Origin of the sequence: Pseudomonas nitroreducens NBRC 12694 (assembly GCF_002091755.1) — a bacterium.
Lineage (GTDB): Bacteria > Pseudomonadota > Gammaproteobacteria > Pseudomonadales > Pseudomonadaceae > Pseudomonas > Pseudomonas nitroreducens.
The window spans coordinates 55,987-170,800 of sequence record NZ_BDAI01000009.1 but is presented as its reverse complement, the minus strand read 5'-3'; the positions used below and the strand labels follow the sequence as shown (position 1 = coordinate 170,800).

Below are 114,814 nucleotides of genomic sequence, written 5' to 3'. Positions count from 1 at the left end.
GCGAACGGTCCATCGGCGAGCTTGGGCAACTGCCGGTAGTAGCTAGGCGGCAGGTCGTCGCGGACCTCACGGATCTGTTCTTCGACGATGTGGTAATTGTCCAGCAGCCACTCGGCAGCCGGTACCAAACCATTGCCCCTTTCCAACTCGACAGCGCTGGCTCGGTAGGCAGCCAGCAGGACAAGGGCGTTGTCATCCAGGCGCACATGCAACGGCAGTACACGCCTTGGCGTATCCGTCACTTGTTGTGCCAGGGCCAGGCTCTGCGCGTGCTGTTCGAGCCGTTCGATGCCGAAGAGTTCTTCGCGAACCGGTACCAGACTGTCCCAGGGAGGCTTCGATCGGCCGCGGCGCAAGGCCCGGAAATGGAGCGACATCATGGCAATGCTCCGGAAGTGCGTCGGAAACCTGGCAGGTCGACACGAGCGCCAGGGTGGCACGTACAGAGAAAGCCCCCTCTGTCGGTACCCGGAGGCTCCTGAAGTGGGGCATGCCTGAGTCCAACCTTCGCAGACCAGGACTACGACGTCGGTGCGGTTGCGCACTTAAGGGCCGCCTGAGGCTCGGCTCGGTGCCTGCCAGGCGCATTGATCATTCTTATCGCACTATTCCAATGAAAGGCAGGTCGTCTAATCAATGGCCTGTGTCATTGCCTCCCCCACAGGAAACGCTGGTTCCGTTCCATGCATCGAATGCACGTCCAGCCCCCGAGCGCCGATACGTCTCAGGGCAATTCCCTAGCCCGCTGAAGAGGTGACTGTCATGGAATCGAACGACATCAATGCACGGTTCTACGAGGACTTGCGCCATCTGATCGCGCAATCGGCGTTCACGCCGGACAGTCCGCAGGATGTGATCGCCCGCTACATCCTCGCCCATGGCTTTGCGGCGCTCTCCGAGACCCAGTTGCAGCAGTTCTGCACCGAGTTGCTACCCATGCTGGAGGAACTGGGAGTGGAGGCGCCGCATCAGATAGAGGCCACGTTGCCGAAGGAAACCGCGGCCACATCAGCCCGTGCGGAAGACCAGGCGCCGAGCTTGCCCGGGGATACTGGAGGCAAGCCATGATGGGCGCCCGCACACCAGCAGAGGATCACATAGCCGAGCGCTCCCTGTCCCACGGGAGCTTTCAAGCATTGGCAACCTGGACTGGATGACAACGACATGGGCAGTATTTCACCGCACATCCTCCTGCTGGAGGACGAGCTGACCGTCCGCATTCTGATGACGCAGATCCTGGCCAATCTTCTCGACGCGCAGGTCACCGCCTTCTCCAGCGCCGAAGATGGAATCGAGCACCTGAAGCAGCCGGACACGCGGGTGGATCTGATCATCACCGACATTCAGATGGTCGGGCTGCTCGACGGCTACGACGTTGCCAGACTCTCTCTGCAGCACTGTCCCTCGACGCCCGTCGTGATCACCTCGGGACTCAATGGACCGGAGCGCAGAAAGCCGCTCGAGAACTCGACGTTCCTGGCCAAGCCATGGGACCTCGCAACGCTCGAGGGCACTCTTCGTGCGCTCCCGGAACGAAGGACGCCTGGTGGTGAGGAGGAGCCCTGATTGCAATCGACGGCTACTGACACTCGAAGTCCAGGCTCTCATCCTCGGTAACTCTGCGTGCCGGAACCTGTGCTTCCTCTGCAGGCGGGGTGAAGACGAGGGCCAGCTCTCCCTGCAACCATTGACTGAGCGTTCTCAGCGCTTGCGCGCCTTGCAGGCAATGCTGGCCGATGCCCACGAACGTAATCCCCTCCCTCTGCAGGAAGGACATGAGCTGAAGGCTGATGGAGCCCATGGCGGACCGAGAGAGTGCGCATGAGTAACCCGGAAGCCAGGTGTCGAGCATTTTCCCGGCAGCGATCAGTGACAATCTGTTCATCGGCTCTGGTGACCTCCATCGTAACCGGCAGCTGCACGATCAACGACGCGGCCTGCGCCGAACCGCCGGCGTTTCTTTCACCCTGATCTGGCGATTGGCCTGCGGCACAGGGTGTGTCGTCATGGACAGCTGACGCCATGCCCTCCTGCAGAGAATCACCGCATGCCGCCATTGGCGCCGCAGACCCGCCGCCACACTGCGTTTTCTGTAGTCATCCATCGATGGCGCATCACTGGTCATGAACATCTCCGGCGCGGCCGGGCTTCGTGCCCTTCTCCGGTCGATAGGTCGGATTTCCAGCAGAATCGACCTCCAGCGATTGCTGGAGTACCGCTTCCGCTCTGGTCTTCGGATTGGAGTAGTTATCTGAGCCCGGCAAACGCGGCGCTTCGTTGCGTCTGCCTTGCGGATGAGTCTTCCCCTTGGGTTCAGCGGCCCCGCCATGGGGGCCTTGCTTGCCTGTCTGGTTCATGGTCGCCTCGCCGCGCTTCCCACTCCTGCACCTTGCAGAGTGTGGAGGGAGCGACAATGACAACCTTTCACCAGGTTGTCGGTGCGGTAGCCCACTTGCGCTGGTCACCCAATAACGGGCACCGGTACGTGCGTTAACAGACGGACCGACGCCTTGGCTTCGCGGATGCTGGAAACTGGTTCGAAAGGTCGCGCTGCAGGAGAGCAACCATGACCCACTACTGCCATCAGGTCTCAGGTGTGTTCACCCGACGATCACAGGCCGATTGCGCGAAACAGGACCTGTTGGGGTTAGGCATTCGTCTGGATCGAGTGCGCATATTCGACAACCAGGAACTGGTGCCCTCCGGGCGCCTGCGCGCGAAGCGGCGCCCCTTCAGGCAGGTCATCAAGGGCGTTGCCGTCGGGGCGCTGTTCGGCCTGCTGGTCAGTGCGCTGCTCGCAATCGCCATGACGAACGCCGGAGCAGGCCTCTTCGGCGGCTCGCCGCTGCTCGAATTGCTGGGCTGGGGTGCTGTCGTGGGAGGGCTGGCGGGCGCGGCAATCGGCGCTTCGGCGAACTTCAGCCAGGACGACCATCCCTTCGGGTACACCCTCCTGCCAGGAAATGTCGTTCTGCTTGCCGAGACCCACTCGGCGCGCGAAACCCTGCGCGCCTTCGAAGTCATCGAAAGAGCGCCCGGAGTCGGTGCGCACATGGACATCAGCCTGGTCTGAGTTGGCACATGACGACGCAGCGGCCGACTTCGGGCAGCCGACGGACAACAGCGTCAGGATGGCCCTCCGTGCGCCATCGCACGCTCGGCGGGAACTACTCCTCCGAGGGATCGCCCGGAGACTTGTGCGGAGCCTGTGATGGGTCTTCAGCCGGATCAACCGATGGCGGCAGCGTCGGCTGTTTCTTGTCGCGATCTCGAAATGAATATCGCTCGGCGGGAGAGCCATATTCACCGCCCGGCAGTGTGGGCCTGACACCCCCACCGGCTGGCGACGGGCTGTCAGGAACTGTTCCCGGTTGTTTTTTCATGGCGACCTCTGGTGAGCCGATCACTGCTGATCGCCAGGACGTACCGAAACGCCAGGCCAGCTCGGTGTTGACGGAATGCAACCATGGCAGGTCGCAACTCCTGGCGTCGGTACGCAAGCGCGCTTAGCCCCTCACAAATACCGGCAGTGCTCGCGGGCCCCTTCCCAGCGGATTGCTCCAGTGGTCTAGCGCACAGACAGACGAACGCCTCAGGCGCAATCTTCAAATGAGCGTTGCGCTTGAATGCAGGAGGACACCATGAACCCCATCACCCTCTTCATCGTCACGGTTCTGACGGCCATCGGTGCCGTCCTCATCTACCTTGGCCACTCGGTTGTGGGCATCGTTGTGCTGGTGTGCGCACTGGTCGTCTCGCTGTCCCTCAAGATGGCCAATACCTGGCAGAAATTCGTCGTGTTGCGCGCAGGTAACCTGCAAGGCGTGCGCGGGCCCGGACTGTTCATGATCATTCCGGTCCTGGACAGCGTCGTCGCTGTGATCGACGAGCGAATCCAGACCACGGCGTTCAATGCCGAGCAGGCACTGACTCGCGATACAGTGCCGGTGAACGTCGACGCCATCATCTTCTGGCACGTGCACGACGCCCGCAAAGCGGCACTGGCTATCACCGACTACCGGCAGGCCATCGACCGGGTAGCACAGACCTCTCTGCGGGAAATGATCGGTTCGTCGATGCTGGCCGCGCTGCTATCCGATCGAAGCAGCTCCGATCAGCAGTTGTGCCGCGAGATTGGTGAAAAGACCCAGAAATGGGGTGTCACCGTCGGCTCGGTGGAGATCCGCGACGTGGCCATCCCGGTGGCATTGCAGGACGCCATGTCACGCCAGGCGCAGGCTGAACGCGAGAAGCAGGCGCGAATCATCCTGGGCTCAGCAGAAGCGGAAATCGCCGGACGGTTTGTGGAAGCAGCCACGATCTATGCCGGTCAGCCTACGGCCCTGCAGTTGCGCGCAATGAACATCATCTACGAGACCACCAAGGAGCGCGGAACCACCATCCTCATTCCCAGCTCCATGGTCGACAGCATGAATCCGACTGTCGCCGTCGCAGCTGCGGTGGCCACCCAGGCCGGTACGATCCATGCCAGCGACGAACCTTCGCATGAGAGTCCGCGAGTCAATGTGCAGGCGAACATCGACAGACCGTCAACAATGGGGCGCAGCCAGGATGAACGCAGCACAGCGGGCGTGCACGCCGAACGGGTTGATGCAGCCGTTCCTTAGACAGGATTTGTCCGCTTCCGGCCAATAGCGGACTATCGGCATCGCTATCATCAGTTCTCTAGATCGAGCCTGCCACCAGGCCGGTGCTCATCAGTACAACGAGGAATTGCTTCGACGGCGTGGGATGTTCTTCCAGGGCAAGGAGGAGATCGCAGAATTTGTGACCATAATACATTTTAGTCACTAATTGTCTATCACCATGCCGCTCTGTAGGCTATCACCCATGAACAAGACCCCCTCCCCCAAAGTTGCAGCACGTGGCCCAATGGATCACGAGGTGCGTGATCAGATCGTAGCAGCGGCGACCGAGCACTTCCGCCTGTATGGCTACGAGAAGACCACGGTTTCCGACCTGGCCAAGGCCATCGGTTTTTCCAAGGCCTATATCTACAAGTTCTTCGAGTCCAAGCAGGCCATCGGCGAAATGATCTGCTCGAACTGCCTGCAGCAGATACAGACCGAGGTAAGGGCCGCCATCGATGAGGTGGACAGCCCGCCCGAGAAGCTACGGCGCATGCTTAAGGCGCTAGTGGAAGCCTGCCTGCAGCTGTTCTTCCAGGATCGCAAACTCTACGAGATAGCTGCCTCCGCCGCCTACGGGCGCTGGCCGGCAACCTTGCTCTACGAAGGCTTCATCGAGCAGACCCTTCGCGAGATCCTGCAGCAGGGCCGGCAGAGCGGCGACTTCGAGCGCAAGACGCCCCTGGACGAAACCACCCGCGCGATCCACTTGATCATGCGCCCCTATTTTAACCCGCTGCTGCTCCAGTACGGGCTCGAAACCACCGCTGAAGCTCCGACCCTGCTGTCCAGCCTAGTGTTGCGGAGTCTGTCACCCTGATTAGTGACTATTGACTAAATTGGTCACTAGAATCAAAGTGAGGCTTCCTACGACTTCGCAACGGGTTCCTCATGCGCCGGCGCAACCTCCTTTTGTCCACTCTGGTCGGCGTGATGCCGTTCGTGCTAGTCGCCTGCAGCGACCAGACGCCCCCCGATCCCCGCACTGACGCGCCACTGGTTCGCGCCACCATCATCCAGTCGGCAACCGTTACATCACGTTCCTTCACCGGCATCGTCGCGGCCAGAGTGCAGAGCGACCTGGGTTTCCGCGTGTCCGGCAAGGTGTTGCAGCGCCTGGTCGATACCGGCCAGACCGTCAAGCGTGGCCAGGTGCTTTTGCGTCTGGATCCTATCGACCTGCAACTCGCCGCTCATGCACAGCGCGAGGCGGTGGCCGCCGCGCGAGCAAGGGCTCGGCAGGCCAGCGATGACGAAGCTCGTTACCGCGCCCTACGCGGCACTGGCGCGGTGTCGGCATCCGCCTACGACCAATACAAGGCAGCGGCGGATGCGGCTCGCGCGCAACTCAGTGCAGCCGAGGCACAAGCCAAGGTTGCCGATAACGCCACCCGCTACGCCGAGTTGCTCGCCGATGCCGATGGCATCGTCATGGAAACACTGGCCGAGCCAGGCCAGGTGGTCAGCGCCGGCCAGGCCGTCGTACGGCTCGCACATGCCGGCCCACGCGAAGCGCTGGTGCAACTGCCGGAAACCCTACGCCCGGCAGTCGGCTCCACTGCTGAGGCCAGACTCTTCGGCAGGCAAGACATCAGCGTCGCCACCCGGCTGCGCCAGTTGTCGGATGTCGCCGACCGCCAGACCCGCACCTTCGAGGCGCGCTACGTGCTCGATGACGAGCTGGCTAACGCGCCGCTGGGCACCACCATCACCGTGCAAATCAGCGAGCAGCAGACCGCCCTAACGAGCGCAGTGCAGGTGCCCATTGCCGCTCTGTACGACGGAGGTAACGGGCCTGGCATCTGGGTGATTCGCGGAGAACCGGCGCACGTGGAGTGGACGCCCGTCAGCGTTCAGTCGCTGGATGATGAGAGCGCCCGCATCAGCGGCGCGATCAAGCCGGGCGACCAGATCGTCGCTCTCGGTGCGCACCTACTGCGCGACGGCCAAGCCGTTCGCCTGGCCGAGCCGGTCACCGTGGCGGCAACCGAGGAAGGCCAGCCATGAGCGAAGGTCGTTTCAACCTTTCCGCACTCGCCGTGCGCGAGCGCTCCGTCACCCTGTTCCTGGTCTGCCTGATTTCCCTGGCGGGTCTGGTCGCCTTCTTCAAGCTCGGGCGGGCAGAAGACCCGGCCTTCACCATCAAGGTAATGACCATTGTCACCGCCTGGCCGGGGGCCACCGCCCAGGAAATGCAGGATCAGGTCGCCGAGAAAATCGAGAAACGCCTGCAGGAACTGCGCTGGTACGACCGCAGCGAGACCTATACACGCCCGGGGCTGGCGTTCACCACCCTGTCGCTGCTCGACACCACCCCACCCTCAGAGGTGCCCGAGGAGTTTTACCAGGCGCGCAAGAAGATCAGCGACGAGGCCAAGACGCTGCCTGCCGGGGTTATCGGCCCGATGGTCAACGATGAGTATTCGGACGTCACCTTCGCCCTGTTCGCGCTCAAAGCCAGGGGCGAGCCGCAGCGCCACCTGGTGCGCGACGCCGAGACCCTGCGTCAGCGTCTGCTGCATGTACCCGGCGTGAAAAAGGTCAACATCATCGGCGAGCAAGCCGAGCGCATCTTTGTCGAGTTCTCCCACGAGCGCCTGGCCACCCTAGGCATCGGCCCACAGGACGTGTTCGCCGCGCTCAATGGGCAGAACGCCCTGACCCCGGCCGGCTCCGTGGAAACCCTCGGCCCAGACGTGTTCCTGCGCCTGGATGGTGCTTTCGATGAACTAGAGAAGATTCGTGACACCCCGATCATCGCTCAAGGTCGCACCTTGAAGCTTTCCGATGTCGCCACGGTCAAGCGCGGCTACGAAGATCCAGCCACCTTCCTGATTCGCAACGGCGGCGAACCGGCCCTGTTGCTCGGCATCATCATGCGTGAAGGCTGGAACGGGCTCGATCTGGGCAAGGCCTTGAACGATGAGGCGCAGCAGATCAACGCTGAACTACCGCTGGGCATGAGCCTGAGCAAGGTCACAGACCAGGCCGTCAACATCAGCGCGTCCGTCGACGAGTTCATGATCAAATTCTTCGTCGCGCTGCTGGTGGTCATGCTGGTGTGCTTCGTCAGCATGGGCTGGCGCGTCGGCGTTGTGGTCGCAGTGGCGGTGCCGCTGACCCTGGCGATGGTCTTCGTGGTGATGGCCGCCAGCGGCAAGAACTTCGATCGCATCACCCTGGGCTCGCTGATCCTCGCCCTAGGTCTGCTGGTGGACGATGCGATCATCGCCATCGAGATGATGGTGGTGAAGATGGAGGAAGGCTACGACCGCGTGCGAGCCTCTGCTTACGCCTGGAGCCACACAGCGGCGCCGATGCTCTCCGGCACCCTGGTCACTGCCGTCGGCTTCATGCCCAACGGTTTCGCCCGCTCCACGGCCGGAGAATACACCAGCAACATGTTCTGGATCGTTGGTATCGCATTGATCGCCTCCTGGCTGGTCGCGGTGATCTTCACGCCGTACTTCGGCGTCAAGCTGCTGCCGGCGATCAAGAAGGTCGAGGGCGGTCACGACGCAATCTACAACACCCCGCGTTACAACCGCTTTCGTCGGATTTTGGGTAAGGTCATCGCCCATAAGTGGCTGGTCGCAGGCTCAGTGGTCGGGCTGTTCGTGACGACCGTGCTCGGCATGGCGCTGGTCAAGAAGCAGTTCTTCCCCATATCCGACCGCCCCGAAGTGATGGTCGAGGTACAGATGCCTTATGGCACCTCGATTCTCCAGACCAGCGCCGCTGCGGAAAAAGTCGAGACCTGGCTGGCCCAACAGGCAGAGGCGAAGATCGTCACGGCCTACGTCGGCCAGGGCGCGCCACGCTTCTTCATGGCCATGAGCCCAGAGTTGCCAGATCCGTCGTTCGCCAAGATCGTCGTACGCACCGACAACCCGGAAGAGCGCGAGGCGCTCAAGCACAGGCTGCGCAAGGCGATTGCCGAGGGGCTGGCCAGCGAGGCGCAGGTACGTGTCAGTCAATTGGTGTTCGGCCCATACTCGCCGTATCCGGTGGCCTACCGGATCACCGGCCCGGATCCGCAGCGCCTGCGTGAGATCGCCACCGAGGTGCGCCAAGTGATGGAGGCCAGCCCGCTGATGCGCACAGTCAATACCGATTGGGGCACCCGAGTTCCCACGCTGCACTTCAATCTGCAGCAGGATCGCTTGCAAGCGGTGGGGCTGACCTCCAGTGCCGTCGCGCAGCAACTGCAGTTTTTGCTCAGCGGCGTGCCCGTTACCGCCGTGCGCGAAGACATCCGCACGGTACAGGTGATGGCCCGTGCCGCCGGTGATATTCGCTTCGACCCGGCGCGGATGATGGATTTCACCCTGGCCGGTGCCAATGGTCAGCGCATCCCGCTGTCGCAGGTGGGCGAAGTGGAAGTGCGCATGGAAGAGCCGATCATGCGCTGGCGGGATCGCATGCCGACCCTCACCGTGCGCGGCGATATCGCTGAAGGCCTACAGCCGCCAGACGTGTCGACCGCCATCAGCCAGCAGTTGCAACCCATCATCGAACGGCTGCAAAGCGGCTATCGCATCGAGCAAGCGGGCTCCATCGAGGAATCGGGCAAAGCCAGCAAGGCCATGCTGCCGCTATTCCCGATCATGCTGGCCGTCACGCTGATCATTATCATCCTGCAGGTGCGCTCGATCGCCGCGATGATCATGGTCTTTCTCACCAGCCCGCTGGGGCTGATCGGTGTAGTGCCGACACTGATCCTGTTCCAGCAACCGTTCGGCATTAACGCGCTGGTGGGGCTGATCGCGCTGTCTGGCATCCTCATGCGCAACACGCTGATATTGATCGGGCAGATCCGCCAGAACGAGGCGGCAGGTCTCGATCCGTTCCGCGCCGTGGTCGAGGCCACCGTGCAGCGTGCCCGACCGGTGATTCTTACCGCGTTGGCTGCGATCCTGGCGTTCATCCCTCTCACCCATTCGGTGTTCTGGGGCACGCTCGCTTACACCCTGATCGGCGGTACCTTCGCCGGCACCGTGCTGACCCTGGTGTTCCTGCCGGCCATGTACGCGATCTGGTTCGGCATCCGCCCGATCTACCACAGTCCAATTACGCAGGCACGGCCTGCATGAACCACCCAGTGGTTGTTATAACCGGTGTGTCATCAGCTACGGCCGGTTTCGGCCTTTCCCGAACGGCAGCTTTGGGTCGATTGCGGCCTTTCACCAATGTCAGCAAACGGCCGCTATCCGCCGTCAAACGCCTTGGGCTGGGACGTGGAAGTCCGGACGACCAGCTTGGTCGGGTAGATCTTTACCTTCGGCGGCAGCATTCTGGACTCAGGCGAATGCAGCAGATCGGTAAGGAACCTCGCCGCGCACTCGCCCTTTTCCAATAGCGATTGGCGGATGGTGGTCAGCCCCTTCTCGGCCGCTTCCGGGATGTCGTCGAAACCGACCACAGAGACATCGCCCGGCACGGCGACGTCCAGCGACTGGGCCGCTGCCAGGCAAGACAACGCCATGACGTCCGAGCAGGCGACCACCGCCGTCACTTCTTGCTTGCGCAGCAGGGTCTCGGCGGCGGCCTTGCCCACCACGGTATCGAAGCCGCCGGCTTCGATCACGTGCAGGTCCTCGAAGCGCAGGCCAACCGTGGCGGCCTCTTCCAGGTAGCCAGTCAGGCGCTCGCGAACGATCATTTCGGTGGAGCGGTTGTAGCGTCTCTCGTCGACCATGCCGCGATAGCCGTCAGGCTTGAGGCGCTCCAGCAGAATGCCTATCCGCCGATGGCCCAGGCCAAGCACGTGGCGCATCTGTTCGCGCGCGGCACCACGGTCATCGATCCCCACGTAGGGCACGCCCTCGATGCGTGGCGAGTCGACCACGACGAAGGGGATCTTGCGCTTGATGAGGTACTGGATGGTCGGATGATCGTCCGGCAGGGTCGAGATGATCAGCCCGTCCACCAGGCCGCGCACCGCCATGTGTACGTCGCCGCCCTGGCCATCTTCTTCCAGACGCCGGCTGTTCATGGGGAACAGCGTCAGGGCGACGTTGGACAGTTCGTTGATATTGCTGATGCCGCGCAGCAGTGCGGTGGCCCAGGGGTCGTCGATGGCGTAGGACAGCTGGTCCATGACGATCAGCCCGATGGCGCCGATACGCCCCGAGCGCAGGCTGCGCGCGCGCAGGTTGGGTCCCGGATAGCCCAGCTCCTCGGCGACCGCGAAGATGTGCTCACGCTGCGCCGCCGATACCTTTGGCGAGCCGCTGTAGGCGTAGGAGACCGCTGGCTGTGAAACGCCCGCGGCAAGCGCTACGTCCTTCATGGATATCATCGCAAGCACCTCTGGATATGACGCGGGCTACCGCGTTGACGACAGAAAAAAGGGCTCCCGGACCGGCTGCCGACAACCTATGCCAGACCGTGAGCCCCGTCCCGGGCCCTGCTCGGGCACCGAGGCGCAACAGTTGAAATCAGTTGGCAAGCGGCTCAGCCACCGGCCAGGCTCGCGAGGATCTGCTCATGAAGCCTCCGGTCCCCGCTTACCACGACAGCACCGCCGTGCTGCGCGTCGCCACCCTCCCAGGTGCTGACGACGCCGCCCGCCCCCTCGATGATCGGGATCAGCGCCTGGATGTCGTACGGCTTGAGGGCAGGCTCGATGACCGCATCCAGTTGCCCCAGGGCGACCATGCAGAAGGCGTAGCAGTCACCGCCATAGCGGGTCATGCGCACCCTCCCGGCGACCCTCTGGAAGGACTGCTGGTGCCCGGCAGTGGCGAAGTTCTCCGGGCTGGTGCTCATGATGCTTGCCTGCTCCAGGCGATCGCAGGGACGGCAGCCAATCACGCGGCCATTGAGCCAGGCCCGCGCGCCATTTCCGCAGAAGCGCTCGCGGGTGAAGGGCTGGTCGACCACGCCCACGAGCGGACGGTTGCCGTCGTTGAACGCCACCAGCACACCCCACAGGGGAAGCCCGGTGATGAATGCCCGAGTGCCATCGATGGGGTCCAGCACCCAGTGACGTCCCGAACGGCCGACTACCCTGCCCTCCTCTTCACCCAGGATGCCGTCGTCCGGATAGCGTTGCGCAATCAGCTCGCGCATCAATCTTTCAGCAGCACGATCCGCTGTAGTCACTGGGTCGAAGTGCCCCGCGTCCTTGTTCTCCAGCTCATAGGTGGAGCGAAAGTACGGCAGCACTTGCGCAGCGGCAGCATCGGCAAGCTCCTGGGCGAAGCTCAGGTGGCAGGCAAGTTCGGATTCGGAAAGCGACATCACTTGAGTCCTCGGTCTGCTTGGGTAACGGTGCCGGCCATCCCTGGCGGGCCCTGTGTTGCTTACTGGGTTAATGGATGCGCTTCTCGCTGTCGCGGTCGAACAGCACCACCTTCTCCATGTTCACGCTCAGGCAGGCACTACGGCCGGACTGCACGCTGCGCGGCTCCAGGCGGGCGATCACCTCGGTGCCGCCGAGGGTGAAGAAGGCCAGGGTGTCCGGTCCGGTCGGCTCGATCACCTCGACATCCACGTCGAAGGCGCCGGGCTGCCCGGCCGTCACGCTGCGGAAGGTTTCCGGGCGGATGCCCACCAGCACATCGCGGCCGGAATACTGCCGTGCGGTCTCGTCCGAAATGTGCACGTCACCCAGGCTCACCGTGCTGCCGTCCGGCTTGCGGAACAGCAACTGCGGGCCGCGGTCGGTCAGGCGGAAACTGGCCGGGATGATGTTCATCGCCGGCGAGCCGACGAAGCGCGCCACGTACACAGAGGCCGGCGTGTCGTAGATGGTTTCCGGGTCGGCCAGTTGCTGCACGTAGCCGTCCTTCATCACCGCGACCTTGGTGGCCATGGTCATGGCTTCGATCTGGTCGTGGGTCACGTAGACGATGGTGGTGCCCAGGCGCTGGTGCAGCTTCTTGATCTCGGTGCGCATGTCGACCCGCAGCTTCGCGTCGAGGTTGGACAGTGGCTCGTCGAACAGGAACAACTTGGGGTTGCGCACCAAGGCACGGCCCATGGCTACGCGCTGGCGCTGACCGCCGGAGAGCTGCGAAGGCTTGCGCTCCAGCAGCGGCTCGATCTGCAGCAGCGCGGCGACCCGCTTGACTGCCTCGGCGCGCTCGGCCGCCGGGACCTTGCGGATCTTCATGCCGAACTCGATGTTCTCGCGCACGCTCATGGTCGGGTACAGCGCATAGGACTGGAACACCATGGCGATGTCGCGATCCCTGGGCGACAGCTCGTTCACCCGCTGGCCGGCGATGCGGATCTCCCCGGCGCTGATGTCGTCGAGCCCGGCGATCAGGTTGAGCAGTGTGGACTTGCCGCAGCCCGAGGGGCCGAGCAGCACCAGGAAATCGCCCGGATCGATGGAAATATCCACCCGCTTGAGAATATCGAGGTCGCCGTAGCTCTTGCTCACGCCGTCGATCTGAAGAGTTGCCATAGTTCTTTACCCCTTGACTGCGCCAGCGGTCAGGCCACGCACGAAGTAGCGACCCGCCAGGATGTAGACGACCAGAGTTGGAATGCCGGCGACCATGGCGGCAGCCATGTCGACGTTGTACTGCTTGCGGCCGGCGGTGACGTTGACGATGTTGTTCAGCGCGACCGTGATCGGTGTGTTGGAGCCGGAGGTGAAGGAGACGCCGAAGAGGAAGTCGTTCCAGATCTGGGTGAACTGCCAGATGCAGGAGACCACGATGATCGGGATCGAGGCCGGCAGCATGATGCTCCAGAAGATGCGGAAGAACCCTGCCCCATCCACCAGCGCGGCGCGCGTCAGATCACCCGGCAGGCCGATGAAGTAGTTGCGGAAGAACAGCGTGGTGAAGCTGATGCCGTAGACCGTGTGGACCAAGATCAGACCCTTGATCGATCCGGCCAGCCCCAGATAGCCCAGCGACTGGGCGATCGGCAGCAGCACCGCCTGGAACGGCAGGAAGCAGCCGAACAGCAGCAGGCCGAAGAGCACATTGGCGCCCTTGAATTCCCACTTCGTCAGGGTGTAGCCGTTCAGCGCTCCGATTAGTGTCGACAGCGCCACCGCCGGCACCACCATGAGGATCGAGTTGAGGAAGTAGCCGCGCAGCCCGACGCACTCGGTGCCGATACACGCGCTGGACCAGGCCTTGTCCCAGGCCTCGAAGGTGATGTGCTGCGGCAAGCCGATGAAGGAGCCGTTGTAGATCTCATCGAGGTCCTTCACCGAGGTGACGAGCATCACCCACAGCGGCATCAGGTAGACCAGCGCCACCAGCACCAGCGCCAGGTAGATGAACAGGCGCCCGCCCAGGTAACGGGAGAAGCCTTGCAGGTCAGTGCTCATCGCGGCGGCCTCGCAGTTCCGAGTAGAGGTAAGGCACGATGATCGCGGCGACGGTCATCAGCATCATCATTGCGCTCGCCGCGCCCACGCCCAGCTGGTTGCGGCGGAAACTGGCGGCGAACATGAAGGTCGACGGCAATTCGGTAGAGCCGCCGGGGCCGGCGTTGGTCAGCGCCAGGACCAGGTCGAAGCTCTTGATCGCGATGTGGCTGAGCAGCACCACGACGCTGAGGAAGGCCGGACGCAGCATCGGCACGATGATCCGCCAGTAGATCTGCGGCAGGCTCGCGCCCTCGATCTGCGCGGCCTTGATGATCGAGTTGTCGATGCCGCGCAACCCCGCCAGGAACACCGCCATGGCGAACCCCGAGGACTGCCAGATACCGGCAATCACCACCGTGTAGATGGCGTAGCGGGGGTCGACGATCCAGTTGAAGACGAAGCTGTCCCAACCCAGGTCGTTGACCACCTTCTGGATGCCCAGCCCCGGATTGAGAATCCATTTCCAGGCGGTGCCGGTGACGATGAAGGACAGCGCCATCGGGTACAGATAGATCGCCCGCAATGCGCCCTCCGCCCTCACCCGCTGGTCCAGCAGAATCGCCAGCAGCAGGCCGATCAGCACTGCGCCGATCAGGAACAGGCTGCTGAAGACGAACAAGTTGACCACCGCGGTGTGCCAGCGCTCAGTTGCCCAGAGGCGCACGTACTGTTCCAGGCCGACGAAGTCGTAAATGGGCACCACCTTGGACGAGGACAGGGAAATCCACGCCGTCCAGGCGATGAAGACGTAGACCGCGATCAGCACCACGAAGGTACTGGGGGCCAGGACCAGCTTCGGCAGGTGCCGGGCCAGCCAGCGCCGTGCGCCGGAAGGTGGCGTGGAGCGGCCGACTTCGGCCACTCCCGCTTCCACTTCGACCAGGGCGCGAGGCGACTTCAGGGAAGTATCTTGCATGACGATCACCGCGCGTTATCGATGCCCTGGACCAGCATGTTCACCGCATCCTGCGAACTCATGTCGGTCACGAAGAACTTGCTCGCCACATCCTGGAACACGTTGGCGAATTCGGCCTGGCTGGCGAAACCATGGGTCATGGCGCCGACCAGTGCGCCGGACTTGAGCGCCGTGGCGCGGTCCTCGGCAGCCTTGATGCCGCAGCTGTCGTAGTCGGAGATATCGACATCGGTACGCGCCGGGATCGAGCCCTTGATCAGGCTGAAGTCATGCTGGGTCTTCTTGTCCATGGTCACGTCGGCCAGCAGCACCTGGGCCTTCTGCACCGCCGGGTCCTTGACCTTGAACATGCCGAAGGTGTCCATCACGAACTGGAAGGAAATCTCCTTGCCGGGGGTCTCCAGGCAGAGGAAGTCGCTACCCGGCTTCATGCCCTTGGCGAGGAACTCGCCCTTGGCCCAGTCGCCCATGAACTGCATGGCCGCCTTGCCGTTGATCACCATGCCGGTGGCCACCGCCCAGTCGCGGCCGGGGAAGTTGTTGTCGGCCAGGCCACGCACCTGGCGCAGGGTGTCGAACACCTTGACCATCTGCGGGCTGCCGAGGGCGTCCTTGTCCAGGTCGATGGCGGTCTTCTTGTAGAAGTCGGCGCCGTAGAGGTCGATCAGGATCGCGTCGAAGACAATGCCGATCTGCCAGGGCTCATCGCTGATCGCCAGCGGTACGTAGCCGGCCGCACGCAGCTTGTCGCCCATGCCGATCAGCTCGTCCCAGGTGTGCGGCGGCTTCACCCCGGCCTTCTCGAAGGCTTTGGCGTTGGCCCACAGCCAGTTCTGCCGGTGAGTGTTGACCGGCACCGCCTTCCACTCGCCGCCCTGCTTGAGGAACGGCTTGAGGGGATCGGGTACCGCGGCGTCCCACTGGTTGGCCTTGGCCTCCTGATCAAGGCTGGCGAGCATGCCCTGTTCGGCCCAGATCATCCCTTCGTGCCCGAGGAACTGCATGGCAGCCGGCGGATCACCTGCGGTCACCCGCGCCCGCAGCGCCTGCTGGGCATTGCTGCCGCTCATGCCGCCGACGGCCGAATCGACCCAGGTCACGCCCTTGGCAGCAAGGTTCTGCTTAATCACGGTGACCGCCTTCACCTCGCTGTCGGAGACCCAGGAGTGCAGTACCTCCAGACGCTGTTCGGCCATCGCGGCAGAAGCGCCCAGCGCCGCGCCGAGCAAGGCGATGCAGGCGCAGAACCTGCCTGGATTGACGGGGCCATGCCCCTTCGCTGGCTTGTGTGTTTTCACCTGTGTTGCTCCTGTCTTGTAGGTTTTGGATGAAGCGATGAAACGACCAGGTACGGGCTCGCCGGGGCCCTGGATGGCCCGGTCGAGCGTCGATTCGGCCGGCTGACCGGCAGTGTTGGAATGCGAAGAAAGTGGGCTAGAGCCGCAGCCGCAGGACGTGGCTGGACACGGCCGGCGCAACGCCGCCGGCCCGCACGGTGGCGAGGTCGGCCCGCAGGCCGCTGGACGCCACTCCCTCGATGATCGAGCCCGCCAGCGCGCCGGAATTCGTGTTCATGGGTGGGTACCTCGCTCGTGTCTTGTTATCGAGTTATTCGTATAACTCGTTTCTTTCGAAGCTATCACCACCGCCTGGCTTGTCAATGGGCTTGTTTAGCAGAGTCGTTTTTAGGAAACCGGCGCAGTGACCAAATGGTCAGAATTCCCGTAGAGCATCGGCACCGCCTCTCAGATTTCGCCTACAAGCCGCATTATCGGCGGATCTGGCGACATATCCAAAAGCGACAAAATGCGTTTCGAGCGAGTCGAAGGCTCATCTTTCAGCCACCGAATACAGCCTGGAAGCCGCGCCCCAGGCTTGGCATCGCCTTGGTCGACGCCTGGTATTGACAAGACTTCTGCTGGTGGTAATGTGAAATTAAGGTTATACGTATAACCCCTAGCCGATTACGCCACGCCAAAAACAAGATCGAGGTGAAACCATGGCCAGCTCCCTTCATGACCCGTGCGGCTCCACCCCGCATGCCGGCCAGTCCAGCTCGCAACCCGCGGCCTCCCGGCACGCCCTTGCGGGTCACTTCTTCGTCTTCCTGCCCGATGCCGCTGCGCTCTCCGATTACCCGGAGGTGATCGCACCGGCGCAGAACGCCGCGCTCTGCGCAGCCAAGGCGCAGGAGAGCACCTCGATCCCAGGCCGCGGCAGCCACCGCGCCGCCTGAATCCACTCAAGAAAACCAACGAGAACAACCAACCAGCGCAATGCCGCCTGCGCTCCGGGCACTCCCCTGCCCGGAGCTCGCCGCCGGCTCTCGCAAAACAGCAACACCGGAGGTAACCAACCGTGACCCGTGTCCTTTACCTGTATGGCGGCTGGCCCGGCCATTTCCCCTACGAAATCGCCGCCTGGGCCCGCGAGCTGTTCGCCGAGCTCGACTTCCAGGTCGAGGAATCGACCGACATCTTCACCCTCGACCGCGACCTCACCGGCTATGACCTGATCGTCATCGGCTGGAACAACGCGGTGACCACCGAGACCCTCACCGCCGCCCAGGAAAACCGCCTGCTCGAAGCCATCGAGAGCGGCACCGGCCTGGCCGCCTGGCACGGCGCCGGGGCGGCCTTCCGCGCCAGCCTGAAGTACCACTTCGTGCTCGGTGGCTCGTTCCTCGAACACCCCGCCGGCGAGGGCTACCCACATCCGTACATGGTCAATTTCATCGACCGCGAGCACGAGGTGACCCAGGGCGTGGAGGACTTCGAGGTGCGTTCCGAGCAGTACTACATGCAGGTCGACCCGAACCTCCACGTGCTGGCGGAAACCACCTTCGACGGCAACCCGATGCCCTGGCTCAAGGGCCACCGCAGCCCGGTCGCCTGGGTCCGCAACTGGGGCGAGGGGCGCGTCTTCTACCACTCCATCGGCCATGACACGAGCAACCTCGCCGACCCGAACATCCGCCGCCTGACCAAGCAGGGCCTGAGCTGGGCCGCACGCAAGCCCGCCTGAGCCATCACCGACCACCTGAAGGAGCATCGACATGCCCAAACTGACCGGCAGCCAAGTGGTTGCCCAAACCCTGAAGAACTACGGCGTCGAGTACGTCGCCGGGATTCCCGGCCACGGCATCTGGACCCTCACCGACGCCTTCCTCGAAGAAGAGTCGAAGCTGAAGTTCATCCAGGTCTTCCACGAACAGAGCGCCGTTCATCTGGCCGACGGTTACTACCGCGTCAGCGGCAAGCCCATGGCCGCAGTGACCTCCATCGGCGCCGGCGCCAGCAACACCGTGATCGGCATGGCCACCGCGTTCACCGACTCCACCAGCCTGATGCTGATCACCGGCGGCCCGCCCACCCACATGCGCGGCCATGGTCTGCTGCAGGAACTGGAGCGCTACACCGACAACGACTTCCCGAAGATCGCCGAGGCTGTCTCCAAGCGCCACTGGGTCGCCACCCGCGTTGAAGAGATGCCCTTCATCATGCACCGCGCCTGGAGTTCGATGATGACCGGCCGCCCCGGCCCGGTGCACATCGAGATCCCGATGGACGTGCAGGCCGAAGCCGCCGAGGTGAACCTGCACGCCATCGAGGAGCGCACCCCGGTCGGCAAGGTCTTCCCCGACCCGGCTGCGGTGGCCAAGGCTGCCGACGTGCTGCGCGAGGCCAAACGCCCGGTCATGGTGATCGGCGGCGGCGTGATCACCGGCGAGGCCTGGAACGAAGTCCTGGCCCTGGCCGAGCTGTGGCAGATCCCGGTGGTGACCACCTGGAACGGCAAGAGCGGCTTCCCCGAGGACCACCCGTTGTTCGCCGGCAGCGTCGGCCAGACCGGCACCCTGTGCGGCAACGCGATGGCCTCCAGCGCCGACGTGATCCTCGCCGTGGGCTGCCGTTTCACCGACTGGTCGTCCTCCAGCTACGCCAAGGGCGTCACCTTCTCGATCCCACCGGGCCGGTTGATCCACATCGACATCGACCCGCACGAGATCGGCAAGAACTACCCGGTGACCGTGGGCATCGTCTCCGACGCCAAGTACGCGCTGGCGCACCTGGCCGACGCCCTCAAGGGCCAGAGCGTGGACCGCAGCGATTACATGAAGGACCTGCTAGCCCGCCAGACCGAGTGGGAAGAGAAGCTGGCCACCCGCCGCGACTCCGACCGCTTCCCGTTCACCTCGCAACGCCCGCTGGGTGCCCTGCGCAAGGTGTTCCCGCGCGACACCATCGTGGTGGTCGGCTCGGGCAACACCCAGGGCGCGGTCAAGCAGACCTTCCCGGTCTACCAGCCGCGCACCCACCTGACCTCGGGCGGTTTCTCGTCCATGGGCTGGGCAGTGCCGGCGGCCATCGGCGCCAAGCTCGCGGCGCCGGACCAACCGGTGGTGTGCATCCTCGGCGACGGCGACTTCCTGATGACCAACCAGGAAATCGCCATCTGCAAGACCAACGGCATCCCCGTGGTGTTCATCATCCAGAACAACGCCGGATACATGTCGATCCGCGGTGGCCAGCGCAAGCAGACCAGCCGCCACATCGGCACCGAGTTCAACACCCCGGACGGCGAGCCCTACTCCCCGGACTACAAGGCCATGGGCGAATCCTTCGGCCTGCGCTCCTGGCGCGTGGAACGCCCCGAGGACCTGGAACCTATCCTCAAGCAGGCGCTGGAGTGCAACGAGCCGGTGCTGATCGAAGTACCCACCGACCGCGACGCGGCCGGGCCCTGGGTACCGGGCTGGTGGGACTTCCCGATCCCCGAGTACATCACTGACGAGCGTCAGGATGAGTACTGGGAACTGCGCAACTCCGAACAACACCTGTAAGAGGTGAGGAAGGCTCTGATGAGCGATCTGCTGTTTTCGACTCATTCAGCGCAGCGACCGGAACAGGGGGCGCCGGCCAGCCGGCGCACCCTGTCGCTGGTCGAGCCTGATGAAAGCGGGCTGGTGACGTGCGATGTGGCGATCATCGGTTCGGGCATGGGCGGTTCCACCTTCGCCTATGCGCTGCGCAACCAGGGACTCTCGGTGGTGGTGATCGAGCGTGGCGACTTCCTGCCGCGCGAGATCCACAACTGGAGCGCCCAGGCGGTGTTCGGCGAAGGTCGCTACCGCAATGCCGAGCAATGGCTGGATGCCGACAACAAACCCTTTGCCCCCGGCGTCTTTTATTACGTCGGCGGCAATACCAAATTCTACGGCGCCATGCTGCCGCGCTTCCGCGAGGCCGACTTCGGCGAAATCCGCCATGCCGAAGGCGTGTCGCCAGCCTGGCCGGTGAGCTATGCGGAAATGGAGCCGTACTACTGCGAAGCCGAGGCCCTATACAAGGTGCACGGCAACGCCGGCGCCGACCCGACCGAGCCCTGGCGCTCGCAACCCTACCCGTGGCCGGCGCTGCAGCACGACCCGGCGCTGAGCGCGCTGGAAACCGCCATGCGCCGCGAGGGCCTGCAGCCTTTCGCAATGCCGGCGGCGGTCGACTTCGGCGAGGACCGCCCCTGCGTGCTCTGCTCCACCTGCGACGGCTACCCGTGCCTGGTGGACGCCAAGGGCGACGCCGAACTTTCCGCCCTGCGCCCTGCTCTGCAGCGCGGCAACATGCGTCTGCTCAACCGGACCAAGGTCGAGCGGCTGCTGACCAGCGAGGATGGCAGCCAGGTCACCGAGGCCGCGGCCACCCGCGACGGCAAGCCGGTACGCATTCAGGCCGGGCGCTTCGTGCTTGCCTGCGGCGCGGTGAACACCGCGGCCCTGCTGCTGCGCTCCGCCAGCGAGCAACACCCTGCCGGGCTGGGCAACAGCTCGGGGCAGCTCGGGCGCAACTACATGGTGCACAACAGCACCTTTCTGGTGGCAGTCGATCCGCGCCGGCGCAACGAGGTGATGTTCCAGAAGACCCTGGCGTTGAATGACTGGTACCTGCCGACCCGCCACAACATGTTCCCCCTGGGCAACGTGCAGATGCTCGGCAAGATCCGCGAGCCGATGATCTCCGGCATGCGTCCCTGGGTGCCGAAGACAGTGTCGCGCTACCTCACCGACCACAGCGTTGACCTCTACCTGACATCGGAAGACCTGCCCACGACGCAGAACCGCGTCGAGTACGACACCGTGCGCGATGCGATCAAGGTGTTCTGGACGCCCAACAACCTCCAGGCCCACGAACAGCTGGTGGAAAAGACCACCGCGCTGATGCGCTCGGCGGGCTACCCGCTGGTGCTCACCGAGCGCATGGGCATCGGCACCAACTCCCACCAGTGCGGCACTGCGGTGATGGGCGAAGATAGCAGTCGCAGCGTGCTGAACCGCGATTGCCGCATGCACGACCTGGGCAATGTGTGGATCGTCGACAGCTCCTCGTTCCCCTCCTCCGCTGCGGTCAATCCCGCGCTCACCATCGCGGCCAACGCGCTACGCGTGGCGCACGGCTTCCTGCACCCGGTAACCAGCGACGATCAGTGATCGTCCTTCAAGAGAACAAGAGGAATCACGATGAACATTTCCGGGCAAACGATGGCGCTGCACTCGACTGTTTCGCGCCACGGCACCCTGGCCACCGATGTCGACATCACCCGCCGTCTCGGCCTGCAGGCGCTGGAGGCATCGGGCCTGAAGATCGCCAGCTACCTGGACGCCGGCTTCACCCACGGCGAGCTGAAGCACCTGCTGGGCGATCTGGATATTCCCGGCGTCGGCTACCTGGCGAACATCGAACGCCAGGGCGCCGAGGAGCACGCGCTGTTCGCCGAGGCCGAGGCGCTGTTCACCCTGGCCCAGGCGGCGGGCGCCAAGGGCGTGCAGGTGCTCACCGGGCCGATCAACGTCGAGGCGGTACGCGACTTCGAGCGCCAGGGCCATTCGCAGCTTTATGCCGGCCTGCTGGGCACCGATCTGCGCGAACAGAAGCTGCTGACGGCCAACAACCTGCGGCGCCTGGCCGATCTGGCGCAGGGCTTCGGCCTGACCCTGTATCTGGAAGCGTTGTCCTGGACCCCTCTGCGCGGCATCGACCACCAGGTGGAACTGCTCGATCGCAGCGAGCGCGACAACCTGAAGATGGTCATCGACTTCTGGCACTGCCACACCTCCGGCGACACCCCGGATGACGTGGCGAAGATGGACAAGCGCCACCTCTACGGCGTGCACGTCTGCGACTCGCTGGCCTTCGCCGGCGGCATTCCCGACGAAGTGGTGCTGCGCGACGTCCCCACCGGCCAGGGCACGCTCGACCTGCAGGCCTGGACCGACGCCGTGCTCTCCACCGGCTACCAGGGCTGGTGGAGCTGCGAGCTGTTCTGCCGCAGGCAACAGCAGCAGGACAGCTACGCGGTGGCCAGCGAGCTCAAGGCGCTGCTCGAACGCCTGCTGAGCCGATGATCCCCACCCCATTCCGCCACCAGGCTGAGAGAACTTTCATGGTTGACTACATCGTTATCGGCGGCGGCTCCACCGGCTGCACCGTCGCTTCGCGGCTGAGCGAGGACCCTTCCGCCTCCGTCGTGCTGTTCGAGGAAGGCCCGCGCGACCGCAGCCCCTACATCCACATCCCCGGCGCCTACTACAAGACCGCCCAGGGCCCGCTGCTCAAGCGCTACGAGTGGGAACCCCGTGACGACCAGGCGCGCACGGAAAAACCGACCATGGTCCAGGCCAGCGTGCTCGGTGGCGGCAGCTCGGTGAACGCGATGATCTACATCCGCGGCGTGCCCCAGGACTATGACGGCTGGGCTGCCCAGGGCGCCGCGGGCTGGGGCTATCAGGACGTGCTGCCGTACTTCCGCAAGGCCGAGGACAACGAGCGCTTCAGCAATCAGGTGCACGGCACCGGCGGCCCGCTGGGGGTCTCCGACGTGCCCTACATCCACCCGCTGACCAAGGTCTGGCTCAAGGCCTGCCAGGAGTTCGGCCTGCCCTACAACGCCGATTTCAACAGCGGCGATCCGGCTGGCTGCGGCCTCTACCAGATCACCGCGAAGAACGGCTTGCGCAGCAGCGCCGCCAGCGCCTACCTGGCCCCGGCGAAACGTCGCGCCAACCTGTCGGTCCGCACCGGCTGCCGCGTCGAGCGCATCCTCATGCAGGGCAACCGCGCCAAAGGCGTCGAGTTCATCGAGAACGGCCACCGCCAGCAGATCTTCGCCAACAAGGAAATCATCCTCAGCGCCGGCGCCATCAGCTCGCCGCGCCTGCTCATGCTCTCCGGCATCGGCCCGGCCGAGCACCTGCGCGAGCACGGCATCGAGGTCGTCAGCGACCTGCCCGGCGTCGGCCAGAACCTGCAGGACCACATCGAGATCTCGCTGGTCTACGAACTCACCGGCCCGCACAGCTACGACAAGTACAAGAAGCCGTTCTGGAAGGCCATGGCCGGCCTGCAGTACGCCCTGTTCCGCAACGGCCCGGCGGCCTCCAACCTGATCGAGGGCGGCGCCTTCTGGTGGGGCGACAACACCCAGGAAACCCCGGACGTGCAGTACTTCATGGTGGTCGGCGCGGGCATCGAGGAAGGCGTCGACTCGGTGCCCGGCGGCAACGGCTGCACCCTCAACCTGGGGCAGATTCGCCCGCGCTCGCGTGGCTACGTCGAACTGCGCGGGGCCGACACCAGCCTGCCGCCGCGCATCGTGCCGAACTATTTCTCCGACCCGTACGACATCGAGGCGCTCACCGATGGCTGTATGGTCGGCGAGCAGATCATGCGCCAGGCGGCGTTCAAACCCTTCATTGCCCGACGCCACGTGCCGGGCAACGAGGTGCGCAACCGCGAGGAGATGCGCAAGTTCTGCCTGGAGCAGGCCCATGCCGCGCTGCACCCGGCGGGTACCTGCCGCATGGGTACCGATCCGGGTTCGGTCGTGGGGCCTGACCTGCGGGTTCACGGGGTCGAGGGCCTGCGGGTCGCCGATGCCTCGATCATGCCGACGCTGGTGTCGGGCAACCCGAACGCGGTGTGCATCATGATTGGCGAGAAAGCCGCCGACATGATCCAGAAAGGCCTGGCGCACAAGACTGACACCTGCGCCCTGCACCAGACCCTGCCTGCCGAATCGGCCTGACCGAGCATCCTTTCTGCGTTGCACTGCCACAGCCACCGGCAGTGCAACGCAGCTTTTTCAGCCTCTGGCCGATGCCAGTTGCGCTGCCAGCGCCCTTACCCGCCGCGCCGCATCCAGCAGGCGTGCCTCGGTCATCTCGCCCTTCTCCACTGCCTCGACCAGCGCCCGAGCGACCGAGTCCAGACCCGCCTCGCTGGAAAGCAGCAGCAGGTCGGCACCGGCACTGATCGACGCCACGGCGGTCGCCTCGATGGAGCGGCCACGGTGAATGCCCGGTGCGTCCAGGTCATCGGAGACGATCAGCCCGGTGAAGCCCATTTCATCCCGCAGCAGCCCGACAGTGGTCGCCGATGTGCTGGAAGGTTCCCGTGCATCCAGTGCCGGCACCAGCGCCGGGCCGACCATGATGGCCTGCACTCCGCCCGCGATCAGGTCGGCGAACACGCCCAAGGTGGGCTGCAGCTCTTCCCTCGAACACTCGACGATCGCCTCTTCCACCGCCGGGTCCAGCGGCGTCACCGGGTGCCCCGGAAAGTGCTTGGCGACGGCGGCGACACCGGCCTGCTGCACGCCGTTGACGTAGGCACCGCTCACACGGCTGACATCCTCTGCGCGGGTTCCCAGGGTGCGATTCTGCAACCAAGGATTCTCGCCGGTGACGACATCGACGATGGGGGCCAGGAACAGATTGACGCCCATGGCTCGGGCCGACTCGGCGACCGACGCCGCCTGCCGCGCCAGCTCCTGCGTGCTCAGCGTGCGGGCCTCAGCAGCGCTGGGCAGCGCGGGAACCAGCCGGTGCAGGCGCAGGATGCCGCCCAATTCCTGATCCACGGCGATCAGCAGGTCCTGCCCGGCCAGTTCGCGGGCCTGGGCGACCAGTTGGCTGAACTGCTCGCGGCTCTCGCTGCCCTGGCGCTGGGCCGACATCGACCGCGCCAGGTATTCCGCGCGGGTCTCGCCCAGCAGCAGCGAACAGCCGCCGCTGGTGAGGAAGTCGAGGACGGCGCCATCCAGCTCCAGCCCGGCAAAGGCCGGCAGCAGGGTCGCGTAGGCGCTTTCCAGTAGTGTGCTCACGGTTTCACTCCTTTTCTCAGGTGACGACTTGGGTGACAGATTCGGCAGGCCGGCGCCGCTTTGCGGCCGATACCCGGCCCTCAGGTGCGTTATGATCGCGCAGGGACTTCGCGGCCCGGGCAAGGCACAAGCCGCCAGGGCCGAACAGGAATGAGCGCCACGGAAGTGGCTGAAGAGTGTGACGATGGTTTCGATGAAGGACGTGGCATTGGCCGCCGGGGTTTCCCAGCCGGCTGTTTCCTATGCCTACAACAAGCCCGGCAAGCTGTCGGCGGCGCAGCGCGAGCACATCCTCGCGGTGGCGGAGCAGCTCGGCTATCCGGGACCCAACATCATGGGGCGCAGTCTGCGCTCGGGTAAGGTCGGCGCCATCGGCCTGATGGTGATGGACAAGTTGTCCTACGCCTTCGCTGATCCCTCGATGATCGCCCTGCTGCGCGGCATCGGCGAGATCGGCGAACTGTCCAACGTCGCCCTGACGCTGTTCCCGCTGAACAACCAGCGCATCCGCAAGGAAGACGGCAAGCCCGGCAACACCAGCCTGGCGGTGCGTGGCCTGGTGGATGGCCTGATCATCCCGACCATGCCCGACGACCACCCGATGGTGCGGGCGGTGATCCAGCAGCGCATTCCCTACGTGGTGGTGGACTCGCCGATGATCGACGGCGCCCATTACGTCGGCATCGACGACCGCGGCGCCGCCCGGCAGCAGATGCGCCACTTGCTGGAGCTGGGACACCGGCGGATCGGCGTCATCGTCGATCGCCTCAACCCCGACAACCACCGTGGCGAGGTGGACTTCAAGCGCTTCAAGTCGTCCACCGAGATGATCGTGCGCGAGCGGCTCACCGGCTATATCGAGGAAGCCGAGGAAGCGGGCCTGGCGTTCAGCGATCTTCATGTCTTCGAGGCCGGCGGCTTCGACTCGACGGTGGGCCAGGCGGCCGCCACCAGCCTGCTCAACCAGTACGCTCCCACCGCCATCGTGGCCTGCTCGGATGTCATGGCGCTCGCCTCTATCAGTGCCGCGCAGACCTTGCAGATGAAGGTGCCGGACGATCTGTCGGTGATCGGCTTCGACGATATCGCCGAGGCCGGCAATGCCGGCCTGACCACCATCCGCCAGCCGTTGGTGGAAAAAGGTGTCTACGCCGCGCGCTTCCTGGTGGACATTCTCAACACACCGCCCGCCGAGGGCGACGAGCCCAAGCGCAAGATCTTCCAGACCCAGCTGGTGGTACGCACTTCCACCCGCAAGCTCGACTAGCCACCGCTAGTGCGCAGGCAGTGAGGTTGACGCCCCGCTGCCTGCCGGCGATGACACGTGGGCGCGCATCAGGAGCGGGCTGAAGATCGCCAGCAGGCCGAGCAGGATCAGCGGTGCATAGAGCAGGTAGCTCAGCCCGAAATAGTTGACCACCGCAGCGATGCCCGCCGGCCCCACCAGCATCCCCGAGTAGCCGATGCCGTTGACGATGCCGATGTTGCGACCGGCATGAGCCGGGTCCTTGCGCCCCGCGCTGGAGAGCATCAGCGGGGCGATGCAGGCCAGCCCCAGGCCATAGAGGCCGAAACCGACCAACCCCGCCAGCGGCGTGCCGCCGATGATGGTCACGAGCAGACCGGCCACCGCCACCAGGCCGCTGCAGAAAACCATCTGCGCCGCGCCGATACGCTCGGCGATGCGGTCGCCGACGACCCGGCTGAAGCACTGCGCACCGATGAACACCGTGATCGCCAGGCCGGCCTCGGAGGCGCTTGTGCCGAGCTGGCGGCGTACGTATTCCTGGCCCCAGTCCGAGACCGCGCCTTCGCCGATGATGCTGCCCAGCAGCAGGATGCCGAAGCCGACCATGATCAGGATGATCTGCCAGTTCCGTACGGAGCTGGCCGGGCCCGCCGCATCACTGGCGGCAACGGCCATGTCCTGGGCCGGCACCTCGCCCTTGTCGAGCAGGAAGTGCCCGGTGACCAGGCCGATCAGCAGCATCGCCAGGCCAAGCACGGTGAACGGCACCGCGGCGCTGCTGGTGTAGTGACTGGCGAAGTAGCTGCCGACTATGCCGATCAGGAAGCCACCGAAGGAATAGAAGGCGTGGAAGGCCGACATGATCGGCCGCTGGTAGAAGCGCTCGACCTGCACCCCGTGTGAGTTCAGCGCGGTATCGATGGCACCGCGGAACAACCCGAGCACGCCACCAAAGGTGACAGCGAACCAGAAGTGGCTGATGTAGCCCATGGGGATGATCGACAGCGGATAGGCAATGGCGGTGGCGTAGATGACCTTGCGCGCGCCGAACGCATCGACGAAGCGCCCCACGGCGATGCAGCCGATGGCGGCGCCGACGCCGATGCTCAGCGCGATCATTCCGAAGTCCACATCGCCGAGGCTGCCCGACAGGCCCATCTGTTCGCGGAAGGCCGTCACGCCGGTGGACCAGATGTACATCATGGCGCCGATCATCATGAAACCCGCGAAGGTGGCGATGCGCGCCCGGCGAATGCGTGGAGTGACCAGGTTGTTGTTTCTCTTGTTCATCTTGTTTTCAACAATTCCGTAGCACAGCTGAAGACTAGTTGGCCCGCAGGCCACAAGCCGTTGGTTGGTAGCTGCGGACTCGCTCCTCGGTCCTGCAGGCACTCATCTTTCTAAAAAACTGACCTTCCCTTCACTCCGATTCGGCGCTGGGCAGCTCCACCCACGAGCGCTCCCGGCTCGATTGCAGGCAGGCATGGCAGAACTGCACGCCTCTCACTCCCTCGACAAGCCCCGGAAGCAGTGCACTTCCGATGCCAGGTTGCTGATCGTCCGTCGCCATGGCATCGGCGAAATCCGCGTAGAGCACCGCCAGCGCTTCCAGATAGCCCTCGCTGCAGCCGGCAGGAAGGCTGCTGCTGGCGCGGGCATGGGGGAAATTATCCGCCTGGCCGCGCCGGTAGATCCGTTCGGCCTCGTCCACCGGACTGACATGCAGCGTCTCCGGCGCTTCCTGGCGCCACTCCAGCGACGCCTTGCTGCCGACCACCTTCAGGCTCAGCCCGTTGCGGTGGCCGGGCGCGGCGAAGCTCAGCCACATCAGGCCGTCGGCGCCGCCGTCGAACTCAAGCTGGGCGACGCATTGGTCGTCCATCGGCCAGCCCGGGACCTTCGTCGAAAGATTCGCGTTGAGCCTGCGGCAGCGCTGGTCAGTGACGAATTCCATAAGACTCAGGGCATGGGTACCGACGTCGCCGACCACACTGGTCGCCCCCGCCTTGGCCATGTCGCCGCGCCAGGCCAGGCTGTCGCTCAGCCCCTCGGTGCCCTGGCAAAGCCACTCCAGCAGGTACTCGGCCTGCACGAAACGGATATCTCCCAGCTCCCCGGCACGGATGCGGCTGCGCGCCTCACGGACCATGGGATAGCCCAGGTAGGTGAAGGTGACGCCGAAGAAGGTCGGTTGCCGGCGAACCAGTTCCAGTAGTTGGTCAGCCTCGTCCAGGCGGTTGACCAGGGGCTTGTCGCAGATCACCGGGATACCTGCGGCGAGAAACGCCTGGCAGGCCTCGAAGTGCAGGTGATTGGGCGTCACCACCACGACCACGTCAATCGCATCCCGACGGCCGCGCTCGGCATCCGCCATGGCCTGTACCGAGGGGTATATGCGCTCGACGTCGATGCCCAGCGCCCTGCCCGCTTCCTGCGATTTCGCCGGCGACGAGGAGAACACACCGGCTACCAGATCGAAGCGGTTGCACAGGCGCATGGCGGCCCGGTGGTAGCTGGCGAAATAGGCGCCTTCGCCACCGCCGATCATGCCGGCGCGCAAACGCGGCTTCGCCGGTATGTCGGTTGTCAGGCTGGGCATGGCTGGATCTCCAGGCTGGGTGGTGGAATGCTGCGCAAAACCGCGGAGCGCCGAAGCGCCCCGCGGGTAGCGTGAGCCGGCGCAGGCCCCAGCCCCGGAACACCCCGGCTCACACGTACTCTTCGCACGTTCACTTGCAGCGTTATTGTGGCGGCAGGGCTCAGAGCGCCGGCTCGCCGAAGGGCACATCCTTGTGGCCGTAGCGGCGCACGCGCAGGTTGGCCTGTTCGGCGTGGCCGACGAAGCCTTCCATCAGGCACAGGCGCGAGCAGTATTCGCCGATCAGCGCCGAGGCCTCGTCGGTCAGCACGCGCTGGTAGGTACAGGTCTTGATGTACTTGCCGACCCAAAGCCCGCCGGTGTAGCGCGCGGCCTTGTTGGTCGGCAGCGTGTGGTTAGTGCCGATCACCTTGTCGCCATAGGAGACGTTGGTGCGCGGACCGACGAACAGCGCGCCATAGTTGCTCAGGTTCTTCACGAAGAAGTCGTCGTCGCGGGTCATGATCTGTACGTGCTCCGAGGCGTATTCATCGGAGTAGCGCACCATCTCCTCGAAGGATTCGCAGAGGATGATCTCGCCGAAGTTTTCCCAGGCTTCGCCGGCGATGGCCGCGGTGGGCAGCAGCTCCAGCAGGCGGGCGATTTCCTTCAGCGTGTCCTCGGCCAGCGCGCGCGAGGTGGTCAGCATCACCGCTGGGGAATCCTTGCCGTGCTCGGCCTGGCCCAGCAGGTCGGTGGCGCAGAGTTCGCCGTCGACGCTATCGTCGGTGATCAGCAGGGTTTCGGTGGGGCCAGCGAACAGGTCGATGCCGACGCGGCCGAACAGCTGGCGCTTGGCTTCGGCAACATAGGCGTTACCGGGACCGACGATGATATCCACCGGGTCGATGCTGTCGGTGCCGATCGCCATAGCTGCCACCGCCTGGATGCCGCCCAGGCAGTAGATAGCGTCCGCGCCAGCCAGGTGCTGGGCAGCGACGATGTAGGGCGCAGGCTGGCTCTGGAACGGTGGCGCCGCGGTGACGATGTTGCGCACGCCGGCGGACTTGGCGGTGACGATGGACATGTGCGCCGAGGCCAGCAACGGGTACTTGCCGCCGGGCACGTAGCAGCCGGCAGCGTTGACCGGGATATGCTTGTGGCCGAGCACCACGCCCGGAATGGTCTCGATCTCGCAGTCGAGCATCGATGCGCGCTGGGCGTCGGCGAAGCGGCGCACCTGGGCCTGGGCGAAGAGGATGTCGTCGCGCTCGCGGTCGGTCAGCCTGGCCATGCACTGTTCGATCTCGTGCTCGCTCAGGCGGTAGTCGCTGCGGTCCCAGCCATCGAACTTCACCGACAGCTCACGCACCGCCGCATCGCCGCGCTTCTCGATGTCCAGCAGGATGTTCGATACGTCTGCCTTCAGCTTGTCGTTGGCGGCGGCCTGTTGCCCGGTCGGCTTCGCCTTCTTGATCCACTCAGCCATCACATTCACCTTTTCTTGTTGGCGCAGCCTGGCCCTGGCGCGAAGCCAGAAAGCACCATCTGCGATCTGCCTGATCGAGGAGGCTGCAGCCTGGCTGGCGGCAGCCACTGGATGCGCACGCTCAGCCGTCCTGCCGGGCGCCCGGCCCTGCTGGCGTGGTGCGGGGCGAAAGGCGTCGGTTGAGGCAACGGTCGGGCTGCGTCATCGGCAGGGCGAGAATCCCGCCCTGTGGGAGAAAAGTACGATGAGGGCGTGCGTCTCTCAATTTCTCAAATGTGCTTAACTTGACGCACTTTGACGCACTCTGTGAAATACATGCGAATGGCTAGCCGAGGTCACGCCGAATCGATGGAGGTGTTCCCGGAGTTCAGGTAGATCAGCACCTCGCGGGGGATCGAGGGATCGCTGGGCGCCAGCACGGTGGCGCGCTGCATGTGCTCCTTCCTGATCAGCCCCTTGGCGACGAAGCACATGGCGACCTTCGCTGCCACCGGCTGGCGCATCATGGTCGCGGCGATGCCGCTGGTGACGCCGAAGATGTACTTGCGCGAACTGCGACTCACCGCGGCCAGGTTGCTGAAGGTCATCTCGTTCTTCTGGATGGTCTCGAAATCCACCGAGAAGATTCGCCCCGCCAGCAGGAAGCTCAGGCCATGGTACTTGAAGCGGTAATCCACCTTGCCGGTGCCATCCAGGCTGGGGAAGCGCTCCACGTAGTAGTGCATGAGCACGCCGTCGCGCTCGTAGAGGCAGTAGATTGAACGCAGGATCTGCCCCGGATAGATCGACGAATAGTGGTAGCGCTCGTAGATGCCGGCGAACTCTACGCCGCCACCCGCGCGCAGCATCTCGCCGATGAACAGCTGCATGGCGGGGGACTGCACCAGGCTGCGGAACAGGTGGAAATGCCCGCCATCCATCATCGAGCGGAAATCGTTCGGCGCGCTGAACAGCACCTCCTCGTTGAGCCCGAAGAAGCTGGCGATGGCTCGCAGGTTGGCCCTGGAAGGTGCGTGGGTGCCGGCCAGGTACTTGTTGAACTGCTGGCGGTTGATGCCGATCCGCCGACACATGTCGGTGACCGTGCCTGCCCTCTCGCTGAGGATGCGGAGGTTCTCTGGGAGGAATTCCTGCTTGTCCATTGGCGGCGCCTATCGCGGCGCCGTCCGACAGTGGCCGGCGCAGTATGTCTCAGTCTAGTGCGTCATCTTGAGCGATGGAACCGCCGGCCTCAGACTGCGCGCTTGCGGGTCATCCAGGGCGCGCAGGCGACCACGATCAGCAGCAACCCGGCGCTGCCTGCCAGCGCCAGGCTCAGGCTCGCCAAGTGGGCAACGCCGCCGATCAGCGCCGGCCCCAGCAGAATCCCCAGATAGCCAATGCCGGTCATAGCAGCGATCGCCATGCCCACCGACATGCGCCGCTGGCGGCCGGCCAGGGTGCAGAACACCGGCACCATGTTGGAAATCCCCGCCCCCACCAGCACGAAGCCCAACAGGGCGAAGTACCAGTGTGGCAACACTACCGCGAGGGCCATTCCGGTGATGGCCAGCAGGCTGCCGGCGACCAGCACGGCGCGTTCCCCCAGGCGATTGACAATGCGATCCCCGCACAGCCGCCCCGCCGCCATGGTCAGCGAGAAAAAGGCGTAGCCCAGGCCGGCCTGGGCCTTGTCGACGTCCCTGGCGGTGGCGAGGAACACCGCGCTCCAGTCCAGCAGCGCGCCCTCCACCAGGAAGGCGATGAAGCACAGCCCACCGAGCAGCAGGACCTCTGCGGAAGGCCGGATGAACGGCGAACTCGCGCCGCCCTCGCCGTAGGGCAGCAACGCATTGCCATAGATCACCAGTACCAGCGCGCCGGCCACCAGCAGCCCGCAAACAGCCTGCAGCGGCGAGGCGCCCAGCCACAGCAGCGCGCTGAGGCTGGCGGCGCTGAGAATGCAGCCCAGGCTGAACAGCCCGTGGAAGCCGGACATCATCGAACGCCCGCAGGCTCGTTCGACTATCACGCCCTGGATGTTCATGGTGACGTCGGCGGTCCCGACCGCAGCGCCGAACAGCAGCAGGAACGCCACCAGCGCCGGGAAGGACGAGGCCGAGGCGAGAAACGCCAGGCTCAGCGCCACCGCGCTGGCGGCCAGGAAGATCGTGCGCCGGCAGCCGATTCGCGACACCACCCAACCGGCCAGCGGCATCATCACCATCGAGCCGCAGCCCAGGCAGAGCAGCAGCAGGCCGAGCTGGGCATCCTCGATACCGGCGCGCTCGCGGGCATAGGGCACCAGCGGCGCCCAGGCCCCCATGGCGGCACCGGAAAGCAGGAAGGTCAGGCGGCAGGCCGCGAGGTTGCGGGCGGAGATGGTGGAGGAATCGAAGCTGGACATGGAGAACTCTGGCAGGCGGTGCGAAGGGCCGTCAGAACGACCTGGAGCGAAGTGAGCGGCAGCTGGCCGCGAGCTCCCGCCAAGTTAATTGACGCAGGCCCTGCGCTCAATTTCGCAACGCCTGCTCCACCGACGCAGACAGACGCACAGGGCCGGCGCCTGGCAGCGCCGGCCCTGCCGACTCAGGCAGGCGACCTCAGTTCAGTCGCGCTCCCGGCCTGGCTGCGGTCGCGATACTGCAACCAGCAGCCGACTACGATCAGCCCTCCGGTGAGGATCGAGGAAACCAGCAGCTCCATCTGGTGCCCCGGCACCACTGCCATTAGCCCGAGGAAGACGACGATCAGAGCAATGGTCAGGTACGACAGCGCCGGAAACAGCGGGAACTTCACCCGCAGCTGCTCGCCTCGGGTAATGGCGCGCTTGCGCAGCACCACCTGGCTGACGGCGATCACCAGGTACATCACCAGGGCGATGGTGCCGATAGTGGCGATCAGCGGCACCAGCACGCTCTGTGGCAAGGTGTAGTTGGCCACCAGCAGCACCAGAGCCCCGGCGCTGGCGAACAGCACCGAAACCCGCGGCACGCCCTGCTGCGTGGTGTGCGCCCAGGAGCGTGGCGCATCGCGGCGGGTAGCCAGCGAGTAACCCATGCGCGAGGCGGTGAAGATCGCCGAGTTCAGCGTGCTGGCCACGCCGACCAGGATGACCGCTTGCACGATAGTGGCGGCGCCCGGCACGTTCATCGCTTCCAGCGCGGACTGGAAGGAGCCGTTGGCCAACGCCGGGGAGTTCCAGGCGACCAGGCTGACGATCACGAAAATCGAGCCGAAGTAGAAAATCAGCATCCGCCAGACCACCGAACGGATCGCCTTGCGGATGTTGCGCCGCGGGTCCTCCGACTCGGCGGCAGCGATGGTCACGATCTCCATCCCGGTGAAGCTGAACAGCGCTAGCACCAGCGCCGAAGCCATGCCCGGCAGCCCGGTCGGGGCGAACCCGCCATCGGCCCACAGGTGTTCCAGGCCTCTCGCGGAACTGCCTGGCAGCAGCCCGGCGATGGCGCTCAAACCGAGGACGATGAACGCCAGGATAGTGACCACCTTGATCAGCGAGAACCAGTATTCGAGCGTGCCGAAGTTCTTCACGCTGAGGATGTTGGTGAAGGTCAGTGCGACGATCAGCGCTACGCCGATCAGCATCGACGGCAGGCCGAGCCAGCCACCGAGAATGTCCGCCGCGACTATGGCCTCCAGCGGGATCACCAGCACGTAGAACCACCAGTAGAGCCAGCCGATGGAGAAGCCAGCCCAGCGTCCGAGGGCGTTCTGCGCATAGGTGGAGAAGGACCCCGAGTCGGGATTGGCGGTCGCCAGTTCACCGAGCATCCCCATGACCAGCACCACCAGCACCGCCGCGACGCCGAACGACACCAGCACGGCGGGGCCGGCGGCCATGATGGCGCTGGCGGAACCGACGAAGAACCCCGCGCCAATCACGCCGCCGATGGAAATCATGGTGATCTGCCGGCTGCTGAGCCCTTTCGACAGGCTATTCCTGGGGATGGCTCCGCCGGCTCCGGCATTCTTGTTGTTATCGTGCATGAGCTGAAACTCCAGAGTTGAGTCCACCTCACCCCCTCGCTCGCCGACACCTGCCGGTGCCCGCAGCACACGGTAAGAGTGAGCTGTGCGCCGGACCGCTGTCCGACGCACCCACGATAAGAACGCGCCCTGGCCGCGCTCAATTTCTCACTACAGATCCAATTGACGCATTCTTGCGCAGCGCCTGCGTCAGCCAGCCTATTGCACCCCAGCGGACGCGGGAGTCCCCTGCGAAACCCTGCCATCAGCAACGCTGTGGGAATTGGCGGGCGAGAGGCAGCTATCGGCCATAAGCCGACACTAAAGAGCATCTGCTCCGCCCGGCACTGGACACTCTTAGTTCACGGGAGTTCGAGCAGCATTAAGCGAACAGTAGCCCCTAACTACCTGTCCACCAGCTCCGGAACAGACCACCCCTCACTTGGGCTACGCGGAGAAGGATGGGTATGAACTGTACTTCGGCTACGCCGCCGACAATGTTGTGGCACTCTTCAACGACTCACCGAAAAATGTAGGGAACCCTGAGGCAATGACAGCTGTAGGCATCAAATAAAAATCGGTATTCGCAGCCAATCTAGTAATACTGCCCTTTTTGCAGAATAGAGAAACTTCTAGCCTAGGTCGCGAATCGCCGAGTAGCACGTAAGCGCTCTTCCAGAACAAGAACCACTCCAGGATAATACCTGCCATTACTAAAGTATTCCGCCGTCCCCAAGCTCGGAAAAATAAAAGCGAAATCCCGATACTTACTCAATGGTCCGATACAACCCAACACGTCTTCCAACCAAGCCTTTATTAGAGACACAACTTTATCGGTACAGATTTCACCAAGCTTCCCTCCGGGAGGGAAAATTTCGGAGAGAGGGATGGTAGGAACAACAAAGGTCGCAGCAAAACGGCAATCTGCTTCATGAGCCTGAACGTCGCCAATATCATCCCACGCGGCTTTACGTGCTTGTAAAGTGTAAGATGCGCCGTCAGAACGCCGTCCAATGGACTGCGTTGCCTGTTTAGCTTCGAACGCAAAGCTGATCTTAGGCGCTCGAACGTAGAGGTCACATCGACCGTTGCGAAGCTTGTCGCCGTGATCAACTCCTGGTTCTAGAGTTCTTAGTCGTTTCACGGTAGTGAACTCTTCAAGCGCGACCCAACCGTCCAATGTCCATGCGGCCCCCGCTAGTGTGCTGAGAATTGCGCGTTCATTGTACCACCATGGGTTATCATCGAAGCTCGAAGTGTACCGTTCAATAACTGCTACCCAAGCATTTAATAGTTTACGCAACTCTGGACTTCCCCGTTGAGTCGAGACCTTCTTCCATGACTTTTCCTGCACCGCCACCTCACCGATCATGCTTAATCGAAGATAACCATAATGCAACAAGCATAATTGTTACTTAGCCACACCAAGCTAAGCAATCCCTCATTAACGACTGGGAAACATCTTTCACCAACTCCTGCCCATTACTACACAGGAGCTCGGCCTCCAGTCGCAAAGAGCCGAAATCAGTCTATGGGAGTTATATTTAGGCTTCGTTTGGTTCACACTGAGCCAAAATCGTACTGCAAAGGACTCGCAGATGGACGAACAGGATGTATCCCCCACGCTTGACGTAAATGACCTGGAAGCCCTCATTGCTGAACAAATGCGCTGGGCATCCGTCCAGTTGCCGCTTCACGATGTGGCTCAAGCTGTACCAGAGCTTATCGAAGACCTATCCCGCTTTTCGGCCTCGTCAAGCGTCGCGTTACTTTCAGGAATTCTAACCGAACCAGATTACCAGTCGAACGTTTTGCGGCTGGAACTGCTGATAGCGCTAGCCTTCGTTCACGCGCGTGGCGACGAGCAACCGAGATTGGAGGATGCTGCGCGCTGGTTTGAGCTCATAGGGCAGTCTCGCGCATCATGCGGAGAAGACCCGGCAGAGGATGTATTTGTCACACTGGTAACTAATTCTCGTGAGAATTTTCTACTGCTCGAAGGTCTGTGGGAGAGCGCAGGCTTTTATACGCAGTGCATGCTGGATCTTTTGGCGAGGATGCCTGACGCCGCAAAGTACAACAGGCTTCGTGACGAGGTACGAGCTCTTCTGGTGGTTTCCGACCTAGTCTGCCAACAAGCGGGGCTCTCGCGGTACCAGATAGGCTCAGACGAGGTAGTGCCAAAGCTAGACCTTGATGCACTTCCAAGCGCCAAAGCTTTGCAGAGAAGAGTCACCTTGCCCTTTGAGCTGCTGGCGAAGCATGGTGTACGTCCGGACCACTTAGCCCCTTTCATCTCCCACCCAACTGACAGAGAGACGATACTGACTCAAGAGCCGGGACTCAGCTTTCTTGATAGGCGTCCTCTTCTCTCAACAGATAGCGAGATCACGGTCGCACTACCGACAGCCGTATCTACTGCTGTTCGCGACCACGTGATCGACTTCGTTATGGCGGAGGAACTAGTACGGAGCTTCAACATCAATTTCGGGCGAGTGTTGAGTCACAAGATCTTTGAGACTCGGCTATTCGGCTCCGAACCTGGATGTCCAGTGCAGTGGTTCCCTTCTGGCTCCGACCAATTTACGAGCGCCTTGATTTCATTTGATGAAGGCTATTTTGTTGTCCTGCACTTTGCCCTGCCGTCTATAGAGACTCATCAGAACGGCCGGTTCAAGCACATGACTCAATCCGCCGAAGAGCTAGAGGAGTCGCTCGAGCGAGCTATTTACTCGACCACTAACCAGATCGAATCTACTGAAGGTTTTCGTGCGGGCCTTCACCTCATCGTCCTGTGTGGCTGGGGAAAAGGGATGGCCATCTCAACCCCCCCCGTCCCCAATGCCCTCTGGCGCAAGGAGTCCATATCAATCGCAGACCTCATCCGGCTAAGCGAAATAAACTCCATGGAAATCTCTCGATTCTGGCGGCTGGGAGCGGCCGTGCATGGGTTGCGAGAGGCTGGGGTTAAAATTGCAAATGTGAATGGCGTGATGAACTTAATCGGATGGGTAGATCTCAACGATGGTCATCTCGTCCCCCACGCCGACCTTGCTGACGGGAGAGTTTCGCCCGAAACCCCTCTCCTGATTACTCCCCCACTAAACCTCTTACGCGACGTTCGCGCTAAAGCCGATCAAGCACGCGATTTCCATATCGCCACAGACATTTATGGGGAGCCTCATTGTGTGGAGCGCTTCCATAAAAACCCTCTGTTCCCTAATCAGGCTGACGCTCGAATCTACGTTTCTCTGGACTACCTGGAGCAACGTAAACTGGTAGCCGTGTGTGAAGGTACGGCCACCATTTGGGTGCACCTTGAAACACCTGCAATTGAGTCTCGCGACCTCATCTACCGTCTTTGGGAAATGCTAGCGATGCGGGTAGCCCACATAGTGGACGCATTGGCAGAGGTCGCCGCGCTGCAGAACACCTATGAGTTTCTGTATCGCTTCGAAGATCCTGAGGAGGATATTGAGCGTCCCAACGCCTCAGCAACGCTCGCTCCCGATGACTGTGTTCGGTTCGAAATCACCTCCGAGCAGTCCGCGACAATCTATCTTGAAGCGGGCTTTACACAGGCATTCCGGACTCCAGCAAATATCGCCGAGCGTGCAATTGTTAAGGCAACCCTGCAAGCCATCCAATCTCTATCAGGCGGCGCGCTTTCTTCGCGACTTGCAACTGAAGCGTTGAGGACAATCCTACCCAACGAGCACGGCAGGCAGTTTCACCTCATGCATGCTCATGCGTTCACTGATTACATCAGCTCTACCCTCCCCTCTAAAGCGTTGGAGGTCGATGACATCGACAGTGCAAGACTACGACTAGGGTTGGGCTGGTCGGTTCACGATGGCGATAACACTGTTTCAGGCGCCACCGAGTGCAGCACACTTCTAAATAGCTTGGTCGATAAGCGCGTCGAACACGTGACTGCGCAACTAGGTAGGCTCGACCGCACGAACCTCATACAACGGCTGCTTATCAATCATGTGGTGGGCGAGGTGGCCGAACAGCTTTGGAAGCGCACATCGGGAGCCGTCTTAGGCATCCATGGCGATACTCCAAACACACGCAGGACGGTAGTGGAGCAATTGTCCAAATCGGCTGCAGCACAGATCAGCAGCCGCGTACTCATCGAAATGGCACTCTGCGCAGCCCCACTTTCGGGAGGCCGCGAAGCGGCGAACCTTGAGATTGAATCATTACTCGCTGAAATCAGGCTTTTGATCCGCCTGGGGAGCTTATCCGATGGGATCTATTACGGTGTGCTCGATCCACACTTGAGGATATCCCCACTGGGGGACATCCTGCTCACCGACGAGTTTTCGAATAACGTTGTCGAACCTATGCTCAGCACAGCAATGGGCGATAGGTACGTGCGTTCAGCGCCAGGTCAAAAGCGCTATTACTCTGCTCCAACGACAGTCGACTCAACTGTCCAGCTCCTTGAGCCAGAATTTGTGAGAGCTTGGGACACGGAGATGGGGTTCACGGTGGACGATGCCCGTCGGATGATCGACCTGCTAGAGGATGAGGGTATCGAAAGGCAAACGCCTGTCTTGTCGCTCACACGAAGCCAACTGGTCAAGCTCCTCTCCAGCACGTGCGCCACCGACAAGGTAAATCAATTCCTAGAGCGCTTCAGCTTAGTCTCACGTCCTAAATGGGATATCCCTCCTGACGGTTTCAAGGGCAGAGAGATCCTTCCTTGGAGGTTCGGCCGCAGACTGTCGGTGGTAACTCGTCCCATACTCCAAGTCGACCTGGCTGAAGATTCATTGTTTATGGTTGCACCCTCTCTGGTACGCACCGGCTTCTTCTATGTCTTACGAGGAGCGCACTCAGGAACGATTGATCAAGAGTTCTTCTCTTCCCCTGCCATGCGCGATGCGTGGTGGGGTAAAGCAAACGAAGGGCACACATTCAATGCAGAGGTGGCGCAAAAACTGCGAAACGCTGGATGGCAGACTGAAGAGAACATCGAGATATCGGCAATCTTGAAACGCAAATTAGAGCGTGACTATGGCGACGTCGACGTGCTTGCGTGGCGAGATGGGGTGGACGAGGTGCTCGTAATCGAATGCAAGGATCTGACCTTCCGCCGCAACTATTCTGAAATCGCTGCTCTGCTCTCCGATTACAGAGGCGAGCGTAAGAATGGGAAGCCGGACAAACTCCTACGGCATCTCAATCGTGTAGATCGCTTAGAACAGAGCTTACTCGAGCTTGGGCGCTACACCGGGATTGATGCGCCGAAGATCAAATCATGCCTAGTTGTCGGGGGCTTAGTACCGATGCAATTCGCCTCAGTACCAGCCCTTCAGGGGACCTTTGTTGGGGATGCCGAAGCGCTTTTGACGCTGCTGGATCCGCCAATCGGGCAAGGCCAGGAGCCTAATGATGGAGAAGCGCCTTGTTAATAGGCAGCTCATCAACTAAAAAAGCCTGAAACCGCAGCCCCGCCACTGGTGGGGTTAGACCCGAGTGTTGATGTTATGCGTCGATGGCATCCAGCAACGTCCAGGGTCTGTAACCATCGGCTCGGGCACTTTCTCCGCTTCAAGGATTGCCTCGGTCCTGCTCAGTGAGCGCGAGCGAAACTCATACCGAAATGCGGGCCCATCCTGCCGACGGACGCTTAAGACAACCAGGTACCCTCAGGTCGTCCATGGAGGTTCGGTCACCACCACCGGCAGCGGCTCACCGGTGGCTAGCAACCTGACCTTTCCCCACGGCCTTGCCGCACGCAATCCCGGCGCGCTGTTGCTTGCCGATGGCACCAGCGTGCTGACCCAGGGTTCGCAAGCCTACGGCGCTGCTGTTGACGACGGCGGCAGCATGATCCTCGATAACCTGAGCGTGAAGACCGAAGGCCAGTATTCGGTCGGGCTGTACGCCGGCATCGGGTCAGCCAAGCCGGGCACTGTCGGCCTGAGCGACAGCCACGTGACGGTGCAGACACTGGGCGATCACGCCAGCGGAGCCATGGTCAGCCGCCAGTACAAAAGCGAGACCGCCGCGCTGGATCTCAACGACAGCAGCATCTCCACCCAGGGCATGGGCTCCCACGGGCTGCGTGCTGAGTCCGGCGGGGCATTGAGCGCGAGCAATAGCACCGTCAGCACCCAGGGCGAACAGGCCGCTGGCGTGTTCGCCAACAACACCGCCAGCGCTCGCCTGGACGGTGTGAGCGTGAATACCCAAGGCGCCTTCGGTCATGGCGTGGTGGCCCGCCAGGGTGGCAGCGTCGACGCCACTATCGCCACGGCCGGCGTCGCGGACATCGCCCTGAGCCACAGCCTCGCCTGCGGCAGTGGCCAATGGCTGAACGTGGATAGCTCGGTCGCCAGCGACGGGACCAGCGTCCCGGACATGGGCACTGGCCAGTGGCAAGGCATCGGCACCAGCCAGGATACTGCCGGCCAGGCGCGCGTGGACCTGTCATCCTCCGGGGTCACCGGTACGGCGAAAACCACCAGCGGCGTCCACTCCGACGTCACCCTGCGCGACACCAGCCTCTGGCAGCTCACCGGCGACTCCAAGCCGGCTAACTGCTGCCAGTGTCCTCTGAGGCGATCTACGGCAGTTTGTGGTGGGAAGGCACAGGAAAATGGCAGACCTAAGCCCCGCAGTACCTCCATCGCACCGGTGACGCCAAAGATGCTCATCAGCCGCTTGAGGTTGTTGGCCAGCAAATGCAGGCTCATTTCCGTGCTGACTCGGGGCAGTGTTCGGGTCAGGAAGTGCGTCGTGCCCAGCTTGCCGTGGGTAAAGTTGCGATCACGGTTGTTGACCGCTTTGAACTTGCTGCCGTCGATGGCCACGAGCGACTGGGAGAACAAATCGAGTTGGCGACACAGCACGACGAACTGCCGGCAGTCAGTACGAATGGCTTTGCCGTTGTCGCGCCGGAAGTCTGCAATGGTTTTGAAGTCCGGAGCCAGTTGCCCAGTCAGCCACATCAGCTCGAGGTTGTGCTGGCATTCGCGCTCCAGGCAACGGCTGGATTGAATGCGGTTGAGGCAGCCGTAGATGTAGACCTTCAACAGCACGGCGGGGTGATAGGACGGTCGCCCGGTTACGGCAGGAGTGACCCCATCGAACTCCAGGGCCACCAGATCGAGTTGCTCGACGAAGGCTTCGACCACGCGGATCCGGTTGTCTTCGGCGACGAAGTCATCCAGGTATTCGGGAAGCAAGCTGACCTGTTCCCGGCTCACCGCTTCGATGAATCGCTTCATACGCCGCCCCCGCTGAGGTTGCTCCAGCAACTCTAGGCGAGGACGACGTTTTCACGCAGCCTGGGTCGATAAGTGCCGGTGACCAGAATTCGTCCTTTGCAGACGAGCCTTGGTCACCTCGACCAGAAACTCCCGACAGGCATACTCCAACTCTAGCTGAGCCCCATGAGCTCACTCTTGAGGGGTATGGGATTGCGCTCGAACACGCTTCACGAACCAGTTCAGTGTCTCTTCCCGCGTTAGGTACCCGTCTTCACTTTCGTTGAGGCAGACCATACCCACCAATGGGCTGAACTCAAGCCCCACGCACCGACAGGCATCCTGAAACGCTCGCAGTGCCTCGCTCTCCACGTCACCCTCGAGCCCCACGATGAAGTCATGCATCTGCTTTAGCTGAACGGCTGAAATGGCTAGAGGTGTCGGCTGATAAAGGGTATCGCCAGCGCGGTCATGAGAGACGTGGTAGGCCGGCTCGCTGCTGGCGGCGATGGCTTCAACGTAGCGCTCGATCTGGCGATGGATCTCTGCTCGTCTCAGGAGATCGGAAAGGATAGCGGTGTGGCTCGTCATGGAAATGCACCTAGCTGGCTTTAGTCATACCAGGAGCCAACTGGGTTAACTTCTACGAACCATCCAGTCCGAAGACGAAGCTTCTTCGCCCCATCTCGATACGGTCAAACACCGCGCTCCATCGCAAGAGTTGAAGCATCTGGACGATGCTCTTTTCAGGGCTACCGAGCTGCTTCAACTGCCTCATCACGCAAACAGGGGTGAGGCAGATGCATTGGACCGACCATGGATGATGATCGCTATAAGACGTGTCTGGAATAATCTATCCAGGAGCGCCTCCGCTCCATCTCTGGTCAGCCGTTCGACACTCCGCCGTAACCCTTCCTTAGCTTCGACAGGAGCGGTAAGGTTGCGTCTTCATCACAAGGGAGGTGGGGATGTTCTGGAGCAAGGAAAGGACAGTGCGAGTCGAGCTGTTAAGCCCGCCAGTAGTGGTGACTTCTACCGCTTCAACGCCACCGAATACGACTCAAGAGCCGAAAGGCTCCACTTCTCCGCTCAGCCTTGATCAGTTTCTTAAGCTCGCAGCCATTATGGTTGCGGTGGTGAACACCGCACTCGTTGTGATGGGTTACATGCGGTACGTCGGCCTGATGCAGCAATTTGGTATCAGCAGAACTGAAGTAGCATTCAGCCTCCCCGACCTACTCTCCTTCGGCTACGTCAGCTTCCTGAACATGACGCTGTCCGGACAGGTAGCCGTCGCAACCGTGACCTCAGTCATTACCCTTCCCGTTATGACCATCGTGGTTCGCTTCAAGAAGAACATGCATGCAGTTCTTCAGTACTTCCTTGTGTGGGCCATCGCTACAGGGCTGTTCTTTGTGGTTACAGGCCCCTACTGGTTTGCGTTCAATCCAGGAAAGGAAGCCGCCCTGAAGGCGGCAGCGGAATCACTTGGCGTAGACGCAGAGCTGCAGGGTCTGGAAAAGGAGCAAGAAGTCACGACAGAGAACGGATCTCTAACAGGCGATATCATCTTAGCCATGCCTGACATTACCTACCTTCTCAAGGAAGGCGTGCTCTACAAGATTCGCGCATCAGATGGAAAGGTTCTGCGCAAAACCCATCTCAAGGCCAAACTGGCTCAGACTCCAGAAGCAGAGCCAAAGCCAGCGAACTCCTCTAGCCATTGAATGCATCAGTATCGGCTGCATCCGAAGCCATGCTGTCCATCCCCATAGCTCTTCGTAGCTGCCTTACAGAGATAGCTCGCTCGACGGAACAGGTCAGCTAGCTCCCCATGATCACCAGCAGCTCGACTAACCAGGTATCCAGCTGCTCGGGGTATCTCCACCAGACCACTCACCTCCCCCACGCTAAGACCCAGCGCACTCGCCCATGCCTGCTGCAGACGATGGAAGATGTTCTGCTCAGATGAGGTCTTCCTACCCACGGTGAAGTAGGCATCTCCATTGAGCAGGATCAGCAGATGGTAGTGCGCTCTCTCCCCCCTGCTCTCCTCTCTCGCCCAGACGTATCTGACCCTGCTGTCATGAGCGTATCGATGCCGAGTGCGAGCTCTCTGTCGGTCATGCTCGATCTTTGCCTTGAAGGACTCCAGGAACCTACTGATGACCTCGTTGGTGTATGCGTAGTCAGGCAGCTCGATGGGCAGTGGCAGACGTAGATCCACTCGGAAGGCAAACACCCTAGAGTACTGCCTTAGGGAGCGCTCAATGGTGCTGTGCAAGCGAGATAGGTACTGCTCGATGAAGGGACCTTTCTCTGCCATTACCGGGAGGCCCTGGAAGGCGCTGGCGTGATGCAGGTGGAGGTTGGTGTTGCTCGGGTGACGAGGCATAAAGGCTGCTCCTGTGTGAGGCTCATATCCTTTGCACGGGAAGTAACTTTCTACTGGCCGATGGCTGGCCCAATGGATGGCCATTGCTATCTGGTGGAGGTATCTGAGTGGAAGGGCTGGCTAGGGAAGACCTAGTGATTGGATGGACGAGCCAGGTTTGGGATGGGTGTTGAATGGAGGGATTGAGGAGAGAGGACGGCTAGGGGAAGGTAGGTGGATAGGGATAGAACGGGGGTTGAACGGTGGGATTGATAGATGGCTATAAAGCATATTACCCGCACCGAGAACTCGGCCCTCAATGAGCTCGGACAGACTGAAGCTAAATACCCTGGGGTCGATTGGGTATTTTCGGTTCTCGTAACTCCGGCAATAAATCAACCACCTCACAATTTCCCTAGTGGCCACGGCGGCAATCGACCCTAAGCGGATATTTCGACGAGACCGAAATTTTCCGCTAGCAGCCTTACCGGTAAACATGATCATGATTCGTCCTATCTAGACGAACCACAGTCACCGTCGGCTATCGGCCAATTGTGGGCAGTGCACCAGCAAATAAATCTTTCCCCTTTTCGCAAGAGCGGCTTAAGGTATGCTCGGAGCCCCTCCAGCAGCTATGTGGTCTAAGGATGCCCTCGAATTCGAAAAGAACGTTTGAAATCAACAAAGCTGACATCGAGAAGCTCTGGGAGATTCACCAGGAGATCGGCGGTGAAGGGCGCGGGCGTAGGCGCGGCGTCGAAGTGCTGAACCGTTCTGTCATTGTCTTTGTTACCGCGTGCTGGGAGTCATACATCGAGGATCTAGCCGTCGAGGCATTCGACTTCTTGCTGGCGCATGCGTCAACCGCCACCGCTATTCCGAACAAAGTCAAAAGCCTCGCGATTAAGGACATAAAGAACGATCCGAACCCGCTGAAACTCTGGGACCTAGCCGATACCGGTTGGCAGGCCATCCTCCAGGCACATAAGGCCGAAGTACATGAGAAGTGGTTGGGTAAGTTCAACACGCCAAAGTCAGAGCAAGTCGATGCGCTCTACGAGGAGATGTTGGGCCTCAACAGCCTGAGCAGCCACTGGAAATGGAACAAGATGAAGGCCGACCGAGCCAAGACCAAGCTGGACGACTTCATTACTGTTCGAGGCAACATTGCTCACCGTATCCGTGATGCACAGCCTGTAGCAAAGAACACCGGAGCGACGTACCTGACTCATGTGCGGCAGATCGTCGACCGGTGTGATAAGGCCGTTGCGAATCATTTGAAGGCGCAAACTGGGGTTGCGCCTTGGTAACTAAGAACGCTCCATGTTACGGAGCGCGTAGGATGTACTCGCGAAGCAGTACACCTTTCCTAACCCCGGCTATCTGGCCGGAGATTGAGGCAGCTATCGGCCAGAAGCGGACTGTCAGAATTATCAAAGATCTACATCGGCGTATTGCAACTGTCGTGACTCTCTCGCCAGCCCATAAGGTGTGCCCTCCAGTCGCTTTGTTCGGTGACAAGGCAAGCGCAGTGTACCGGCTATCGAAACCCTCACCAGCGCTTGGCGATGGCGCCTGAGAGATGTCCTCGTCGCACACTGGCCGGAGAATACGCTGGAGACGTTGACCGGAACTCAGCGTCGTGATATCAAGTTACCATCGGGCTCGGGGCACAATTTAACTTTCCACTGACTATATGCGGTGGCCAATGCAAGGGTAGCTTTGCCTGATCGCGCGATACGGTTACGATACTGATGGCGACGGTAAAAGAGAAAATAGCCCCGAAGCCCGGTATTAACGAATGGATATCGACGAGCTTTTTAAGGATTTATTTGGCCCGAATTTCAAGAGCCTCGATGGGTTCTGCCAGCTATTAAAAGTTGATCGAGACAAGCTACTTAACTTCCTTTACAAGAGGAAAGGAAGCCATTACGTTAGCTTTTCCATCTTAAAGAAAAACAAAACCCATCGCTCCATTAAAGCACCCAAGCGGGTGATGAAGAAAATTCAGCATGCGCTTTTGCCGCATCTCGAAAAATTCTATTCCCCCAAGCCTTCTAGCCATGGCTTCGTCAAGGGTAGGAGCGTCAAGACAAACGCACAAATCCATTCCAGAAAGAGATATGTGTTCAACATTGATCTGAAGGATTTTTTCGAAAGCATCCATTTTGGAAGGGTCAGAAATTTATTCATGGCCCCCCCATTTAGTGCGCCTCACAATGTTGCGACAGTTATGGCACATATCTGTTGCAGCGACGGGAAGTTAGCTCAGGGCGCCCCAACTTCACCGCTAATATCGAATATGATTTGTCGGAAGCTTGACTCACAGCTTCAGGCCTTAGCAAAAGCATGTAAATGTCATTTTACACGGTACGCTGACGACATTACGTTTTCCTTTACCACTACCGCAAAATACTTACCGAAGGATATCGTCGAAGTCTCCGAGGACGGCAGAGCGATACCTGGGCGCGAACTGGAAGAAATCATAAAATCCAATGGTTTCATCATAAACTCTGAAAAAACACGCCTTCAGCACCGGACGCAGCGCCAGATGGTAACGGGCCTGGTTGTCAATGAGATGCCAAACGTAACCAGAGAGTTCATCCGCTTAACGAGCTCAATGATAAACGCTCTTAAACGCTACGGGCCTGAGCTGGCAGAAAAAAAGTATTTGGAGATTCTGAAGGGTGAGAATCAGCCGCTTCAGCCTCGACAAATTCTGCGGACAAAGGAGAATGCTGGCGATTTTTTTATCAAAGTGGTCAAAGGGCGACTGAATTATATTCAAATGATTCGCGGACGAGGCGACAAAATCTATCGTCGGTTGGCGTATGAGTTCACAGTAGCTATAGGCAAAGAGAATCCTGAGTTCAAAAAATCACCTGAAGAGATCTTAGGAAACTCGATTTTTGTCGTTAATAACATCATTGAGGAATCTCAGGGGACTGCCTTCCTTCTGGATGGGGTCGGCATCGTTACCAATGAACACGTTGTGACGGGGGTATCTAAAACGATCGCTCGTCACACCATTTCATTCAAGCGTGCCGGCGACACAAGAGAGTATTCAGCAGAACTTATCCTTTCGGACAAAAAAGCAGACTTGGCTATTTTTTACCCCAATGAAGAGTTCCGAAACATCCCCGCGCTGCGCAAGTCCGACAAGACGATTGTTCGCCCTCAGGATCCAGTTCTATCGATCGGTTTCCCTAAGCATCGAGATGGTGCCGCGCACTACATCGCAAAAGGCCATACTACTCAACGGCGCCGCCAGGTCGATCTTGATCTGTGGTTGGTTGATTTTACGCTGATGGAGGGAAATAGCGGTGGCCCCATATTCAACGACTCCATGGAGGTGATTGGCGTCACAGCTAGAGGAGCGAAAAATAATATCGACGCAGCACTCTACGGCTTTATACCACTAGATAGCTTGAACAATTTTATAAACAGAGCGGACTTTCTGCTTCTGAAGAGGTTGTACGACTATCTAGGTAACGGATCACTAAGCCTCCTTCCTAGAGTTCTCGGCAAGGGGGTTTTTAGTAGCACCTACCAAACAAAGCTCCACAAGGAACGCCTTCAGAAAGCTAAGGCGGTTTAATGAATGAGCAAGCTTCAACGGCTGGTTTGCCGTGCCCCAAACGATTGAGCATCCATTCATCTGTTTACTCACAATCACGTAGAAGTCACATACGCCTGCGTCGAGAGCTGCCAGGGTACACCATGGGAGTCATAGGTCAGATGATTCGAGTCGAGCTGCGTCAGCGAGACCTTGCTCCTCTTTGAGAGCCATCGGCTTACAAGGTGTGAGCCCTCGCTTCGTTGATACCTGCAAACGCTATAGTCGTCTTTATAGACGCTGTAGAGGTGTCCGCTTTTTTCCGAAAAGCGGACAGCTACGCAGGGTTTAGTCGATCTGATTTGGGGCTTGGAGGTGCTTACAAACTAGTGCGATTCACACTATCTTGGACAGTGCCTTTCAGGCATGCCTATTACACAGGTCCTTCAGTCGGATCTTCAGCCGAAGCTTGAATAGGATCTGAGATTAGTGTTTCTGCATCTTCTTCACCAGTGGGTTCAGCGGGAGCGTCTGCAACACGATCTGCGATGAAGCCGCGAGTACGCCAGGTGGCACGCACAAACGACTCGAACGTTGCTTCGCCCTCCAGCTCCAATTCATCGGCATGATCGGTAACGATGATTTGCGGCATTACTCCTGTTGCATCTTTTGTTTGCAGACAGAACTCGACGAGCTTGTTGAACATGTTAGTGACCGACTGCAGGTCAGCATCAACTCTTGCCGTCGTCTGCGTGAGTGCAGCCAACGCTTGTGCGTCAAAGGCCTCGCCATGATCAATCTTTGCCGGGAAATAAACCTGGGTTGGCTGATCAAGGAAAAGGATGGGGGGTATCTTGCATCCCTCTTCATGCTTCAACGCGAATACCGAATGGAGGGCCAGAAACAAGGTTAGGTGCGAATACAGCCAGTTCGCCCCGCTGCCCATTGAGCGCAGATAGACGTTCCCCATCTCAGGGCTTTCATGCCACAAATCAAAGTTATTCAGATCGAACTTGAGTTTGATTGGCTTGTAAGCCTCCTCAAAATCAAAACCAGCACCTATGCGGGCCATTTCACTGTTGATCAGATCATTTAGATCGTCCATCTTTCTGGATACGTCATAAGCGTCTAGGAGTGGCTTTATTTCCAAAAGTCTTTTCTTAATAGTCAGCAGAGTTCCGTCAACTTCATATTTCGGTCTGTTGGAGTAATCCTCAATCACAATTTCAATGCGATGTTTAATGCGTAGCGCAATCTCATCAACTGTCTTTTTCTTCTTGAGATCATCTACCTGCTTATCCAGCTGATTAATCTTGGTCTGAATGCCGAAGAGTGCATCCTTCTCCTCTTTATATTTGGCTAAAACCCGACTCTCCTCTTCACGAAAGCTCTCGCGCGCGTAGGATGAGGTTCTAAGCTCTTTGTTCATCCAGCTAATGGCATCACTAAGCTTATTCGCTTCATTTTCAATATGCTGGTTGGGCGCATCACAAAATGGACAATTTGCCTCGTTGACCTCGGCGTATTCCGGGACGGGAATTTCGCTTATGTTTTTTGCAAACTCCTCGGTAAAGCTTATGGAAGACCTGACAGCGCGTAGCTGGTCGTGAAGATCACGAACTACGAAGGTTTTTTCTGACCTCTGCTGCTCTAGCTCTTTTTTCTGCACGACATAATCGTCTGCCTGGCTATCAATCCGAACATTTGCATTGCGAATTTTTTCAAATGAGGACTTGAGGCTGGCTGCTATCTGGGCACCCGTCAGAGCAATTAAGCTGGTACCAGCAGCAGACTTATACTCGGCAAGCAATTCATCCACTTTCTTGATGAACTCGTCTTTCGCTTCCTTATTCTTGGGTATTTGCGCCTCAAGCTTTTTCTGCTCTGCTTTGAGGTTGTTGTACTCTTGGGACAGCCAGAAATAATCTTGATCCACAAAATTCATGAATATCTTGAGGTGATCTACAACCTGCTCACGCTTTTCCTTCTCATCAAAGCGATAGAATAGGGCATGTTTGTTTGCCACAAGATTCTGGTGTTGCAACATGAAGGAGACAAGACTACGGACAGAGGGGGTCGCGCTTTTGCTCTTGCCAAACGCCCTCCCACTTTGATCTTCATCAATGTCCGTCATTGTTACGGCGAAGTGGCGGCCTAGCTCTTTCTTAAAGTCGCGTAAGGGAAGAAACAGGCTTGGGAAAAAGAACTTTTTAGGTTCTTTCATCCTGGCAAGTGTTTCGTCTAGCGTGCCAGAGACCTCACTGATGAAAACTCTGTCACTTGCCCTATCGCTAGCCCTGTCACGAGCGAGAACGACCGTTTGACTCTCGAACTGCAGAATGGTGAAGTAATATTTCGAGCGCTGCGTAATGACGCCTTTGGGGATAGTGTCATCACTATTGCCGAAGCAGAAGTCAAAAATCTCTATGATGGCGCTTTTGCCCATCGACGACTTGCCCGTGATAATGTTCAAGCCTGGTTTGAATGTTACCTTGTGTATCTCATTGTCGTGATCAATAACGCCAACTGACTTAACGAAGCACTTCATAACTGAGCGATCCCTAGCGACTTATATATATGCTGCGGCTCTCTCTCTTCCAGCACCCCAGCGAGCTTTCGAGCCGATACAACCTTTCTCTCCACCCCCTGCAATTGTGGAAATTTCTTCGCAGTTGGCTTTACAATCAAATCTTCGTCAATCTCTAAATATCCGGCACTCACAAGGCTCATGACAGTTACGTTAGTGATTTCTCGAAGAGTCTGGATTCTCTTATGCACTCCGGAGATCCGAGCCTTATTCGAGATCATGGTCCGCCAGTTGCTACGCGTACTCAAACGGTATAAATAAGCAGATGTGGGCTCATGAAGTACGAAGGGAAGAACAAGGTAGCTGAACAAAATATTCTTTGGGCTCTGTTTTAGTTCGCTGTAGAAGGCATGAATAATTGGAGCCATGATCAACGGACTGCGATGCAGTGTGTGAATATGATCAGATGTTGGTGCCTTCATTTCCATCGCGTCCATTTACCAGAGCCTCCAATGGAGTTTCTCAGAGTTCACTTCATCTTCGTCATCAGCAAGCATATGCCAGATTCCATTGCGAAACTCTAAAGTCACATCATCGAAGGTGGATATTTTATCTGGGGATTCACCGCAACGAAGATCGAAAAAATTCTTTGATTCGTCACACCAGTACTCCTTAGGCTCGCGACTGCATTTCCTCATTGCCGCAGCTCTAAGACTCAAATGGCGTTTTAGTTGTTCTTCTTTGTAGCGATCAATGTCACCTTTCTCCAAGCTGAATCTTTGAAACTCGCTGCTGATTGTATGCACCGCAACCATATGCTCTAAAATGGCTGTAGGGACTTTTGTGGCATATTCGATTTCATGAAGCTTCTTTACAAAAAGACGCTCAGCATAAGAAGGATCACTAACGCTACCCTGAAATAGGCTTTTATCCACAACTGGAAATCTTCGAGAATTTCTGCCATACACCGCATTCAGGGAGGAGATCTGTAGGTCAAAATCTTCGTAGGTAATTTTCCAGCCGTTCTTGGATTTATCAGGATCAATCAAGAATCCCATTAAGGCTCGGAAGTAGTCGTCACGTTTAGCAGGGTGTATTCCCTTTCCATAGACACTCTTTGCTCGGTCAGCGCGCGTAACTAGATCCGGCTCTTCAGAAAGGATTTTTACTTTCTCTATGACATCCAGCAGCGTGTCCCTTCTTTCTTCAGCCATCACAAACTGCTGGGCCTTGACAGCCCGGGACGGCTTTTCTTTCGAGACTGTAATCCTGGCCTCGCTTTGCTCAAGGACATTCTGTAAAAGCTCAAGTCTCTCCTGAAGCGGCAATTGGTTCCAATGACGGAGCTTTGAAGCGGCGCCGTATGTCTGCGTAGTCAGCAAAATCAACTCAGAATACTTAACCTGCTTAAAATTGGGCGACATCCAATTTTTCAGTGTATTCCAAAAATTGATGTGCCCATCAGTTAAATCTTCGACGAAGTCTTTGACTTCAATCTGAACTTCACCCTCTACAGTAACGTCACCATAATATTCTAGCCAAAGGGTCTGCCCTTCAGCCAAATTATGGCAATACTCCAGCGTTACTATTAGCTGGTAGGAAATGGCTTCAAGTAGTCTCGTTGCATTATTAGCGAGTTTATTCAACACGTCCTCCGGCCGTCACGCCACTGTCGTGACAAGGTGAATTAACCAGGAGCGTGAGATACGGCCACCCTGGCGAGTCCCATCCTGCAAAAAAAAACCAATACAAACACAGAGGCTAAGTGGGGCAGTTACTCGATGCTGTTTGTATGTACAGTATCGCAATGAGCAGCCTCTGAATTCTATCGTGATGGCACTTTGTTGGCAAAAGCATGAAGTGCTGAGCGGACTAGGGAGGCACCGACGGTGTGACTGTAAATTGTGTCAGGCTTAAGGGTTGTTATACTGCTCGTTTGCAATATTATCTGTCAGATTGTTTTCACGCGTTAGCAGCCCAGCGTCCTGGAAGCTTTTAATGGCGGAGGGTTCCTCCTAAGCGATCCACAATTACGAGGGAGGCGACCAAAGCAGTTTCGATGGACGCCATATCAGCTCTTCTGGAAGCGCCATGCGTGCTTAAGGCATGAGGTAGCGGCGTCGCCGGAGTATTCTCGGTTCACTTCTGGGAGCCGCTGCACAGGCCCAAGCCAAGCTTAGAGCGACAGTGCATCTGGACGATAAACAAAATCTGCTGGAGCGAATCGCCGGCCTTAGAGCGATCCCACATCGATGCCTTCTGGCTTACGGTGTAGTACCGAGCTCTCTGCTTCATCTGCAACACTCCACCTGCTTACGCAAGATTCGTTGTGTTGCGTTCACCGATTGCATCCACAGCCGAAAGAAGACCTAGGTTCGTCGTATGCCAACGGTGCCTGATCAAGGAGCTATCAGGTCCTCTCACAATCTTAGTTGGTGGTGCTGCAGGCTACATTCTGAGCTTTGGAATACGAGCAAGCCATCCCATCGACAACCGATTGTCTCACCGCAACCCTCTGCGCCTGGCGGAGGGTTGTTCAGTTGGCCGAGCAGGCAAGGCGAAGCACGAGCCAGATTGTGCAATAGGCGCTAAGGCTTCTAGGGAGCACGAGCAAACGCTCAGCCGACCGACTCGCGAGTCTTTTAGTGATGTAGGCGATCATCGAGCTGTGTTGGCTTGGGCCGTAAACCCGGGCTCTGGGACCCTGCCGCCTTAGCCCTCCTTCGCTCACTCATCCAAACGGCATAAACGCGGTGACTGGACACAGCCAGTCACCGCGTTTATGCCTGGCCCTTCTCTCACGCAACTCTCAAAGCAGCGTCACGCTCTTCAATTTTCTCCATCACCCAATCGTGCACCTCTTCCTCTACCCACCCCACACACCTCTCCCCCAATGACACCGGCTTCGGGAAGGCCCCTTCGCTGATGTACTTGTAGACGGTCGATCTGGCCAGACCGGTAGTAGCCATGACTTCTCGTAAACGGATGATCCTCATGAACGGTCTCCTGGTTTTCGTTCAGAGGATTGGCAGGTCTCGTTTTTAATGACTGGGCCCAGCTCTGGATAGCTCTGGCGGCACCAACGAGCACCAGCACCTTTACGAAGAAGGCAGTCTGCAGAGCAGATATGGATGAAATACAGCTGCAAGCCCCGGAATTCCAGATATGTCTTATTAAAACGGCATCTAGGCAGCTTCTAGAATCCCTCTACGTCACATCTACAAGCCATCTATTCCAGCTCTATTTCGCAGCTAGAAGCTTTCACCAAGGCAAGGAACTCATGACTCGCCGCCGCTCTTCTCTCAATTCCGGCTTCACCGTCGACAAACCTCTATCCAGCCCTCACGGAAAGGCACCCAACGAGCGCCGTGACGACATTTGGCTTTGGTTCTATCTCGCTCTACGCGGAAAAGCGCTCTATCGCAGTGAGGCGCTGAATCCGAGAACCATGTCCGAGCAGATGACGGAGAGCATCAAGAGCTTTCGGCTCTCACTAGAGGAAATCGCTGTCGACCAAAGCCGTCAGATGGTTTCGGAGGAGCACATAACCTGGATATCGGACTGCAAGCGTCAGCTGACCTGGATCCAAGATCGGCTTAACCGCGACAAGCGCATTCGCACTCCAGATATCTATTCTTCAGCGCTCACGGAGAGAGAGAGGCTGGTAGCCAAGATCGACTGTTCCGGCTTAGCGCCGAAGGTAAAGGAGTCATTCGTTATTGGCCTGAAACGGGATTGGGACGAACAAACGCGGTTGGACAAGCAGCTCAACTGGATTCAAGAAGCCAATGAAGCAGGAGCATGCCGGCACGTAGTCGAATGGGTGAGGAAACACCAACCTGAGCAGAAGCTTCCCGAAGTAGCGCCGCAGACCCTGCAAGAGTTGCTGATCGCCTCAGACGCGTGGACCTGGAGCGACGTTGAGAGGAAATATTGCATTTCCACCGCTAGACGCTTATGGCGTCAGGCTTTGCGCCGCAAGAAAGCGAAAGGAAAGAAGCAGCACAACTTCATCCTGAGTGACAAGGCGATCAAGCGTCTGGATAGATTCTCCAAGGACCACGAGATCTCTAGAGCCCGCGTCCTGGAAATCCTTCTGCAGATGGAGGATGAGAAGGATCTCTATCTCAAAGAGCAGATTCGTGTCCTGCGAGGGATCGAGCTCTAGATACTCGATCGCTTGGCTCAATGCCCCAGGGAATGCTCGGCTCGAGAAGCACCTCAAAAACTACCTACAAAACGGCGAGATTTTCCGGTGGGGCAAAAAGTGGGGCAAAATTCGAAGGGCACAAAAAACATTCGGCCATAAAAAAATCCAACCACCGCTAAGTGATTGGATTTTCTAGGGATTTTTGGTCGGGACGGAGTGATTCGAACACTCGACCCCTTGCACCCCATGCAAGTGCGCTACCAGGCTGCGCTACGCCCCGACGTTGCTTTTGAGTTCCCTCAGAAGCGGATCGCACTATACCCCAAGCATTTGTATTGGAGAAGTGCTTTTTTCATTTTTTTCAGTTACTTGCGCAGCACATGCAGTACATCTTCCAATTCGGCGATCATCTGCCGGATCAGTTGCTTGTATTGGGTGGCGTCCTCGCGTGCTTCGTCGCCGGTGAGGCGCTGGCGAGCGCCGCCGATGGTGAAGCCCTGGTCGTAGAGGAGTGCGCGGATCTGACGAATCATGAGCACGTCCTGGCGCTGGTAGTAGCGCCGGTTGCCCCTTCGCTTGACCGGATTGAGTTGCGGGAACTCCTGTTCCCAGTACCGCAGCACGTGCGGCTTCACCGCGCAAAGATCGCTCACTTCACCGATGGTGAAGTAGCGCTTGCCCGGAATGGGGGGCAGCTCGTCGTTATGACTTGGTTCCAGCATAAGCCTCAACCCTGGCCTTCAGTTTCTGCCCTGGACGAAAGGTGACGACGCGCCGGGCTGTGATCGGGATTTCCTCTCCCGTCTTTGGGTTGCGTCCGGGACGCTGACGCTTGTCGCGCAGGTCGAAGTTGCCGAAGCCCGACAACTTCACCTGCTCGTTATGCTCCAGCGCCTGGCGAATCTCTTCAAAGAAGAGCTCCACCAGTTCCTTGGCTTCCCGCTTATTCAGGCCCAGCTCTTCGTACAGACGTTCAGCAATTTCAGCTTTCGTCAGAGCCCCCATACGCTACTTCCTTAACGTGGCGTTGAACCTTTGTTCCAGCGAGGCGACGATATTCTGCGTAGTCGCGTTCACCTCGTCATCATTAAGAGTGCGTGATGGATGCTGCCAGGTCAAGCCAACGGCCAAGCTTTTTCTAAGCGGATCAATGCCTTTACCGTGGTAGACGTCAAACAACCTGAGATCCGTCAGCCATTCGCCCGCCGTTTCACGGATATTGGCCAGCACGAACTCGGCCGGAGTATCCAGATCGACGATCAGCGCCAGGTCACGACGTACTTCGGGGAAGCGCGACAGTTCGCTGAATTTCGGCAGACGACCCTTGGCTACTTCGGCCAGGACCAGCTCGAAGAGGTACACCGGGCGATCCAGGTCCAGCGCCTTGGCCAGTTCCGGGTGCAGCGCGCCGAGGTAGCCGACCAGCACGCCATCGCGCTCGATCTTGGCGGTCTGGCCCGGGTGCAGCGCTGGGTGTTCCGCTGGGGAGAAGGTGAAGGCTTCGATGGCGCCGGCGTTACCCAGCAGCGCTTCGACGTCGGCTTTCACGTCGAAGAAGTCGACGCTCTCGCGACCATTCGCCCAGCCTTCCGGCTGACGTGCACCGCAGACGACGCCGGCGAGCATGTTTTCCTGCACCAGCCCTTCCAGTTGACCGACAAAGCGCAGGCCGCTTTCGAACAGGCGCACACGGGTCTGCTGACGATTGAGGTTGTGCTGCAGGGACTTGACCAGCCCCGGCCAGAGCGAGGCGCGCATGGCGGCCATGTCGGCGGAGATCGGGTTGGCCAACATCAGCGGCTCGACACCGGGATGGAACAGCTGGAACACCTTGGGATCAATGAAGCTATAGGTGATGGCCTCCTGGTAGTCACGGGCGACCAGCAGGCGGCGCAGCGCGGGCAGCTCGGCCTGGGACTCGGACTTGGTGTTCGGCGCCAGGCGTGCCTGCGGGTAGCGCACCGGCAGACGGTTGTAGCCGTACAGGCGACCCAGCTCTTCGATCAGGTCGACTTCGATCGAGACGTCGAAGCGATGGCTCGGCACACCAACGGTCCAGGCATCGGCACCGGCTTTCTGGACGTCGAACTCCAGGGCGGTGAGCAGACGCTCGATCTCGGTGTTTTCCAGGGTCATGCCCAGCATCTGGGTAACGCGCTCGGCACGCAGGGTAACCGGAGCGACCTTGGGCAGGTCCGCTTCACTGACTGCTTCCACGATCGGACCAGCTTCGCCGCCGACGATCTGCAACAGCAGCTCGGTAGCACGCTCCATGGCGCGACGAGCCAACTGCGAGTCCACGCCACGCTCGAAGCGATGCGAGGCATCGGTGTGCAGGCCATAGGAACGGGCCTTGCCAGCAACGGCAATGTTGTCGAAGAAGGCGCTTTCGAGGAACAGGTCGCGTGTCTTGGCGCTGACGCCGCTGTGCTCGCCACCCATCACGCCGGCGATGGCCAGGGCGCGTTCGTGATCGGCAATCACCAGGGTGTCAGCACGCAGGGTGACTTCCTGGCCGTCGAGCAGGACGAGCTTCTCGCCCTCCTCTGCCATGCGCACGCGCACGCCGCCTTTGATCTCGTCGAGATCGAAGGCATGCATTGGCTGGCCCAGCTCGATCATTACGTAGTTGGTGATGTCGACGGCGGCGTCGATGCTGCGGATATCGGAACGACGCAGACGCTCAACCATCCACAGAGGGGTTGGCTTGCTCAGGTCGACGTTGCGGACGACGCGGCCGAGGTAGCGCGGGCAAGCCTTGGGAGCCAGCAGCTCAACGCTGCGCACTTCATCGATCTGCGGAGCAACTGAGCCAACCACTACCGGCCTGACCTCGGCGCTGTACAGCGCGCCGACTTCGCGAGCGAGGCCGGTCAGAGACAGGCAATCACCACGGTTCGGGGTCAGGCCGATCTCGATGGAAGCGTCGTCCAGTTCGAGGTAGTCGCGGACGTTGGCGCCCACCGGCGCATCCGCAGCGAGCTCCATCAGGCCGGCGTTCTCTTCGCTGATTTCCAGCTCTTTGGCCGAGCAGAGCATGCCGTTGGATTCAACGCCGCGCAGCTTGGCCTTCTTGATCTTGAAGTCACCCGGCAGCTCGGCGCCGATCATGGCGAAGGGGATCTTCAGGCCTGGGCGCACATTGGGCGCACCGCAGACGACCTGGAAGGTCTCCGAACCGTTGCTGACCTGGCAGACGCGCAGCTTGTCGGCGTCCGGGTGTTGTTCGGTCGACAGCACTTCGCCCACGACCACACCACTGAACTGACCGGCGACCGGGATCACGGCGTCGACCTCAAGGCCGGCCATGGACAGACGAGCTACCAGCTCGTCACGGGATACCTGCGGGTTTACCCAGCTCCGCAGCCACTGTTCACTGAATTTCATCCTGCTCTCCTAAATGCGTTGACGGTCGTGCGGGCTAGCGGAACTGGCCGAGGAACCGCAGATCGTTGTCGAAGAACAGGCGCAAGTCGTTCACGCCATAGCGCAGCATGGCCAGGCGCTCGATACCCATGCCAAAGGCGAAGCCCTGGTATTTCTCGGGGTCGATGCCGGACATGCGCAGCACGTCGGGGTGGACCATGCCGCAGCCCATGACTTCCAGCCAGCCGGTCTGCTTGCAGACGCGGCAACCCTTGCCGCTGCAAAGCACGCACTGGATGTCGACTTCCGCCGAAGGCTCGGTGAAGGGGAAGAAGGACGGACGGAAGCGGACGGAGAATTCTTTCTCGAAGAAGGCGCGGAGGAATTCTTCGATGGTGCCCTTGAGGTCGGCGAAGCTGACGTCTTCATCGACCAGCAGACCTTCGACCTGGTGGAACATGGGCGAGTGGGTCAGGTCGGAGTCGCAACGGTAGACGCGGCCCGGGCAGACAATGCGAATCGGCGGCTTCTGGTTTTCCATGGTGCGGACCTGTACCGGCGAGGTATGGGTGCGCAGCAGCATGTTCGCATTGAAGTAGAAGGTGTCGTGCATGGCACGAGCCGGGTGGTGACCCGGAATGTTGAGCGCTTCGAAATTGTGGTAGTCGTCTTCGACTTCCGGACCCTCGGCGACTTCATAGCCGATGCGGGTGAAGCACTGCTCGATGCGTTCCTTGGTGCGGGTGACCGGATGCAGGCCACCGGAGGACTGGCCACGGCCCGGCAGGGTCACGTCGATGCGTTCGGCTGCCAGCTTGGCGGCGAGGGCGGCGCCCTCCAGCTCAGCCTTGCGGGCGTTCAGAACATCCTGAACCTTTTCCTTGGCTACGTTGATCAGCGCGCCGACCTTGGGGCGCTCTTCGGCCGGCAGGTCGCCCAGGGTCTTCATGACCTGGGTCAGCTCGCCTTTCTTGCCGAGGTAGTGAACCCGGATCTGCTCCAGGGCGTTGACGTCTTCGGTGTTTCGCACGGCGTCCAGGGCCTGCGAAACCAGCGCGTCCAGGTTTTCCATGTACCAACTCCAGATACAAAATAGGGGAAGAGCGGTAAGGCTCTTCCCCTATCGGTGACGTTACGTCCGGACCGAGATCCGGTAACTGTCGTGGGGCTTAAGCCAGGCTGGCCTTCGCTTTCTCGACAATCGCGGTAAACGCCGCTTTTTCGTTCACAGCCAGATCGGCCAGTACCTTACGGTCGATCTCGATGGCCGCCTTTTTCAGGCCAGCGATCAGACGGCTGTAGGACAGACCGTTCTGACGAGCACCAGCGTTGATACGGGCGATCCACAGGGCGCGGAACTGACGCTTGCGCTGACGACGGTCGCGGTAGGCGTATTGGCCTGCTTTGATTACCGCCTGCTTGGCAACACGGAACACGCGCGAGCGCGCGCCGTAGTAGCCTTTTGCGAGCTTCAGAATCTTTTTGTGACGACGACGGGCAATTACGCCACGCTTAACACGAGCCATTTATTTATCCTCTACCAGAAATCAACGCAGACGCAGGGAGCGCGCTACACGGCGAACGTCGGAAGCAGCGAGCATCGAAGTGCCGCGCAGCTGACGCTTACGCTTGGTGGTCATTTTGGTCAGGATGTGGCTCTTGAAAGCGTGCTTGTGCTTGATGCCACCAGCAGTCACTTTGAAGCGCTTTTTGGCGCCACTCTTGGTTTTCATCTTTGGCATGTTTAGTACTCCGCATTCGTTAACAACTGATAACCATCAGGCCTGCCAGTGCCCGGGAGGTTATTTACGCTTCTTGGGAGCGATGACCATCATCAGCTGGCGTCCTTCCAGCTTAGGATGCTGTTCCACGGTGCCGACTTCGGCGAGGTCGTTTTCGACTCGCTTCAACAGCTCCATGCCCAGCTCCTGGTGGGCCATCTCACGACCACGGAATCGAAGCGATACCTTGGCCTTGTCCCCTTCATTAAGGAAACGTACCAGGTTGCGTAGTTTTACCTGGTAATCCCCTTCTTCCGTCCCTGGACGAAACTTGATTTCTTTGATCTGTTGCTGGTGCTGGTTTTTCTTCGCAGCAGCGGCTTGCTTCTTCTTCTCGAAGAGGTGCTTGCCGTAGTCCATGATGCGGCAGACAGGAGGCACCGCATCAGCAGAAATTTCCACCAGGTCCAGCTTGGCCTCGTCGGCTAGACGGAGGGCCTCGTCGAGGGAGACCACGCCAATCTGTTGACCGTCGGCACCAATCAGACGCACCTCACGGGCGGTGATGTTTTCGTTGATCGGTGGTTTCGGGAGAGCCCGCTTATCCTGTCTCATTTCACGCTTAATAATGATTACTCCGAGTCTTGGCGACCACGCCGGGAAACCGCCTGAGCGAGAAGCTCCGCGAACTGGGCGACCGGCATCGAGCCGAGGTCTGCCCCTTCGCGCGTACGTACGGCGACGGCCTGCGATTCAACTTCCCTATCACCAATAACCAGCAGATAGGGAACCTTGAGCAAAGTATGCTCGCGGATTTTAAAGCCAATTTTCTCGTTTCTCAAGTCAGACTTGGCACGGAATCCGCTTTGCTCGAGCTGACGCACCACTTCTTCGGCCCATTCGCCCTGCTTGTCAGTGATATTCATCACCACCGCCTGGGTCGGTGCGAGCCAGGCCGGGAACAGACCGGCGTAGTGCTCGATCAGCATACCGATGAAGCGTTCGAACGAGCCGAGGATCGCGCGGTGCAGCATGACCGGACGGGTACGGCTGTTATCTTCGGCGATATAGCTGGCATCCAGGCGCTCCGGCAGGTTCGGATCGTACTGAAGGGTGCCGCACTGCCAGTTACGGCCAAGGCAGTCCTTCAGGGTGAACTCGATCTTCGGACCGTAGAAGGCACCTTCGCCCGGCTGGTATTCCCACTCCAGGCCGGATTCGTTCAGAGCGTCGGCCAGAGCACTTTCGGCCCGATCCCACAGCTCTTCGGAACCGACGCGCTTGGCCGGACGGGTGGACAGCTTCATGGAGACATCGCTGAAACCGAAGTCCGAATAGACCTGCAGGGTCAGCTTGATGAAGTCGGCCGCTTCCTTCTTTACCTGCTCTTCGGTGCAGAAGATGTGCGCATCGTCCTGGGTAAAGCCACGTACACGCATGATGCCGTGCAGCGCGCCGGACGGTTCGTTGCGGTGACACGCGCCAAACTCGGCGAGACGCAGCGGCAGGTCGCGGTAGGACTTCAGGCCCTGGTTGAAGATCTGCACGTGGCATGGGCAGTTCATCGGCTTAACCGCGAAGTCGCGGCTTTCCGACGAAGTGGTGAACATGTTCTCGGCGTAGTTGGTCCAGTGGCCGGAGCGCTCCCACAGGATGCGGTCGACGACCTGCGGGGTACGAACCTCCACGTAACCGTGGTCGCGCTGCACCTTGCGCATGTACTGCTCGAGCACCTGATAGACGGTCCAGCCGTTCGGGTGCCAGAAGACCATGCCCGGCGCTTCTTCCTGGAGGTGGAAGAGGTCGAGCTGCTTGCCGATACGGCGGTGATCGCGCTTTTCGGCCTCTTCGATGCGCTGGATGTAGGCAGCCAGCTGCTTCTTGTCCGCCCAGGCGGTGCCATAGACGCGCTGCAGCTGCTCGTTTTTCGAGTCGCCACGCCAGTAGGCGCCGGAAATCTTGGTCAGCTTGAAGGCTTTCAGGAACCGGGTGTTGGGCACATGCGGGCCACGGCACATGTCCACGTACTCCTCGTGGAAGTACAGGCCCATGACCTTCTCGTCCGGCATGTCGTCGATGAGGCGCAGCTTGTACCCCTCACCACGAGCCTTGAAGGTCTCGATGACTTCGGCACGCGGCGTCATCTTCTTGATGACGTCGTAGTCCTTCTCGATCAGCTCGGCCATGCGCTTTTCGATGGCGGCCATGTCTTCCGGCGTGAAGGGACGCTCGAAGGCGATGTCGTAATAGAAGCCTTCGTCGATCACCGGGCCGATGACCATCTTGGCGGTCGGATACAGCTGCTTGACCGCGTGGCCCACCAGGTGAGCGCAGGAGTGGCGGATGATTTCCAGCCCGTCCTCGTCCTTCGGGGTAATGATCTGCAGAGTCGCGTCGCTGTCGATGATGTCGCAGGCATCGACCAGACGGCCGTTGACCTTGCCGGCCAGGGTGGCTTTCGCCAGGCCCGCACCAATGGATTGCGCCACCTCGGTCACGCTGACCGGATGATCGAAGGAACGCTGACTACCGTCGGGAAGAGTAATGATGGGCATGGCGCCTCCTCTCCTAGTGGTGACCCCTACGAAAGGCCACATGGGTTGGGATGTGCCAGTAAGCGTCGCCCGCCGGGCAGGCCTGCCTCACAGTGGCAGGCGCCTTGTCGGCACCCTGCGCTTTCGCGCGCGGACGTAGATCACTGGAAGAAATCGAAAACCTGATCGCAAACAATAGCGGACAGGGCGCTGGATGTTACTGCAAGTTGCGCAAGCTGACGAGCGCAGAGCCTGACTTCGCTCAGTACTGATCGACAAATTCCAGCACAGCGCGATTGAAGGACGCCGGACGGATCACATTCATGCCATGGGAGGCGCCGGGAATCGTCACCAAGCGCGCATCCGCAAGACTCAGTTGCAGCGCCTGGAGGATTCGCGGAAACGGCTCCGGACTTCTGGCTCCGCCGATCAGCAATACTGGCAACTGCAACTGCGATATCGACTCCCGATTAATAGGCGCAGGATGATCGGCAACCTGCCCAACCAAGGTCATGGCATTGGCCGTCGCCATTTCACGAAACTGTGCAGATGACCTCGACCAGACTCCCGCCCCACTGACAGTATCGACAAAGAGCTGCAACCCTCCTTCAACATCTCCCTCGCGAATCATTCCAAGCGCCTGCTGGCGAAACTGATTGCGTTCGACAGGAGATACCGGCGCTTCAATATTTGCTCCAGTGAAGACATTGTCCGCAAAGTCTCCACCTGGATCAGCCAGCGCCAAAGAGAGCAATTTATGCGGAGCCATCAGTGCCACTCGCAAACAGATGTTGCCGCCCCGCGAATGCCCCAGCAGATGGACCGGCGCAGGTAACTGGTCGATCAAGGCGAGAAGATCATCAACATGCTGTTCCGTCGAAAAGCCAATCCCCTGGCCGCCCCATTGCTCCGGGAAATAATGGCGCAAGCTGGGCACGATCACACGGTAACGGGCAGACAAGGCTTCGACCTGTGCCTGCCAATAGCGGTAGTCGCAAAGCGACCCGTGTACCAGCAGCAGGGGCACGCCCTGCCCGGCAACCTGGCACGTCAGTTCATAGTCATTGACCCGGTATTTCACAATCTCGAAATTCATCCAGCACTCACAGGCAACGCACCACAATAAATCACACAGGATTTGCAGGGATTACTCAGCCCGAACGAAACCCAACCACACCCTTTAGCCCGCGCATTATCCCCAATCACTCAATTAATCCACCAACCCTTCATCCGCTGATTACATTTAAAGTGTGTTTTCCCAATCGCAACAATTCATATATTCAGTTGACGCGAACAATCACCAGAACACAGAATCGCCCCGTACAAATCACCCTACATACGGGAGCACCCAGATGTCCAAACTTGCGGAATTCCGCGAAGCCGAGCGCAAACTCCAGGAACAACTCGCCCTGCTCGAGAAACTCAAGAGCGATGGCGGCCTGAAAAAGGAACTGGAGTTCAAGGATCAACTGCAAGCCTTGATGGACCAGTACGGCATGAACCTGCGCAACGTCATCGAGATTCTCGACCCGCAGACTTCCACCGAGCCCGCAGCCGCACAGCCGGCGCGCCGCACTCGCCAACTGAAGATCTACAAGAACCCGCACAATGGCGAGACCATCGAGACCAAGGGCGGCAACCACAAGACCCTGAAAGCCTGGAAACAACAGTACGGTGGCGACACCGTGGAATCCTGGCTGCAGTGAGTCCGATTGTTCCGCGGAGCGCTCCCGCTCCGCGGAATCTCTCACCTTCCCAGAAGGAACTGACCGGCGGCTGTATAAAAACTAGCCATCGTTAGCAGAAATCCTTATAATCCCCTCAGCGAAAACCAAACCCAAGGTCGCCCCTCCCAGCACTCCCTACCTGATCCAGGGCAGAAGCTGGGGTCCACAGGGCCACGGCCAGCGCATCCTCCGCATCGATTCCAGAGCACGCCAACCGTGCCAGGAAAGCTTGCCCGAGCGACCAGCGCCCCACGTCAAATCACCTGCAATTACCCAACACCGCAGACTGACGCGAACCGACCCCCAAGTTTCCAATCGCTGCCATATTCCGGTCATACGTTTTCTGCATTCTCAGATCGCAACCGGAGCTTTTGACGATTTCGACGGTCATAGGACCGTTACCTATTTGGAAAGACAAGACAATGAAAACCTCCCCGCAAATCCTGGAGGCGATTGGCACCCTCTCGGCGGCCTTCGCCCCTCTGAACTGCGTCATCCAGGCCAAGCGCAAGCATGGCTTCAGCTTCACCCTGGTCAACGAGCATGGCATCGCCAAGCACACCGAACGCCTCTACCCCCAGCAATACCAGGGCGAGGCGCCGCTGAACGCGGTGATCCAGCGAGTGCAAGCCACCATCGCTGCCTGAGCCCGGAATCGAAAAAGCCCCGCATGAGCGGGGCTTTTGCTTTTCTGCCATCCATATAAAGGAAGAAGTCAGCGCAGGCTGATGCCCGCCTTCACCGTCTCGATCTCCTGCAGCAATTCCGCATAGCGCTGCGCAGGCGCCGCATAGGTCAATGAATAGGCCGCACCATCACCCAGCGCCACCTGCACGGTCTGCTTGAGCACTTCAGTGCCATTCTGGCTGATCCCGCAATGCACCTCCAGACCCTCCAGACCACCAAGCAGGGTATCCAACGGCTTGCTGCAAGCCGCCTGGAAGCCCTGGCGCATGAAGTCCTTCTGCAACGCCTTGCGCATCTCGACGATGACATTCTCGGCACTGACCCTGACGCCGGAGCCGAGCCGACTGCGCGTGACCTCCATGACCAGGTCTTGAGAACCGTCTTCAGCCAAGCGCACGCCGCGTTGACGAATCACTGGCGCGTCCGCTGCCGCATCAACCGGCGAGCGCGACACTTCCCAACCCTGCGGCCAGATCACCTGCATTTCCGCCAGCGCCGGCAACGGCACCAAGAGCGCACCGAACAACAACCAGGATCGCAGACCGAGCATCACCACCTCCGACCATCAGCCAGGAGAAAACATAGCAGGCGCGCCACCACCCCTGCAGAGAAGCCACTTTCCTGAAGACAAACAAAAAGGGCGATCCTTTCGGATCGCCCTTTCTGAAATCGCCGAAGCGATTATGTTTGGTAGGCACAATTGGACTCGAACCAACGACCCCCACCATGTCAAGGTGGTGCTCTAACCAACTGAGCTATGTGCCTGTCGTGTGGGGCGCATTCTACGCGATCGTTTTCACCGGTCAAGCACTTTTTTCAGCTAAGCCACTGAAAAAGTGAATTTTTTTATGTTCGACCGTCCGTAAATTATTTTGCACGGGCACTAGCCGGCCAGATTCGACTCAGGTAGCATCCGCACATCTCGTAAAAAATAACAAACACAGGTGCATTATGCCGCACACTTCCTACCCCTCTTCCTATTACGCAGCTTCGGCCAACCCGGTCCCGGCCCGTCCTGAACTGCAGGGCGAGGTGGAAACCGATGTCTGCGTGATCGGCGCTGGCTACACCGGCCTGTCGACCGCCCTGTTCCTGCTGGAAAACGGTTTCAAGGTCACCGTACTGGAAGCCGCCAAGGTTGGCTTCGGTGCGTCGGGCCGTAACGGCGGCCAGATCGTCAATAGCTATAGCCGCGACATCGACGTCATCGAGCGCTCCGTTGGCGCCAAGCAGGCCAAGCTGCTGGGCGACATGGCCTTCGAAGGCGGCCGCATCATTCGCGAGCGTATCGCCAAGTACAACATCCAGTGCGACCTGAAGGACGGCGGCGTGTTCGCAGCCCTCAGCGCCAAGCAGATGGGCCACCTGGAGTCGCAGAAAAAGCTGTGGGAGCGTTTCGGCCACACCCAGCTGGAACTGATGGACGCCAAGCGCATCCGCGAAGTCGTGGGCACCGACAGCTATGTCGGCGGCATGCTCGACATGAGCGGCGGCCACATCCACCCGCTGAACCTCGCCCTGGGCGAAGCCGCAGCCGTGGAATCCCTGGGCGGCGTGATCCACGAGCAGTCCCCTGCCGTGAAGATCGACCGTGGCGCCAACCCGGTCGTGCACACCCCGAAGGGCCGCGTGAAAGCCAAGTTTATCGTGGTAGCCGGTAACGCCTACCTCGGCGGCCTGGTGCCGGAGCTGGCTTCCAAGTCCATGCCGTGCGGCACCCAGGTGATCACCACCGAGCCGCTGAGCGCCGACCTGGCCAAGTCCCTGCTGCCGACCGACTACTGCGTCGAGGACTGCAACTACCTGCTCGACTACTACCGCCTGACCGGCGACAACCGCCTGATCTTCGGTGGCGGCGTGGTCTACGGTGCGCGCGATCCGTCGAACATCGAGGCGATCATTCGTCCGAAGATGCTGAAGGTCTTCCCGCAGCTGAAGGACGTGAAGATCGACTTCGCCTGGACCGGCAACTTCCTGCTGACCCTCTCGCGTCTGCCGCAGGTTGGCCGCATCGGCGACAACATCTATTACTCCCAGGGCTGCTCCGGCCACGGCGTGACCTACACCCACCTGGCAGGCAAACTGCTGGCCGAGGTGCTGCGTGGCCAGGCCGAACGTTTCGACGCCTTCGCCACCCTGCCGCACTACCCCTTCCCGGGTGGTCGCATGTTCCAGGTTCCGTTCTCCGCGATCGGCGCCTGGTACTACACCATGCGCGACAAGCTGGGTATCTGACGCCTCGCTTCAAACCGCACGAAGAAAAACGGCGCCTCAGGGCGCCGTTTTCTTTTTCGGGACTTTTTCCGGCGGCGATGAGGTATCGCTGCGAACCTGGGCGTGGCTCATCAAGGCAAAGATCAGGCTGCCGCCGACGATATTGCCCACCAGCGTGGGCAACGCGAAGTCGACGACGAACGCCGCCAGCCCGACCTCCCCGGCAAACATCAGGTAACCCACTTCGCAGGTGCCGACCACGATGTGGCTGAAACTGCCCAGCGCCATCAGGTAGGTGACCAGGAAAATGATCCACACCTTGGCGTTCTCCGCCGCCGGCACCAGCCAGACCATGGTGGCGATCATCCAGCCAGAGACGATGCCCTTGGAAAACATCTGCCAATGGTCGTTCTCCATGACCTCGCGGCCGATCTCCAGGAAAGCCTGATCCACCTTGGTATCGAAGATCGGCAAGTGCAGCATGCCGTAGGCGAACAGCAGCGCACCGACGATGTTGCCCGCCAACACTACCGACCACAGCCGCAGGAGCTGCCCGAACTTCTCCAGCGTCGGCTCGCTCATGACCGGCAATACCGCCGTCAGGGTGTTCTCGGTGAACAGTTGCTGGCGCGCAAGAATGATTGCCAGAAAGCCCACCGGATACCCGAGGCTGGTGGTGATCACTGCCATGTCGTGATCGGGCAGACGCGCGCGGAACAGCCCCATGGCCATCAGCGACAAGCCGATGGTCAGGCCGGCGGCCAGCGCCGACCACCAGAGCGCCGCCAGGGTGCGCTCCAGTTCGTGGTTGCCTTGCAAGCGTATGACTTCGTGCAACACCAGTGCGCGCGGCGGCTGGCTCTTCTCGACCTTGCGACGCTCTTCGGCAGAGAGATCGTCCGCGGTATCACTGCCCGCCTTCGATTCCCTGGCCTGGGTGCCTGGTGCGGTCTTGCGCGTTGCGGCAGAGTCGCTGCCTTTGCTACGCGGCCGCGACTGGGATGCGCCGCGAGCGGGCGGTTTTTCGGTGGCCATGCGGAGCACCTCGCTGGGACAGTGCAGATTTAGGCTGCGACCGCTGCGCTTCGGTTCCGGAAATCTTGGGGTGCGCCGAAATCAGGAAGTCGGCTCGATCCGCAGCCGGCGCCAGTCCGTGTCCAGATGGCCGAGGTAGACGCAGCCGTGCCCACGGGGAAAGAGAATGTGCTCGGGGCCGATCCCCGGCCCCTCAAGACGCAGCAGGCGCCCCCAGGGATGATGACTGACGCGCCCGCGCACGTCCTCGACCGCCCCGCCGCGCCACCAATGGATGGCGGCCTCGGCATCCTCCACACCTTCGGGCTGCATGATGCGCACAGGCTCATCACGCCAGCCGATCACCCGCTGCGGATCGAACCCCGCCTGCTGCGCAAGCGGCACCGGCACAATCCACAACGCGCCGTCGCGCTCTTCCAGCAACACGGCCAGCTCGCACCATTGCGGCTGCTCCAGCGCCCAGAGCAGGTCGCCATCGATCTCCAGCGAAGGCTCGGGCTGGGCCTGGATACGGAATCCCGGGCAGACCAGCACTGCATCCCGGAGCGCAATGCGAACTTCGCTCACGCCTGCGCCTGCCGCAGGAATGGCCCGACCTTGTGCTCGAGTATCCGCACCAGCTCCGGTTGCTGGTAGTCGTAGTCATCGGGGATATCCAGGCATACCAGGCGCTTGCCACGCATCGCCATGGGGAATCGGCGCAGCAGCGCCTGTCGCTGCCTGCGCTCCATGACGAACACCAGATCAGCCCACTCCAACTGCTCGACGCCCAGCAGAACCTCCGCGTCCTGCGCCAGCCCAGCGGAGTCGGTCTCGACCTCCGGCCAGTTGGCGAAGACAGCTTCGGCAGTGGGACTGCGCAAGCGGTTGCGGCTACAGATGAACAAAGCGCGGCGCACTTCATCCTCCCTACGGCTGGCGCGCAAACGACAGCGGCGATTCTAGGGAAGATGGAGGATCAGGGCGACTTCTGTTTCGCTTTCTGCCGCTCGAGGAAATCCACCTTCCACTGCTCGACGCCCAGGTGCTCGGAGTCCAGGCTCGCCTCGACGCCGTACTTGGCCTTGAGCGCTGCGACTTCCTTGGCATGGTCGACGAGGAAGCGGTCGAAGCGCTGGATGAGGTCGCCCTGCCTCACCGTGGACAGGTGGAACGCGCTGCGGGTATGCGGCAGCGAAGGATCGAACACCAGCGCACCGGGCTTGGCGCGGATGTTGTCCAGGTAGTAAGTGGCGACCACCACGTTGAAGTAGGCGCCGTCGGCCTGCCTCTTCAGCGCGGTATGAACCATCTGCCGAAGGTCGGCGCTGGGCGCCAGGCTGATCTGCCCGGCCTGGATCGGCACCTCGTAGCCCCGCGGCGTCCAGCCTTCCACCAGCGCCAGCCGCTTCAGCGCGCCGATGCCCTGCCCCAGGCGCTCCGGCGCAACCAGCACGCCATCGACGTACTGCGTCACCGGCTGGCTATAGCGCAGGTTCTTGCCGGCCTTCTGCTCCGGAGCCCAGTCGGGGTTGTCGGGATACTTGAGATCGACCTCTCCGGAAAGCAGCGCCGGCAGCAGCGCGTCCACCGGAAGCGGACGGTACTCGAGACTGATGCCGCTGCTGCTGGCGAACAGATCCAGCACATCGCGGGCGAAGCCCTGGTAATTGCCCTGGGCATCGGTGCTGTAGTGCGGAGCGAAGGGAAGGTTCTCGACGCCGACCACGTAGGTCTGCGCCACGACAGGTGCGGAAATGACGGGGGACAGGATGCTGGCGAGCGCCCAGCAGAAGGCCTTGAGCTTCAAACGACTCTCCTTGTGACGTGTTGTTGTTGTTCTATCGGGCAGGTCAGGCAACCCGCCGTGGCGGACTCAGCCGCCGGTCATGCTCATGAAGCGCAGCACCTGTACTTGCTGATCCGCTTCGAAGTGGTGACGTTCGGGCTTGAGTTGCAGCGCGCGCATCAGCGCCTCGCGCAGGCGCACGCTGTCGCCGGGGTGCTCGCGCAGCAGTTGGCGCAGGTCCAGCGCACCTTCGTGGCCGAGGCAGAGCACCAGCTTGCCTTCGGCGGTCACCCGCACCCGATTGCAGTCGCCACAGAAGTTGTGGCTGTGGGGGGAGATGAATCCAATGCGGCTGGCGTAGCCGTCGATGCGGTAGTAGCGCGAAGGCCCGCCGCTGCGCTCGGGCGTGGGCAGCAACTGCCAGCGTTCGGCGAGCTGCGCGCGGACTTCGTCGCTGCTGCAAAGCGTCTGCTTGCGTTCATGGCTGCTGACGCTGCCCAGAGGCATCTCTTCGATGAAGCTGACGTCGATGGCCTTGGCCAGAGCAAACTCCACCAGGTCGCAGACCTCGTCGTCGTTGCGGCCCTTCTGCACCACGGCATTGAGCTTGATGCGCTCGAAGCCGGCCTCGCGGGCGGCGTCGATACCGTCGAGCACCTGCTCCAGCCTGTCGGAACGGGTGAAGGCGGCGAAGCGCTCGCGGCGCAGGGAGTCGAGGCTGATGTTCAGGCGGCGCACACCCGCCGCCCGCAGCTCGGCGGCGCGCTCGCGCAGTTGCGAGCCATTGGTGGTGATGGAAAGGTCTTCCAGTTCCGGCCGCGCGCCCAGCCTGGCCAGCAGGCCGGTCAGCCCCTTGCGCACCAGCGGCTCGCCGCCGGTGATACGGATGCGCTTCACACCCAGGCCGATGAAGGCGTCGGCGACGGCTTCGAGCTCCTCCAGGCTCAATACCTGGTCGCGCGGCAGGAACTGCATGTCTTCGCTCATGCAGTAGGTGCAGCGGAAGTCGCAGCGGTCGGTGACCGACAGGCGCAGGTAGGTGATGCGTCGACCGAAGGGGTCGACCAACTGGGAATCGGACATTGGGGTTCCGGATGGCAGGTGCCGAACGAAAGTGCGCTAGAAATACCGCAGAACCTTGCCGCTGTACACAAAAAACCGACCCATGAGTCAGGAAAATGCGTACAAGCGCCTGAGTTGAGGGCTTCCGGAGCCCGGTGCTACCATGCCCGGCTTATATTTGGTGACCACGCAATACAAGAAAGAAGACCAGCCAATGACCAGCATTCGCGAGCGTAACCGGCGCCTGATCCTGCGCGCAGCCAGCGAGGAGTTCGCCGAGAAGGGGTTCGCGGCGACCAAGACCAGCGACATCGCCGCTCGCGCCGGGCTGCCCAAGCCCAACGTCTACTACTATTTCCAGTCCAAGGAAAACCTCTACCGCAGCGTGCTGGAAAGCGTGGTGGAACCCTTGCTGCAGGCGTCCGCGCCGTTCCGCGAGGACGACGAGCCGAGCGAAGCACTGCGCGCCTACATCCGCTCCAAGGTGAAGATTTCCCAGGAGTTGCCGCACGCCTCGAAGGTATTCGCCAGCGAGCTGATGCACGGAGCACCGCACCTGCCCAAGGAATACCTGGAGGAACTGAACGCCCAGGCCCAGCGCAATATCGCCTGCCTGCAGAGCTGGATCGACCGCGGCCTGCTGGCACCGGTGGACCCGCACCACCTGCTGTTCACCATCTGGGCGGCAACGCAGACCTATGCCGATTTCGACTGGCAGATCTCCATGGTCACCGGCAAGACCAGCCTGAGCGATGCGGATTTCGAGGCGGCCACCGAGACCATCACTCGCCTGGTGCTGCGTGGAACGGCGCCGGACAACGGCAGCGAGCCGAAGGCGCAGGGGCGTTTGCGGCCGCTCTCGATCTAAGCGTTTTCAACCGTTGCAGCATGGGTATCGCTTCGCTCCACCCATCCTACTGGCACCCCGGAAACGCGTAGGAGCGAGCTTGCTCGCGATCCCGCTTCACACCTGAAACGACCGGTGTTAATGGAGGTTCGCGAGCAAGCTCGCTCCTACAAGTTCGCCCAGGCGCACGACGAACGCGCGCCCTTCCCGTCTTCGATCAGCCCGCGTCCGCGACCAGGCCCAGCGCCTGAACGCCGCGGATAGCGCACTGCTCATCGATATCCGACACATCGCCGCTGATGCCGATGGCGCCGATCACTTCATTGGCCGAATTGCGGATCAGCACGCCCCCCGGCGCCGGCACCACGTTGCCCTGCGCCAGCGTATTCACTGCCGCAATGAACGAGGGGCGCTGCTGAGCGTCCGCCGCCAGCACGCGCGACGACTTGCCCAGCGCTACCGCCCCCCACGCCTTGCCGATGGCGATCTGCGGGCGAAGCATGCTCGCGCCATCCTCGCGCTGCAGGCTCAACAGATGCCCGCCAGCGTCCAGCACAGCGATGGTCAGCGGCGCAGTGGACAGCTCGCGGCTGGCGACCAGGGCGTGACGGGTGATGTCCAGTGCGGTTTCCAGGCTCAGGGTGGTCATGAGGTTTTCCTCTTCAAGGGTGATAAGCCGGATCACGCTGTGCGCACCGATAAATGCTGCACACACGCGTATCAGAAATCTGTACGCAATCTAGTAGCCGAAGGTCTCACCCAAAGCAACTGAAAAGGACAATATGCATCTATTTTTGTATACATTTTTTCAAACGATAGTTTGACCATGCGTTCAGGTTTTCTCGGAAACCAGCGCAGCAGAAGGCCTTCAGTGAAAAATGACCGTTTAGTCCATCGTATACAACCCGTCTTGACCTTCGTCGAATTGCCTGCCTAGAATCGCCTCAACTTTTGTACACAATCAGTATAAGAACCGAGGAACAAAATATGGCCAGAATGAGAGCAATCGAGGCTGCCGTACTCGTCATGCGTCGCGAAGGTGTCGATACCGCCTTCGGCGTACCGGGCGCCGCCATCAACCCCATGTACGCGGCCATGAAGAAACTCGGTGGCATCGATCACGTCCTGGCCCGCCACGTGGAAGGCGCCTCGCACATGGCCGAGGGCTACACCCGCACCAACGCCGGCAACATCGGCGTGTGCATCGGCACCTCCGGCCCGGCCGGCACCGACATGGTCACCGGCCTGTACTCGGCTTCCGCCGACTCCATCCCGATTCTCTGCATCACCGGCCAGGCTCCCCGTGCGCGCATGCACAAGGAAGACTTCCAGGCCGTGGACATCACCAGCATCGTCAAGCCGGTCACCAAGTGGGCGACCACCGTGCTGGAGCCGGGCCAGGTGCCCTACGCCTTCCAGAAGGCCTTCTTCGAAATGCGCAGCGGCCGTCCCGGCCCAGTGCTGATCGACCTGCCGTTCGACGTGCAGATGGCCGAGATCGAGTTCGACATCGACGCCTACGAGCCGCTGGCGGTCAACAAGCCCAAGGCCACCCGCGCCCAGGCCGAAAAAGCCCTGGCCCTGCTCAATGATGCCGAGCGTCCGCTGATTTGCGCCGGCGGCGGCATCATCAACGCCGACGCATCCGACAAGCTGGTGGAATTCGCCGAGCTGACCGGCGTGCCGGTAGTCCCGACCCTGATGGGCTGGGGCACCATCCCCGACGATCACCCGCTGATGGCCGGCATGTGCGGTCTGCAGACCTCGCACCGCTACGGCAACGCCACCGTCCTGGAGTCGGACATGGTGTTCGGCATCGGCAACCGCTGGGCCAACCGTCACACCGGTTCGGTCGACGTCTACACCGCTGGCCGCAAGTTCGTCCACGTGGACATCGAACCGACCCAGATCGGCCGCGTATTCACCCCGGACCTGGGCATCGTCTCCGACGCCGGCTCCGCCCTGGACGTGTTCCTGGAAGTGGCCCGCGAATGGAAAGCCGCCGGCAAGCTCAAGGACCGCAGTGCCTGGGTCGAATCCTGCCGCGAGCGCAAGCGCACCATGCAGCGCAAGACCCACTTCGACAACGTGCCGGTCAAGCCGCAGCGCGTCTACGAAGAGATGAACGAGTTCTTCGGCAAGGACACCTGCTACGTCAGCACCATCGGTCTGTCACAGATCGCCGGCGCGCAGTTCCTGCACGTGTACAAGCCGCGCCACTGGATCAACTGCGGCCAGGCCGGCCCGCTGGGCTGGACCATTCCGGCAGCGCTGGGCGTGGTCAAGGCCGACCCGAGCCGCCAGGTCGTCGCACTGTCGGGCGACTATGACTTCCAGTTCATGATCGAAGAGCTGGCCGCCGGCGCGCAGTTCAACCTGCCGTACATCCACGTGCTGGTGAACAACTCCTACCTGGGCCTGATCCGCCAGGCGCAGCGCGGTTTCGAGATCGACTACTGCGTGCAGCTGGCGTTCGAGAACGTCAACGCGCCGGAGCTCAACGGTTATGGCGTCGACCACGTCGCCGTGGTGGAAGGTCTGGGTTGCAAGGCGATCCGCGTATCCGACCCGAACCAGATCGGCGCGGCCTTCGCCCAGGCCCGCGAGCTGATGCAGCAGCACCGTGTACCGGTGGTGGTCGAGGTCATCCTGGAGCGTGTCACCAACATCTCCATGGGCACCGAGATCAACGCGGTCAACGAGTTCGAAGAGCTGGCCCTGAAGGGCGTCGACGCGCCGACGGCCATCTCGCTGCTCGACTGATTAGTCGGAGCGAACGACTACTCCCTGCGGGGAGGAGCTGGGGGTGGACATTTCCTGGCGGGGAGTCCCCCCCCCAGCTCTCTCTAAAGAAGAAGCCGAGCACCACGCACCACCCGTTCAACAGGAGTGACCCCATGCCCCGTTTCTGCGCCAACCTGTCCATGCTGTTCACCGAGGTGGACTTCCTCGACCGCTTCGACGCCGCCGCACGCGCCGGTTTCAGCGGTGTCGAGTACCTCTTCCCGTATGACGTCGAGGCCGAGGTGATCAAGGCCCGCCTGGACGCCAACCAGCTCGAGCAAGTGCTGTTCAACCTTCCGGCGGGCGATTGGTCGAAAGGCGAACGCGGCATCGCCTGCCACCCGGACCGCGTCGAGGAATTCCGCGCCGGCGTCGACAAGGCCATCGCCTACGCCAAGGTCCTGGGCAACACCCAGGTCAACTGCCTGGCCGGCATCCGTCCGCAGGGTCATGACTGCGCGACCATCGAAAACACCTTCCTGAACAACCTGGAGTATGCGGCGGGCAGGCTCGAAGCCGCGGGCATCAAGCTGGTCATGGAAATGATCAACACGATCGACATTCCCGGCTTCTACCTGCAGACCACGAAGCAGGCCCAGGACATCCGCGAGAAGGTCGGCAGCGCCAACCTGTTCCTGCAGTACGACATCTACCACATGCAGATCATGGAAGGTGACCTGGCGCGGACGCTGGAGAAGAACCTCGCCTCGATCAACCACGTGCAGCTGGCCGACAACCCCGGCCGCCACGAGCCGGGCACCGGCGAGATCAACTACCGCTTCCTGTTCGATCACCTGGACCGCATCGGCTACCGCGGCTGGGTCGGCTGTGAATACAAGCCCAAGACCACCACCGAAGCCGGTCTCGGCTGGCTGAAGAGCCACAACGTCATCTGATTCGCCGGCTGGCGCGGTGGGTACGCACCGCGCCAGCCAGCCCAACAAGAACAACCAGGAGATTTCCTCATGGCCAAAATCGGATTCATCGGCACCGGCATCATGGGCCTGCCCATGGCGCAGAACCTGCAGAAAGCCGGTCACCAGCTCTTCGTTTCCACCCACCACGATGCAGCGCCTGCCGCCCTGGTCGAAGCCGGCGCCATCGGCCTGGCCAACCCCAAGGAAGTGGCCCAGGAAGCCGAGTTCATCATCGTGATGGTCCCGGACACCCCGCAGGTCGAAGACGTGCTGTTCCGCAAGGACGGCATCGCCGAGGGCGTGGGCCCGAACAAGGTGGTGATCGACATGAGCTCGATCTCCCCCACCGCCACCAAGACCTTCGCCGAGAAGATCAAGGCCACTGGCGCGCAGTACCTGGACGCCCCGGTTTCCGGTGGTGAAGTCGGCGCCAAGGCCGCGTCCCTGAGCATCATGGTCGGCGGCTGCCCGAATACCTTCGAACGCGCCCTGCCGCTGTTCCAGGCCATGGGCAAGAACATCACCCGCGTCGGCGGCAATGGCGATGGCCAGACCGCCAAGGTGGCCAACCAGATCATCGTCGCCCTGAACATCCAGGCCGTTGCCGAAGCCCTGCTGTTCGCCGCCAAGAATGGCGCGGACCCGGCCAAGGTGCGTGAAGCGCTGATGGGCGGCTTCGCCTCCTCGCGCATCCTCGAAGTGCACGGCGACCGCATGGTCAAGGGCACCTTCGATCCGGGCTTCCGCATCAGCCTGCACCAGAAGGACCTCAACCTGGCCCTGGCCGGCGCGCGCGAACTGGGCCTGAACCTGCCCAACACCGCCAACGCCCAGCAAGTGTTCAGCACCTGCGCGGCCATCGGCGGCAGCAACTGGGACCACTCCGGCCTGATCAAGGGCCTGGAGCACATGGCCAACTTCTCCATCCGCAAGGATTGAGAGGCGGCGGATAACGCCACGGCGTTATCCGCCAGCAAGAGCAAGGTGACGGGCGAGGTTATGGGAGTGGCGTCGCCCGCCATGCTGCAAAGCGACTCGAACACCCGGCCGTTGGGAATCACGGCCTTGCCGGCCGGGGCGTTCGAATCCATCGCTGAGTCTCCTTTGCCAAGGAGATTGAGCCATGGATACACCACAACAAGAATCACGGGAGCCTGTCATGAGCCTGGACCCACGCGCCTTCCTGCGCGAGCTGTTCGACACCGCCATTGCCGCCGCGCATCCGGCCCAGGTACTGGCGCAGCACCTGCCCACCGATAAAGGTGGCCGCACCATCGTCATCGGCGCCGGCAAGGCCGCCGGGGCCATGGCCGAAGTCGCCGAGCAACACTGGAACGGCCAGGTCGAAGGCCTGGTCGTCGCGCCCTACGGCTACGGCGCGCAGTGCCGCAGCATCGAAGTGGTGGAGGCCTCGCACCCAGTCCCGGACGACGCCGGCGAACGCGTTGCCCGTCGCGTACTGGAACTGATCAGCGGCCTGACCGAAAGCGACCGGGTAATATTCCTGCTCTCCGGCGGCGGCTCTGCCCTGCTTGCCCTGCCGGCCGAAGGCATCAGCCTCGACGACAAGCGCAGCGTGAACAAGGCACTGCTGAAATCCGGCGCGGCCATCAGCGAAATGAACTGCGTGCGCAAGCACCTCTCGGCCATCAAGGGCGGCCGTCTGGCCCGCGCCTGCTGGCCGGCCAGCGTGTACACCTACGCGATTTCCGACGTGCCCGGCGACGAGGCCACGGTGATCGCCTCCGGCCCCACCGTAGGCGACCCGACCACCTCCGCCGACGCCCTGGCTATCCTCAAGCGCTATGCCATCGACATCCCGGCGAACGTGCGCGCGTGGCTGGAAGACCCGCGTTCGGAAACGGTAAAGCCCGGTGACGAATGCCTGTCGCGCAGCCACTTCAAGCTGATCGCCACGCCCCAGCATGCCATCGACGCGGTGGCTGCCAAGGCCGAAGCCGCTGGCATCCCCACGCTGATCCTGGGCGACCTGGAAGGTGAGTCCCGCGAAGTGGCCAAGGTCCACGCCGGCATCGCCCGGCAGGTTCGCAAGTACGGCCAGCCGCTGAAGGCGCCGTGCCTGATCCTCTCCGGTGGCGAGACCACCGTGACCGTGCGCGGCAATGGCCGCGGCGGACGCAACGCCGAGTTTCTCCTCAGCCTCACCGCCGACCTGAAAGGTGAACCGAACATCTGGGCCCTGGCGGGGGACACCGACGGCATCGACGGCATGGAAAGCAACGCCGGTGCCCTGATGAGCCCGTGCAGCTACAGCCGTGCCGCCAAGGCCGGCCTGAACCCGCTGCACGAGCTCGACAACAACAACGGCTACGGCTTCTTCGCCGAACTGGGCGACCTGGTGATCACCAGACCGACCCGCACCAACGTCAACGACTTCCGCGCCATCCTGGTCCTCGAGAATGCAGGCTCGAATCAGGTGATTTCGTCGGCCGCGACGGAGGCCAGCTTGTCGCAGGGCGAGGCGCGAGGAGAGAGATTGGGTGATTCCAAATGACCGACGAGCAACGCTGCACTGCGACAAGCTGGCCCCGTCCCTTCGGGTTGCGTGTCAGCGTTCGCCATGCGTCGTTGCGGAATTTGCCAAGGGAACACCATTAGCTGCATTCCGCGTCTAGCCTGGCGAACGCTGACCCAGCAACGCGGCCACGAAATCACCTGATTCGAGCCTGATTATGACTCCTGACAAGAAAGTAAAAATCCTCGCGACCCTGGGCCCGGCGATCAAAAGCCGCGACGACATCCGCGCATTGGTGGAAGCCGGCGCCAACCTGTTCCGCCTGAACTTCAGCCACGGCGAGTACAGCGACCACGCCCAGCGTTTCGCCTGGGTGCGCGAAGTGGAAGCCGAACTGAACTACCCCATCGGCATCCTCATGGACCTGCAAGGGCCGAAGCTGCGCGTGGGCCGTTTCGCCGAGGGCGCCGTCCAGCTGGAGAAGGGCCAGACCTTCACCCTCGACCTCAACGACGCACCGGGAGACCAGCAGCGCGTCACCCTGCCCCACCCGGAAATCATCCAGGCGCTGGAACCGGGCATGAGCCTGCTGCTCGACGACGGCAAGATTCGCCTGCAGGTGCTCAACGCCCACAGCGATGCCATCGAGACGCGCGTGATGAACAGCGGCGAGCTGTCCGACCGCAAGGGCGTCAACGTCCCCGAGGCTGTGCTCAAGCTCAGCCCGCTGACCGCCAAGGACCGCCGAGATCTTACGTTCGGCCTGGAGCTGGGCGTGGACTGGGTGGCGCTGTCCTTTGTGCAACGCCCCGAAGACATCGAGGAAGCCCGCGCGCTGATCGGCGACAAGGCGTTCCTCATGGCCAAGATCGAGAAGCCTTCGGCGGTGCAGTCCATCGAAGCCATCGCCCGCCTGTCCGACGCGATCATGGTCGCCCGTGGCGACCTCGGCGTGGAGATGCCGGCCGAGAGCGTGCCGGGCATCCAGAAGCGCATCATCCAGGTCTGCCGCCAGCTCGGCCGCCCGGTAGTGGTGGCGACGCAGATGCTCGAATCCATGCGCTTCTCCCCGGCGCCGACCCGTGCCGAGGTGACCGACGTTGCCAATGCCGTCAGCGAAGGCGCCGACTGCGTGATGCTCAGCGCCGAAAGCGCCTCGGGCCAGTATCCGCGCGAGGCCGTGGAGATGATGGCGAAGATCATCCGCCAGGTCGAAGCCGAGCCGGACTACCAGGCGACGCTGGAGATCAACCGCCCGGAACCGGACGCCACCGTCTCCGACGCCATCAGCTGCGCGATCCGCCGGATCAGCCGCATCCTGCCGGTGGCGGTGCTGGTGAACTACACCGAGTCCGGCGCCTCGACCCTGCGCGCCTCCCGCGAGCGGCCCAAGGCACCGATCCTCAGCCTCACCCCGCAACTGAAATCCGCCCGCCGCCTGACCGTGGCCTGGGGTGTCCATTCGGTGGTCAACGCGCAGCTCGCCCATGTCGACGAGATCTGCTCCACCGCCCTGGACATCGCCCTGGCCCAACGCATGGCACGCCGTGGCGACACCGTGGTGATCACCGCCGGCGTGCCCTTCGGCCAGCCGGGCAGCACCAACATGCTGCGGATCGAGACGGTGGCGCCGGCACTGGAAGTTTGATGCAAGCCTGAGAGCCCCTCTCCCCAACCCTCTCCCTGAAGGGAGAGGGGGCAGTTCGGCGCCGCCGGTGACTCCGGTGTTCCGCCTTCTGCCGCTCAAGCCCCCTCTCCCGCTTGCGGGAGAGGGCTGGGGAGAGGGCAACCGAGTTCAGGAGCCACGCCAACGCGCGTGCCTCCGCACCGAGTCACTCCCGGACGGACGGGGCCGGGAATACGGGGCCGCGTCCCCGTCCGTCCGGGTTTGACCTTGCTACTGAGTGCTTCAGCAGCAGAAACATGAGCACCGAATGCTTGTCGGTCCATGGCCCCCACGCAGCAACTCCCAATGCTGGCCATGGAACTTTGAGGCTGTTGGCGGCGATCCCGCCGGCAGCCTCTTTTCTTTTTCCAACCCCGTGGCGCGGCCCCGTATGGCGGCGTCACAGAATGCTCACGCACTGCTCGTCGATGGGGCCTCGATGCTCCACACCTAGCGAAGCGCTGCGGAGCCTCATTTAACCTGCCCTGTACCCACATGCACCTGAATCCTCTCTCCAGGAAACATCCGCTGCGTACCCGGCTGATCGGCTTCGGCCAGATCTACCTGCAGGCTGACGCACGCTTCGGCCTGATCCTGCTGCTGACCATCGCCTGGTCCGCACCGCAGCTGCTGCCCGGCGCCGTGCTGGGCGCCCTGCTCGGCCCGCTCACCGCGCGCTTCGTGCGCGAGCCGCAGGCGGACATCGACGCCGGCCTGCACGACTACAACCCGATCCTCATCGGCCTGCTGCTGCCCTTCGTATTCCAGTGGTCGCTGGGGCTGGTGATGCTGACCATCGCCGCCATCCTCACCTCGGTGGCGGTGCAGGCCGTGCTATTGCGGCAGTCACGCCAGCGCTTCGGCCTGCCGGCCTATACCTCGGCCTTCGTGCTGCTGGGCTGGGTGTCGGTGACGCTGGGCAAGGCCCTTGGCTTCGCGCCGGCGGCCGCGACCGCCTGCCTGTCCTGCGGCACGGTGAACCCGTTGCTGGATTCGACGACGCTGGGCTTCGGCGAGGTGATCTTCCTCGGCGAACCGCTCGCCGGCCTGACCATCGCCCTCGGCCTGCTGCTGGCGGATCGTCGCGCCGCGTTCTGGGCGCTGCTCGGCGCCGCAGGCGCCTTGGCCATCGCGCCGCTGTTCGGCCTGCCGGCCGCCTCCGCTCAGGCCGGACTGCTCGGGCTGAACGGCGCGCTGGCCGGGATCGCCCTGTCGCTGCGCTTCCGCAGCCCCCTGGCGCCACTGTGCGGCATCCTCCTGGCGGTGCTGCTGCAACCCTGCTTCGCGCTGGTCGGCCTGCCCGCCTTCACCGCGCCCTTCATCCTCGCCTGCTGGCTGGTGATTCTCGGCCAGCGCGTGCTGGATGCGCTGCTGAGCCAGGGCACGGAACACACCGGGCCGCGTGTATAGTCGGAGCTTTCCACTGGCGACGGACCGCGACCATGCACTTCGTGAAATACCAGGCACTGGGCAATGACTATCTGGTGTACGCCGGCAAAGCGCCCTTTACCCTGACGCCGGCGCAGATCGGCCGGGTCTGCGACCGCCACTTCGGCATCGGCTCCGACGGCATCCTGCTGGCGAATCACAGCGACAGCGCCTTCGGCCTGCGCATCCTCAATCCGGACGGCTCGGAAGCGGAGAAGAGCGGCAACGGCCTGCGCATTTTCTCCCGCTACCTGTGGGATTGCGGATTGGTCGCAGACCAGCCGTTCGACGTCGTCACCGCCGGCGGTACGGTCACCAGCCAGGTATTCGACGAGGGTCGCACCGTCGAGGTATCCATGGGCCGCGCCGAGTTCGCCTGCGCAAGGATTCCGGTGCGGGTCGATGCCCCCGAGGCGCTGGGCTATCCACTGGAAATCGACGGCGTCGCGCTGGAGATCAACGCCGTTTCCATGGGTAATCCGCACTGCGTGGTCTTCGTCGAACAGACCAGCCCCGAACTGGCACGCCGCCTCGGTCCGCTGCTGGAAAATCATCCGCTGTTCCCCCGGCGCAGCAACGTGCAGTTCGTCCAGTGGCTCGCCCGCGACGCGCTGCGCGTCGAAATCTGGGAGCGCGGCGCCGGCTACACGCTGTCCTCCGGCACCAGCAGTTGCGCGGCGGCCGCAGTGGCACGCCGGCTGGGGCTGTGCGATGAGCACATCGACCTGCACCTGGCTGGCGGCCGCCTGGAAATCCGTGTCGCTGATGACTTTCAGGTCACCATGCGTGGCGCCGTGCAACGGGTCGCCGCCGTCGACCTGGACCCGGAAACCTTCGCCGACCTGCGCTGAATTCCCCTTATTGCCAAGGCGACCGGCATGGATCAATGCCGGCGCGCGCGCAGCCGTCCAGACTGCGACCTGACACCTGAAGAAGCACAACCTGACCGATCAATCGACGGGTAGCCGCGCATTTGCCGACTTCAGACGGCATAATCCGCGCCCTTGCGCATCCGGCCACGGGTGCGTCCCCTCATTCACGCAGCGAACGATGTCATGACGCTTCCCACTCCCACCCTCCTGCAGCGGCTCAAGGGCACCAGCCTGGTCCTGCGGATCTTCATCGGCATGCTCTGCGGCATCGCCCTCGCCCTGCTCTGGCCGCAAGGCGCACAGGCGGTCGGCCTGCTCGGCAAGCTGTTCATCTCCGCGCTGAAGGCCGTGGCGCCGATCCTGGTGCTGGTACTGGTGATGGCCTCCATCGCCAACCACAAGCAGGGCCAGCGCACCCACATCCGGCCGATCCTGGTGCTCTACCTGATCGGCACCTTCTCCGCCGCGGTGGTCGCGGTGATCGCCAGCTTCGCCTTCCCGTCGAACCTGGTACTGCATGCGCCCAGCAGCGAACTGGCACCGCCCGGCGGTATTGGCGAAGTGCTGCGCTCGCTGCTGTTCAGCGTCACCACCAACCCGGTGAAGGCGCTGCTGGAGGCGGACTTCATCGCCATCCTGGCCTGGGCCATCGGCCTGGGGATCGCCCTGCGCCACGCCCGCCAGACCACCCGCGACCTGCTGGATGACATGGCCAACGGCGTCACCCTGATCGTTCGCGTCGTCATCGCCTTCGCCCCGCTGGGCATCTTCGGCCTGGTGGCCGGCACCATCGCCGAATCCGGCTTCGACGCCTTGCTCGGCTACCTGCACCTGCTGGCCGTGCTGCTGGGCTGCATGCTGTTCGTGGCGCTGGTGGTCAATCCGCTGATCGTCTTCGCCAAGATCCGTCGCAACCCTTACCCGCTGGTGCTGATGTGCCTGCGCGAGAGCGGCATCACCGCCTTCTTCACGCGCAGCTCGGCGGCCAACATCCCGGTCAACCTGCAACTGTGCGAGCGCCTGGGCCTGCACGAGGACACCTACTCGGTGTCGATCCCGCTGGGCGCGACCATCAACATGGCCGGCGCCGCCATCACCATCAGCGTGCTGACCCTGGCGGCTGTGCATACCCTCGGCATCGCCGTGGACCTGCCCACCGCCATCCTGCTCAGCGTGGTCGCCTCGGTCTGCGCCTGCGGCGCTTCCGGCGTGGCCGGCGGCTCGCTGCTGCTGATCCCGCTGGCCTGCGGCCTGTTCGGCATCTCCAGCGAGGTGGCGATGCAGGTGGTGGCGGTCGGCTTCATCATCGGCATCCTCCAGGACTCGGCCGAAACCGCGCTGAACTCCTCCACCGACGTGCTGTTCACCGCCGCGGCCTGCATGGCCGAAGGCGACGTGGACGAGCAGCAGGCGACCGAGCGCGCCTGATCCTTCCGGCGGGGCGGCATCAGCCGCCCCGCCGCATCTCGGCTAAGGTGACTGAACCCGTTCCGCGGATTCATCCATGGCCGACCCCCAAAGCTGGCGCCAGCGCCTCTACGTCATCATCTTCCAGTCCGACACGGTCGCCGGCCGGCGCTTCGACAGCGCGCTGCTGATCGTCATCCTCGCCAGCCTGCTGGTGGTGGTCCTCGACAGCGTCGACGAGATCAGCAACGCCTACGGCGGCCTGCTCAGCGACATCGAGTGGGTGATCAACGGCCTGTTCCTGATCGAATACCTGCTACGCCTGTACTGCTCGCCCAAGCCCCTGCGCTATGCCCTGAGCTTCTACGGGCTGGTCGACCTGCTGGCGGTGCTGCCGGGGGTGATCGCCATCTTCTACCCCAACGCCCAGTATCTGCTGGTGATCCGTATCGTGCGGGTGCTGCGCATCTTCCGCATCCTCAAGCTGCGCCAGTACCTGCGCCAGGCCGACTTCCTGCTCACCGCCCTGCGCGGCAGCCGGCAGAAGATCACGGTGTTCTTCGTCTCGGTGATGAGCCTGGTGACGGTGTTCGGCTCGCTGATGTACGTGGTCGAAGGCCCCGAGCACGGCTTCACCAGCATCCCCCGCGGCATCTACTGGGCCATCGTCACCCTGACCACCGTGGGCTTCGGCGACATCACTCCGAAGACGCCGCTGGGCCAGGCCATCGCCAGCCTGGTGATGCTCACCGGCTACTCGATCATCGCCGTGCCCACCGGCATCTTCAGCGCCGAACTGCACAACGCCATGCGCCAGGAGCGCCCGCCAGGGCAACTGGACAAGCCTTGCCCGGCCTGCGCCAAGGCCAGCCACGAGGCCGAAGCGGCGTTCTGCTCGCGCTGCGGCAACGCGCTGTTCCCAAGGGCGGATGACACCGCCAGGGGCTGACCCAGGTAACCGTTCGTCGCCCATCGCGGCATGAATTCACCCAGTCTCAACCCGTTGCCTGCGCCCCCTTCGTCACAAGCGCCATGGACGGACGCCATGGTGGCGTTCCGCAGTGTCGGTCGCCTTCCAGGCCCCGAGGTGAGCACATGCCCTTTCGACTCCATCCACTGATCCTCGCCATGACCGGTGCGCTGGCCAGCACCTCGCTGCTGGCCGCGCCGCAGGTGGCCGACAGCCGCATCAGCGCGGTGACCGTCTACACCGACCGCGCCATCGTCACCCGCACCGCCACCCTGCAGCTGCCCGCCGGCCAGCACGAGATCGCCCTGGAGCAGTTGCCCCTGCGCATCGATGACAACAGCCTGCAGGCCTCGCTCAGTGCCAGCGCCGCCGCGACCCTGCTCGACGTCAGCAGCGCGCCGCAGGTTTCACCGCCCTCCGAGGACAACCGCCTGCAACAGCTGGACGCGCAACTGCGCGACCTCGAACGGCAGGAGCGCGAGATCAGCGACCGCGGCAGCGTGCTGGAAAACCAGAAGCAGTTCCTCGCCGACATCCAGGCCAGCAGCACCAAGCCGGGCAAGAACCAGGCACTGCCGAGCATCGACGAACTGAAGAACCTGCTGCAGATGAGCGAAGGCAACCTGGGCCACATCCTCGACGAGCAGCGCAAGCTCGACCAGCAGGGCGAGGAACTGCAGCAACGCAAGCAGGAACTGGAGAACCAGCGCAGCCACCTGGCCGGTGACGGCACCCACTACAAGCGGGCCATCCTGCGCGTGGCGCTGGAGAAGCCGGCACAAGTCCAGCTGCAGCTCAGCTACACGCTCTACGATGCCTCCTGGCGCCCGGCCTACGACGCCCGCCTGCGCGACGGTGAGGACAAGATCGAGTTGACCTACCAGGGCATAGTCCGGCAGAGCAGCGGCGAGGACTGGACGGACGTCGACCTCACCCTGTCCACCGCTCGCCCCAACCTGGGCAGCAGCGTGCCGGCGCTGTCGCCATGGTTCGTCGACACCTTCGATCCACGCACGGTAATGCCCGCCCGCCCCGCTCCAGCACCGGCCGCACCGATGATGGCGATGGAAGCGAAGAAGGCCCAGCGCTTCGTCGCGGACGAACAGGCCGTGGCCGGTTCGCTGGCGGAAATGCCTGTCGCCGTCGCCGACGTCAGCGGTGCCACCACCAGCGCCTCCTTCCATATCCCGACCCGCGCCACGCTCAACAGCGATGGCAGCTCGCAGAAGGTTTCCATCGCCCAGTTCAAGCTGCCGGCGACCTTCCGCTACCTGGCCACGCCATCACTGCGCGAAGCCGCGTACCTGCAGGCCGATACCCGCAATACCAGCGACTACCCACTGTTGCCCGGGCCCCTCAACACCTACCTGGGCAATAGCTTCGTCGCCAGCGGCCAGTTGCGCGCGGTGATGCCGGGCGAGACCTTCGAACTGGCCCTGGGCGGCGACGAAGCGATGTCGATCAAGCGCAAGCTGGTCAACCGCTACACCGACTACACCGGCCTCACCGGCGGCCGCAAGCGCGTCACCTACGAGTTCCGCATCGACGCGCAGAACAACCACAAGACCGAGCAGCGCCTGCAGTTCAAGGACCAACTGCCGATCTCGCGCAACGAGCAGATCAAAGTCACGCTGCTGGAGCCCGAAGGCCAGGAGGCCAGGCGCGAAGACGACGGCAAGCTGCTGTGGGACTGGCAGCTGAAACCGGGCGAGAAACGCAGTACCACCCTCAAGTTCAGCGTCGAGTATACCAAGGAGCTGGAAGTCAGCGGGCTGGAATGACGACTGCCGGAGCAGCCCTTGCCCGGCCGGCCTGCTAGGCTGCCGGGCAACTTTCCTCTTCGTGGCATGCGCAACAGCGCGGCGCGGGAAACGGCTCGCCGCATAAGCAAATAGCCTTTAAGTATTTAATTGCCATATAACCTGTCGGCATAATCGACGCCCAACAACACTGCCAAAAGGAACTGCTCGTGAAACGTCTGTTCAGCGCCTCGCTGCTGGCCGCCGGCCTTGCCCTGGCCTCCGCCGCCCAGGCCGCCCAGCCCCTGCTCAACGTCTCCTACGACGTGATGCGCGACTTCTACAAGGACTACAACGCCGCCTTCCAGAAACACTGGCAGGCCGAAAAAGGCGAGAAGATCACCATCCAGATGTCCCATGGCGGTTCCAGCAAGCAGGCCCGCGCCGTGATCGACGGCCTGCCGGCCGACGTCATCACCATGAACCAGGCCACCGACATCGACGCCCTGGCCGACAATGGCGGCCTGGTGCCGAAGGACTGGGCGACCCGCCTGCCGAACAACAGCGCGCCTTTCACCTCCGCCACCGTGTTCATCGTGCGCAAGGGCAACCCGAAGGGCCTGAAGGACTGGGACGATCTGGTGAAGCCGGGTATCCAGGTCGTGGTGCCGAACCCGAAGACCTCGGGCAACGGCCGCTACACCTACCTCTCTGCCTGGGGCTACGCGCAGAAGCACGGCGCCGATGAAGCCAAGGCCAAGGAATTCGTCGCCCAGCTGTTCAAGAACGTCCCGGTGCTGGACACCGGCGGCCGCGCAGCGACCACCACCTTCATGCAGAACCAGATCGGCGACGTGCTGGTGACCTTCGAGAACGAAGCCGAGATGATCGCCCGCGAGTTCGGCCGTGGCGGCTTCGAAGTGGTCTACCCGAGCGTCTCCGCCGAAGCCGAGCCGCCGGTGGCGGTGGTCGACAAGGTGGTCGACAAGAAAGGCACCCGCGCCGAAGCCGAGGCCTACCTGAAGTACCTGTGGTCCGACGAAGGCCAGACCATCGCGGCGAACAACTACCTGCGCCCGCGCAACCCGGAAGTACTGGCCAAGTTCTCCGACCGCTTCCCGAAGGTGGACTTCTTCTCCGTGGTGAAGACCTTCGGCGACTGGCGCACCGTGCAGAAGACGCACTTCGCCGACGGCGGCGTGTTCGACCAGATCTATACCCCGAACTGATCCATCGGGACGCCAAAGACAAAAGCCGGAGCTGCCCAGCAGCTCCGGCTTTTTTCATGCTCCGTTCATGCAACAGTGTGCCGGATGCCCCGGTTATCCCTTCCAGCCGGTCTCACGCAATGCCGCCAGCAAGCGCTCCCCGCTCAGCGCCGGCACCAGCACGCCGTCGTCGGTGCGCATGTCCTTGCCGGCCAGCAGCACGTTGACGATGGCCTCCTCCACCGCTTCCGCCGCGGCGGCGAACAGTGGCGAGATGTGGTCGTTGTTGACCATCTCCAGCGCCGTGGCGAACGGCAGGTTCTTGCGCCCGTAGTCCGCCGGCGGCAGGTCGCGGTTGCCGGTGGCGAAGGCAAGGAAGATGTCGCCGCTGGAATCGTCGGTCCCGCCACCAGTCCGGGCGATCCCCAGCGAGGCGCGTTGCGCCAGGCGCTGGCACTGGTGCGGCAGCAACGGCGCATCGGTGGCCAGGATCACCACGATGGAGCCCATGCCCGGCGTGCCCTGTTCGGCGAAGGGCGACGGCAGGTCGCCCAGCTGGCGGCCGACCGGGTAGCCGTCCACCCGCAGCTCACGGCGCTGGCCATGGTTGGCCTGCACCAGTGCGCCCACGGTCCAGCCGCCCTGCTCCGCCGGCAGCTTGCGCGAGGCCGTGCCGATACCGCCCTTGAACTCGTGGCAGATCATCCCCGTGCCGCCACCCACCGGGCCTTCCCGCACCGGGCCGGACTCGGCCGCGGCCAACGCCTCGCGCACCTGCTCGGCGCCCACATGCTGGCCCCAGATGTCGTTGAGCAGCCCATCGTAGGTTTCCATCACCACCGGCATGCACCAGTAGATGGACGGGTCGGCCAACTCGGCATGCTCGGCGGCGATCAGCGCATCGCGCACCACGCCCACACTGTGGGTATTGGTGATGGCGATGGGCGTGGTCAGCAGGCCCGCCTCGCGAATCCACTCCAGCCCCGTGGCGTCGCCATTGCCATTGAGCACATGGCAGCCGGCAAAACAGGGTTGCTGGCGGGCCACCCCCTCGCGCGGCTGGACCACCGTGACCCCGGTGCGTACGGCGCGACCATCGCGCTCGCCGATCAGGGTGCTGTGGCCAACGCGGATGCCGGGAACGTCGGTGATGGCGTTGAACTCGCCGGGCGTGCCCAGGCCGAGGGTGATGCCGAGTTGACGAGCGCGCATGCTGTCTCCTTGGTTGTCGAGCAGGGTTTCAGAGCTTCTGGAAGGCCGGGCTGAGCTTGCCGTAGGTGCTGTAGAGAATCACCGACACGGCCAGTATCCCGACAATGATCATGATGTCCCGCGAGGACGCGTCCATCAGCAGGTTGAGCAACAGGTAGCCGGCGCCGACCACGGCCAGCATCGCCGGCAACGGCCACAGCGGCATGCGGTACGGGTGCTCGCGGTCGCGGCGCAGCACGCGGCTGAACAGCGCGCAGAGCGCCACCACCAGGTAGACCATCACCAGCAGCAGCACGGTGAAGGAGGTCAGCTCCTCCAGGTTCGAGCTGAAGCTCAGCGCCGCCGAGGGCACCCCGAGGAACAGCGTGGCGATCCACGGCGACTCCCAGCGCGGATGGATGCGGGTGAAGGCGCGGTTCATCAGCGGCGTCCACAGCTCGTCGCGGCCGCTGCTGAAGATCACCCGGCCGACCTGGATGACGATGGCGACTATGGCGTTGAACACCGAGAGGAAGATGCCGGCGCTGACCAGCCGCGACAGCGTTTCGTTGCCGTGGGCGGTGAGCAGGTAGCCGACCGGGTCGGGGCTGGCGATCATATCTTTCAGCGAAGGCGCGCCCAGCAGCAGCGCGGTCAGCGGGACGATCTCGATCGCCACCACCAGCACCAGCGACCAGATCACCGCACGGTGTACGTTGCGGCCGCCGCACTTCATGTCCTCGGCCAGCAGCACCGCGCCGCCGAAGCCGTTGTAGGAGAACAGCGCGGTACCCACGGCGCCGACCACCAGCGCCCAGGGCGCGGCGGCCAGTATCCCGCCGTCGATGTGCTGCGGCTGCACCAGCACGCTCACCGGCTGGCTGACATGGCCGAAGCCGAGCACCACGATCACCAGCAGCGCCGCCACTTCGCAGAGCAGGAACACGCCAGTGATCCAGGCGTTCACGCGGATATTCAGGATGCCCAGCACGTAGCTGGCGGCGACTATCACCAGGGCCACGGTCTGGGTGTCGAAGTTCGTCCCCAGGGCGTTGTTGAGATAGGTCGCCGCCCCCGTCGCCAGTACCGGCGGGATGAACAGCAGCGAGACCAGTACGGTAAGGAAGGTGGCGTAGCCGGCGAGCCCGCCGAACACGCGCTTGGCGTAGACATACTCGCCGCCGGCGGAGCTGTGGGCCCGGCCCAGCTCGGCATAACACCAGGCGAACATCAGGGCCAGGAACCCGGCGAAGACGAACGCCAGGAAGGCCCCGCTGCCGGCCTGCTGGATGGCAAAGGGAGCGATGACGAAAACGGAGCTGGCGGGGGTGACCGCCGAGACGGTGATGGCGACTACGTCGAGCACGCCCAGGCTGGGCTTGAGCGCGCTCGCTGGCGCAGGGGAAGCGCTCATATCGTTGTTTCCTCGTGTTGTTATTGGTGGCTGAGGCAGGAACGAAGACCTTGATGCGCCCTCTGAGCGGGGCGCTGCGTGGGGTGCAGTCTGGGCATGGCGAGGGGGACGGCCAATCACCATTTGGGGTTACGCCCCCTTGACGGCGACGGGTTAAAAGGAGGAAACCGTGGGCCGACTCCTCCGCCCCTCTCAGAGAATCCCCTCGGATGCACAACCTGTTCCGCGAAGTCGGCATGCACGCCAACCTTGGTCGCGCCATCGAGCAGATCGGCCAGCCGCGCTTCTGGAAGCAACTGGTCCTGCTGCTGCACCAGTGGTTGCCGTTCGATAACGCCCTGGCGATGTTCTACCCGGCCAGCGGCACTCCGGTGGCGCTGGAGGAATACGATGCCGAGCCCACCGCCGGCCCAGCCGCCATGGCCATCTACCTGGACGGTCTCTACCAGCTCGACCCGTTCTACCAGGCCTGCCGCGAGGGCGTGCCCAGCGGGTTGTACCGGCTGGAGGAAATCTCCCCGGACCAGTTCCGCCAGAGCGAGTACTTCCTCAGCTACTTCCACGACAACGTGCTGGAGGACGAGGTGCAGTTCATCCTGCAGTTGCCCGGCCAGGGCGCGCTGTCGCTGTCACTGGGTATGCGCCGGCTGTTCGATGGCGAGCAGACCGGCCTGCTGGCGATGCTCTGCCCCTGGGTGCTGGCCTTGATGCAGCAGCACTGGCAGCAACGCAGCCAGCGCCTGCTGCCGGGCGCCGGCGACGGCGTGGCAGTGCAGGTACGTGACGCCCTGAGCCACTTCGGCGCGGGTGTGCTCTCCGAACGCGAACTGGAGATCGCCCGGCTGATCCTGCGGGGTTACTCCTCCAAGGCCATGGCCGAGCGCCTGGCGATCTCCCCGGAGACCATCAAGGTCCACCGCCGCCACCTCTACAACAAGCTCGACATCTCCTCGCAGCCGGAGCTGTTCTCGCTGTTCCTGCAGTCGCTGGGGCACGATCCGCAGAACCCCTGAGCGAACCTTGAACACCCGCCGCCATCCGCGCGGCTGATGCCGCACCATTCGCGCGTGCCGGGACACCCCGCTGGCGCTGCACGGACACTACCGCGTGCCCGTCAGGCTTCTAGACTGGATCGGTGCCATCCAGACACGCCACGACAATCACAAGAGAGCACAGCCTGATGAACGCACGCGCCAACTTCACCCACATGGAAGACGGCACCGCCGAGGACTGGGCGATCATCGCCAAGGACTTCGGCCAGTACGCCGCGCTTCTGCCCGACCGGATCATGACCCACCTGCGCCTGCTCGACGGCGACTTCGGCGGCTTTCCGGTGGACCGCCTGACCCACTCGCTGCAGACCGCCACCCTGGCCCACCGCGACGGCCGCGACGAGGAGTACGTGGTCTGCGCCCTGCTCCACGACATCGGCGACACCCTCGGCTCGTTCAACCACGCCGACATCGCCGCGGCCATCCTCAAGCCGTTCGTCAGCGAGGAGAACCTGTGGATGATCGAGAAGCACGCGATCTTCCAGGGCTACTACTTCTTCCATCACCTGGGCCTGGACCGGCACCTGCGCGAGCAGTTCAAGGACCACCCGCAGTTCGAGCGGACCATCGAATTCTGCGCGCGCTACGACGCCGCCGCCTTCGATCCGGACGGCGAAGTGCTGCCCCTGGAGTTCTTCGACCCCATGCTGCGCCGGGTCTTCGCCCAGCCGCGCCGCTCGATCTACCAGAAGCCCGACGGCAGCATGGCCTGAGGGTCCCGAAGCGACCGGCGGTCCGCGACGAGCAGTCGCTAGCCGCCGCTGGCTCCGGGGTAGCGCATGGAATAAGATTCCCAAAATTCAGACGCGTAATTGGCCACAAGCCCACACGCATTAGGGAAGTTTCCTGCGCATGAAGCCTAACGTTCTCGAGCGATCCAGTAGTCCGCTCTCCCCCACTCCTCTGCGCGAATACCATTCCCGCGTGCTGGCCTATATCGCCATCGCCGCGACCATCACCGCCGGCACCTTCGCCAAGTACTTCGGCTACGACATCCTCTGGATGATCCCGTACGCCCTGCTCTACCCGCACCTGGCCCAGCAGGTCAGCCGCCGCTTCAAGCGCGACAACCCGCAGCGTACCCGCCTGGTGCTGCTGTTCATCGACGCCCTGCACGCCGGTATCGCCACCACGCTGCTGGGGTTCTCCGAGGTACCCAGCCTGATGCTGGTGCTGATCCTTTCCTTCTCGGCACTGATCATCGGCGGCCTTCGCTCGCTGGGGCTGGCGCTGCTGGTGGGGCTGAGCGCCTCGGTGCTGTCTGCGGCGCTGATCACTCCGGGCTACAAGGGCGCGACCCCCGCCATCGTTTCGCTGGTCAGCGTGCTGTTCTCGACCCTGTACATCTGCATCACCGCCTTCTTCGTGCACCAGCAGGGCCTGCGCCTGGCCCAGGCCCGCTCGGACATCACCCTGGAGCAGGAAAAGGCCGCGCGCCTGGCCAGCAACCTGGCCAAGTACCTGTCGCCGCAGGTGTGGGAATCGATCTTCAGCGGCAAGCGCACGGTGCGCCTGGAAACCCAGCGCAAGAAGCTCACGGTGTTCTTCTCCGACATCAAGGGCTTCACCGAGCTGTCCGAGGAACTGGAAGCCGAAGCCCTCACCGACATGCTCAACAACTACCTCAACGAGATGTCGAAGATCGCCCTGAAGTACGGCGGCACCATCGACAAGTTCGTCGGCGACTGCGTGATGGTGTTCTTCGGCGACCCGGCTACCCAGGGCGCGAAGAAGGACGCCGTGGCCGCCGTGTCCATGGCGGTGGCCATGCGCAAGCACATGAAGGTCATGCGCCAGCAGTGGCGCGCCCAGGGCATCACCAAGCCGCTGGAAGTGCGCATGGGCCTGAATACCGGCTACTGCACCGTGGGCAACTTCGGCGCCGACACGCGCATGGACTACACCATCATCGGCCGCGAAGTGAACCTCGCCAGCCGCCTGGAAAGCGCCGCCGAAGCCGGCGAGATCCTCATCAGCCACGAGACCTACTCGCTGGTCAAAGACGTGCTGATGTGCCGCGACAAGGGGCAGATCGCCGTGAAGGGCTTCAGCAAGCCGGTGCAGATCTACCAGGTGGTCGACTTCCGCCGCGACCTGGGCTCCAACCCCAGCTTCGTCGAGCACGAGGTGCCGGGCTTCTCCATGTACCTGGACACCAACAACGTGCAGAACTACGACAAGGAACGGGTCATCCAGGCGCTGCAGCAGGCGGCGGAGAAGCTCAAGGACAAGATCATTCTCTGATTCCTTTCCGCTTCTTCAGCGCATGCTTCTGCGTGCGCCTTTCTCGTTGATGCACACCCTCGCCGCTGGCGGCCGGCCAATCGCGAGCGGAGTCCGCTCCCATGCGCGCCGGGCGCTCCCTGGAATGTTGCAAGGCTGACGACGCCCCGTCCTGGCTGCACACGCCCGCAGCCACTGTAGGAGCGAGCTTGCTCGCGAACCCGCCCACCTCCAAAGCTGCCGGGAAACCGTTCGCGAGCAAGCTCGCTCCTACAAAACGCGCGCCGCCACCAACCACTCGCCCATAAAAAAGCCCGCTCAATCGAGCGGGCTGGAAAGGCTCCGGTGCTTCACGTTCACCGGGCCGAATTGCTCTTTGAAAAGCGCGTCAGGACGGCTGCAGCTCCGCGGAGTTGCCCGGGCCGGCGGCCAGTTCTGCGGACAGGGTCTTCTCGTCCAGCTGCTTGCACCACTTGGCGACCACGATGGTGGCCACGCCATTGCCGACCAGGTTGGTCAGCGCGCGGGCTTCGGACATGAAGCGGTCGATGCCCAGGATCAGCGCCAGGCCCGCCACCGGCAGGTGGCCAACGGCGGACAGGGTGGCAGCCAGCACGATGAAGCCCGAACCGGTGACCCCGGCGGCGCCCTTGGAGGCGATCAGCAGCACGACCAGCAGGGTCAGCTGGTGGGTGATGTCCATCGGGGTGTCGGTGGCCTGGGCGATGAACACGGCGGCCATGGTCAGGTAGATCGAGGTGCCGTCCAGGTTGAACGAGTAGCCGGTCGGGATCACCAGGCCGACGACGCTCTTGTCGGCGCCCAGTTTCTCCATCTTGGCGATCATGCGCGGCAGGGCCGATTCGGAGGACGAGGTGCCCAGCACGATCAGCAGTTCTTCGCGGATGTAGGAGATGAAGCGCAGGATGCTGAAACCGTGGGCGCGGGCGATGCCGCCCAGCACGATCAGCACGAACAGCAGGCAGGTGACGTAGAAGCACAGCATCAGCTGGCCCAGCTGCACCAGCGAGCCGAGGCCGTAGGCACCGATGGTGAAGGCCATGGCACCGAAGGCACCGATGGGCGCGACCTTCATGATCACGTTGATGATGTTGAACATCACGTGGGTGATGCGATCGATGAACTCGAACACCGGCTTGCCGTAGTCACCCAGGCGGTGCAGCGCGTAGCCGAACAGCACGGAGAAGAACAGCACCTGGAGGATGTCACCGTTGGCGAAGGCGCCGACCACGGTGCTCGGGATGACGTTCATGAAGAAGTCGATGGTGCTCTGCTTCTCGCCCGAAGCGATGAAGCCGGTTAGCGCCGCGTTCTTGTTCATTTCGGCGGTCAGCGTGGCGACGTCGGCGTGCATGCCGGCGCCCGGCTGGACGACGTTGACCACGACCAGGCCAATGATCAGCGCGATGGTCGAAACGATTTCGAAGTACAGCAGCGCCATGCCACCCGTCTTCCCCACGGCCTTCATGCTCTGCATGCCGGCGATACCGGTAACCACGGTGCAGAAGATGATCGGCGCGATGGCCATCTTGATCAGTTTGACGAAGCCATCGCCCAGCGGCTTCATCAGTTTGGCGGTGTCGGGGTAGAAGTGGCCGAGTGCGATACCGATGGCGATGGCGATCAGTACCTGCACATACAGGCTTTTGTAGAAGGGTTGCTTGGTCATGGCAGCTCTGTCCTCTGGGCCTGCGCTCCGGGGGAGGCGCAAGACCGAACGCGTTATCTCCCTGCAATGGGAGAATTTGTTTTCAGGGCATGCCAGACGGCAGGCCTTGCTCGCCTATCGCAAGTGCTGTGCCAGACCTTTAGAAAATATGTAACCCCTTTAAATTCAACGACTTCCGTAAAAAGTCAGGGCACGGAAGGCGCCGAATCTGGCGGAAACCCGCCTCCTCGCTGGCGGGTTTCCCGCCCTCTGGCGGGTATCCGCCACGGCCTTCGTACCGTAGATTGTAGAACTCCGATCAGGTTCGATCGGGTTTGCCGCACTGTTCTTTCGGACATGCGGACAGAACAACAAGGACCGCTCATGCGTGAACGCACCATTGCCAGCCATTTCGTCCGCGCCGCCGTCCATGGCGCCCAGCGCAAGGGCCTCGACGTCCAGGCGCTGCTGCGCGACGCCGGCATCGTCCCGGCCATCCTCGACGAACCTCGCGCACGGATCGATCCCGAGCAGTTCAGCCGTCTGATGCAGACACTCTGGGAAGCGCTGGACGACGAATACATGGGTTTCGGCAGCCTGCCGAGCAAGCGCGGCACCTTCGCCATGATGTGCAACGCGATCATCCACTGCCGCACGCTGGAGAAGGCGCTGGGCCGCGGTTCGCTGTTCTACGGGTTGTTTCCCGAGGCGCCGCGGATCGAGCTGGTGCGCGACGGTGACCGCGCTCGGCTGACCCTGGACGAGACCCACCTGCGCGACCCGGACCACTTCCTTGCCGAGAGCCTGCTGCTGATCTGGCACCGTCTGGCCAGTTGGCTGATCGGCCAGCGTATCCGCCTGGAGGAAGCCACCTTCAGCTACCCGCCGCCCGAGCACCAGGCCGAGTACGACCTGCTGTTCCCCTGCCCTCGCCGCTTCGCCGCCGGCAGCACCAGCCTGCTGTTGCAGGCTCGCTACCTGGACATGCCGCTGCTGCAGGACGAGCGCACGCTCAAGCACTTCCTCAAGGACTCGCCCGCCGACCTGCTCGCCCGCCCCGACGGCGGCGACAGCCTGACCAGCCAGATCCGCCGCCTGCTCGGCCGCGACTGCCGCCGCTGGCCGGACCTGGAGCAGGTCGCTGCGCAACTGCACATGAGCCCGCAGACCCTGCGCCGCCATCTGCGCGAGGAAGGGCCAAACTTCCAGGAGTTGAAGGACCAGCTGCGCCGCGACCTGGCGATCTACTACCTGGGCCGCGACGAGCACTCCATTCAGGATATCGCCGACCAGCTCGGTTTCTCCGAGCCATCGGCGTTCCACCGGGCGTTCAAGAAATGGACGGGACTGACGCCGGGGGCTTATCGGGCACAGCAGGGGGAATGAGACGAAGGCACGATCTCGTCTGGGGGAGCGCGGTGCGATGAGTGTTCGCGCCGACTCTCGATCAACCCGGCAGGCGAATGCGGAAGCAAGCGCCGCCCAGCGCGGAATCCTCCAGCGCCAGCTCGCCGTCGTAGCTGTCGATGATGTCCTTGACCACCGCCGTGCCGATGCCCTGGCCGGGATGCTGGGTATCCAGGCGCTCGCCGCGCTTGAGGATGCGCTCGCGCTGGCTGGCGGGAACACCGGGGCCGTCGTCCTCGATGATCAGTTCGAACATTCGACCCTCCTTGCGCGCGCTGACCTTCACCGTGGTCAGGCACAGGCGATAGGCGTTCTCCAGCAGGTTGCCGAGCATCTCCAGCAGCGCGCCCTTTTCCAGCGGCAGGGCCAGGCCCGGCGGGATATCACGTTCGAGCTTCACGCGCTTGTCGTGGTAGACCTTGTCCAGCGCACCAGCGATGGTATCCAGCAGCGGATCGAGGGCCGCGCGGTGGCGAATCAGGCCACTCTTGCGCAGGGTCGCGCGCTGCAACTGGTAGCCGATCTGCTGGCTCATGCGCTCGATCTGGGTCTGCAGCACCTGCATCTGCTCGCGGTTCTGCGGCTGGTCGGCGAGGGTTTCGCTGACGCCCTGCAGCACCGCCAGCGGAGTCTTCAGGCTGTGAGCGAGGTCGCCCAGGGAATTGCGATAGCGCTCGCGCTGGGCGCGCTCGCTTTCCAGCAGGCGGTTGACCGAGTCGGTCAGACGCAGCATCTCGGCTGGATGGTCATCGCTCAGGCGTTCGCGATCACCGGCCTCGATCTGGTCCAGCTCCGAGCGCAGCCCGCGCATGGAGCGAAAGCCCCAGCCCAGGCCGAGCCAGAGCAGGCCCAGCAGCAACAGAAGCGCGCCGCCGAGCCAAAGGTAGAGCTGGTCGCGGAAGCCACTGACCAGTTCGCGGAATTCGCTCTCCGGCTGCATGGTGACGATGCTGTACGCAGCACGCTTGCCGCCGAGCAGGTCAATCTCCACGTCATAGACGAAGAACTCCTGGCCAGAGGCATCGCGGATGCGGGTGAACTCGTCGATCATGCCATCGTACTTGGGTGAGTAGTCGACGCTCTCGTCCTGGGCCGAGGTGGAACGCCAGACCAGCTTGCCGGACTGGTCATAGATGAAGCCCAGCAACTTGGATTCGGGAAGGTTGAAGTCCTCCACCGGCAGATGGTCGGGCATGCTCAGGACTTCGCCTTCGATACGCGCCGAGGACACCAGGGTCGCCACGTCCGCCGCCAGGCGTTGCTGGATGGCATTCTCCAGGGCGATGCTGAATGCCCGCTGGAGCGCCGGCAGCAACGCGGCCATGAACAGCACGGCGAGAATCGCCGCACCGATCATCAGGCGCAGGCGCAGCGAGCGGATCATTTACACAGCTCGTTGAAGATGTAGCCCTGGCCGCGCACGGTATCGATCGGTTTGAAGCCCGCTGCGCTCTCCAGCTTGCGGCGCAGGCGCCCGACCAGTACCTCGATGACGTTCGGGTCGCGCTCGTCGTCGTCCGGGTAGAGCTGCTCGATCAGGCGCTCCTTGGCGACCACCTGCTGATGATGGCGCATGAGGTATTCGAGGATGCGGTACTCGAAGGCAGTCAACTGCAGCGACTCACCGTTGACCAGCGCCTGCTTGCGGTTGATGTCCAGCACCAGCGGGCCGGCCTCGATGCTCGACTGGGCGAAGCCGCTGGAGCGGCGCAGCAGCGCGTTCAGGCGGGCCTCGAGTTCTTCGAACTGGAAGGGCTTGACCACGTAGTCGTCGGCGCCGGCGGCCAGGCCTTCGACCTTGTCCTGCCAGTTGCCGCGAGCGGTGAGGATGAGGATGGGGAAGGTCTTGCCTTGGCTGCGGAATTCGCGGATCAGGTCCAGCCCGCTCATACCGGGCAGCCCAAGGTCGATCATCGCCAGGTCGTGATGGTATTCGGCGGCGCGGTACAGCGCCTCTTCGGCATTGGCGACCGCATCGACCACATGGCCTTGCTCGCCGAGCCGGGTGTACAGGTGATGGCGCAACAGCGCCTCGTCTTCCACCACCAGCAGTTTCATGCGCGTGCTCCCTGAGTCAGGCAACCGGGCCACGCGAGGCCCGGTTGCGGTACCGGTCAGAACTTGTAGTTGGCGCCCAGGTAGAACTGGGAGCTGCTGTGCAGGTCAAGGGATCCCACCTTGCTGCCACCGTGCGGGCTCATTTCGGTACTCGCGTTGGTACGCAGGTAACGGTAGCCGCCTTCCACGGATGCGTTCTTGCCGAGTTCCTGGAGGATACCGGCTTGGGCGCCGATGGCGTAACCCACGTCACTGTCGCGGCTGTAGCCCTTGGAGTCCTGCTCCAGCTTGACCAGGCCGGCGGTGCCGCCGCCGAACAGCTTGGTGCCCTGGTCGCCCAGCGGCAGGAAGGCGTCGTAGCTGCCGAGCAGGTTCTGCTGGCGCAGCTTCAGGCCGTTCTCGGTGTCGGAGACGTTTTCATAGGTGACGTAGTAGCGGCCCTGCTCCATCTGCTGGCCGGCGCGCACGCCCCAGGTGCCACTGTTGTTGATCACGCTGTCGAACTTGGGATTGTTCAGGTTGCGATTCAGCGCATCGGATTTCTGGATGTTGTTGCTGGTTTCGCCCCAGGTCATGCCGACGAAGGTGTCGGCGGCGTTGGCGGCAGTAGCGGCGACACTGGCACCGAGGATGGCGCTGGCGAGGGCGATTTTCTTCATGGCTTTCATGGGGATTCTCCCGTCAGAGGTCAGTAATGGGTTGACGGGGAAAAGATTACGAGGAGGGCTCTGAACGGAACCTGTCAGAGCGCTGAACCATCGCTGAACGAAAGCGCTGTATGAAAAAAGAATAACGCTCGTAGGCTTTTGCCCACACACAGCGCAGGGACTAGGCTCATTCCCAGTCGTTGGCGGGAGGCTGACCAAATGACTGAAGAGACCGGACCCGGCACGGATAAAGGCAAGGAAACCCGGCTGTTCCTGTTCCTCGTGATCTGCCTGTTCCCTCTGCTGTCCGTGGCCATTGTCGGTGGCTACGGCTTTATCGTCTGGATGGTCCAGCTGGTGGCGGGGCCGCCCGGCCCGCCGACGTAGAGGTGCCACGATGCTCGCCCGACGCGCCCTGCTGCGGCGCCTGGGCGGTGCGCCTGAAGTACGTCGCCCGCCATGGACCGCCACCGCCAGCGAATTTCTCGAAGGCTGCACACGCTGCAATGCCTGCATCGACGCTTGCCCCGAACAGGTGTTGCGCATCGGCGACGGCGGCTATCCGCAGCTGGACTTCACCAACGCCGGCTGCAGCCTGTGCGGTGCCTGCGCGCGCGCCTGCGAAGCCGAGGTGTTCGACCTGAGCCGCGAGGCGTTTCCCTGGCGCGCGCAGATCGACGACCACTGCCTGGCCCGCGCCGGCATCCACTGCCGCAGCTGCGACGATGCCTGCGAACCACGCGCCATCCGCTTCCGCCCGCAACTCGGCGGCCCCTCCCTGCCTACCCTCGACCCGACCCTGTGCACCGGCTGCGGCGCCTGCGTCTCGCCCTGCCCCGGCAACGCCATCCACCTGAACCGTGAGGCCCACCATGCCTGAGACCCAGATGCCCGAGAGCATCCAGATCGCCAGCCTGATCGTGCACACGCGCCCCGAGCTGCTCGAAGCGGTGAAGGCCAACCTGCTGCGCCTGCCGAACCTGGAAGTCCATCAGCAGAGCGCCCAGGGAAAGCTGGTCGTGCTGCTCGAAGCCGAGCATGAGGCAAGCATCCTCGACAACCTCAATGCCATCCAGAACCTGCCCGGCGTTCTCAACGCGGTGCTGATCTACCACGAAGTCGTCGAGTCGCCGGAAGCCCTGCAGAGAGAACCCCAACCCGAGCTGGCCCAGGCCGGAGGTGCACGATGAACCTGACCCGCCGCCAGTTCGCCAAGGCCAACGCCGCCGCCATTGCCGCGGCCGCCGCCGGCCTGCCGATCCTGAGCTCCGCCAGCAACCTGGTCACCGAGGCGGACATGACCCGCCTGGACTGGAACAAGGCGCCATGCCGCTTCTGCGGCACCGGCTGCAGCGTGATGGTCGCCACCCGCGACAACAAGGTGGTCGCCACCCACGGCGACATCAAGGCCGAGGTCAACCGCGGGATCAACTGCGTGAAGGGCTACTTCCTGTCCAAGATCATGTACGGCAGCGATCGCCTGACCCGGCCACTGCTGCGCATGAAGGATGGCAAGTTCGACAAGCAGGGCGAGTTCCAGCCGATCAGCTGGGACGCCGCCTTCGACATCATGGCCGAGAAGTTCAAGGCCGCACTCAAGGCCAAGGGCCCCACCTCGGTGGGCATGTTCGGCTCCGGGCAATGGACGGTCTGGGAAGGCTACGCCGCCAACAAGCTGTTCAAGGCCGGCCTGCGCAGCAACAACATCGACCCCAACGCGCGGCACTGCATGGCCTCGGCGGTGATGGGCTTCATGCGCAGCTTCGGCATGGACGAGCCGATGGGCTGCTACGACGACATCGAGGCCACCGACACCTTCGTGCTCTGGGGCTCGAACATGGCCGAGATGCACCCGGTGCTCTGGTCGCGGGTCACCGACCGCCGCCTGAGCGCAGGGCAGGTCAAGGTGGCCGTGCTGTCGACCTTCGAGCATCGCAGCTTCGACCTGGCCGACATCCCCATGGTGTTCAAGCCGCAGACCGACCTGTACATCCTCAACTACATCGCCAACCACATCATCGAAAGCGGCGCCGTGAACCGCGACTTCGTCGACAAGCACACCCGCTTCGCCCATGGCGCCGAGGACATCGGCTACGGCCTGCGCCCGGATAACCCGCTGGAGAAGAAGGCGAAGAACGCGGACAAGGCCAACACCTGGAGCGACATCGGCTTCGATGAATTCGCCGCCTTCGTCAAACCCTACACCCTGGAGCGCACTGCCAAGGAAACCGGTGTGCCGGCCGAGCGCCTGAAGGCCCTGGCCGAGCTGTACGCCGACCCGAAACGCAAGGTGGTGTCGTTCTGGACCATGGGCTTCAACCAGCACACCCGCGGGGTCTGGGCGAACAACCTGATCTACAACATCCACCTGCTCACCGGGAAGATCAGCGAGCCGGGCAACAGCCCCTTTTCGCTCACCGGCCAACCCTCGGCCTGCGGCACCGCGCGCGAGGTCGGCACCTTCGCCCACCGCCTGCCGGCGGACCTGGTGGTAACCAACCCGAAACACCGCGAAACCGCCGAGAAAATCTGGAAAGTGCCCGCCGGCACCATCCAGGAAAAGATCGGCTTCCACGCCGTACAGCAGAGCCGGATGCTCAAGGACGGCGTGCTCAACGTCTACTGGACCCAGGTCTGCAACAACATGCACGCCGGGCCGAACATCATGCAGGAGGTGCTACCGGGCTGGCGCAACCCGGAAAACTTCGTGATCGTCTCCGACGTCTACCCCACCGTTTCGGCACAGGCGGCGGACCTGATCCTGCCCAGCGCCATGTGGGTGGAGAAGGAAGGTGCTTACGGCAATGCCGAGCGCCGCACGCAGTTCTGGCACCAGTTGGTGAAGGCACCGGGCGAGGCGAAATCCGATCTCTGGCAGCTGGTGGAGTTCTCCAAGCGCTTCACCACCGACGAGGTCTGGCCCGCCGAGCTGCTGGCGAAGGCGCCGCAACTCAAGGGCAAGACGCTCTACGAGGTGCTGTACAAGAACGGCCAGGTGGACGCGTACGACAACGACGAGATCACCAAGGGCTTCGAGAACGACGAGGCCAAGGCCTTCGGCTTCTACATCCAGAAGGGGCTGTTCGAGGAGTACGCCAGCTTCGGCCGTGGCCACGGTCACGACCTCGCGCCCTTCGACGCCTATCACGAGGCGCGCGGCCTGCGCTGGCCGGTGGTCGACGGCAAGGAGACCCGCTGGCGCTACCGCGAGGGCTACGACCCCTACGTCACCGCCGGCAGCGGCGTACAGTTCTACGGCTACCCGGACAAGAAGGCGATCATCTTCGCCCTGCCCTACGAGCCGCCGGCCGAGGCCCCGGACAAGGAATATCCCTTCTGGCTCTCCACCGGCCGCGTGCTCGAACACTGGCACACCGGTTCGATGACCCAGCGCGTGCCGGAGCTCTACAAGGCCGTGCCCGACGCCGTGGTGTACATGCACCCCGACGATGCGCGTGACCTGAAGATGCGCCGGGGCAGCGAGGTGAAGGTGATCAGCCGGCGCGGCGAGATCCGCGCGCGCATCGAGACCCGCGGGCGCAACAAGCCGCCGCAGGGACTGGTGTTCGTGCCTTTCTTCGATGCCAACAAGCTGATCAACAAGGTCACGCTGGACGCCACCGACCCGATCTCCAAGCAGACCGACTACAAGAAATGCGCGGTGCGCATCGAACTGGTCAGCCTGGCCTGAGGAACGCGCGATGAAACCGATACTGCCCGTCCTGCTCCTGCTGCTCTTCGCCCTTCCGGCGCTGGCTGCCGACGTCAACTACCCGCTGGACGCCCCGGCCCCGGATGGCCGCCGCCCCGGCGGCACCATCGCCGAAGACCGCCCGGCGCCACCGCTCGCTGCCGATGAGAACAAGGACATCCGCCGCGAACGCGCCTATCCGGAACAGCCGCCGACCATCCCCCATACCATCGCCGGCTACCGCATCGACACCAACTCCAACAAATGCCTGTCATGCCACAGCCGCGCCAACAGCGCGCGGGTGCAGGCGCCGATGATCAGCATCACCCACTACATGGATCGCGACGGCCAGGCGCTGGCGGCCGTGGCGCCCCGGAGATACTTCTGCGTGCAGTGCCACGTGCCGCAGAAGGACGTGCAACCGCTGGTGGGCAACACCTTCGAGGATATCGACAAGATCCTCCAGCGCGACGCGGCCGCCGGGAAGTCCGCCAGCAACGACGATGGCACATCCACCGGCAACCCCTGAGGAGGCGCCATGAAAGCACTATTCGCCTGGCTCAAGGGTTACTGGGTCGTCCTGCGCCGGCCCAGCGTGCATTACAGCCTGGGCTTCCTGACACTGGCCGGGTTCATCGCCGGGATCATCTTCTGGGGCGGCTTCAACACCGCGCTGGAGGCCACCAACTCCGAGCAGTTCTGCACCTCATGCCACGAGATGCGCGACAACGTCTTTGCCGAACTCAAGGACACCATCCACTACACCAACCGTTCCGGTGTGCGCGCCACCTGCCCGGACTGCCACGTGCCGCACAAGTGGACCGACAAGATCGCCCGCAAGATGCAGGCGTCCAAGGAGGTCTGGGGCAAGATCTTCGGCACCATCAACACGCGGGAGAAGTTCCTCGACCATCGCCGCGAACTGGCCGAACACGAATGGGCACGCCTGAAGGCCAACGACTCACTGGAATGCCGCAACTGCCACAACTTCCAGTTCATGGACTTCACCCGCCAGAGCCAGCGCGCCCGGCAGATGCACTCCACCGCCCTGGCCTCGGGCGAGGCCACGTGCATCGATTGCCACAAGGGCATCGCCCACCACCTGCCGGACATGACGGGGGTGAAGGGCTGGGATTAAGCCTTGCCTGACGCCCGATCACGGACAACGCTCGCTCCCACCTGGGCCTGCTCTCCCGTGGGGAGCGGACTCCGGCGACACCGAACCCATCTCCGCCACAAACGAAAAGCCCCGGCCAGTGCCGGGGCTTCACTTGAGTCAGAAGGGATCAATCAACCGCCCTTCAGCGCCTTCAGAATCTTTTGCCCTGCACGCCCATCTGCCGGCGTCAGGCCCAGCTTGTTCTGCTCCTGCTGGATCGCCTTGCGCGTCAGGTCGCCGATCATTCCATCCGCCTGGCCGATGTCGTAACCCCGCTGGATCAACAACTCCTGCAACTCCTTGCGCTGTGCCCGGCTCAGCCCCGGATCGTCGGTCGGCCAGGCGGTGCGCAAACCGGGCTCGCCGCGCAGGCGATCCGACAGCAGGGCGATGGCCAGCGCATAGCTTTCCGCCGCGTTGTAGGAATAGATCGCGTCGTAGTTGCGCAGGACCAGGAAGGCCGGCCCGTTGGCGCCGGCCGGCAGCAGGATGGCGGCCTTCGAGTCGATGCTCGGAATCGGCTGGCCGTCGATGCGCTTCACGCCACGGCTGGTCCAGTCGGACAGCGCCCGGCGCTTGGTGCGCCCGGCCAGCGAGGCATCGAAGCCCGCCGGCAGTTTCACCTCGTAGCCCCAGGGCTGTCCTTCGCGCCAGCCAGCCTTGCGCAGGTAATTGGCAGTGGACGCCAGCGCGTCGGCGGTGCTGCCCACCAGATCGCGGTGGCCGTCGCCGTCGAAGTCCTCGGCGATGCGCGCATAGGTCGACGGCATGAACTGCGTCTGGCCAAAGGCGCCAGCCCAGGAACCAGTGATGCCGCTGTCACGGATATCGCCCTGCTGCAGCAGCTTCAGAGTGGCAATGAACTCGCCCTGGAAGAACGACTGTCGCCGCCCGTAGCAGGACAGCGTGGACAACGACACCAGCAGCGGGCGCTTACCGGTGATGCGCCCGTAATCGCTTTCCACTCCCCACACCGCGACCACAGTCGCCGGGTCGACCTGATAGCGCGCGGCGACCTTGCGCAGCAGGTCGGCGTGCTCGGCCATGCGCGCCTTGCCGTCGGCGACGCGCTGGTCGTCCACCAGCCCGGCCAGGTAGTCCCAGATCGGCGTGGTGAACTCCGGTTGCGCATCGAGCAGTGGCAGCACGGTCATGTCCGGCTGCAAGCCCTGGGTGAACTGCGCAAAACTGGCAGCGCTGACGCCCTTGGCCTGGGCAGCGCCCTGCAGGCGGTTCAGGCAGGAACCGAAATCGTCGCCCGTCGCAGCCTGCGCCAGTGCCGCCGGCAGCAGCAGGGACAAGGCCAGGGAAGCGCGACGCGCGATGGAGGAAGTCTTCATTGGTGTCGAATGCTCAGATCGGTGAAGGTAGCGCGCCCGCCCTCGCTGGCGGGCCCGCGATTGTCCTGCAGGTAGAGGCCTGCCTTGAAGTACAGGCCCTGATAGGCCCATTTCGTATCCAGTTGCTGACTGACCTGGCCATCCTGGACCTGCACGCTCAGCACCCCGCTGCTGGACACGCCCAGCCGGTAGGTAAAGGTATCGCCCAGGGGGATGCCGTCATAGACGGTATAGGTGCGCGTGGTCATGTCATCCGGCCTATCGCGAACCAGCGCCTGTACCCGCGCCTTGTCCAGGCGCTGCTGGTAGACCAGCTTGACCAGCGGCAGGGCCTCGGCGCTGCCGCTGCCATTGCTGTGGATCTGCCCGATCACCATGCGCCGGCTGGACGGCACGGCCTCCACGCGCAGGGTGGCGACCATCTGGTTCTCCGCCAACGGGTAGCGCCAGGTCACCAGGCGGCCGTCCGGCCTGGTCTCGCGCAATTCGGTGCGGGGATATTCGCTGCCGCTGGTGTGAGCGCCGTTCACCGGCACCCAGAACTCCACGCCATCGGCGCTGCGGCGAAAATACGGGCTCTCGTAGTCACGGCCGAGTTTCGCCGTGGAAATGGTCGCGGCCGGGCCGCGTTGGGGAATGGTCAGATTCCAGGTGCTCAGGTCCAACATCGGCCTATCGCTTCGCGGGTCAGGACATGGGCGCAAGGGTAGACGAGGCTGCCGGACTTTTCACTGGTCCGGGCGTCTATCGTCCAGCCGGCAACCGCGCCCTTGAGCGGCTGCGCGTACGATACACGGGCGTTTTCCGCGTCAGCGGCTATCTTCAATGTTCCCCGCTCAGGAGTCTCGCCATGCGCCTGCTCACCGCCCTGCTGCTGTTCGCCTTCGCGGCCAGCGCTTCCGCCGCGATCAAGACCCAGGAAATTCCCTACGAATCCACTGACGGCACGAAGATGATCGGCTACTTCGCCTATGACGACGCCAAATCAGGCATTCGCCCCGGTGTCATCGTCGTCCATGAGTTCTGGGGACTGAACGACTACGCCAAGCGCCGCGCCCGCGATCTCGCCGCACTGGGCTACAGCGCACTGGCCATCGATATGTACGGCAACGGCAAGCACACCGACCACCCGAACGACGCCAAGGCCTTCATGGCCGAAGCGCTGAAGAATGCCGAGGCCGCCAAGGCACGCTTCCAGGCCGGGCTGGAACTGCTGAAGAAGCAGCCGCAGACCGACCCGAGCAAGATCGCCGCGATCGGCTACTGCTTCGGTGGCAAGGTGGTGCTGGACATGGCCCGCGCCGGCCTGCCGCTGGCCGGCGTGGCCAGCTTCCACGGCGTGCTGGCGACCCAGACGCCGGCGCAACCGGGGGCGATCAAGGCAAAGATCCTGGTCGAACATGGCGGCGCCGACACCCTGGTGCCGGCCGAGAGCGTCGCAGCCTTCAAGGCCGAGATGGACAACGCCAAGGCCGACTACAAGCTGGTGGTCCAGCCCGGCGCCAAGCACAGCTTCACCAGCCCGGACGCCGACAAGCACAAGGGCCATGGCCTGGACGTGGGCTACGACAAGACTGCCGACCAGAAGTCCTGGGCGGACCTGCAGGCCTTCTTCAAGGAAATCTTCGACGTGAAGCCCGGGGGCGCGTAAAAACGCCGGGCAATAAAAAACGGGAGCCCATTCGGGCTCCCGCACTCAATCAAGTGTAAAGGTCGGAGCCCACCGTGGCGGCACTCCAACAACAACCTCACCTGCGTCCCCTTGGGAACGCGGGGCGCAGTGTGTCAAAGCTTGTCGGATGAATCCGTACGCCTTTGGTGAAGGTTTGCAAACGAATGTAAGTGCCGCGTGACTGGTGGGCCACGTTCTGGCGCGGCAGAATGTTCCCATGACCGCCCTTCCCGACTTCTGCACCCCACTCGACGCCGACTGGCCGCTACCCACCCTTCTGGACGGCTGCCAGATCCGCAGCACCCGTTTCGACCGTCAGCGTCTGCAGGCCGGGGACTTCGCGCTGAGCCGCGTCGAGGCGCCGGCCAATATCCAGCGCTCCGTTGCCAAGCGTCAGGCCGAGTACCTGGCCGGGCGAATCTGCGCCCGTGAAGCGTTGCTGGCCGCAGGCAGCGCGGCCTGGGTGCCCGGTACGGATGAAGAGCGAGCGCCGGTCTGGCCGGCAGGCTTCTGTGGCTCGATCACCCATGGCGACGGCTGGGCCGCGGCAATAGTCGCCCGTGACAGCCACTGGCGCGGGCTCGGACTGGACGTGGAAAACCGCCTGGAAACCACGCGAGCGGAGCGACTGGCCGCGGAAATCCTGACGCCCGACGAACTGGCGCGCCTCGACCCGCAGCAGGCGGCACTGCAGGTCACCCTCACCTTTTCCCTCAAGGAGAGCCTGTTCAAGGCGCTCTTCCCGCTGGTGCGCAAGCGTTTCTACTTCGAGCACGCCGAGCTGCTGAGCTGGTCCGCCGGTGGCCACGCACGTCTACGCTTGCTCACCGACCTGTCCGAGGAGTGGCACCATGGCCAGGAGATCGATGGGCAGTTCAGCCTGTTCGATGGCCGTTTGTTGAGCCTGGTAGCGATTCCTTCGGTCAAGGGCAGCAGCCAATCGGTCCGGCACGGCGCCAACCTGTAGGAGCGCGCCATGCGCAGGATCGCTGGCATGGCTCGCTTGTCCCTATGAAATAGGCCCGGGCTTGGCCCTCCCCTGAAGGGAGAGGGAAATCCCAAGCACGAACTTTCGCAGACAGGTACTCCCGAGGGGAGCTTCTGAGCCAATCAGGCCAATAACGCCACCGACTTGATCTGCGCCCAAACCGCCTGCCCCGTCTGCAACCCGAGGTGGTCGTGGGAGTAGCGCGTGATGCGGGCAAGCAGAAGCGTTCCGGCCACGTCGAGTTTCACCAGCAGGTGCGCCGGGTTCTCCGTCGGCACGATCTCGACCACCGTCGCCGGCAAGACGTTGAGGATACTGCTGTGCGCCGCCGGCTCCAGGCTCAGGCTGACATCCCGCGCCTGCACCTTGATGCGCAGCGCCCGGCCCTTGTCCATCGGTGCGTGGGCCAGGCGGATGCGTTGCTCGCAGTGCGGTAGCGCCAGGGTCAGCAGACCGTAGCCGGCGTTGTGCTCGAGCACCTGGCCGTCGATTACCACGCCAGCGTCTTCCAGGTGAGAGAGAGGCAGGTCGGTGCGCGCCAGGGTTTCCACCACCGGACCGCTGGCGATGGAGCGCCCCTGGTCCAGCAGCACCAGGTGATCGGCCAGCCGAGCCACTTCGTCCGGCGAGTGGCTGACGTAGAGGATCGGGATATCCAGTTCGTCGTGCAGGCGTTCCAGGTACGGCAGGATTTCCGCCTTGCGCTTGAGGTCCAGCGCCGCCAGTGGCTCATCCATCAGCAGCAGACGCGGGCTGGTCAGCAGCGCGCGAGCGATGCCGACGCGCTGGCGTTCGCCACCGGAGAGATGCACCGGCATGCGCTCCAGCAGATGGCCAATCCCCAGCAGCTCGGTGGCCTGTTTCAGCGCCACGCGATGCTGGTCGCGCGGCACGCGCTTCATGCCGTAGGTAAGGTTGCGCTCCACCGACAGGTGCTCGAACAAGTTGGCGTCCTGGAATACATAGCCCAGCGCTCGCTTGTGCGGCGGCAGGAACACAGCGGTCTCGCTGTCCTGCCAGACCTCGCCATTCACCACCAGCCGGCCGAGCGGCGCGCGTTCAAGACCCGCCACGCAGCGCAGGCAGGTGGTCTTGCCGGAGCCGGAATGGCCGAACAGTGCAGTCACGCCCTTGCCCGGCAATTGCAGGTCGACGTCCAGGCTGAAGCCCGAATAGGCAATCTGGAAGCGGGCTTCGATGGCGCGCACGGGAATATCCTGCTGCATGCCCACCTCAGGCCCAGGCCGACCGGCCGCGGCGGCTCGCGTAGAGCGCCAGCAGGACGAAGAAGGAGAAGATCACCATGCCGCCGGCCAGCCAATGCGCCTGGGCGTACTCCATGGCCTCGACGTGATCGAATATCTGTACCGACACCACACGGGTCTTGCCCGGAATGTTGCCGCCGATCATCAGCACCACGCCGAACTCACCCACCGTATGGGCGAAGCCGAGGATGCTGGCGGTGATGAAGCCCGGCCGCGCCAGCGGCAGGACCACCGAGAAGAAGGTATCCAGGGGGCTCGCACGCAGTGTGGCGGCGGCCTCCAGCGGTTTGTCGCCGATCGCCTCGAAAGCGTTCTGCAACGGCTGCACCACGAAGGGCAGCGAATAGAATACCGAGCCCACCACGAGCCCGGCGAAGGTGAACGGCAGCCGCCCCAGGCCGAGGCTCTCGGTCGCCTGACCGATGAAGCCGTTGGGGCCCATGGTGATCAGCAGGTAGAAGCCGATCACCGTCGGCGGCAGCACCAGCGGCAGCGCCACCACCGCTCCCAGCGGACCTTTGAGCCAGGAGCGGGTGCGCGACAGCCACCAGGCGATCGGCGTGCCGATCAGCAGGAGGATCAGGGTGCTCAGGGCGGCCAGCTCGATGGTGAGCCGGATGGCCAGGAAATCCTCCTGCGTGAGGGGCATCGCTGTTCCTTAGAGGCTTAGAGTTCGTAACCGTAGGACTTGATCACCGCGGCGGCCTTCGGTCCTTTCAGGTAATCGACCAGCGCCTTGGCGGCGGCGCTGTCCTTGCCCTTGTTGAGGATCACGGCGTCCTGGCGGATCGGGTCGTGCAGGTCAGCCGGGACGATCCAGGCGGAACCGCTGGTCACCTTGCCATCCTTGTAGATCTGCGACAACGCCACGAAGCCCAGCTCCGCGTTGCCGGTGGAAACGAACTGGAAGGCCTGGGTGATGTTCTGGCCTTCGACGATCTTGCCGGCGACCTTGTCCTTGAGGCCGAGCTTGTCGATCACCTGGGTAGCCGCCAGGCCGTAGGGCGCGGCTTTCGGGTTGGCGATGGACAGGTGCTTGTACTCGTTCTTCTTCAGCACCTCACCCTTGGCATCGACGTAGCCGTCTTTTGCCGACCACAGCGCCAGGGTTCCGATGGCATAGGTGAAGCGCGAACCGGGGACGATTTCCTTCTCGGCTTCGAGTTTCTTCGGCGTGCTGTCGTCGGCGGCGAGGAAGACTTCGAACGGCGCGCCGTTCTTGATCTGGGTGTAGAACTGGCCGGTGGCGCCGTAGACGGCGACCAGCTTGTGGCCGGTGTCCTTCTCGAAGTCCTTGGCGATCGCCTGGATCGGCGCGGTGAAGTTGGCGGCCACGGCGACCTGCACTTCATCGGCCAGCGCCGAGTGCAGGGTGAAGCAGGAAGCGACCAGCAGGGACAGGCTTGCGAAGCGGTGTTTCATGGTGAGGCTCCAGTGGGTTGTTGTTATCGAGCATCGGAATGGCTGGCCGTGCCTCTCGCTCGCTATAACAAAAATTACATAACGATGGCGATGACTCTGCAATACCCCTGATGGGATAGCAACATCAATGGAAGTGTTCGTGCAGAGCAGGCGCGCCATCAGCCGTGAATGGGGCCGTAGCATTCTGCATTTTCTGACCCACAGATCAAATACTGTCTTCGACCTTCGGTGCCTGGCGGCGCGGCCACAGCAGCGTGAAGCATGCCCCGCCGAGCACTTCGCTTTTGGCGATCTGCGCGCGGCCGCCGTGCCAGTGGATGATCCGCCGCACGATGGAAAGCCCCAGCCCATGCCCGCCGGTGACCCGCGCGCGGCTGTCGTCGGCACGGAAGAACGGCTGGAACAAACGGTGCCACTGCGCTTCGGGAACCCCAGGGCCGTCGTCTTCCACGTCGACCTGGCAGCGATCCACACTCACCCGGTAACTCACCCGCACCCGCCCTTCGGCGTAGCGCAGCGCATTGGTCATCAGGTTCTGCAGGGCGCGATGCAGGTAGCGCGGCTCGGCTTCGATCCAGCTGCCCTGGTCAAATGGCACCAACGCACCCGGCTCGCAGGTGACGGTGATTTCCCGGCGCAGCGGGGCGATCTCCGCCACCACCTGTTCCACCAGCGCGCCCAGCTCGATGCGCTGGTAGCTCAGCGCCGGCGAGCCCTGCTCCAGGCGCGCGTAGGTGAGCATCTCGTCCACCAACTGGTCGAGGTCCTGGATGTCGCCATCCATGCCCTCCATGTACTTGCGTCGCGCCGTGTCGGTCTCGGCGGACTCGATCATCTCCAGCCCGAAGCGCAGCCGCGCCACCGGCGTGCGCAGCTCGTGGGAAACCGCGCGCACCAGCTCGCGCTGCACCGTCAGCAACAGGTGCAACTGCTCCGCCATGTGGTTGAAGGCCCCGGCGAGGCGCCCCACCGAATCCGCGCCGCGCACTTCCACGCGGGTATCCAGGCTGCCGCGGGCGATGCGCGTGGCGGCGGATTCGAGGCCGCGCAGGCGCTGCTCCAGCCCGCTGATCAACAGGTACAAGGTCAGGCCGATGAGCGTCAGCGCGACGACCACGATGATCGTCAGCAACTGCGGCGGGTAGGGGTTCATCTGGTAGATCGGTCCCAGCTCCAGCACCCAGGGCGTGTCGAGGATGCCCGAGAGCACGCGGATCGAATCGCCGCCCTTGCCCAGCGCCATTACCGTATCGCCCTCTTCCACCCGACGACTCTGGTCGTCGTCGAGGTCGACCTCCTTCAGGCGCAGCAGGTGCACCTCGAAGCCGAAGCGCTTGTCGCGGACGATGCGCGCCAGGTGATACGGCTGCTCGCTGGCCGGGTAGCGCTTGAGCTCGTCCATCAGCAGGTAGATGGTCGCACGCGCCAGCTGCTCGCTGACCTGCTCCACCTCGCCGGTGAGGATCAGCCCTTCGGCCGCGCTCACCTGGGTCATCACCTTGACTTCATGGGGCGCGCCGGACTGCACCAGCACCTGGTCGTTCATCAGCCGCGCCCGGCTGCGCCCTTCCATGCCCAGCGCATCCAGGCTGGTGAGTTTCAGCGGAATACCCAGCAGGCGGCTCCACTGGCTCAGTGCGCGCTTGCGGTCCACCTCGCTCATGGGCAGCAGCTCGTCCGCCATCAGGCGGAAGGTGCCGCGCGCCAGGTCCTCGCGGTAGCGCTCGCCGCGCACGTCGTTGACCAGGTGCAAGGTCAGCACGGCCAGCGCGGCGACCGCCACCAGGGTCAGCAGCATGCCGCCGTAGATGCGCAGGAAGATGGATTTCATCGGGGGGAGTTCCCCCTGGGTTCGGCACTCCTGGGGAGCCCCCTCAACCTAGCCCTCTCCCAGGGGGAGAGGGGACTGTGCGGAGTGCACATGAAGCCTGGCGCTACAGTAATGCCGCTCGGTTGGCGTCGAGTCAGGCACGATGAAACCGAACCGACAGCCAGCACGGACAGCCCCCTCTCCCCTTGGGAGAGGGTTGGGGTGAGGGCCAGCGCCCGCCTCACTCAGCTGCCTCCGAGTTGAGCAACCCGTAATTGTCCAGGCTGAGGAACGCGCCGTCCTTCACCTCGCACTCACGCCGCCGACCTTCCAGCGTGAAGCCCTGGCGCAGCAGCAAGCGGCCGCTGGCAAGGTTCTCCGGCTCCACCTCGGCCTCGATGCGGTGCACGTTCATGTCTTGGAAGGCATGGCGGAAGATCAGCGGCAGGCACTCGCTCATCACGCCCTGCCCCCAATGCTCGGGCAGCAGCCAGTAGCCCAGTTCCAGGCGGCGGTGTTCCTGCTGCCAGTTGTTGAAGCCGCAGCCGCCGATGATGTCCTCGGGGGCGTCCGGCCGGCAGATCGCCCACCAGATGCCGCTGCGCTCGTTATAGATGCGCTCGAACCATTCCATCTGCTCGCGGGTGGCTTCCAGCGTCGCGTAGGAGACGCCGTAGTAGCGGATCACCTCGGGGTGCGACAGCGCGCGGAATACCGCCGGCTGGTCGGCATCGATGAAGGCGCGCAGGCGGAAGCGCTCGCCGTGCAGCTCGGGGAACGGTGGCACGGCGCTCACGGCTCAGAGCTCCCCGACGAACAGGTAGCCCTTGCTGCGCACCGTCTTGATCAGGCGCGGGTGCATCGGGTCGTCGCCGATCTTCGGGCGGATGCGCGAGATGCGCACGTCAATGGAGCGGTCCTGGCCGTCGTACTCGATGCCGCGCAGGGAATTGAAGATTTCCTCGCGGGAGAGGATGCGCCCGGCATTGGCCGCCAGCAGCCAGAGCAGGTCGAACTCGGCGCTGGTCAGCTCGATGGTCTGCCCGTCCAGCCAGGCCTCGCGCATGGCATTGTCGATCACCAGCTTGCCGAAGGTCAGGCGCTTGCCGGCAACGGCTGGCACGGCCTCGGCCGGCTCGCTGCGCCGCAGCAGGGCGCGGATGCGCGCCAGCAGCACGCGCGGGCGCACCGGCTTGCACACGTAGTCGTCGGCGCCCATCTCCAGGCCCTGCACCTGGTCCATGTCGTCGGTGCGCGCGGTGAGCATCAGGATCGGCCCGTCGTAGTCCGGGCGCAGGCGCTTGCAGATGGACAGCCCATCCTCACCCGGCAGCATCAGGTCGAGCACTACCAGGTCCGGCCGCTCGGCCAGCACCCGCTCCACCGCCCTGCCGCCGTGGGACTCGATGGACACCGCCAGGCCGTTGCTCTCCAGGTAATCCTGGGTCAACTCGGCCAGTCGCTGGTCGTCCTCGACGATGAGAATGCGCGCTTCTTGTTCCACCTTGCCTCCTGATGCGCCATGAGCGAGCGCGAGCACTCTTACTAACAGAGAGTAACTATAGAGAGCCCGCAAAAGCGGCCGGCATTGTAGCCAGATTGCCAGCGCTGCGGCACGCCACCGGCGTAAGCAGGCATTGCGCGAAAAGGTCAAGGGCTGCGCGGTGAGAAACACTACATATTGTGGTAGTGTTCCTTCCCGCACAGCCCCTCCGATGCGTGTGAAAAATCTCTCATCAACCACGACGAACGGTGAAAGGCAGACAGCATCAGGGATAGCGCGAGTTACCCCGCCTCACCCACATTCCATGCACATTTTATCCACAGCTTTTCCCCGTCGCCCCGCCTTGCAAACCCCCCCATAGCGCATTATCTTGTATCCCCGTTGCGGCATACCCCTACATCTTGGGGTTGCCACCACGAACCGGACACAAGAAGAAAGTCGAAATCCCGAGCCTGTTCCACGGCTCCTCCGGTTCCACCACAACGTATTCCAGACGTACTGAGGTGCCAGGCGGCCCAGCCCGCAAGGAGCGATTCATGTCGATGGAAATGCGGTACGGGTGTTGCAACGTAACGTTCAACACCACTAGGTATTGTGGTCCCGGTCCGTAAAGCCGGCACCCGAGTTGGGCCAGGGAGGCGCTTCGGGTCATTCCCCCTGTTCCAGACGAATTCCAGCTCGCGGCTGCAATCGCGGGCGACTGCTCTTTTTGCTCTTTATTTTCGGGACGGCGCCTCTGGCGTCAGCAACACACCAAATTACGAGAACGTGGAGACAACCACCCATGCAAATCGACACCACTCGCGAGAACCCGCAGGCCAACGCGCCGCAGGCCGCCGAATCCGCACAGGATCTGGCCGCCACTGCGCCCGGCCAGCTGCGCGTGATCAAGCGCAACGGCACCGTAGTTCCCTACACCGATGACAAGATCACCGTAGCCATCACCAAGGCGTTCCTCGCCGTGGAAGGCGGCACCGCCGCCGCCTCGTCGCGCATCCATGAGACCGTGCGCCGCCTGACCGAACAGGTCACCGCGACCTTCAAGCGCCGCATGCCCTCCGGTGGCACCATCCACATCGAAGAGATCCAGGACCAGGTCGAGCTGTCCCTGATGCGCGCCGGCGAGCAGAAAGTCGCCCGCGACTATGTGATCTACCGCGAAGCCCGCGCCAACGAGCGCAAGACTGCCGGCAACGCCAGCGACATCGCCCAGCCGCACCCGAGCATCCGCATCACCAAGGCCGACGGCAGCACCCAGCCGCTGGACATGGGCCGCCTGCAGACCATCATCCGCGAAGCCTGCGAAGGCCTGGCCGAAGTCGATGGCAGCCTGATCGAACGCGAAACCCTGAAGAACCTGTACGACGGCGTCGCCGAGAAGGACGTCAACACCGCCCTGGTGATGACCGCCCGTACCCTGGTCGAGCGCGAGCCGAACTACTCCTACGTCACCGCCCGCCTGCTGATGGACACCCTGCGCGCCGAAGCCCTGGGCTTCCTGGGCGTCGCCGAGAGCGCCACTCACCACGAGATGGCCGATCTCTACGCCAAGGCCCTGGCCGCCTACGTCGAGAAGGGCTCCGAGTTCGAGCTGATCGACAGCAAGCTCAAAGGCTACGACCTGGCCAAGCTGGGCGCCGCGATCAACCACGAGCGCGACCAGCAGTTCACCTACCTCGGCCTGCAGACCCTGTACGAC

The 114,814-nt window shown here is 62.4% G+C and carries 100 protein-coding genes, 2 tRNA genes and 2 pseudogenes (2 of these 104 running past the window's edge); 48 read left to right on the top strand and 56 right to left on the bottom strand.

From position 1 onward, the window contains the following. A protein-coding gene (locus PNI01S_RS21235) for a glycoside hydrolase family 94 protein (protein ID WP_218191857.1) crosses the window boundary here: on the bottom strand, positions 1 to 380 show its beginning. The gene continues 8,131 nt to the left of window position 1, outside the view; only the first 380 of its 8,511 coding nucleotides appear in the window; its start codon is at positions 378 to 380; the stop codon falls past the left edge of the window. Positions 381 to 762: 382 nt separating this feature from the next. On the opposite strand from PNI01S_RS21235, the gene PNI01S_RS21230 reads away from it, so the two are divergent. Next, entirely contained in the window at positions 763 to 1,068 is a 306-nt protein-coding gene (locus PNI01S_RS21230; RefSeq protein WP_084358972.1) for a hypothetical protein, read from the top strand. A gap of 96 nt (positions 1,069 to 1,164) precedes the next feature. Beyond that, a complete protein-coding gene (locus PNI01S_RS21225) occupies positions 1,165 to 1,566 on the top strand; it encodes a response regulator (RefSeq protein ID WP_084358971.1) in 402 nt (133 codons plus the stop codon). A 548-nt stretch (positions 1,567 to 2,114) separates the two neighbouring features. Here the strand turns inward: PNI01S_RS21225 and PNI01S_RS28400 are convergent. Next, positions 2,115 to 2,357, bottom strand: a complete 243-nt coding sequence (locus PNI01S_RS28400; RefSeq protein WP_143514267.1) for a hypothetical protein — start codon at positions 2,355 to 2,357, stop codon at positions 2,115 to 2,117. A 209-nt stretch (positions 2,358 to 2,566) separates the two neighbouring features. Between PNI01S_RS28400 and PNI01S_RS21215 the strand changes: the two genes are divergently transcribed. The 5 genes from PNI01S_RS21215 to PNI01S_RS21195 all read left to right on the top strand — a co-directional run bounded on the left by PNI01S_RS21215 (position 2,567) and on the right by PNI01S_RS21195 (position 9,742). Continuing rightward, positions 2,567 to 3,073 (top strand): hypothetical protein, encoded by a 507-nt coding sequence (locus tag PNI01S_RS21215; RefSeq protein ID WP_143514266.1) that lies wholly within the window; start codon positions 2,567 to 2,569, stop codon positions 3,071 to 3,073. A gap of 568 nt (positions 3,074 to 3,641) precedes the next feature. Continuing rightward, positions 3,642 to 4,628 carry a slipin family protein gene (locus PNI01S_RS21210; RefSeq protein WP_084359004.1) on the top strand — a complete coding sequence of 329 codons (987 nt, stop codon included), beginning with the start codon at positions 3,642 to 3,644 and terminating at the stop codon, positions 4,626 to 4,628. A 223-nt stretch (positions 4,629 to 4,851) separates the two neighbouring features. After that, complete coding sequence (locus PNI01S_RS21205; protein ID WP_084358969.1) at positions 4,852 to 5,469, top strand: TetR/AcrR family transcriptional regulator; 618 nt, start codon at positions 4,852 to 4,854, stop codon at positions 5,467 to 5,469. 71 nt (positions 5,470 to 5,540) lie between these two features. Next, positions 5,541 to 6,656 carry an efflux RND transporter periplasmic adaptor subunit gene (locus PNI01S_RS21200; protein ID WP_084358968.1) on the top strand — a complete coding sequence of 372 codons (1,116 nt, stop codon included), beginning with the start codon at positions 5,541 to 5,543 and terminating at the stop codon, positions 6,654 to 6,656. Further along, positions 6,653 to 9,742, top strand: a complete 3,090-nt coding sequence (locus PNI01S_RS21195; protein WP_084358967.1) for an efflux RND transporter permease subunit — start codon at positions 6,653 to 6,655, stop codon at positions 9,740 to 9,742. The genes PNI01S_RS21200 and PNI01S_RS21195 overlap by 4 nt, the downstream gene beginning before the upstream one ends. 113 nt (positions 9,743 to 9,855) lie before the next feature. Here PNI01S_RS21195 and PNI01S_RS21190 read toward each other — a convergent pair whose 3' ends face one another. The 7 genes from PNI01S_RS21190 to PNI01S_RS28460 all read right to left on the bottom strand — a co-directional run bounded on the left by PNI01S_RS21190 (position 9,856) and on the right by PNI01S_RS28460 (position 16,480). Beyond that, complete coding sequence (locus PNI01S_RS21190) at positions 9,856 to 10,950, bottom strand: LacI family DNA-binding transcriptional regulator (protein ID WP_084358966.1); 1,095 nt, start codon at positions 10,948 to 10,950, stop codon at positions 9,856 to 9,858. 155 nt (positions 10,951 to 11,105) lie between these two features. Next, entirely contained in the window at positions 11,106 to 11,894 is a 789-nt protein-coding gene (gene hisN, locus PNI01S_RS21185) for a histidinol-phosphatase (protein WP_084358965.1), read from the bottom strand. Positions 11,895 to 11,964: 70 nt separating this feature from the next. Continuing rightward, a complete protein-coding gene (locus PNI01S_RS21180; RefSeq protein ID WP_084358964.1) occupies positions 11,965 to 13,065 on the bottom strand; it encodes an ABC transporter ATP-binding protein in 1,101 nt (366 codons plus the stop codon). Positions 13,066 to 13,071: 6 nt separating this feature from the next. Further along, a complete protein-coding gene (locus PNI01S_RS21175; RefSeq protein WP_045217853.1) occupies positions 13,072 to 13,947 on the bottom strand; it encodes a carbohydrate ABC transporter permease in 876 nt (291 codons plus the stop codon). Beyond that, a complete protein-coding gene (locus tag PNI01S_RS21170; RefSeq protein ID WP_045217901.1) occupies positions 13,937 to 14,905 on the bottom strand; it encodes a carbohydrate ABC transporter permease in 969 nt (322 codons plus the stop codon). Before PNI01S_RS21170 ends, PNI01S_RS21175 begins: the two co-directional genes overlap by 11 nt. Positions 14,906 to 14,910: 5 nt before the next feature. Next, entirely contained in the window at positions 14,911 to 16,203 is a 1,293-nt protein-coding gene (locus tag PNI01S_RS21165) for an ABC transporter substrate-binding protein (protein ID WP_218191856.1), read from the bottom strand. Positions 16,204 to 16,339: 136 nt separating this feature from the next. Beyond that, entirely contained in the window at positions 16,340 to 16,480 is a 141-nt protein-coding gene (locus tag PNI01S_RS28460; protein ID WP_159457349.1) for a hypothetical protein, read from the bottom strand. A 424-nt stretch (positions 16,481 to 16,904) separates the two neighbouring features. On the opposite strand from PNI01S_RS28460, the gene PNI01S_RS21160 reads away from it, so the two are divergent. From PNI01S_RS21160 to PNI01S_RS21135, 6 genes are all read left to right on the top strand, one after another. Continuing rightward, complete coding sequence (locus PNI01S_RS21160) at positions 16,905 to 17,141, top strand: hypothetical protein (RefSeq protein ID WP_045217854.1); 237 nt, start codon at positions 16,905 to 16,907, stop codon at positions 17,139 to 17,141. Positions 17,142 to 17,263: 122 nt separating this feature from the next. After that, positions 17,264 to 17,929, top strand: a complete 666-nt coding sequence (locus tag PNI01S_RS21155; protein ID WP_084358963.1) for a ThuA domain-containing protein — start codon at positions 17,264 to 17,266, stop codon at positions 17,927 to 17,929. Positions 17,930 to 17,960: 31 nt separating this feature from the next. Continuing rightward, a complete protein-coding gene (locus PNI01S_RS21150) occupies positions 17,961 to 19,748 on the top strand; it encodes a thiamine pyrophosphate-binding protein (protein WP_045217856.1) in 1,788 nt (595 codons plus the stop codon). A gap of 18 nt (positions 19,749 to 19,766) precedes the next feature. Beyond that, complete coding sequence (locus PNI01S_RS21145) at positions 19,767 to 21,389, top strand: FAD-dependent oxidoreductase (protein WP_084358962.1); 1,623 nt, start codon at positions 19,767 to 19,769, stop codon at positions 21,387 to 21,389. Between the two features lie 30 nt (positions 21,390 to 21,419). Next, positions 21,420 to 22,304, top strand: a complete 885-nt coding sequence (locus tag PNI01S_RS21140; RefSeq protein ID WP_084358961.1) for a sugar phosphate isomerase/epimerase family protein — start codon at positions 21,420 to 21,422, stop codon at positions 22,302 to 22,304. Positions 22,305 to 22,342: 38 nt separating this feature from the next. Next, positions 22,343 to 23,983, top strand: coding sequence for a GMC family oxidoreductase (locus PNI01S_RS21135; protein ID WP_045217859.1), 1,641 nt, complete (start codon positions 22,343 to 22,345; stop codon positions 23,981 to 23,983). 57 nt (positions 23,984 to 24,040) lie between these two features. On the opposite strand, the gene PNI01S_RS21130 is transcribed toward PNI01S_RS21135, so the two are convergent. After that, entirely contained in the window at positions 24,041 to 25,060 is a 1,020-nt protein-coding gene (locus PNI01S_RS21130) for a glycoside hydrolase family 3 N-terminal domain-containing protein (RefSeq protein ID WP_084358960.1), read from the bottom strand. A gap of 184 nt (positions 25,061 to 25,244) precedes the next feature. Here PNI01S_RS21130 and PNI01S_RS21125 point away from each other — a divergent pair, with 184 nt between their 5' ends. After that, the gene (locus PNI01S_RS21125; RefSeq protein ID WP_084358959.1) at positions 25,245 to 26,327 is read left to right on the top strand and encodes a LacI family DNA-binding transcriptional regulator; all 1,083 of its coding nucleotides are present in this window, start codon (positions 25,245 to 25,247) and stop codon (positions 26,325 to 26,327) included. Between the two features lie 6 nt (positions 26,328 to 26,333). Here PNI01S_RS21125 and PNI01S_RS21120 read toward each other — a convergent pair whose 3' ends face one another. The 6 genes from PNI01S_RS21120 to PNI01S_RS21095 all read right to left on the bottom strand — a co-directional run bounded on the left by PNI01S_RS21120 (position 26,334) and on the right by PNI01S_RS21095 (position 34,366). Further along, positions 26,334 to 27,599, bottom strand: a complete 1,266-nt coding sequence (locus PNI01S_RS21120; RefSeq protein ID WP_084358958.1) for an MFS transporter — start codon at positions 27,597 to 27,599, stop codon at positions 26,334 to 26,336. 130 nt (positions 27,600 to 27,729) lie between these two features. Then, the gene (locus tag PNI01S_RS21115; protein ID WP_084358957.1) at positions 27,730 to 28,908 is read right to left on the bottom strand and encodes a Gfo/Idh/MocA family protein; all 1,179 of its coding nucleotides are present in this window, start codon (positions 28,906 to 28,908) and stop codon (positions 27,730 to 27,732) included. A 160-nt stretch (positions 28,909 to 29,068) separates the two neighbouring features. Then, on the bottom strand, positions 29,069 to 30,376 hold the full coding sequence (gene hisD / locus PNI01S_RS21110) for a histidinol dehydrogenase (protein WP_084358956.1): 1,308 nt from the start codon (positions 30,374 to 30,376) through the stop codon (positions 29,069 to 29,071). 335 nt (positions 30,377 to 30,711) lie between these two features. Then, positions 30,712 to 31,518: a helix-turn-helix transcriptional regulator gene (locus tag PNI01S_RS21105; protein WP_084358955.1), complete on the bottom strand. Its 807-nt coding sequence runs from the start codon at positions 31,516 to 31,518 to the stop codon at positions 30,712 to 30,714. An 89-nt stretch (positions 31,519 to 31,607) separates the two neighbouring features. Then, entirely contained in the window at positions 31,608 to 32,762 is a 1,155-nt protein-coding gene (locus tag PNI01S_RS21100; RefSeq protein ID WP_084358954.1) for an MFS transporter, read from the bottom strand. A gap of 182 nt (positions 32,763 to 32,944) precedes the next feature. Then, entirely contained in the window at positions 32,945 to 34,366 is a 1,422-nt protein-coding gene (locus PNI01S_RS21095) for an amino acid permease (RefSeq protein WP_084358953.1), read from the bottom strand. A 409-nt stretch (positions 34,367 to 34,775) separates the two neighbouring features. Between PNI01S_RS21095 and PNI01S_RS28680 the strand changes: the two are divergent. After that, positions 34,776 to 34,919 (top strand): annotated as a pseudogene (locus tag PNI01S_RS28680) (D-2-hydroxyacid dehydrogenase family protein); the annotation flags it as partial. Positions 34,920 to 34,982: 63 nt separating this feature from the next. Here PNI01S_RS28680 and PNI01S_RS21090 read toward each other — a convergent pair. Next, positions 34,983 to 35,717 (bottom strand): hypothetical protein, encoded by a 735-nt coding sequence (locus PNI01S_RS21090; RefSeq protein WP_256576703.1) that lies wholly within the window; start codon positions 35,715 to 35,717, stop codon positions 34,983 to 34,985. Between the two features lie 226 nt (positions 35,718 to 35,943). Here PNI01S_RS21090 and PNI01S_RS21085 point away from each other — a divergent pair, with 226 nt between their 5' ends. Next, complete coding sequence (locus PNI01S_RS21085; protein WP_174602961.1) at positions 35,944 to 39,768, top strand: anti-phage protein Upx-like protein; 3,825 nt, start codon at positions 35,944 to 35,946, stop codon at positions 39,766 to 39,768. A gap of 1,335 nt (positions 39,769 to 41,103) precedes the next feature. Here PNI01S_RS21085 and PNI01S_RS21075 read toward each other — a convergent pair. Further along, positions 41,104 to 41,589: pseudogene (locus tag PNI01S_RS21075) on the bottom strand (transposase); the annotation flags it as partial. A 171-nt stretch (positions 41,590 to 41,760) separates the two neighbouring features. Then, entirely contained in the window at positions 41,761 to 42,159 is a 399-nt protein-coding gene (locus PNI01S_RS21070) for a hypothetical protein (protein ID WP_084358952.1), read from the bottom strand. A gap of 377 nt (positions 42,160 to 42,536) precedes the next feature. Here PNI01S_RS21070 and PNI01S_RS21065 point away from each other — a divergent pair, with 377 nt between their 5' ends. Next, positions 42,537 to 43,295, top strand: a complete 759-nt coding sequence (locus PNI01S_RS21065; RefSeq protein ID WP_084358951.1) for a hypothetical protein — start codon at positions 42,537 to 42,539, stop codon at positions 43,293 to 43,295. Between the two features lie 5 nt (positions 43,296 to 43,300). On the opposite strand, the gene PNI01S_RS21060 is transcribed toward PNI01S_RS21065, so the two are convergent. Further along, on the bottom strand, positions 43,301 to 43,963 hold the full coding sequence (locus tag PNI01S_RS21060) for an inovirus Gp2 family protein (RefSeq protein WP_084358950.1): 663 nt from the start codon (positions 43,961 to 43,963) through the stop codon (positions 43,301 to 43,303). A 626-nt stretch (positions 43,964 to 44,589) separates the two neighbouring features. Here PNI01S_RS21060 and PNI01S_RS21055 point away from each other — a divergent pair. Together PNI01S_RS21055 and PNI01S_RS21050 are read left to right on the top strand one after the other, a co-directional pair. Then, positions 44,590 to 45,252 (top strand): HEPN domain-containing protein, encoded by a 663-nt coding sequence (locus PNI01S_RS21055; RefSeq protein ID WP_084358949.1) that lies wholly within the window; start codon positions 44,590 to 44,592, stop codon positions 45,250 to 45,252. A 491-nt stretch (positions 45,253 to 45,743) separates the two neighbouring features. Continuing rightward, on the top strand, positions 45,744 to 47,540 hold the full coding sequence (locus PNI01S_RS21050) for a trypsin-like peptidase domain-containing protein (RefSeq protein ID WP_084358948.1): 1,797 nt from the start codon (positions 45,744 to 45,746) through the stop codon (positions 47,538 to 47,540). 391 nt (positions 47,541 to 47,931) lie between these two features. On the opposite strand, the gene PNI01S_RS21045 is transcribed toward PNI01S_RS21050, so the two are convergent. The 4 genes from PNI01S_RS21045 to PNI01S_RS21030 form a co-directional block, all read right to left on the bottom strand. Next, positions 47,932 to 50,046, bottom strand: a complete 2,115-nt coding sequence (locus PNI01S_RS21045; protein ID WP_084358947.1) for a DUF3732 domain-containing protein — start codon at positions 50,044 to 50,046, stop codon at positions 47,932 to 47,934. Then, complete coding sequence (locus PNI01S_RS21040; protein WP_256576702.1) at positions 50,043 to 50,522, bottom strand: three component ABC system middle component; 480 nt, start codon at positions 50,520 to 50,522, stop codon at positions 50,043 to 50,045. Before PNI01S_RS21040 ends, PNI01S_RS21045 begins: the two co-directional genes overlap by 4 nt. Continuing rightward, positions 50,523 to 51,674, bottom strand: a complete 1,152-nt coding sequence (locus PNI01S_RS21035; RefSeq protein WP_256576701.1) for a hypothetical protein — start codon at positions 51,672 to 51,674, stop codon at positions 50,523 to 50,525. It lies immediately after the preceding gene. A gap of 1,149 nt (positions 51,675 to 52,823) precedes the next feature. Then, positions 52,824 to 53,021 carry a helix-turn-helix transcriptional regulator gene (locus PNI01S_RS21030; RefSeq protein ID WP_084358945.1) on the bottom strand — a complete coding sequence of 66 codons (198 nt, stop codon included), beginning with the start codon at positions 53,019 to 53,021 and terminating at the stop codon, positions 52,824 to 52,826. 284 nt (positions 53,022 to 53,305) lie between these two features. On the opposite strand from PNI01S_RS21030, the gene PNI01S_RS21025 reads away from it, so the two are divergent. Next, positions 53,306 to 54,193 carry a hypothetical protein gene (locus tag PNI01S_RS21025; RefSeq protein WP_143514265.1) on the top strand — a complete coding sequence of 296 codons (888 nt, stop codon included), beginning with the start codon at positions 53,306 to 53,308 and terminating at the stop codon, positions 54,191 to 54,193. Between the two features lie 185 nt (positions 54,194 to 54,378). Here PNI01S_RS21025 and PNI01S_RS21020 read toward each other — a convergent pair. The 10 genes from PNI01S_RS21020 to PNI01S_RS20970 form a co-directional block, all read right to left on the bottom strand. Continuing rightward, a tRNA-Pro gene (locus PNI01S_RS21020) sits at positions 54,379 to 54,455 on the bottom strand. Positions 54,456 to 54,540: 85 nt separating this feature from the next. Continuing rightward, positions 54,541 to 54,897: a MerR family transcriptional regulator gene (locus tag PNI01S_RS21015; protein ID WP_015476661.1), complete on the bottom strand. Its 357-nt coding sequence runs from the start codon at positions 54,895 to 54,897 to the stop codon at positions 54,541 to 54,543. Beyond that, positions 54,878 to 55,180 carry an integration host factor subunit alpha gene (gene ihfA / locus PNI01S_RS21010; protein WP_003090661.1) on the bottom strand — a complete coding sequence of 101 codons (303 nt, stop codon included), beginning with the start codon at positions 55,178 to 55,180 and terminating at the stop codon, positions 54,878 to 54,880. Before ihfA ends, PNI01S_RS21015 begins: the two co-directional genes overlap by 20 nt. Positions 55,181 to 55,183: 3 nt before the next feature. After that, complete coding sequence (gene pheT, locus PNI01S_RS21005; protein ID WP_024763165.1) at positions 55,184 to 57,562, bottom strand: phenylalanine--tRNA ligase subunit beta; 2,379 nt, start codon at positions 57,560 to 57,562, stop codon at positions 55,184 to 55,186. A gap of 34 nt (positions 57,563 to 57,596) precedes the next feature. Then, a complete protein-coding gene (pheS, locus tag PNI01S_RS21000; protein ID WP_024763164.1) occupies positions 57,597 to 58,613 on the bottom strand; it encodes a phenylalanine--tRNA ligase subunit alpha in 1,017 nt (338 codons plus the stop codon). Between the two features lie 97 nt (positions 58,614 to 58,710). Then, a complete protein-coding gene (gene rplT, locus PNI01S_RS20995) occupies positions 58,711 to 59,067 on the bottom strand; it encodes a 50S ribosomal protein L20 (RefSeq protein WP_003099086.1) in 357 nt (118 codons plus the stop codon). A 21-nt stretch (positions 59,068 to 59,088) separates the two neighbouring features. Beyond that, positions 59,089 to 59,283, bottom strand: a complete 195-nt coding sequence (gene rpmI, locus PNI01S_RS20990) for a 50S ribosomal protein L35 (protein WP_017516491.1) — start codon at positions 59,281 to 59,283, stop codon at positions 59,089 to 59,091. 60 nt (positions 59,284 to 59,343) lie between these two features. Further along, positions 59,344 to 59,895, bottom strand: coding sequence for a translation initiation factor IF-3 (gene infC / locus PNI01S_RS20985; protein ID WP_169887484.1), 552 nt, complete (start codon positions 59,893 to 59,895; stop codon positions 59,344 to 59,346). Then, positions 59,895 to 61,817 carry a threonine--tRNA ligase gene (gene thrS, locus PNI01S_RS20980; RefSeq protein ID WP_084358943.1) on the bottom strand — a complete coding sequence of 641 codons (1,923 nt, stop codon included), beginning with the start codon at positions 61,815 to 61,817 and terminating at the stop codon, positions 59,895 to 59,897. Before thrS ends, infC begins: the two co-directional genes overlap by 1 nt. A 241-nt stretch (positions 61,818 to 62,058) precedes the next feature. Next, positions 62,059 to 62,892, bottom strand: a complete 834-nt coding sequence (locus PNI01S_RS20970) for an alpha/beta fold hydrolase (RefSeq protein WP_084358942.1) — start codon at positions 62,890 to 62,892, stop codon at positions 62,059 to 62,061. Between the two features lie 256 nt (positions 62,893 to 63,148). On the opposite strand from PNI01S_RS20970, the gene PNI01S_RS20965 reads away from it, so the two are divergent. Then, positions 63,149 to 63,502 carry a histone-like nucleoid-structuring protein, MvaT/MvaU family gene (locus PNI01S_RS20965; RefSeq protein WP_024763161.1) on the top strand — a complete coding sequence of 118 codons (354 nt, stop codon included), beginning with the start codon at positions 63,149 to 63,151 and terminating at the stop codon, positions 63,500 to 63,502. 443 nt (positions 63,503 to 63,945) lie between these two features. Next, the gene (locus tag PNI01S_RS20960; protein WP_017516486.1) at positions 63,946 to 64,170 is read left to right on the top strand and encodes a hypothetical protein; all 225 of its coding nucleotides are present in this window, start codon (positions 63,946 to 63,948) and stop codon (positions 64,168 to 64,170) included. Between the two features lie 68 nt (positions 64,171 to 64,238). Here the strand turns inward: PNI01S_RS20960 and PNI01S_RS20955 are convergent, their stop codons facing one another. Continuing rightward, entirely contained in the window at positions 64,239 to 64,760 is a 522-nt protein-coding gene (locus tag PNI01S_RS20955) for a DUF4946 domain-containing protein (RefSeq protein ID WP_024763160.1), read from the bottom strand. A 138-nt stretch (positions 64,761 to 64,898) separates the two neighbouring features. Continuing rightward, a tRNA-Val gene (locus tag PNI01S_RS20950) sits at positions 64,899 to 64,975 on the bottom strand. A 186-nt stretch (positions 64,976 to 65,161) separates the two neighbouring features. Between PNI01S_RS20950 and PNI01S_RS20945 the strand changes: the two genes are divergently transcribed. Beyond that, positions 65,162 to 66,445: an NAD(P)/FAD-dependent oxidoreductase gene (locus PNI01S_RS20945; protein WP_054911130.1), complete on the top strand. Its 1,284-nt coding sequence runs from the start codon at positions 65,162 to 65,164 to the stop codon at positions 66,443 to 66,445. A gap of 36 nt (positions 66,446 to 66,481) precedes the next feature. Here the strand turns inward: PNI01S_RS20945 and PNI01S_RS20940 are convergent, their stop codons facing one another. The 5 genes from PNI01S_RS20940 to moaA form a co-directional block, all read right to left on the bottom strand. Then, positions 66,482 to 67,459, bottom strand: a complete 978-nt coding sequence (locus tag PNI01S_RS20940; protein WP_065084980.1) for a formate/nitrite transporter family protein — start codon at positions 67,457 to 67,459, stop codon at positions 66,482 to 66,484. 81 nt (positions 67,460 to 67,540) lie between these two features. Then, positions 67,541 to 68,026, bottom strand: coding sequence for a hypothetical protein (locus PNI01S_RS20935; RefSeq protein WP_037017080.1), 486 nt, complete (start codon positions 68,024 to 68,026; stop codon positions 67,541 to 67,543). Further along, positions 68,023 to 68,358, bottom strand: coding sequence for a low molecular weight protein tyrosine phosphatase family protein (locus tag PNI01S_RS20930; protein WP_065084981.1), 336 nt, complete (start codon positions 68,356 to 68,358; stop codon positions 68,023 to 68,025). Before PNI01S_RS20930 ends, PNI01S_RS20935 begins: the two co-directional genes overlap by 4 nt. A 59-nt stretch (positions 68,359 to 68,417) precedes the next feature. Further along, complete coding sequence (locus tag PNI01S_RS20925) at positions 68,418 to 69,248, bottom strand: substrate-binding periplasmic protein (protein ID WP_065084982.1); 831 nt, start codon at positions 69,246 to 69,248, stop codon at positions 68,418 to 68,420. 66 nt (positions 69,249 to 69,314) lie between these two features. Next, the gene (gene moaA, locus PNI01S_RS20920) at positions 69,315 to 70,310 is read right to left on the bottom strand and encodes a GTP 3',8-cyclase MoaA (RefSeq protein ID WP_065084983.1); all 996 of its coding nucleotides are present in this window, start codon (positions 70,308 to 70,310) and stop codon (positions 69,315 to 69,317) included. Positions 70,311 to 70,503: 193 nt separating this feature from the next. On the opposite strand from moaA, the gene PNI01S_RS20915 reads away from it, so the two are divergent. Then, positions 70,504 to 71,157, top strand: a complete 654-nt coding sequence (locus PNI01S_RS20915; protein WP_037017082.1) for a TetR/AcrR family transcriptional regulator — start codon at positions 70,504 to 70,506, stop codon at positions 71,155 to 71,157. Positions 71,158 to 71,353: 196 nt separating this feature from the next. Here the strand turns inward: PNI01S_RS20915 and PNI01S_RS20910 are convergent, their stop codons facing one another. Then, entirely contained in the window at positions 71,354 to 71,785 is a 432-nt protein-coding gene (locus tag PNI01S_RS20910) for a GlcG/HbpS family heme-binding protein (protein WP_024763153.1), read from the bottom strand. A gap of 338 nt (positions 71,786 to 72,123) precedes the next feature. On the opposite strand from PNI01S_RS20910, the gene gcl reads away from it, so the two are divergent. The 11 genes from gcl (at position 72,124) to PNI01S_RS20855 (ending at position 86,624) form a co-directional block, all read left to right on the top strand. Beyond that, entirely contained in the window at positions 72,124 to 73,899 is a 1,776-nt protein-coding gene (gene gcl, locus PNI01S_RS20905; RefSeq protein WP_054911137.1) for a glyoxylate carboligase, read from the top strand. 134 nt (positions 73,900 to 74,033) lie between these two features. Next, positions 74,034 to 74,816 (top strand): hydroxypyruvate isomerase, encoded by a 783-nt coding sequence (hyi, locus tag PNI01S_RS20900; RefSeq protein ID WP_084358941.1) that lies wholly within the window; start codon positions 74,034 to 74,036, stop codon positions 74,814 to 74,816. A 69-nt stretch (positions 74,817 to 74,885) separates the two neighbouring features. Next, positions 74,886 to 75,776, top strand: coding sequence for a 2-hydroxy-3-oxopropionate reductase (locus PNI01S_RS20895; protein ID WP_084358940.1), 891 nt, complete (start codon positions 74,886 to 74,888; stop codon positions 75,774 to 75,776). A gap of 220 nt (positions 75,777 to 75,996) precedes the next feature. Beyond that, positions 75,997 to 77,352, top strand: a complete 1,356-nt coding sequence (locus PNI01S_RS20890; RefSeq protein WP_420902323.1) for a glycerate kinase type-2 family protein — start codon at positions 75,997 to 75,999, stop codon at positions 77,350 to 77,352. Positions 77,353 to 77,530: 178 nt separating this feature from the next. Next, the gene (gene pyk / locus PNI01S_RS20885; protein ID WP_024763148.1) at positions 77,531 to 78,961 is read left to right on the top strand and encodes a pyruvate kinase; all 1,431 of its coding nucleotides are present in this window, start codon (positions 77,531 to 77,533) and stop codon (positions 78,959 to 78,961) included. Positions 78,962 to 79,474: 513 nt separating this feature from the next. Then, entirely contained in the window at positions 79,475 to 80,389 is a 915-nt protein-coding gene (locus tag PNI01S_RS20880) for an urea transporter (RefSeq protein ID WP_084358939.1), read from the top strand. Positions 80,390 to 80,421: 32 nt separating this feature from the next. Further along, positions 80,422 to 81,258, top strand: a complete 837-nt coding sequence (gene dapF, locus PNI01S_RS20875) for a diaminopimelate epimerase (RefSeq protein WP_024763146.1) — start codon at positions 80,422 to 80,424, stop codon at positions 81,256 to 81,258. Between the two features lie 204 nt (positions 81,259 to 81,462). Beyond that, positions 81,463 to 82,707: a serine/threonine transporter SstT gene (sstT, locus tag PNI01S_RS20870; protein WP_037013914.1), complete on the top strand. Its 1,245-nt coding sequence runs from the start codon at positions 81,463 to 81,465 to the stop codon at positions 82,705 to 82,707. Between the two features lie 76 nt (positions 82,708 to 82,783). Further along, positions 82,784 to 83,635 carry an ion transporter gene (locus PNI01S_RS20865; protein WP_084358938.1) on the top strand — a complete coding sequence of 284 codons (852 nt, stop codon included), beginning with the start codon at positions 82,784 to 82,786 and terminating at the stop codon, positions 83,633 to 83,635. A gap of 146 nt (positions 83,636 to 83,781) precedes the next feature. Continuing rightward, positions 83,782 to 85,437, top strand: a complete 1,656-nt coding sequence (locus PNI01S_RS20860; RefSeq protein WP_275936783.1) for a mucoidy inhibitor MuiA family protein — start codon at positions 83,782 to 83,784, stop codon at positions 85,435 to 85,437. A 188-nt stretch (positions 85,438 to 85,625) separates the two neighbouring features. Then, positions 85,626 to 86,624 carry a sulfate ABC transporter substrate-binding protein gene (locus tag PNI01S_RS20855; protein ID WP_024763142.1) on the top strand — a complete coding sequence of 333 codons (999 nt, stop codon included), beginning with the start codon at positions 85,626 to 85,628 and terminating at the stop codon, positions 86,622 to 86,624. A gap of 93 nt (positions 86,625 to 86,717) precedes the next feature. On the opposite strand, the gene PNI01S_RS20850 is transcribed toward PNI01S_RS20855, so the two are convergent. Both PNI01S_RS20850 and PNI01S_RS20845 read right to left on the bottom strand, forming a co-directional pair. Next, complete coding sequence (locus tag PNI01S_RS20850) at positions 86,718 to 87,815, bottom strand: DmpA family aminopeptidase (protein WP_084358936.1); 1,098 nt, start codon at positions 87,813 to 87,815, stop codon at positions 86,718 to 86,720. A gap of 28 nt (positions 87,816 to 87,843) precedes the next feature. After that, the gene (locus tag PNI01S_RS20845; protein WP_038803426.1) at positions 87,844 to 89,208 is read right to left on the bottom strand and encodes an APC family permease; all 1,365 of its coding nucleotides are present in this window, start codon (positions 89,206 to 89,208) and stop codon (positions 87,844 to 87,846) included. Between the two features lie 209 nt (positions 89,209 to 89,417). Here PNI01S_RS20845 and PNI01S_RS20840 point away from each other — a divergent pair, with 209 nt between their 5' ends. The 3 genes from PNI01S_RS20840 to PNI01S_RS20830 all read left to right on the top strand — a co-directional run bounded on the left by PNI01S_RS20840 (position 89,418) and on the right by PNI01S_RS20830 (position 92,504). Next, on the top strand, positions 89,418 to 90,221 hold the full coding sequence (locus PNI01S_RS20840) for a helix-turn-helix transcriptional regulator (protein WP_084358935.1): 804 nt from the start codon (positions 89,418 to 89,420) through the stop codon (positions 90,219 to 90,221). A 167-nt stretch (positions 90,222 to 90,388) separates the two neighbouring features. Beyond that, positions 90,389 to 90,973, top strand: a complete 585-nt coding sequence (locus PNI01S_RS20835; RefSeq protein WP_084358934.1) for an HD domain-containing protein — start codon at positions 90,389 to 90,391, stop codon at positions 90,971 to 90,973. Positions 90,974 to 91,112: 139 nt separating this feature from the next. Next, positions 91,113 to 92,504, top strand: a complete 1,392-nt coding sequence (locus PNI01S_RS20830) for an adenylate/guanylate cyclase domain-containing protein (RefSeq protein ID WP_038803425.1) — start codon at positions 91,113 to 91,115, stop codon at positions 92,502 to 92,504. A gap of 367 nt (positions 92,505 to 92,871) precedes the next feature. Here the strand turns inward: PNI01S_RS20830 and PNI01S_RS20825 are convergent, their stop codons facing one another. Then, a complete protein-coding gene (locus PNI01S_RS20825) occupies positions 92,872 to 94,173 on the bottom strand; it encodes a dicarboxylate/amino acid:cation symporter (RefSeq protein ID WP_024763138.1) in 1,302 nt (433 codons plus the stop codon). Between the two features lie 363 nt (positions 94,174 to 94,536). Here PNI01S_RS20825 and PNI01S_RS20820 point away from each other — a divergent pair, with 363 nt between their 5' ends. After that, on the top strand, positions 94,537 to 95,538 hold the full coding sequence (locus PNI01S_RS20820) for an AraC family transcriptional regulator (RefSeq protein WP_084358933.1): 1,002 nt from the start codon (positions 94,537 to 94,539) through the stop codon (positions 95,536 to 95,538). A 61-nt stretch (positions 95,539 to 95,599) separates the two neighbouring features. Here the strand turns inward: PNI01S_RS20820 and PNI01S_RS20815 are convergent, their stop codons facing one another. The 3 genes from PNI01S_RS20815 to PNI01S_RS20805 are packed head-to-tail and all read right to left on the bottom strand — an operon-like array spanning position 95,600 to position 98,285. Further along, a complete protein-coding gene (locus PNI01S_RS20815) occupies positions 95,600 to 96,943 on the bottom strand; it encodes an ATP-binding protein (RefSeq protein ID WP_024763136.1) in 1,344 nt (447 codons plus the stop codon). Further along, the gene (locus PNI01S_RS20810) at positions 96,940 to 97,617 is read right to left on the bottom strand and encodes a response regulator (RefSeq protein ID WP_037009287.1); all 678 of its coding nucleotides are present in this window, start codon (positions 97,615 to 97,617) and stop codon (positions 96,940 to 96,942) included. Before PNI01S_RS20810 ends, PNI01S_RS20815 begins: the two co-directional genes overlap by 4 nt. 56 nt (positions 97,618 to 97,673) lie before the next feature. After that, positions 97,674 to 98,285 (bottom strand): outer membrane beta-barrel protein, encoded by a 612-nt coding sequence (locus PNI01S_RS20805; protein WP_024763135.1) that lies wholly within the window; start codon positions 98,283 to 98,285, stop codon positions 97,674 to 97,676. 198 nt (positions 98,286 to 98,483) lie between these two features. Here PNI01S_RS20805 and napE point away from each other — a divergent pair, with 198 nt between their 5' ends. From napE to PNI01S_RS20775, 6 genes are read left to right on the top strand one after another with little or no spacing between them, the layout of a single operon-like run. Then, on the top strand, positions 98,484 to 98,651 hold the full coding sequence (napE, locus tag PNI01S_RS20800; protein WP_024763134.1) for a periplasmic nitrate reductase, NapE protein: 168 nt from the start codon (positions 98,484 to 98,486) through the stop codon (positions 98,649 to 98,651). Between the two features lie 10 nt (positions 98,652 to 98,661). After that, positions 98,662 to 99,144, top strand: a complete 483-nt coding sequence (napF, locus tag PNI01S_RS20795) for a ferredoxin-type protein NapF (RefSeq protein ID WP_084358932.1) — start codon at positions 98,662 to 98,664, stop codon at positions 99,142 to 99,144. A gap of 7 nt (positions 99,145 to 99,151) precedes the next feature. Next, positions 99,152 to 99,454 (top strand): chaperone NapD, encoded by a 303-nt coding sequence (locus PNI01S_RS20790; protein WP_054910886.1) that lies wholly within the window; start codon positions 99,152 to 99,154, stop codon positions 99,452 to 99,454. Beyond that, positions 99,451 to 101,955, top strand: coding sequence for a nitrate reductase catalytic subunit NapA (gene napA / locus PNI01S_RS20785; protein WP_065086421.1), 2,505 nt, complete (start codon positions 99,451 to 99,453; stop codon positions 101,953 to 101,955). The genes PNI01S_RS20790 and napA overlap by 4 nt, the downstream gene beginning before the upstream one ends. A gap of 10 nt (positions 101,956 to 101,965) precedes the next feature. Beyond that, positions 101,966 to 102,484 carry a nitrate reductase cytochrome c-type subunit gene (locus PNI01S_RS20780; RefSeq protein WP_084358931.1) on the top strand — a complete coding sequence of 173 codons (519 nt, stop codon included), beginning with the start codon at positions 101,966 to 101,968 and terminating at the stop codon, positions 102,482 to 102,484. Between the two features lie 9 nt (positions 102,485 to 102,493). Beyond that, positions 102,494 to 103,093, top strand: a complete 600-nt coding sequence (locus tag PNI01S_RS20775) for a cytochrome c3 family protein (RefSeq protein WP_024763129.1) — start codon at positions 102,494 to 102,496, stop codon at positions 103,091 to 103,093. A 152-nt stretch (positions 103,094 to 103,245) separates the two neighbouring features. Here the strand turns inward: PNI01S_RS20775 and PNI01S_RS20770 are convergent, their stop codons facing one another. Both PNI01S_RS20770 and PNI01S_RS20765 read right to left on the bottom strand, forming a co-directional pair. Beyond that, positions 103,246 to 104,454: a lytic murein transglycosylase gene (locus PNI01S_RS20770; protein WP_089285870.1), complete on the bottom strand. Its 1,209-nt coding sequence runs from the start codon at positions 104,452 to 104,454 to the stop codon at positions 103,246 to 103,248. Continuing rightward, positions 104,451 to 105,122, bottom strand: coding sequence for a polysaccharide lyase family 7 protein (locus PNI01S_RS20765; protein ID WP_084358930.1), 672 nt, complete (start codon positions 105,120 to 105,122; stop codon positions 104,451 to 104,453). Before PNI01S_RS20765 ends, PNI01S_RS20770 begins: the two co-directional genes overlap by 4 nt. A 182-nt stretch (positions 105,123 to 105,304) precedes the next feature. On the opposite strand from PNI01S_RS20765, the gene PNI01S_RS20760 reads away from it, so the two are divergent. Further along, positions 105,305 to 106,105: a dienelactone hydrolase family protein gene (locus tag PNI01S_RS20760; RefSeq protein WP_084358929.1), complete on the top strand. Its 801-nt coding sequence runs from the start codon at positions 105,305 to 105,307 to the stop codon at positions 106,103 to 106,105. Positions 106,106 to 106,343: 238 nt separating this feature from the next. Continuing rightward, a complete protein-coding gene (locus PNI01S_RS20755) occupies positions 106,344 to 107,093 on the top strand; it encodes a 4'-phosphopantetheinyl transferase family protein (protein WP_084358928.1) in 750 nt (249 codons plus the stop codon). Between the two features lie 143 nt (positions 107,094 to 107,236). On the opposite strand, the gene modC is transcribed toward PNI01S_RS20755, so the two are convergent. The 6 genes from modC to PNI01S_RS20725 all read right to left on the bottom strand — a co-directional run bounded on the left by modC (position 107,237) and on the right by PNI01S_RS20725 (position 113,115). Then, entirely contained in the window at positions 107,237 to 108,340 is a 1,104-nt protein-coding gene (gene modC / locus PNI01S_RS20750; RefSeq protein WP_037017925.1) for a molybdenum ABC transporter ATP-binding protein, read from the bottom strand. Between the two features lie 7 nt (positions 108,341 to 108,347). Further along, entirely contained in the window at positions 108,348 to 109,028 is a 681-nt protein-coding gene (gene modB, locus PNI01S_RS20745; RefSeq protein WP_037017928.1) for a molybdate ABC transporter permease subunit, read from the bottom strand. Between the two features lie 17 nt (positions 109,029 to 109,045). Next, entirely contained in the window at positions 109,046 to 109,801 is a 756-nt protein-coding gene (modA, locus tag PNI01S_RS20740) for a molybdate ABC transporter substrate-binding protein (protein ID WP_037017931.1), read from the bottom strand. A 205-nt stretch (positions 109,802 to 110,006) separates the two neighbouring features. Further along, positions 110,007 to 111,632, bottom strand: coding sequence for an ATP-binding protein (locus PNI01S_RS20735; RefSeq protein ID WP_065086425.1), 1,626 nt, complete (start codon positions 111,630 to 111,632; stop codon positions 110,007 to 110,009). A 220-nt stretch (positions 111,633 to 111,852) separates the two neighbouring features. After that, on the bottom strand, positions 111,853 to 112,407 hold the full coding sequence (locus PNI01S_RS20730; RefSeq protein WP_037017934.1) for a GNAT family N-acetyltransferase: 555 nt from the start codon (positions 112,405 to 112,407) through the stop codon (positions 111,853 to 111,855). Between the two features lie 3 nt (positions 112,408 to 112,410). Next, positions 112,411 to 113,115 (bottom strand): response regulator, encoded by a 705-nt coding sequence (locus PNI01S_RS20725; protein WP_065086427.1) that lies wholly within the window; start codon positions 113,113 to 113,115, stop codon positions 112,411 to 112,413. Positions 113,116 to 113,899: 784 nt separating this feature from the next. Between PNI01S_RS20725 and PNI01S_RS20720 the strand changes: the two genes are divergently transcribed. Continuing rightward, a protein-coding gene (locus tag PNI01S_RS20720) for a ribonucleoside-diphosphate reductase subunit alpha (protein ID WP_038803422.1) crosses the window boundary here: on the top strand, positions 113,900 to 114,814 show its beginning. 1,974 nt of this gene lie beyond the right edge of the window; the window shows 915 of its 2,889 coding nt (coding positions 1-915); its start codon is at positions 113,900 to 113,902; the stop codon falls past the right edge of the window.

Excerpts from the sequence above, each read along its gene's own strand:
- PNI01S_RS21230 (WP_084358972.1), top strand. The coding sequence starts at position 763 with ATGGAATCGAACGACATCAATGCACGGTTCTACGAGGACTTGCGCCAT.
- PNI01S_RS21225 (WP_084358971.1), top strand. The coding sequence starts at position 1,165 with ATGGGCAGTATTTCACCGCACATCCTCCTGCTGGAGGACGAGCTGACC.
- PNI01S_RS28400 (WP_143514267.1), bottom strand. The coding sequence starts at position 2,357 with ATGAACCAGACAGGCAAGCAAGGCCCCCATGGCGGGGCCGCTGAACCC.
- PNI01S_RS21215 (WP_143514266.1), top strand. The coding sequence starts at position 2,567 with ATGACCCACTACTGCCATCAGGTCTCAGGTGTGTTCACCCGACGATCA.
- PNI01S_RS21210 (WP_084359004.1), top strand. The coding sequence starts at position 3,642 with ATGAACCCCATCACCCTCTTCATCGTCACGGTTCTGACGGCCATCGGT.
- PNI01S_RS21205 (WP_084358969.1), top strand. The coding sequence starts at position 4,852 with ATGAACAAGACCCCCTCCCCCAAAGTTGCAGCACGTGGCCCAATGGAT.
- PNI01S_RS21200 (WP_084358968.1), top strand. The coding sequence starts at position 5,541 with ATGCGCCGGCGCAACCTCCTTTTGTCCACTCTGGTCGGCGTGATGCCG.
- PNI01S_RS21195 (WP_084358967.1), top strand. The coding sequence starts at position 6,653 with ATGAGCGAAGGTCGTTTCAACCTTTCCGCACTCGCCGTGCGCGAGCGC.
- PNI01S_RS21190 (WP_084358966.1), bottom strand. The coding sequence starts at position 10,950 with ATGATATCCATGAAGGACGTAGCGCTTGCCGCGGGCGTTTCACAGCCA.
- hisN (WP_084358965.1), bottom strand. The coding sequence starts at position 11,894 with ATGTCGCTTTCCGAATCCGAACTTGCCTGCCACCTGAGCTTCGCCCAG.
- PNI01S_RS21180 (WP_084358964.1), bottom strand. The coding sequence starts at position 13,065 with ATGGCAACTCTTCAGATCGACGGCGTGAGCAAGAGCTACGGCGACCTC.
- PNI01S_RS21175 (WP_045217853.1), bottom strand. The coding sequence starts at position 13,947 with ATGAGCACTGACCTGCAAGGCTTCTCCCGTTACCTGGGCGGGCGCCTG.
- PNI01S_RS21170 (WP_045217901.1), bottom strand. The coding sequence starts at position 14,905 with ATGCAAGATACTTCCCTGAAGTCGCCTCGCGCCCTGGTCGAAGTGGAA.
- PNI01S_RS28460 (WP_159457349.1), bottom strand. The coding sequence starts at position 16,480 with ATGAACACGAATTCCGGCGCGCTGGCGGGCTCGATCATCGAGGGAGTG.
- PNI01S_RS21160 (WP_045217854.1), top strand. The coding sequence starts at position 16,905 with ATGGCCAGCTCCCTTCATGACCCGTGCGGCTCCACCCCGCATGCCGGC.
- PNI01S_RS21150 (WP_045217856.1), top strand. The coding sequence starts at position 17,961 with ATGCCCAAACTGACCGGCAGCCAAGTGGTTGCCCAAACCCTGAAGAAC.
- PNI01S_RS21145 (WP_084358962.1), top strand. The coding sequence starts at position 19,767 with ATGAGCGATCTGCTGTTTTCGACTCATTCAGCGCAGCGACCGGAACAG.
- PNI01S_RS21140 (WP_084358961.1), top strand. The coding sequence starts at position 21,420 with ATGAACATTTCCGGGCAAACGATGGCGCTGCACTCGACTGTTTCGCGC.
- PNI01S_RS21135 (WP_045217859.1), top strand. The coding sequence starts at position 22,343 with ATGGTTGACTACATCGTTATCGGCGGCGGCTCCACCGGCTGCACCGTC.
- PNI01S_RS21125 (WP_084358959.1), top strand. The coding sequence starts at position 25,245 with ATGGTTTCGATGAAGGACGTGGCATTGGCCGCCGGGGTTTCCCAGCCG.
- PNI01S_RS21120 (WP_084358958.1), bottom strand. The coding sequence starts at position 27,599 with ATGAACAAGAGAAACAACAACCTGGTCACTCCACGCATTCGCCGGGCG.
- PNI01S_RS21115 (WP_084358957.1), bottom strand. The coding sequence starts at position 28,908 with ATGCCCAGCCTGACAACCGACATACCGGCGAAGCCGCGTTTGCGCGCC.
- hisD (WP_084358956.1), bottom strand. The coding sequence starts at position 30,376 with ATGGCTGAGTGGATCAAGAAGGCGAAGCCGACCGGGCAACAGGCCGCC.
- PNI01S_RS21105 (WP_084358955.1), bottom strand. The coding sequence starts at position 31,518 with ATGGACAAGCAGGAATTCCTCCCAGAGAACCTCCGCATCCTCAGCGAG.
- PNI01S_RS21100 (WP_084358954.1), bottom strand. The coding sequence starts at position 32,762 with ATGTCCAGCTTCGATTCCTCCACCATCTCCGCCCGCAACCTCGCGGCC.
- PNI01S_RS21095 (WP_084358953.1), bottom strand. The coding sequence starts at position 34,366 with ATGCACGATAACAACAAGAATGCCGGAGCCGGCGGAGCCATCCCCAGG.
- PNI01S_RS21090 (WP_256576703.1), bottom strand. The coding sequence starts at position 35,717 with ATGATCGGTGAGGTGGCGGTGCAGGAAAAGTCATGGAAGAAGGTCTCG.
- PNI01S_RS21085 (WP_174602961.1), top strand. The coding sequence starts at position 35,944 with ATGGACGAACAGGATGTATCCCCCACGCTTGACGTAAATGACCTGGAA.
- PNI01S_RS21070 (WP_084358952.1), bottom strand. The coding sequence starts at position 42,159 with ATGACGAGCCACACCGCTATCCTTTCCGATCTCCTGAGACGAGCAGAG.
- PNI01S_RS21065 (WP_084358951.1), top strand. The coding sequence starts at position 42,537 with ATGTTCTGGAGCAAGGAAAGGACAGTGCGAGTCGAGCTGTTAAGCCCG.
- PNI01S_RS21060 (WP_084358950.1), bottom strand. The coding sequence starts at position 43,963 with ATGCCTCGTCACCCGAGCAACACCAACCTCCACCTGCATCACGCCAGC.
- PNI01S_RS21055 (WP_084358949.1), top strand. The coding sequence starts at position 44,590 with ATGCCCTCGAATTCGAAAAGAACGTTTGAAATCAACAAAGCTGACATC.
- PNI01S_RS21050 (WP_084358948.1), top strand. The coding sequence starts at position 45,744 with ATGGATATCGACGAGCTTTTTAAGGATTTATTTGGCCCGAATTTCAAG.
- PNI01S_RS21045 (WP_084358947.1), bottom strand. The coding sequence starts at position 50,046 with ATGAAGTGCTTCGTTAAGTCAGTTGGCGTTATTGATCACGACAATGAG.
- PNI01S_RS21040 (WP_256576702.1), bottom strand. The coding sequence starts at position 50,522 with ATGGACGCGATGGAAATGAAGGCACCAACATCTGATCATATTCACACA.
- PNI01S_RS21030 (WP_084358945.1), bottom strand. The coding sequence starts at position 53,021 with ATGAGGATCATCCGTTTACGAGAAGTCATGGCTACTACCGGTCTGGCC.
- PNI01S_RS21025 (WP_143514265.1), top strand. The coding sequence starts at position 53,306 with ATGACTCGCCGCCGCTCTTCTCTCAATTCCGGCTTCACCGTCGACAAA.
- PNI01S_RS21015 (WP_015476661.1), bottom strand. The coding sequence starts at position 54,897 with ATGCTGGAACCAAGTCATAACGACGAGCTGCCCCCCATTCCGGGCAAG.
- ihfA (WP_003090661.1), bottom strand. The coding sequence starts at position 55,180 with ATGGGGGCTCTGACGAAAGCTGAAATTGCTGAACGTCTGTACGAAGAG.
- pheT (WP_024763165.1), bottom strand. The coding sequence starts at position 57,562 with ATGAAATTCAGTGAACAGTGGCTGCGGAGCTGGGTAAACCCGCAGGTA.
- pheS (WP_024763164.1), bottom strand. The coding sequence starts at position 58,613 with ATGGAAAACCTGGACGCGCTGGTTTCGCAGGCCCTGGACGCCGTGCGA.
- rplT (WP_003099086.1), bottom strand. The coding sequence starts at position 59,067 with ATGGCTCGTGTTAAGCGTGGCGTAATTGCCCGTCGTCGTCACAAAAAG.
- rpmI (WP_017516491.1), bottom strand. The coding sequence starts at position 59,283 with ATGCCAAAGATGAAAACCAAGAGTGGCGCCAAAAAGCGCTTCAAAGTG.
- thrS (WP_084358943.1), bottom strand. The coding sequence starts at position 61,817 with ATGCCCATCATTACTCTTCCCGACGGTAGTCAGCGTTCCTTCGATCAT.
- PNI01S_RS20970 (WP_084358942.1), bottom strand. The coding sequence starts at position 62,892 with ATGAATTTCGAGATTGTGAAATACCGGGTCAATGACTATGAACTGACG.
- PNI01S_RS20965 (WP_024763161.1), top strand. The coding sequence starts at position 63,149 with ATGTCCAAACTTGCGGAATTCCGCGAAGCCGAGCGCAAACTCCAGGAA.
- PNI01S_RS20960 (WP_017516486.1), top strand. The coding sequence starts at position 63,946 with ATGAAAACCTCCCCGCAAATCCTGGAGGCGATTGGCACCCTCTCGGCG.
- PNI01S_RS20955 (WP_024763160.1), bottom strand. The coding sequence starts at position 64,760 with ATGCTCGGTCTGCGATCCTGGTTGTTGTTCGGTGCGCTCTTGGTGCCG.
- PNI01S_RS20945 (WP_054911130.1), top strand. The coding sequence starts at position 65,162 with ATGCCGCACACTTCCTACCCCTCTTCCTATTACGCAGCTTCGGCCAAC.
- PNI01S_RS20940 (WP_065084980.1), bottom strand. The coding sequence starts at position 67,459 with ATGGCCACCGAAAAACCGCCCGCTCGCGGCGCATCCCAGTCGCGGCCG.
- moaA (WP_065084983.1), bottom strand. The coding sequence starts at position 70,310 with ATGTCCGATTCCCAGTTGGTCGACCCCTTCGGTCGACGCATCACCTAC.
- PNI01S_RS20915 (WP_037017082.1), top strand. The coding sequence starts at position 70,504 with ATGACCAGCATTCGCGAGCGTAACCGGCGCCTGATCCTGCGCGCAGCC.
- PNI01S_RS20910 (WP_024763153.1), bottom strand. The coding sequence starts at position 71,785 with ATGACCACCCTGAGCCTGGAAACCGCACTGGACATCACCCGTCACGCC.
- gcl (WP_054911137.1), top strand. The coding sequence starts at position 72,124 with ATGGCCAGAATGAGAGCAATCGAGGCTGCCGTACTCGTCATGCGTCGC.
- hyi (WP_084358941.1), top strand. The coding sequence starts at position 74,034 with ATGCCCCGTTTCTGCGCCAACCTGTCCATGCTGTTCACCGAGGTGGAC.
- PNI01S_RS20895 (WP_084358940.1), top strand. The coding sequence starts at position 74,886 with ATGGCCAAAATCGGATTCATCGGCACCGGCATCATGGGCCTGCCCATG.
- PNI01S_RS20890 (WP_420902323.1), top strand. The coding sequence starts at position 75,997 with ATGAGCCTGGACCCACGCGCCTTCCTGCGCGAGCTGTTCGACACCGCC.
- pyk (WP_024763148.1), top strand. The coding sequence starts at position 77,531 with ATGACTCCTGACAAGAAAGTAAAAATCCTCGCGACCCTGGGCCCGGCG.
- PNI01S_RS20880 (WP_084358939.1), top strand. The coding sequence starts at position 79,475 with ATGCACCTGAATCCTCTCTCCAGGAAACATCCGCTGCGTACCCGGCTG.
- dapF (WP_024763146.1), top strand. The coding sequence starts at position 80,422 with ATGCACTTCGTGAAATACCAGGCACTGGGCAATGACTATCTGGTGTAC.
- sstT (WP_037013914.1), top strand. The coding sequence starts at position 81,463 with ATGACGCTTCCCACTCCCACCCTCCTGCAGCGGCTCAAGGGCACCAGC.
- PNI01S_RS20865 (WP_084358938.1), top strand. The coding sequence starts at position 82,784 with ATGGCCGACCCCCAAAGCTGGCGCCAGCGCCTCTACGTCATCATCTTC.
- PNI01S_RS20860 (WP_275936783.1), top strand. The coding sequence starts at position 83,782 with ATGCCCTTTCGACTCCATCCACTGATCCTCGCCATGACCGGTGCGCTG.
- PNI01S_RS20850 (WP_084358936.1), bottom strand. The coding sequence starts at position 87,815 with ATGCGCGCTCGTCAACTCGGCATCACCCTCGGCCTGGGCACGCCCGGC.
- PNI01S_RS20845 (WP_038803426.1), bottom strand. The coding sequence starts at position 89,208 with ATGAGCGCTTCCCCTGCGCCAGCGAGCGCGCTCAAGCCCAGCCTGGGC.
- PNI01S_RS20840 (WP_084358935.1), top strand. The coding sequence starts at position 89,418 with ATGCACAACCTGTTCCGCGAAGTCGGCATGCACGCCAACCTTGGTCGC.
- PNI01S_RS20835 (WP_084358934.1), top strand. The coding sequence starts at position 90,389 with ATGAACGCACGCGCCAACTTCACCCACATGGAAGACGGCACCGCCGAG.
- PNI01S_RS20830 (WP_038803425.1), top strand. The coding sequence starts at position 91,113 with ATGAAGCCTAACGTTCTCGAGCGATCCAGTAGTCCGCTCTCCCCCACT.
- PNI01S_RS20825 (WP_024763138.1), bottom strand. The coding sequence starts at position 94,173 with ATGACCAAGCAACCCTTCTACAAAAGCCTGTATGTGCAGGTACTGATC.
- PNI01S_RS20820 (WP_084358933.1), top strand. The coding sequence starts at position 94,537 with ATGCGTGAACGCACCATTGCCAGCCATTTCGTCCGCGCCGCCGTCCAT.
- PNI01S_RS20815 (WP_024763136.1), bottom strand. The coding sequence starts at position 96,943 with ATGATCCGCTCGCTGCGCCTGCGCCTGATGATCGGTGCGGCGATTCTC.
- PNI01S_RS20810 (WP_037009287.1), bottom strand. The coding sequence starts at position 97,617 with ATGAAACTGCTGGTGGTGGAAGACGAGGCGCTGTTGCGCCATCACCTG.
- PNI01S_RS20805 (WP_024763135.1), bottom strand. The coding sequence starts at position 98,285 with ATGAAAGCCATGAAGAAAATCGCCCTCGCCAGCGCCATCCTCGGTGCC.
- napE (WP_024763134.1), top strand. The coding sequence starts at position 98,484 with ATGACTGAAGAGACCGGACCCGGCACGGATAAAGGCAAGGAAACCCGG.
- napF (WP_084358932.1), top strand. The coding sequence starts at position 98,662 with ATGCTCGCCCGACGCGCCCTGCTGCGGCGCCTGGGCGGTGCGCCTGAA.
- PNI01S_RS20790 (WP_054910886.1), top strand. The coding sequence starts at position 99,152 with ATGCCCGAGAGCATCCAGATCGCCAGCCTGATCGTGCACACGCGCCCC.
- napA (WP_065086421.1), top strand. The coding sequence starts at position 99,451 with ATGAACCTGACCCGCCGCCAGTTCGCCAAGGCCAACGCCGCCGCCATT.
- PNI01S_RS20780 (WP_084358931.1), top strand. The coding sequence starts at position 101,966 with ATGAAACCGATACTGCCCGTCCTGCTCCTGCTGCTCTTCGCCCTTCCG.
- PNI01S_RS20775 (WP_024763129.1), top strand. The coding sequence starts at position 102,494 with ATGAAAGCACTATTCGCCTGGCTCAAGGGTTACTGGGTCGTCCTGCGC.
- PNI01S_RS20770 (WP_089285870.1), bottom strand. The coding sequence starts at position 104,454 with ATGAAGACTTCCTCCATCGCGCGTCGCGCTTCCCTGGCCTTGTCCCTG.
- PNI01S_RS20765 (WP_084358930.1), bottom strand. The coding sequence starts at position 105,122 with ATGTTGGACCTGAGCACCTGGAATCTGACCATTCCCCAACGCGGCCCG.
- PNI01S_RS20760 (WP_084358929.1), top strand. The coding sequence starts at position 105,305 with ATGCGCCTGCTCACCGCCCTGCTGCTGTTCGCCTTCGCGGCCAGCGCT.
- PNI01S_RS20755 (WP_084358928.1), top strand. The coding sequence starts at position 106,344 with ATGACCGCCCTTCCCGACTTCTGCACCCCACTCGACGCCGACTGGCCG.
- modC (WP_037017925.1), bottom strand. The coding sequence starts at position 108,340 with ATGCAGCAGGATATTCCCGTGCGCGCCATCGAAGCCCGCTTCCAGATT.
- modB (WP_037017928.1), bottom strand. The coding sequence starts at position 109,028 with ATGCCCCTCACGCAGGAGGATTTCCTGGCCATCCGGCTCACCATCGAG.
- modA (WP_037017931.1), bottom strand. The coding sequence starts at position 109,801 with ATGAAACACCGCTTCGCAAGCCTGTCCCTGCTGGTCGCTTCCTGCTTC.
- PNI01S_RS20735 (WP_065086425.1), bottom strand. The coding sequence starts at position 111,632 with ATGAAATCCATCTTCCTGCGCATCTACGGCGGCATGCTGCTGACCCTG.